83 protein-coding genes (1 of these 83 only partly in view) are annotated in these 115,343 nt (G+C 72.4%); 32 read left to right on the plus strand and 51 right to left on the minus strand.

Features of this window, described 5'->3' with window-relative positions; genetic code table 11:
* On the minus strand, nt 1–740 hold the beginning of the coding sequence (locus tag AB0B02_RS11055; RefSeq protein WP_357299322.1) for an EAL domain-containing protein. Its footprint begins 1,267 nt before the window's first position; 740 of the gene's 2,007 nt are visible here — the first part of the coding sequence; its start codon is at nt 738–740; its stop codon lies off the left edge, out of view.
* Nucleotides 741–958: 218 nt separating this feature from the next.
* On the opposite strand from AB0B02_RS11055, the gene AB0B02_RS11060 reads away from it, so the two are divergent.
* Both AB0B02_RS11060 and AB0B02_RS11065 read left to right on the plus strand, forming a co-directional pair.
* Nucleotides 959–1,507: a hypothetical protein gene (locus AB0B02_RS11060; protein ID WP_357299325.1), complete on the plus strand. Its 549-nt coding sequence runs from the start codon at nt 959–961 to the stop codon at nt 1,505–1,507.
* A gap of 338 nt (nt 1,508–1,845) precedes the next feature.
* Nucleotides 1,846–4,017: an AfsR/SARP family transcriptional regulator gene (locus AB0B02_RS11065; protein ID WP_357299328.1), complete on the plus strand. Its 2,172-nt coding sequence runs from the start codon at nt 1,846–1,848 to the stop codon at nt 4,015–4,017.
* A 28-nt stretch (nt 4,018–4,045) separates the two neighbouring features.
* On the opposite strand, the gene AB0B02_RS11070 is transcribed toward AB0B02_RS11065, so the two are convergent.
* From AB0B02_RS11070 to AB0B02_RS11090, 5 genes are all read right to left on the minus strand, one after another.
* On the minus strand, nt 4,046–4,600 hold the full coding sequence (locus AB0B02_RS11070; protein WP_281942378.1) for a M23 family metallopeptidase: 555 nt from the start codon (nt 4,598–4,600) through the stop codon (nt 4,046–4,048).
* Nucleotides 4,601–4,749: 149 nt separating this feature from the next.
* Nucleotides 4,750–5,685 carry a peptidoglycan-binding protein gene (locus tag AB0B02_RS11075; RefSeq protein WP_357299332.1) on the minus strand — a complete coding sequence of 312 codons (936 nt, stop codon included), beginning with the start codon at nt 5,683–5,685 and terminating at the stop codon, nt 4,750–4,752.
* Nucleotides 5,686–5,975: 290 nt separating this feature from the next.
* Complete coding sequence (locus AB0B02_RS11080; protein ID WP_357299335.1) at nt 5,976–6,353, minus strand: UBP-type zinc finger domain-containing protein; 378 nt, start codon at nt 6,351–6,353, stop codon at nt 5,976–5,978.
* A gap of 109 nt (nt 6,354–6,462) precedes the next feature.
* Nucleotides 6,463–6,693, minus strand: coding sequence for a ferredoxin (locus AB0B02_RS11085; RefSeq protein ID WP_357299338.1), 231 nt, complete (start codon nt 6,691–6,693; stop codon nt 6,463–6,465).
* Entirely contained in the window at nt 6,690–7,910 is a 1,221-nt protein-coding gene (locus AB0B02_RS11090) for a cytochrome P450 (RefSeq protein WP_357299341.1), read from the minus strand. Before AB0B02_RS11090 ends, AB0B02_RS11085 begins: the two co-directional genes overlap by 4 nt.
* 62 nt (nt 7,911–7,972) lie before the next feature.
* Here AB0B02_RS11090 and AB0B02_RS11095 point away from each other — a divergent pair, with 62 nt between their 5' ends.
* Nucleotides 7,973–8,233, plus strand: coding sequence for an SDR family oxidoreductase (locus AB0B02_RS11095; protein ID WP_357299344.1), 261 nt, complete (start codon nt 7,973–7,975; stop codon nt 8,231–8,233).
* 38 nt (nt 8,234–8,271) lie between these two features.
* Here the strand turns inward: AB0B02_RS11095 and AB0B02_RS11100 are convergent, their stop codons facing one another.
* From AB0B02_RS11100 to AB0B02_RS11130, 7 genes are all read right to left on the minus strand, one after another.
* Nucleotides 8,272–8,862 carry a hypothetical protein gene (locus AB0B02_RS11100; RefSeq protein WP_281942394.1) on the minus strand — a complete coding sequence of 197 codons (591 nt, stop codon included), beginning with the start codon at nt 8,860–8,862 and terminating at the stop codon, nt 8,272–8,274.
* A complete protein-coding gene (locus AB0B02_RS11105) occupies nt 8,859–10,193 on the minus strand; it encodes a hypothetical protein (protein ID WP_357299348.1) in 1,335 nt (444 codons plus the stop codon). Before AB0B02_RS11105 ends, AB0B02_RS11100 begins: the two co-directional genes overlap by 4 nt.
* On the minus strand, nt 10,190–10,990 hold the full coding sequence (locus AB0B02_RS11110; protein ID WP_357299351.1) for an ABC transporter ATP-binding protein: 801 nt from the start codon (nt 10,988–10,990) through the stop codon (nt 10,190–10,192). Before AB0B02_RS11110 ends, AB0B02_RS11105 begins: the two co-directional genes overlap by 4 nt.
* A gap of 27 nt (nt 10,991–11,017) precedes the next feature.
* On the minus strand, nt 11,018–11,821 hold the full coding sequence (locus AB0B02_RS11115; RefSeq protein WP_357299354.1) for a hypothetical protein: 804 nt from the start codon (nt 11,819–11,821) through the stop codon (nt 11,018–11,020).
* Nucleotides 11,818–12,375 carry a sigma-70 family RNA polymerase sigma factor gene (locus tag AB0B02_RS11120; protein ID WP_281942401.1) on the minus strand — a complete coding sequence of 186 codons (558 nt, stop codon included), beginning with the start codon at nt 12,373–12,375 and terminating at the stop codon, nt 11,818–11,820. Before AB0B02_RS11120 ends, AB0B02_RS11115 begins: the two co-directional genes overlap by 4 nt.
* A gap of 113 nt (nt 12,376–12,488) precedes the next feature.
* The gene (locus AB0B02_RS11125) at nt 12,489–13,628 is read right to left on the minus strand and encodes a glycosyl hydrolase 53 family protein (RefSeq protein ID WP_357299358.1); all 1,140 of its coding nucleotides are present in this window, start codon (nt 13,626–13,628) and stop codon (nt 12,489–12,491) included.
* An 11-nt stretch (nt 13,629–13,639) separates the two neighbouring features.
* On the minus strand, nt 13,640–14,743 hold the full coding sequence (locus AB0B02_RS11130; protein ID WP_357299361.1) for a cellulose binding domain-containing protein: 1,104 nt from the start codon (nt 14,741–14,743) through the stop codon (nt 13,640–13,642).
* A 123-nt stretch (nt 14,744–14,866) separates the two neighbouring features.
* On the opposite strand from AB0B02_RS11130, the gene AB0B02_RS11135 reads away from it, so the two are divergent.
* Together AB0B02_RS11135 and AB0B02_RS11140 are read left to right on the plus strand one after the other, a co-directional pair.
* Nucleotides 14,867–15,853 (plus strand): TIGR01777 family oxidoreductase, encoded by a 987-nt coding sequence (locus AB0B02_RS11135; protein WP_357299365.1) that lies wholly within the window; start codon nt 14,867–14,869, stop codon nt 15,851–15,853.
* 56 nt (nt 15,854–15,909) lie between these two features.
* A complete protein-coding gene (locus AB0B02_RS11140) occupies nt 15,910–17,424 on the plus strand; it encodes a cellulose binding domain-containing protein (protein ID WP_281942409.1) in 1,515 nt (504 codons plus the stop codon).
* 78 nt (nt 17,425–17,502) lie between these two features.
* Here the strand turns inward: AB0B02_RS11140 and AB0B02_RS11145 are convergent, their stop codons facing one another.
* On the minus strand, nt 17,503–19,932 hold the full coding sequence (locus tag AB0B02_RS11145; RefSeq protein ID WP_357299369.1) for a helix-turn-helix domain-containing protein: 2,430 nt from the start codon (nt 19,930–19,932) through the stop codon (nt 17,503–17,505).
* A gap of 263 nt (nt 19,933–20,195) precedes the next feature.
* Here AB0B02_RS11145 and AB0B02_RS11150 point away from each other — a divergent pair, with 263 nt between their 5' ends.
* Nucleotides 20,196–22,952 (plus strand): glycosyltransferase, encoded by a 2,757-nt coding sequence (locus AB0B02_RS11150; RefSeq protein ID WP_357299372.1) that lies wholly within the window; start codon nt 20,196–20,198, stop codon nt 22,950–22,952.
* Nucleotides 22,952–24,406, plus strand: a complete 1,455-nt coding sequence (locus AB0B02_RS11155) for a radical SAM protein (protein WP_357299376.1) — start codon at nt 22,952–22,954, stop codon at nt 24,404–24,406. Before AB0B02_RS11150 ends, AB0B02_RS11155 begins: the two co-directional genes overlap by 1 nt.
* A 4-nt stretch (nt 24,407–24,410) precedes the next feature.
* On the opposite strand, the gene AB0B02_RS11160 is transcribed toward AB0B02_RS11155, so the two are convergent.
* The 10 genes from AB0B02_RS11160 to AB0B02_RS11205 are packed head-to-tail and all read right to left on the minus strand — an operon-like array spanning nt 24,411 to nt 35,815.
* Nucleotides 24,411–25,652 carry an MFS transporter gene (locus AB0B02_RS11160; protein ID WP_281942417.1) on the minus strand — a complete coding sequence of 414 codons (1,242 nt, stop codon included), beginning with the start codon at nt 25,650–25,652 and terminating at the stop codon, nt 24,411–24,413.
* A complete protein-coding gene (locus tag AB0B02_RS11165; RefSeq protein ID WP_281942419.1) occupies nt 25,649–27,412 on the minus strand; it encodes a carbamoyltransferase C-terminal domain-containing protein in 1,764 nt (587 codons plus the stop codon). The genes AB0B02_RS11160 and AB0B02_RS11165 overlap by 4 nt, the downstream gene beginning before the upstream one ends.
* A gap of 37 nt (nt 27,413–27,449) precedes the next feature.
* A complete protein-coding gene (locus tag AB0B02_RS11170; RefSeq protein ID WP_281942422.1) occupies nt 27,450–28,808 on the minus strand; it encodes an ATP-grasp domain-containing protein in 1,359 nt (452 codons plus the stop codon).
* Entirely contained in the window at nt 28,796–29,041 is a 246-nt protein-coding gene (locus AB0B02_RS11175; protein ID WP_107155089.1) for a hypothetical protein, read from the minus strand. The genes AB0B02_RS11170 and AB0B02_RS11175 overlap by 13 nt, the downstream gene beginning before the upstream one ends.
* An 11-nt stretch (nt 29,042–29,052) precedes the next feature.
* The gene (locus tag AB0B02_RS11180; protein WP_281942423.1) at nt 29,053–29,979 is read right to left on the minus strand and encodes an ornithine carbamoyltransferase; all 927 of its coding nucleotides are present in this window, start codon (nt 29,977–29,979) and stop codon (nt 29,053–29,055) included.
* Nucleotides 29,976–31,034, minus strand: a complete 1,059-nt coding sequence (locus AB0B02_RS11185) for an ornithine cyclodeaminase (RefSeq protein WP_281942425.1) — start codon at nt 31,032–31,034, stop codon at nt 29,976–29,978. The genes AB0B02_RS11180 and AB0B02_RS11185 overlap by 4 nt, the downstream gene beginning before the upstream one ends.
* Nucleotides 31,031–31,951, minus strand: a complete 921-nt coding sequence (locus tag AB0B02_RS11190; RefSeq protein ID WP_281942427.1) for a diiron oxygenase — start codon at nt 31,949–31,951, stop codon at nt 31,031–31,033. The genes AB0B02_RS11185 and AB0B02_RS11190 overlap by 4 nt, the downstream gene beginning before the upstream one ends.
* A complete protein-coding gene (locus AB0B02_RS11195; RefSeq protein WP_281942429.1) occupies nt 31,948–32,958 on the minus strand; it encodes a pyridoxal-phosphate dependent enzyme in 1,011 nt (336 codons plus the stop codon). The genes AB0B02_RS11190 and AB0B02_RS11195 overlap by 4 nt, the downstream gene beginning before the upstream one ends.
* A gap of 4 nt (nt 32,959–32,962) precedes the next feature.
* Nucleotides 32,963–34,366 (minus strand): amino acid permease, encoded by a 1,404-nt coding sequence (locus tag AB0B02_RS11200; RefSeq protein ID WP_357299385.1) that lies wholly within the window; start codon nt 34,364–34,366, stop codon nt 32,963–32,965.
* A gap of 3 nt (nt 34,367–34,369) precedes the next feature.
* The gene (locus AB0B02_RS11205; protein WP_281942432.1) at nt 34,370–35,815 is read right to left on the minus strand and encodes a coproporphyrinogen-III oxidase family protein; all 1,446 of its coding nucleotides are present in this window, start codon (nt 35,813–35,815) and stop codon (nt 34,370–34,372) included.
* Nucleotides 35,816–36,288: 473 nt separating this feature from the next.
* Here AB0B02_RS11205 and AB0B02_RS11210 point away from each other — a divergent pair, with 473 nt between their 5' ends.
* Nucleotides 36,289–36,780: a YbaK/EbsC family protein gene (locus tag AB0B02_RS11210; protein WP_281942434.1), complete on the plus strand. Its 492-nt coding sequence runs from the start codon at nt 36,289–36,291 to the stop codon at nt 36,778–36,780.
* Between the two features lie 3 nt (nt 36,781–36,783).
* Here AB0B02_RS11210 and AB0B02_RS11215 read toward each other — a convergent pair whose 3' ends face one another.
* Both AB0B02_RS11215 and AB0B02_RS11220 read right to left on the minus strand, forming a co-directional pair.
* Nucleotides 36,784–37,998 carry an MFS transporter gene (locus AB0B02_RS11215; RefSeq protein ID WP_357299389.1) on the minus strand — a complete coding sequence of 405 codons (1,215 nt, stop codon included), beginning with the start codon at nt 37,996–37,998 and terminating at the stop codon, nt 36,784–36,786.
* Nucleotides 37,995–38,960 carry a hypothetical protein gene (locus tag AB0B02_RS11220; RefSeq protein WP_357299392.1) on the minus strand — a complete coding sequence of 322 codons (966 nt, stop codon included), beginning with the start codon at nt 38,958–38,960 and terminating at the stop codon, nt 37,995–37,997. The genes AB0B02_RS11215 and AB0B02_RS11220 overlap by 4 nt, the downstream gene beginning before the upstream one ends.
* Nucleotides 38,961–39,454: 494 nt before the next feature.
* Here AB0B02_RS11220 and AB0B02_RS11225 point away from each other — a divergent pair, with 494 nt between their 5' ends.
* The 7 genes from AB0B02_RS11225 to AB0B02_RS11255 are packed head-to-tail and all read left to right on the plus strand — an operon-like array spanning nt 39,455 to nt 48,688.
* Nucleotides 39,455–40,471 carry a hypothetical protein gene (locus AB0B02_RS11225; RefSeq protein WP_281942441.1) on the plus strand — a complete coding sequence of 339 codons (1,017 nt, stop codon included), beginning with the start codon at nt 39,455–39,457 and terminating at the stop codon, nt 40,469–40,471.
* Nucleotides 40,468–41,076, plus strand: a complete 609-nt coding sequence (locus AB0B02_RS11230; protein ID WP_281942443.1) for an aminodeoxychorismate/anthranilate synthase component II — start codon at nt 40,468–40,470, stop codon at nt 41,074–41,076. The genes AB0B02_RS11225 and AB0B02_RS11230 overlap by 4 nt, the downstream gene beginning before the upstream one ends.
* Nucleotides 41,069–42,475 carry a coproporphyrinogen-III oxidase family protein gene (locus tag AB0B02_RS11235; protein WP_281942444.1) on the plus strand — a complete coding sequence of 469 codons (1,407 nt, stop codon included), beginning with the start codon at nt 41,069–41,071 and terminating at the stop codon, nt 42,473–42,475. The genes AB0B02_RS11230 and AB0B02_RS11235 overlap by 8 nt, the downstream gene beginning before the upstream one ends.
* Before the next feature lie 7 nt (nt 42,476–42,482).
* Nucleotides 42,483–43,805, plus strand: a complete 1,323-nt coding sequence (locus tag AB0B02_RS11240; protein WP_281942445.1) for a chorismate-binding protein — start codon at nt 42,483–42,485, stop codon at nt 43,803–43,805.
* A gap of 14 nt (nt 43,806–43,819) precedes the next feature.
* Complete coding sequence (locus AB0B02_RS11245; protein WP_357299397.1) at nt 43,820–45,616, plus strand: carbamoyltransferase C-terminal domain-containing protein; 1,797 nt, start codon at nt 43,820–43,822, stop codon at nt 45,614–45,616.
* Nucleotides 45,606–47,405 carry an anthranilate synthase family protein gene (locus AB0B02_RS11250; RefSeq protein WP_281942449.1) on the plus strand — a complete coding sequence of 600 codons (1,800 nt, stop codon included), beginning with the start codon at nt 45,606–45,608 and terminating at the stop codon, nt 47,403–47,405. The genes AB0B02_RS11245 and AB0B02_RS11250 overlap by 11 nt, the downstream gene beginning before the upstream one ends.
* On the plus strand, nt 47,390–48,688 hold the full coding sequence (locus tag AB0B02_RS11255; protein WP_357299402.1) for a hypothetical protein: 1,299 nt from the start codon (nt 47,390–47,392) through the stop codon (nt 48,686–48,688). Before AB0B02_RS11250 ends, AB0B02_RS11255 begins: the two co-directional genes overlap by 16 nt.
* On the opposite strand, the gene AB0B02_RS11260 is transcribed toward AB0B02_RS11255, so the two are convergent.
* From AB0B02_RS11260 to AB0B02_RS11275, 4 genes are read right to left on the minus strand one after another with little or no spacing between them, the layout of a single operon-like run.
* Nucleotides 48,650–50,200 (minus strand): amino acid adenylation domain-containing protein, encoded by a 1,551-nt coding sequence (locus AB0B02_RS11260; RefSeq protein WP_357299405.1) that lies wholly within the window; start codon nt 50,198–50,200, stop codon nt 48,650–48,652. The genes AB0B02_RS11255 and AB0B02_RS11260 overlap by 39 nt on opposite strands.
* Nucleotides 50,197–50,958, minus strand: coding sequence for a hypothetical protein (locus AB0B02_RS11265; protein ID WP_281942454.1), 762 nt, complete (start codon nt 50,956–50,958; stop codon nt 50,197–50,199). The genes AB0B02_RS11260 and AB0B02_RS11265 overlap by 4 nt, the downstream gene beginning before the upstream one ends.
* 14 nt (nt 50,959–50,972) lie before the next feature.
* Nucleotides 50,973–53,906, minus strand: a complete 2,934-nt coding sequence (locus AB0B02_RS11270; RefSeq protein WP_357299410.1) for a beta-ketoacyl synthase N-terminal-like domain-containing protein — start codon at nt 53,904–53,906, stop codon at nt 50,973–50,975.
* Nucleotides 53,903–57,343 carry an amino acid adenylation domain-containing protein gene (locus tag AB0B02_RS11275; RefSeq protein WP_357299413.1) on the minus strand — a complete coding sequence of 1,147 codons (3,441 nt, stop codon included), beginning with the start codon at nt 57,341–57,343 and terminating at the stop codon, nt 53,903–53,905. The genes AB0B02_RS11270 and AB0B02_RS11275 overlap by 4 nt, the downstream gene beginning before the upstream one ends.
* 206 nt (nt 57,344–57,549) lie before the next feature.
* Here AB0B02_RS11275 and AB0B02_RS11280 point away from each other — a divergent pair, with 206 nt between their 5' ends.
* Nucleotides 57,550–58,836: an MFS transporter gene (locus AB0B02_RS11280; RefSeq protein WP_357299416.1), complete on the plus strand. Its 1,287-nt coding sequence runs from the start codon at nt 57,550–57,552 to the stop codon at nt 58,834–58,836.
* An 87-nt stretch (nt 58,837–58,923) separates the two neighbouring features.
* Nucleotides 58,924–59,979, plus strand: coding sequence for an alpha/beta fold hydrolase (locus tag AB0B02_RS11285; RefSeq protein WP_357299419.1), 1,056 nt, complete (start codon nt 58,924–58,926; stop codon nt 59,977–59,979).
* Nucleotides 59,980–60,039: 60 nt separating this feature from the next.
* Here the strand turns inward: AB0B02_RS11285 and AB0B02_RS11290 are convergent, their stop codons facing one another.
* A complete protein-coding gene (locus AB0B02_RS11290) occupies nt 60,040–60,579 on the minus strand; it encodes a copper resistance CopC family protein (RefSeq protein WP_281942465.1) in 540 nt (179 codons plus the stop codon).
* Complete coding sequence (locus tag AB0B02_RS11295; protein ID WP_281942467.1) at nt 60,576–61,049, minus strand: hypothetical protein; 474 nt, start codon at nt 61,047–61,049, stop codon at nt 60,576–60,578. Before AB0B02_RS11295 ends, AB0B02_RS11290 begins: the two co-directional genes overlap by 4 nt.
* A gap of 241 nt (nt 61,050–61,290) precedes the next feature.
* Between AB0B02_RS11295 and AB0B02_RS11300 the strand changes: the two genes are divergently transcribed.
* Nucleotides 61,291–62,643, plus strand: coding sequence for a squalene monooxygenase (locus tag AB0B02_RS11300; RefSeq protein ID WP_281942469.1), 1,353 nt, complete (start codon nt 61,291–61,293; stop codon nt 62,641–62,643).
* A 71-nt stretch (nt 62,644–62,714) separates the two neighbouring features.
* Here AB0B02_RS11300 and AB0B02_RS11305 read toward each other — a convergent pair whose 3' ends face one another.
* From AB0B02_RS11305 to AB0B02_RS11340, 8 genes are all read right to left on the minus strand, one after another.
* Complete coding sequence (locus tag AB0B02_RS11305) at nt 62,715–63,563, minus strand: maleylpyruvate isomerase N-terminal domain-containing protein (protein WP_281942471.1); 849 nt, start codon at nt 63,561–63,563, stop codon at nt 62,715–62,717.
* A 220-nt stretch (nt 63,564–63,783) separates the two neighbouring features.
* Entirely contained in the window at nt 63,784–64,839 is a 1,056-nt protein-coding gene (locus tag AB0B02_RS11310; RefSeq protein ID WP_281942472.1) for an enediyne biosynthesis protein, read from the minus strand.
* On the minus strand, nt 64,836–66,806 hold the full coding sequence (locus AB0B02_RS11315; protein WP_357299425.1) for a CRTAC1 family protein: 1,971 nt from the start codon (nt 66,804–66,806) through the stop codon (nt 64,836–64,838). Before AB0B02_RS11315 ends, AB0B02_RS11310 begins: the two co-directional genes overlap by 4 nt.
* 87 nt (nt 66,807–66,893) lie before the next feature.
* A complete protein-coding gene (locus AB0B02_RS11320) occupies nt 66,894–68,222 on the minus strand; it encodes a cytochrome P450 (protein ID WP_281942709.1) in 1,329 nt (442 codons plus the stop codon).
* A gap of 29 nt (nt 68,223–68,251) precedes the next feature.
* Nucleotides 68,252–68,785 (minus strand): flavin reductase family protein, encoded by a 534-nt coding sequence (locus AB0B02_RS11325; RefSeq protein WP_281942476.1) that lies wholly within the window; start codon nt 68,783–68,785, stop codon nt 68,252–68,254.
* Nucleotides 68,782–69,222, minus strand: coding sequence for an acyl-CoA thioesterase (locus AB0B02_RS11330; protein ID WP_281942478.1), 441 nt, complete (start codon nt 69,220–69,222; stop codon nt 68,782–68,784). The genes AB0B02_RS11325 and AB0B02_RS11330 overlap by 4 nt, the downstream gene beginning before the upstream one ends.
* A 2-nt stretch (nt 69,223–69,224) precedes the next feature.
* Complete coding sequence (locus AB0B02_RS11335) at nt 69,225–75,011, minus strand: type I polyketide synthase (RefSeq protein WP_281942480.1); 5,787 nt, start codon at nt 75,009–75,011, stop codon at nt 69,225–69,227.
* On the minus strand, nt 75,008–76,003 hold the full coding sequence (locus AB0B02_RS11340) for a DUF1702 family protein (RefSeq protein ID WP_281942711.1): 996 nt from the start codon (nt 76,001–76,003) through the stop codon (nt 75,008–75,010). The genes AB0B02_RS11335 and AB0B02_RS11340 overlap by 4 nt, the downstream gene beginning before the upstream one ends.
* 948 nt (nt 76,004–76,951) lie before the next feature.
* Between AB0B02_RS11340 and AB0B02_RS11345 the strand changes: the two genes are divergently transcribed.
* From AB0B02_RS11345 to AB0B02_RS11360, 4 genes are all read left to right on the plus strand, one after another.
* Entirely contained in the window at nt 76,952–77,779 is an 828-nt protein-coding gene (locus AB0B02_RS11345; protein ID WP_281942482.1) for an AraC family transcriptional regulator, read from the plus strand.
* Nucleotides 77,780–78,616: 837 nt separating this feature from the next.
* Complete coding sequence (locus AB0B02_RS11350; protein WP_281942484.1) at nt 78,617–80,161, plus strand: MFS transporter; 1,545 nt, start codon at nt 78,617–78,619, stop codon at nt 80,159–80,161.
* Entirely contained in the window at nt 80,139–80,789 is a 651-nt protein-coding gene (locus AB0B02_RS11355) for a MerR family transcriptional regulator (protein WP_281942485.1), read from the plus strand. Before AB0B02_RS11350 ends, AB0B02_RS11355 begins: the two co-directional genes overlap by 23 nt.
* A gap of 128 nt (nt 80,790–80,917) precedes the next feature.
* Nucleotides 80,918–81,793 carry a S41 family peptidase gene (locus tag AB0B02_RS11360; RefSeq protein ID WP_357299431.1) on the plus strand — a complete coding sequence of 292 codons (876 nt, stop codon included), beginning with the start codon at nt 80,918–80,920 and terminating at the stop codon, nt 81,791–81,793.
* A 234-nt stretch (nt 81,794–82,027) separates the two neighbouring features.
* On the opposite strand, the gene AB0B02_RS11365 is transcribed toward AB0B02_RS11360, so the two are convergent.
* The 6 genes from AB0B02_RS11365 to AB0B02_RS11390 all read right to left on the minus strand — a co-directional run bounded on the left by AB0B02_RS11365 (nt 82,028) and on the right by AB0B02_RS11390 (nt 90,194).
* Complete coding sequence (locus tag AB0B02_RS11365; protein ID WP_357299434.1) at nt 82,028–83,620, minus strand: alpha/beta hydrolase; 1,593 nt, start codon at nt 83,618–83,620, stop codon at nt 82,028–82,030.
* A 196-nt stretch (nt 83,621–83,816) separates the two neighbouring features.
* A complete protein-coding gene (gene dpgB, locus AB0B02_RS11370) occupies nt 83,817–84,536 on the minus strand; it encodes an enoyl-CoA-hydratase DpgB (protein ID WP_308447845.1) in 720 nt (239 codons plus the stop codon).
* The gene (gene dpgA, locus AB0B02_RS11375) at nt 84,530–85,717 is read right to left on the minus strand and encodes a 3,5-dihydroxyphenylacetyl-CoA synthase DpgA (protein WP_357299438.1); all 1,188 of its coding nucleotides are present in this window, start codon (nt 85,715–85,717) and stop codon (nt 84,530–84,532) included. Before dpgA ends, dpgB begins: the two co-directional genes overlap by 7 nt.
* A 490-nt stretch (nt 85,718–86,207) precedes the next feature.
* Nucleotides 86,208–87,368: an epoxide hydrolase family protein gene (locus AB0B02_RS11380; RefSeq protein ID WP_357299441.1), complete on the minus strand. Its 1,161-nt coding sequence runs from the start codon at nt 87,366–87,368 to the stop codon at nt 86,208–86,210.
* 124 nt (nt 87,369–87,492) lie between these two features.
* The gene (locus tag AB0B02_RS11385) at nt 87,493–88,674 is read right to left on the minus strand and encodes an acyl-CoA dehydrogenase family protein (RefSeq protein WP_281942499.1); all 1,182 of its coding nucleotides are present in this window, start codon (nt 88,672–88,674) and stop codon (nt 87,493–87,495) included.
* Nucleotides 88,675–88,811: 137 nt separating this feature from the next.
* Nucleotides 88,812–90,194, minus strand: a complete 1,383-nt coding sequence (locus AB0B02_RS11390) for an FAD-dependent monooxygenase (RefSeq protein ID WP_281942501.1) — start codon at nt 90,192–90,194, stop codon at nt 88,812–88,814.
* A gap of 479 nt (nt 90,195–90,673) precedes the next feature.
* Here AB0B02_RS11390 and AB0B02_RS11395 point away from each other — a divergent pair, with 479 nt between their 5' ends.
* Complete coding sequence (locus AB0B02_RS11395; RefSeq protein ID WP_357299445.1) at nt 90,674–92,236, plus strand: hypothetical protein; 1,563 nt, start codon at nt 90,674–90,676, stop codon at nt 92,234–92,236.
* A gap of 535 nt (nt 92,237–92,771) precedes the next feature.
* Nucleotides 92,772–93,893, plus strand: coding sequence for a pyridoxal phosphate-dependent aminotransferase (locus AB0B02_RS11400; RefSeq protein ID WP_281942506.1), 1,122 nt, complete (start codon nt 92,772–92,774; stop codon nt 93,891–93,893).
* A gap of 74 nt (nt 93,894–93,967) precedes the next feature.
* Here the strand turns inward: AB0B02_RS11400 and AB0B02_RS11405 are convergent, their stop codons facing one another.
* A complete protein-coding gene (locus tag AB0B02_RS11405; RefSeq protein WP_357299448.1) occupies nt 93,968–98,962 on the minus strand; it encodes an amino acid adenylation domain-containing protein in 4,995 nt (1,664 codons plus the stop codon).
* Between the two features lie 821 nt (nt 98,963–99,783).
* Here AB0B02_RS11405 and AB0B02_RS11410 point away from each other — a divergent pair.
* A complete protein-coding gene (locus tag AB0B02_RS11410; protein ID WP_357299452.1) occupies nt 99,784–101,511 on the plus strand; it encodes a hypothetical protein in 1,728 nt (575 codons plus the stop codon).
* Nucleotides 101,512–101,602: 91 nt separating this feature from the next.
* On the opposite strand, the gene AB0B02_RS11415 is transcribed toward AB0B02_RS11410, so the two are convergent.
* The gene (locus AB0B02_RS11415; protein ID WP_281942511.1) at nt 101,603–103,357 is read right to left on the minus strand and encodes a hypothetical protein; all 1,755 of its coding nucleotides are present in this window, start codon (nt 103,355–103,357) and stop codon (nt 101,603–101,605) included.
* A 774-nt stretch (nt 103,358–104,131) separates the two neighbouring features.
* On the opposite strand from AB0B02_RS11415, the gene AB0B02_RS11420 reads away from it, so the two are divergent.
* Nucleotides 104,132–105,316: an NAD(P)/FAD-dependent oxidoreductase gene (locus tag AB0B02_RS11420; protein ID WP_281942713.1), complete on the plus strand. Its 1,185-nt coding sequence runs from the start codon at nt 104,132–104,134 to the stop codon at nt 105,314–105,316.
* Between the two features lie 106 nt (nt 105,317–105,422).
* Entirely contained in the window at nt 105,423–106,220 is a 798-nt protein-coding gene (locus AB0B02_RS11425; protein ID WP_281942513.1) for a hypothetical protein, read from the plus strand.
* Nucleotides 106,221–106,684: 464 nt separating this feature from the next.
* Here AB0B02_RS11425 and AB0B02_RS11430 read toward each other — a convergent pair whose 3' ends face one another.
* Entirely contained in the window at nt 106,685–107,680 is a 996-nt protein-coding gene (locus AB0B02_RS11430) for a DUF1702 family protein (RefSeq protein WP_357299456.1), read from the minus strand.
* A 56-nt stretch (nt 107,681–107,736) separates the two neighbouring features.
* Nucleotides 107,737–108,816 carry a carboxymuconolactone decarboxylase family protein gene (locus tag AB0B02_RS11435; protein ID WP_357299459.1) on the minus strand — a complete coding sequence of 360 codons (1,080 nt, stop codon included), beginning with the start codon at nt 108,814–108,816 and terminating at the stop codon, nt 107,737–107,739.
* A gap of 310 nt (nt 108,817–109,126) precedes the next feature.
* Here AB0B02_RS11435 and AB0B02_RS11440 point away from each other — a divergent pair, with 310 nt between their 5' ends.
* Together AB0B02_RS11440 and AB0B02_RS11445 are read left to right on the plus strand one after the other, a co-directional pair.
* Nucleotides 109,127–109,939 carry a TIGR03084 family metal-binding protein gene (locus tag AB0B02_RS11440; protein WP_281942519.1) on the plus strand — a complete coding sequence of 271 codons (813 nt, stop codon included), beginning with the start codon at nt 109,127–109,129 and terminating at the stop codon, nt 109,937–109,939.
* 352 nt (nt 109,940–110,291) lie between these two features.
* Nucleotides 110,292–111,188 (plus strand): AraC family transcriptional regulator, encoded by an 897-nt coding sequence (locus AB0B02_RS11445; RefSeq protein WP_357299463.1) that lies wholly within the window; start codon nt 110,292–110,294, stop codon nt 111,186–111,188.
* 73 nt (nt 111,189–111,261) lie between these two features.
* Here AB0B02_RS11445 and AB0B02_RS11450 read toward each other — a convergent pair whose 3' ends face one another.
* Nucleotides 111,262–111,711: an SCP2 sterol-binding domain-containing protein gene (locus tag AB0B02_RS11450; protein WP_357299466.1), complete on the minus strand. Its 450-nt coding sequence runs from the start codon at nt 111,709–111,711 to the stop codon at nt 111,262–111,264.
* Between the two features lie 299 nt (nt 111,712–112,010).
* On the opposite strand from AB0B02_RS11450, the gene AB0B02_RS11455 reads away from it, so the two are divergent.
* From AB0B02_RS11455 to AB0B02_RS11465, 3 genes are all read left to right on the plus strand, one after another.
* A complete protein-coding gene (locus AB0B02_RS11455) occupies nt 112,011–112,541 on the plus strand; it encodes a DUF5987 family protein (RefSeq protein ID WP_281942715.1) in 531 nt (176 codons plus the stop codon).
* Nucleotides 112,538–114,175, plus strand: coding sequence for a GMC family oxidoreductase (locus AB0B02_RS11460; protein WP_281942523.1), 1,638 nt, complete (start codon nt 112,538–112,540; stop codon nt 114,173–114,175). Before AB0B02_RS11455 ends, AB0B02_RS11460 begins: the two co-directional genes overlap by 4 nt.
* A 70-nt stretch (nt 114,176–114,245) precedes the next feature.
* Nucleotides 114,246–115,334 carry a carboxymuconolactone decarboxylase family protein gene (locus AB0B02_RS11465; RefSeq protein WP_357299469.1) on the plus strand — a complete coding sequence of 363 codons (1,089 nt, stop codon included), beginning with the start codon at nt 114,246–114,248 and terminating at the stop codon, nt 115,332–115,334.
* Nucleotides 115,335–115,343 lie beyond the last annotated feature (9 nt).

Here is a 115,343-nt window from a genome sequence, read left to right on the forward strand (position 1 = left end):
AGCAGGGCGCGCCGGTTCGGCAGGTCGGTCAACGGGTCGCGCTCGGCGAGGCGAGTCAGCTCGTCCTGGACCCGGCGCATGTCGGTGATGTCGTGGGCGGTGCCGAGCACCCGCGTCGGCGCGCCGACGTCGTCGGTGAAGACCTCGCCGTAGCACTCGAACACACGCATCGTCACGCCGTCGGCGAGGAACATCCGGTGCGTGTACGAGAAGGGTTCGCCGGTGCGCAGCGCCGTGTCGAGCGTGCTCTCGATCATCGCCACGTCGTCGGGGTGCAGCATCCGGCGGTACGACCCGTAGTCGAGGGTCGTGCCGGGCGGCAGGCCGAACATCTGCAGCAGCACGTCGCTCCAGACGACCGCGTTGCCCCGCACGTCCCACTCCCAGGTGCCGACCTTGGCGAGCTGTTCGATGTGCGCCAGCCGCCACCGGTAGTTGCGTCCCCGCTCGCGCTCCTCGCGTTCGGCGCTGACGTCACGCACCTCGACCAGCCGCAGCCGCTGGCCCGCGTGCTCCATGCCGTGGCACCGCATCTGAAACCACCGCAGGGTGCCGTCCGCGGCGGGGACGGGGAGGTCGGTCATGCTCTCGCCGGGTGCCAGGCCGGCCAGCGGCAGCTCGTCCAGGCCCGGTCCCAGCCGGTGACCGGCCAGGTTGCGCCACAGTGGCCGCCCGTCGGAGGCGAGGACCACCAGGGCCGTGGTGATGGTGTCGGCTGCGATCACCGACAGAGCGCTCACTCGGGATCACCCACTTTCTGCACCGACCGGGAGCCCGGCACGCGACGAACGACGGAAGGTCATCTTGCCGCGACGCGGAGTCTATCGACGCACCCGACCGGTCCGCCGTCGAGCACCCCCCTGCGGTGGCCGCGCCGACGGTGTTCGCGGTGAGCGGAACGCGTTGTCGCGAAACTCTGTAATCATGTAATCATGTAATCACGAGCAAAGGAGTCGTCATGTCCCCTCGCCACACCCCGCCCCACGCCCGACCCGAATCCACCGCCGACGCCACCGGCTGGATCACCGGCGTGACCCCGGACGGATGGTTCTCCGAGCCACCGCAGGTCGTGATCGACCGCGACGAGATCACCATCTGGGGCCGCCTGCCCGAACCCCAACTCGCCGCCGACGTCACCGACGCCGACCGCACCGCCGCCCAGGCCGGGCGGATACTCCGGTTCCGGGAGGACACCCGCGACGACCGCATCCGCGTCGCCCGCCAGGTCGAGCACCGCTACCAGCGCAAGGTGAGCTGGGGGGTGCGCTGCGGGGCGACCGAGCAGTTGTTCTCCCACCTCGCCGCGCCGGTGATGACCCGGCTCCGCCAGCCGGAGCGGCAGATCCTCGACACCCTGGTGGACGCCGGCGTCGCCCGTTCCCGCTCGGAGGCGCTGGCCTGGTGCGTCCGGCTCGTCGGCCGGCACACCGACGACTGGCTGACCCAGCTACGACAGGCCATGACCACTGTCGACGACCTGCGCCGACAGGGCCCCGACGGCGTCTGACCGGCGCGGCCGGGCCGGCACGCGCCAGGCGCCACCTACCGCGACGGCAACTGACAGTGCGGCGGCGGGTACGGCGTGATCCTGGCCGACGACCAGATCACCGCCGACTGCGTCTGATCCACCGGGTGCCGCGGGGGGGCCGGTCCGCGGCTGCGGGCCGGCCCCGCGCCACCGTCCGGCCTCTACACTGTCCGACACGGAGGACGGTCTCCAGGAGTTCCGGGTTGCGGTCGGGGTTCATCTCGGCGTCGCGCCGGAACGCCATCTTCCTGCCGGTCCGCATGTCAAGGGACGGGACCGGCCCCGGCGACGCCTAGACTTGACGTCGAGGTGCATCGATGGACAGGGGCCCTGGGCGGCTGGCGTGGGACCGGCCCGACCCGAATCCGACGACCGGGCGCGACGAGCCCGGGAGCCGTCCCCCGCTGTGGTGCGGGGTCCTGGGCCCGCTGCACGTACGGGTCGACGGGACCGACGTGCTCGGGCCGGGCCCGCGACAGCGGGCGCTCGTGGCCGCGCTGGCGCTGCGGTACGCGGCCGGCGTGCCCCTGTCCGCGCTCTCGGCCCGGGTGTGGTCCGAGCGCCACGACGTGGACCGCGGCGCGATCCGCGTCCTCGTGCACCGGCTCCGGCAGCGGCTTCGGACCGCCGGTCCCGACGCCGACGCCGGCCTGCGCCGCACCGCCGACGGCTACCGGTGGGACCTCGGCCCGGGGAGCAGCGATCTCGCCGACCTGCGTCAGCTTCGGGACCAGGCCCGTCGCGCCGAGGCGAGCGGGGACCTGGCCCTGGCCGTGGACCTGCTCGACCGCGCGTCGGCGCTGGTGCGCGGTGCGCCGTGCCAGGGCGTCTGGTCGGATCCGGACCGGTGGCCCGAACTCGTGGCGGTCGGCGAGGAGGTGCGGGAACTGCGGCGGATGTCGTTCGACGCGCGCCTGCGGCTCGGCGACCACCGGACGGTCCTGCCCGACCTGGCCGCCCTCGCCGCGCAGGAACCCACCGCCGAGTGGGTGCACGACCTGCACCTGCGCGCGCTGTCGCTCGCCGGCCGGTACGACGAGGCCGTCACCGCCCATCGGGCCTTCCGCCGGCGGCTGCGCGACGACCTCGGGGTGGAGCCGAGCACCGCGCTGGTGCGGACGTACCGCCGGATCCTCGACCACGACGAGCCGCTGCCGGGAAGCTCGCCGTCGGCGCGCGAGGTGATCCGGGCCGGCGCGGACGACCGGTCGCCGACGCCGGGGAGCCGAGCCGCGCTGCGGGCGTTGACCGAGGCCGGCGCCTACATCGCCGACCGGGGCGACTACCGGCGGGCGGCGCACTGCCTCACCGCCACCCTGCGGCTCGGTGGCGACCCGGCCGCCCGCGCCGAGGCGTTGCTGCGGCTCGGCGAGGTCCGCTACCACCAGGCCGGCGCGGGGCTCGACGAGCTGGCCCGCGCGGCGACGCTGTTCCGCCGGGAGAACCGGCGGCACCAGGCCGCCGAGGCGCTGTCCTGGCAGGCCCGGGTGCTCTGGCTCCGCCCCGGGGACGACGACTCCGCCCTCCGGCGGGTGGCGGAGGCCGTCGACCTGATCGACGACCGCGCGCCCGACCCGGCCGGCGCGGCGGCCCTGGTCAACATCTGCGGGATCCTGGCGGTCAGCGACCGGGGCCGGGCGGCGCGGCGAGCGGGGCTGCTCGGGCTGGCCTGGGCCCGGCAGATGTCCCTGACGCCGCTGGACCTGCGGGCCCGTGCCAACCTGGCGCTCGTCGACCTGACCGCCGGGGACGCGGACGTGGTCGCCGAACTCGCACACCTCACACAGGCGTACCGGGACCGTCTCGGCTGGGTGCCTCCGACGCTCTGGGTCGCGCTGGCCGACGCCGAGGACCGGCGGGCGCGGCTCGGCCCGGCGGCCACCTACCGGGAACTGGCCGTGGGGAGCATCCGCGGGCAGGAGGCGACCGCCGACGTGCCGTGGTTGGTCGCCGAACGGGTGCGGGAGGCGTTCCAGCGCGGCCGGTGGACCGCGGCGCGCGGCGCGGGCGTCCGCTACCTGCGCGGCGAGCACCGCCACCACCGGATGGCCTCCGAGGTGCACGTCGTCCTGTCGCGCCTGGCCCTGCACCAGGGCGACCTGCCGGCCGCCGACCGGCACTCCGGCGCGGCGGAACGCCTGGCGCGGCGCGACGGCGGGGCGACGCTGCTCGGCCCCGCGCTGGTGCAGCGGCTACGGGTGCGGATCGCCCTGGGCCGGCCGCGCGCCCGCATCACCGCGACGGCGGAGGAGTTGCTGGACCGGGTGCACGGCGCGGCGCTCACCAGCAGCTTCGGCGTCGACCTGCCGTTGGCGTTGCGCGAGGCGGGCCTCGACGTGCGCGCCCTCGCCCGGCACGCGCCCGTCGAATCTCCGTGGCGGCAGGCGGCGGAGGCGGTGCTGGCGGGCGACATGGCACGCGCCCGGCGGACCTACCTCGCGGTGGGCAGCCGGGGCGACGCCCGACAGGTGACGGCGGCGGGCGGGTGACCGCCCGCCGCCGTCGGGCGGTCACCGGTCAGTTCAGGCCGGCGAAGTCGAACGGGATCGAGCTGCCCCGGCTCACGCTCTGGCCACAGGTGCCGGCCGAGTTCCAGACCTGCGGTGAGTCGTAGCGCAGCATCTCGAAGTGCAGGTGCGTGCCGCCGATGCCGGGCGGCGAGACCCCGCCGGTGTAACCCATGTAGCCGATGCCGTCACCACGGTTGAAGTACTCCCCCACCCGCATCCGGGAGACGAACCCGTCGAGGTGACCGTAGAGGGTGCTCCAGCCGTTGGTGTGCGTGATGATGACGAAGTTCCCGTAGCCGCCGGCGTCCCAGCCGATGTAGCTCACCGACCCGGCGTAGGCGGCCGAGATCACCGACCGGTAGTTGCCGGCGATGTCGTAGCCGTCGTGGTTGTCGTAGCCGGGGCACCGGTCGTCCACCTTGCTGGTGATCACCCCGGTCGCCGGCCACTTGACCGCACCGTAGGCCGCCAGGGCCGGTGCCGGCGCGGCGCCCGCACCGAGGCCGAGGCCGCCGGCCACCAGGGCGGCGATCATGAGTACGCGGAGAAATGTCCGTCGCATGGCGGAAGTCCTGTCGTAGACGGTGGGTTTCCGAAGCGCGCGCCGCTGGACCAGGACAGTAACGACAGGACCGTTTCATCACCGTTACACCGGCCGCGACCCGCGCCGACGCCGGACCCGGGCGTCGGGGGACCCGACAACGACGGCGGTCAGTAGAAACATCCGGTGGCGGGCAGCGCCGAGGGCGCCGGGACGGCGACACCGTCGTAGACGGCCAGCAGGAGCTGCTGCGGGCAGCGGTTGGCGCCGTTCACCCGGATCTCCAGGTGCAGGTGCGGCCCGGTCACGTTGCCGGTGGCCCCGGTGTAGCCGACGACCTGCCCGGGGCTGACCCGCGCCCCGGCCGCGACCACGCGGGACGACAGGTGGCAGTAGAGGTAGTACGCGCCGTCGTCGGCGGTGAGGCCGATGCCGTTGCCGCAGCTGCCGCCCGCGTAGCCGACCGTGCCGGCGGTGATCGCGTACGTGGTCACGCCGGTCACCGTGGGCAGGTCGATCGCCGGGTAGTCGTGGTGCGGGTCGTCGTACTCCGACCGGGGCAGGACCGAGCGGTCGATGATCGGCGCGTAGAGGCCACCGCCACCGCCCCCGCCGAGCAGCCACTGCCAGGTCGTCGCGCCGACGGTGGTGCCGCCGGTGAGCCCGCGCCCGGTCTTGAAGGCGGTCACCGCGTCGGTGGTGCCGGCGCCCCAGGCCCCGTCGACAGTCAACCCGTACCCGTACTTGTTCAACGCGGTCTGCAACGCGCGTACCGCGTTGTTGTTCGCGCCGGGGTCCAGCGTCACGACGAGCCGCGACCAGGTCAGTGCGCCGACGACGCCGTCGGCGGTGAGGCCGTTCGCGGACTGGAACGCCTGCGTGGCCGCGGTCGTGCCGGCGCTGAAGGCGCCGTCCACGGTCAGGGTTTGGCCGTGGTGCCGGAGCAGGAACTGGGCCGAGGCGACGTTGGCGCCGGACATGCCGGCGCCGATGGTCGGCCAGGCCGGTGTGGCGGCCTGCGCGGCGGCCGGGCCGACCAGGACGGCGGTCAGGGCGAGCACCACCACGGCCAGTCGGCCGGTGAGGCGTCGGAGGGAAGTCGGCATCGGGCGCTCCTCATCCAGGAGGTGACCGGCCGGTTCGCTGGCCCGGCCCGTCCGGTCCGGGACGGCTGCCGGACCCGGCACCAGTATCACGACGGCGATAAATATTTACAAGAGTTGAGAAAGTGTAAAAGGTTTTCGCCGGCGGATCTGCGGTGGACAGGACAGTTCCTGGCCGCCGCCGAGGCGGTGCTGCTGGGCAGTGGTTCCGCGCGGCCGGGCTGGTGCCGCAGCCGGAGTGAGCCGGCCACGCGGGCGTGGCGGCCGTCGCCGTCCCCGCGTCGCCGGTCGGCTCAGTGCAGCCGGCTCTGCCAGTCGCCCGGCACCCGACCCTCGGGCCCCGGGGCCGGCTGGTCGAGCGGATGCGCGTGCGGTTCGGCCAGCTCCGGCCCGCCCGCATGGAACCGGTCGCGGGAGTAGTCCCAGAACCACGACTCGCCGGGCTCGAAGCTCTGCACGACCGGGTGGCCGGTGGTGGCCGCGTGCGCGGTCGCGTGCTGGCCGGGCGACGAGTCGCAGCAGCCGACATGCCCGCAGGCCGCGCAGCGGCGCAGGTGGAACCACCACCCGTCGGTGGACCCGCACTCGACGCAGCCCGGTCCGCTGGGCGGCACGGCCGGGTCGATCGCCACGGTCTCGGCCGGCGACGCCGACTCGGGCAGGTCGTTCACGATTGTTCCCCTCCGGTTGGTGACCGCGTGCGCGCTCCGGCCTGCATCATGTCGTCTTCCGGCCGGCGGTGCATCCGCGTGTCGCCCGATCCCGCCGTGGACGTCCCCGTCAGGTGACCCGGATCGCCCCGGCCGGGCAGAGGTCGGCGGCGCGGCGCACCCGCTCGGCGCACTCCGCCGGCGGCGCGGCGGCCAGCAGCAGCACCAGCCCGTCCGCGTCGTCCTGAATGAACACCTCCGGCGCGGCGAGCACGCAGTTCCCCGAGCCGCAACAGGCGTCCCGGTCCACCTCCACCCGCACCGTCCGCTCCTCGCCGACGGGGCCGCCGGCGGCGGTCACCAGGTCACCGGCAGCGCGTCGAGACCGAAGACGATCGAGTTGTCCCGGGTGCTCAACTCCTCCGGGGCGGCCGTCACGCGCAGGTCGGGAAAGCGGCGGGCCAGCCCCGACAGCGCGATGCGCAACTCGGCGCGGGCCAGCGGCTGCCCGATGCACTGGTGCACCCCGAACCCGAAGGCCACCTGCTGGTGCGCCTGCCGGTACGGGTCGAACCGGTCCGGGTCGTCGAAGACCTCGTCGTCCCGGTTGGCCAGGGCGATCAGGGCGATCACGCCCTCGCCGGCCCGGATCGCCCGGCCGCCGATCTCGACGTCCTCGGTGGCCACCCGGAGCACCCCGGTCCGCACGACGCTCAGGTAACGCAGCAGCTCCTCCACCAGATCCGCCGTCCGGTCGGGCTCGTCGCGCAGGAGCGCGTACCGCCCGGGTTCCCGGGTCAGCAGCAGGACACTCAGCCCGATCATGTTGGCGGTGGTCTCGTGACCGGCGACGAGCAGCAGCATCGCCATCCCGGCCAGCTCGTCCACGTCGAGTTCCCCCGGCTCGACCCGCTCCCGGATCAGCCGGCCGAGCAGATCGTCCGTCCCCTGGGGCCGGGCCCGCTTGGCGTCGATCAGCGCCCGGAGGTAGTCACGCAGCTCCCCGAACGCGTGCCGGAGCCGTTCCGGCGGCATCCCGTGATCGAGCAGAGAGCGGCTGCGGGTCTGGAAGAAGTCGTGGTCGGCGTAGGGGACGCCGAGCAGGTGGCAGATCACCATGGACGGCAGGGACAGGGCGAAGGTCGACACCAGATCGGCCGGGGGCCCGGCGGCGGCCAGGGCGTCGAGCGACTCCTCGACGCTACGCCGGATCAGCGGCTCGATCCGACGGACATTCTTGATCATGAACTCGGCGGTCAGCATCCGGCGCAGCCGGGCGTGCTCGGTGCCGTCCATCTGGAAGAACATGCCCTTGCCCTCCTCGGGCGCCTGGGGCGGCAACGGGCGCAGCAACGGAAAGCCGGGGCGGTTGAAGTCGGCGCTGAAGGCGGGGTGCCGCAGCATTCGACGGACGTCGGCATGCCGGGTGACCAGCCAGGCCGCGGCCCCGGTGGGCAGGCGCACCCGTCTCACCGGGCCGGCGTAACGCTGGCGCTCCGCCTCGTCCAGCGGGGCGAACGGACCTCGGGTGGGATTGACCGGCGGCCAGAGCGGCAGTTCCGCCTCCACGGCACCCATCACATGGACCACCTCCGATTGAAGCGTTGAGTAGTCACATCGGTGCGCCACGTTACTCATCGATGAAGGTCGACACAATCCCCACGGTCGAGGCCCGGCGCGCGGTCAGCGTGCGCTCCGTACCGGGGCGCACCGAGACCGAGATGATCGACGCCTGGCAGGCGGCGTCCCCGGGCGTCCGGGAGAGGATCGACGCCAGCAGTCCACTCGGGCGGATGGCCGAGCCGCGGGAGGTCGCCGAAGCCGCCGCCTGGCTGCTCAGCGACCGCGCCTGCATGGTGACCGGCGCGATCCTGCCGGTGGACGGCGGCGCCGGCGCCTGACCCGGCCCGGGGCAGCCCGCGTGTCGCGGAAGCTCGGACTACTCGGACGGTCGGCCGCGGGCCGGGCCGGCGGCCGGGTAGGCGATCAGCCCGCCGAGGGCGAGCGCCACCGCCGTCAGCGCGGCGGCCCGGCTGTCGGCCGGCTGGGCCTGCCACGTCGCGACCGCTCCCCCGGCGCCCCCCTGCGGATACAGGGTCGCGACGGCGGTCCAGGCCAGCGGCACGAACCACGACCGGGCGGCACCGAGCACCGTCGCGCACAGCGCGGTCAGCCCGAGCAGCCCGGCGGCGTCGCGGACCACCATCCCGGCGGGCCCGAACCGGGCGCCGGTGTGCCGGGTGGCGAGCAGCACCAGCAGGACGACCACGAGGCCGGCCAGCAGGTGCACCGCGCGCCGCCGGGGCCACCGCATCGAGGCCGTCCGGTCCAGGCTCTCGTCGGGGCCGGCGAGCGTGGGCGCGAGCACCACGACCATCAGCGTCACCGTCATCACGACCACCATGGGGGTGGCGTCGCGTTCCGTGGCGAAGGCGAGGCACAGCGCCCAGACCGCCGCCGCGCCGCCGAGGGCCGCGGCCAGGGCCAGCGGTACGCGTCGCGAGCGCAGGTACAGCAGCGTCCAGGTCACCTGGCGCTCCCGGACAGCATCCCGGTGGTGTCCCGGCAGGCCCGGAGCGCGTCGCGGACGGCGGTGACCCGGGCCAGCGCCTCCCCGTCGGGCAGTGCCCGCAGCCCCTGCCACAGGGTGACCGCCTCGGCGTTGATCCCGGGATCCTCCTCGATCATTCCGGGGACCAGACCGACGTCGGACCGCGGCTCGCGGCCCAGGAGCCAGTAGGCCGCCGCGCGCTCGACCACCTCGTTGCGCTGCTCGCACCGCCCGTCGTACGCCACGCCCAGTCCCCTGACGACCTGGTTGACCACGGCGGCCGGGTGGGCGAGTCCGCCGTCTGCGTCGATCCGGACCTCGATCGTGACGACACCGTGCCGGGCGACCGGCCACCCGTCGTCCCCGATCGTGCGGGTGTCCTCGTGCACGGCGCTCGGCGCGTCCGGCAGCTTCGCCAGCGCGGCCAGCCCCTGCCGGGCCGGCGGGGTCAACGTGCCGAGCACGTTCGCGTGGACCCGGCTGACGCAGACCGTGGGCGTGTCACCGGTGCACACCAACTCCCGGGCGACCGGGTCCACCGGCCAGTTCAGCGCGTCCCGGTCGCGGGGGACGACAGCGGTCGCCGCGACGAGCCCGAGCACCACCGGCAGCACCGCCGCCGTCCGGGTCCGCCAGCCGCCGGCCACGAACAGCAGCAGACCGGTGACGGCGAGCGCGGCCAACCAGATCGCGAGCGCGCCGCTGACCCGGCTGTCGATCGTCTGGTAGTCGTGGAACCGACCCGAGCCGTGGACCGGCGAGAGGGCCGCCGCCTGCCGGTCCGCGGGTCCGACGGCGCTGAAGAAGACGACGAGCACGCCGCCCACCGCGAGCGCCGGGGCGGTCACCAGGGCGGGGAGCATCCGCCCGATCCCCAGGCCGAGCCACACCGCGGCGACCAGGGAGAGCGCGCCGACGCCGGTGACCACCGCGAAGGTCGGCACCGGCCGGTACGGGGCGGTGGGGGCGATCCGGGCGAGGCCGGCGGCGGTCACCACCAGGTAGCCGAGCGCGAAGGTGAGCGCCGTCGCGCCGAGCACCGGCAGCATCCGCGCGGCGCGGGGCCGGGCGGTGGTGGCGAACAACTCGGTCACCTTCGCCCGGTGCTCCCGGCGCCCCTGCCAGGCCCCGGCGGCGAGGGCCAGCGGCCACAGCAGGAGCAGGTACTCCCGGACGGTCATGGCCAACGCCATCCAGCCACTCGACCACCGACCGGTCGCGCCGTAGAGTGCGCCGACGCCGACCACCACCGCGACCAGCGCGCCGCCGACCGCGGCGGAACGACGCAGTTCGATCCCCAGGATGCTCATCGGGCGGCCTCCGCGCGGTGCCGGCGGAGAAGCGCGGAGTAGCCGCGCTCGGCCGCGCTGTCGCCGGCGTGGCCCTGGTCGCCCTGCGCGCTCAACGCCTCGGGCGTGCCCTGCCACACCAGCCGACCCTCGTTGACCAGGACGACGTCGGTGCAGGCCGCCGCCACGTCCTCGACCAGGTGGGTGGAGACCAGCACGCAACTGTCGGTGCCGAGGTCACGCAGCAGCTCACGGAAGTCGAGGCGCTGTTCCGGGTCGAGACCGACGGTCGGCTCGTCGAGCAGCAGGAGGCGGGGATCGTTGACGATGGCCTGGGCGATGCCGGCGCGACGCAGCATGCCACCGGAGAGCGTCTTCAACCGGGCGTCGGCCTTGGCGGTCAGCCCGACCCGGTCGACGGCCCGCTGCACCGCCGCCGGGATGCCGGCCTTCGGCATCTCCTTGAGCCAGGCCATGTACGCGACGAACTCACGGACCGTGAACCGTGGGTAGTAGCCGAACTGCTGCGGCAGGTAGCCCAGCGTGCGGCGGACCGGTCGCAGGTCGGCGCGCCCGTCGACCGGATGCCCGAGCAGCGTCAGCCGCCCCCCGGCCGGGGTCAGCACGGTCGCCAGGGCGCGCATCAGGGTGGTCTTCCCGGCGCCGTTGGGGCCGAGCAGTCCGTGCACGCCGGTGGTCAGCGTCAGGTCGAGGCCGTCGACGGCCAGGTGTCGCCCGGCCCGGACCCGCAGCCCCGTCGCGTGGATCGCCCAGGGGTGGGTGGTGGCGGTCGTCTCGACCGCGCGCACAGCACGCATCATCATCTCCATCGGTGGTCGCGGTGACTAGTCGCGGAGGGAAAGTCGCCGGAAGCCGTCGAGCCGGAGCAGGGCGAGGACGGTCAGCAGGGCCGTGGCCAACGCCCAACCGCTTGTGCTCCCCGCGGCCAGCAGCACCGGCATCCGGGCGGTGGCGAAGCTGGGTGCGATCACCACGAGCGTCCAGGCGGCGATCAGGCCGATCGCGGCCCGGCGCACCCCGACGAGCGTGCCCAGCAGCAGCGCGGCGGCGGCGAACGCCAGGCAGGGCAGCAGCATCAGGGCCATCGACACCCCGATGCCGGCGCCGACCAGGGCGAGCGCGGGAACGACGCACGCCAGCACCGCAGCCGTCCGCCGCAGCAGCATGGTCAGCCCGGCGGCGGGTGTGGCGGCGATCAGCTCCCAGGCCGGGTCGGCCCGTCGGTGCCAGGCGACCGCCACCCCCGGCAACGGCGCCAGCGGTGCGACCAGCAGCACCAGCGAGGGCTGGCCGGTCCACAGCACGCCGAGCAGCGCGGCGCAGGCCAACACCACGACGGTCATGGCCAGCCACGGCAGCAGCGTGCCGACGAACCAGCGGTGGCGCAGCACCGACCAGGACCGGCGGGCGGCGACCGGAGCCGGTGCCGCCGAGATCTCCCGGTCCAGGGCCGTCGCCACCCGTTCGAGCACGGCCCGGGTGGCCGCGGTGGTGCTGCCGGCCAGCCGGGCCCGGCAGTCGGCGCAGTCCTCGAGGTGCACCTCGATCGCCCAGACGCCGGGCTCGTCGAGGTCGGGTGCTCCGGCGGCGTAGCGCTGGAGCTGGGTCAGGCTGGGGTGGTTGCTCATGACAGCGCCTCCCGTAGGGCGATCCGGGCTCGGCGTACGCGGGACTTGACGGTGTTCTCCGGCACGCCCAGCAGCACCGACGCCTCGCGCGGGGAGAGCCCGTCGAGGACCGTGGCCCGCAGCGCGGCCCGGACCTCGGGCGGCAGGACGAGCAGCGCCTGCTCGAGTTCCTGGCCGACCCGGGCCGCCATCACCTCGTCCTCGGCGGCGGGCGCGGTGCTCGGGGTGAGCGGCACCGGCGGCACCTGCGCCGTGCGGGCCCGACGACGGAACGCGTCGACCAGGCGGTGGGCGGCGATGGTCCACAGCCAGCCCACCGCGCTCCCCCGCGCCCCGCCACCGCTGCCACCCCGGGCACCGGCGAAGCTGTCCGCCGCCCGCCAGACCGCCAGGTAGGTGTCCTGCAACACCTCGGCGACCACGTCCGGGTCCGCGCACCGGCGGCGCAGCCGCACCTCCAGCCAGGGCGCGGTACGTCGGTACAGCTCGTCGAACGCCCGCCGGTCGCCACGGGCCACACGTCGGACGAGTTCGCCCTCGTCTGCCGCGTCCATGCCTCTGCTCACGTCCGGTAAGACGACCACCCGGGCCGTCCCGGGTCCCGATCCGCTGTGACCTGTGCCACTCGCCGCGGGCGCCGGTCACCGGCGCGACCGGTCCGGGCAGGTCAGGGCGTCCAGCGTACGCCCGGGTTCACCCGCCCGGACCAGTCGAAGACGGCCATGTTGTCCCACTGGTTGCCGGTGCCGTTGATGTCGGCCGGGTCCCAGCCGTTGCCGCGCACGGCGTACCAGGTCGGTTCCCAGTAGAAGACCCCGATGGCGCCGGCGTTGCGCGCGGTGTTCTGCACCCAGTCGAACTCCTGGGCCTGCCCGGCCCAGGTCGCGGCGATGCCGTCACAGGTCGCGTCGCCGATGGCGTTCGGCTCACTGTCGGCGTTGTCGCGGGTGAAGGGGTACGCGGTCTCCACGATCACCACCGGCTTGCCGTAGCGACCGCGCAGGTCGACGATGTTCCGGTAGAGGTTCGCCAGCGTGCCGTGCCACATGCAGTAGTACGACAGGGCGGTGATGTCCCACTGCACGCCCTGGGCGCGGATGCCGTCGTAGAACCAGCGGGCGTTGGCGTTGCTGTCGGCGTCCGCGGTGTGGATCATCACCGGGATGTCGCCGCCGCACGCCTTGGTCGCCTGGTAGCCCTGCTTCAGCAGGCCGGCCAGCGGCGCGAAGTCGTTGTTGACGACCTTCCCCTCGTTCCACAGCATCCCGACGTTGATCTCGTTGCCGATCTGCACGCTGTCCGGCGGGGTGCCCTGCGCCCGGAGGCTGGCGCAGACGTCGTAGGTGAAGGCGTACACGTCGGTCCGTAGCTGGCTCAGGCTGTGGCCGGCCCAGGCGGCCGGCTTGTACTGCTTGCCGGGGTCGGCCCAGGTGTCGGAGTAGTGGAAGTCGATGAGCACCTTCAGGCCCTTCGCCCGGGCGGCGCTCGCCTGGGTCAGCACCCGGCTCTTGTTGTTGTAGCCGCTGGCCGGGTTGTTCCAGACGCGCAGCCGGACGTAGTTGACGCCGACGGACTTCAGGATGTCCAGGGGGTCGCGGGCGACACCGCCGGCGTCGTAGTACCTCGCGCCCAGGTCCAGGCTGCGCTGCAAGGAGGAGACGTCGGCGCCCCGCATGCTGAGCGTGTTCGCGGCGGTGGCCGGCGCGGGCGGGCCGCCGAGCGTGGCGGTGACGGCGAGGACGCCGGCCGCGACGGCCGCGGCCAGGGCCCGGGGGCGGCGGTGGGGTACGGCGGCACGGATGCTCACTGCCCTGCCCCTCACGCACCGACGGCGCACGGGGCGCCGTTCAGCGAGAAGCCGGTCGGCGCCGTGTCGCTGGCGTTCCACCGGCCCTGGAGGCCGAAGGTCGCGGAGCCGTTCGGCGCGAGCGTCCGGTTCCAGTCGACGTTGCGGGCGGTCACGGTGGCGCCGGTCTGCCCGACCGTGGCGTTCCATCCCGAGGTGACCTGCTGGTCTCCGGGGAAGGTGAAGGTGACGGTCCAGCCGTCGATCGACGCTGCCCCGGTGTTCCGGACCGTCACGGTGGCCACGAATCCGCCCGGCCACTCGGACTCGTTGCGATAGCTCACCCGACAGGTGGACGGCGGAGGGGTGGGCGGGGTGTCCGCCGTGGGCAGGGTGACCGTGTTGGACGCGATCGACACGTTGCCCACCGCGTCCCGGGCCCGCACGTAGTACAGGTTGCGCAGCGGCGTCGACGGGGGCAGCGCCGCCGTGTAGGTCGTGCCCGCCACGGTGGCGACGCGCGTCGAGGTGAACCAGCCGTCGAACCGGTAGACGTCGTATCCGAGCACGCCGACGTCGTCGGTCGACGGCGACCAGGACAGCGCGGCGGTCGTGCCGGTCACCTCGCCGACGGTCAGGTTCCGGGGGGCACTCGGCGGCGTGGTGTCCGGGCCGGTGTCCGTCACCGGGGTGACCACGGTCACCGTGTCCGACGAGCCGGAGCGGTGTCCGAGGCTGTCCCGGGCGGCCACCCGGAACGAGTACTGGCGACCGGGCTGGACGTAGCCGGTGATGGTGGTGGTGGTGACGTCCCCGACGCTGGCGCTGTAGAGGACGTCGTCGAACGGCTTGTAGTACGTGATGTCGTAGCCGGCGACGGGGCAGCAGCCGGGGGTGGCGGCGGTCCAGGTGAGGGTGACCGACACGCTGCGTACCTCGCTGGCGGCCAGGTTCGTGGGCGGGCTAGGCGGGAAGGGCGTGGTGCTCGGCGTGCTCGGCGCCGTGGTCGGCGCCGAGGACCCGACCGCCGGTGTGGTGCTCAGCGTGGTGCCGAGCACCGCGGTCACCAGCACGAGGGCGGCCAGCAGACCCGACCGTGGACGGCGGAACAGCGAGGACGAGCAGACGCCTGTCATACCTCGACGATGCCCGCAGATATCGATGATCGCCAACATGTCCCACACCTCGGTCGATCTTGACCACCCGACCGCTCGAGGATAAGTTGAACACGTTCAAACAAGGTCGGGCGAGGAGGGACCATGAAGGTCGTCATTCCTGGCGGCACCGGGCAGATCGGCACCGTCCTGGATCGGGCGTTGACCGCCGACGGCCACGACGTGGTGCTGCTGACCCGCTCGCCGGCGGGTCCGCGTCAGGTCCGGTGGGACGGCGCCACGCTCGGCGACTGGGCCGAGCGGATCGACGGCAGCGACGTGGTCGTCAACCTGGCGGGACGCAGTGTGAGCTGCCGGTACACCGCCGCGAACCTCGACGCCATGATGAGGTCCCGGGTGGAGTCCACCCGGGTGGTCGGCGAGGCCATCGGCCGGGCGGCCCGACCGCCCCGGGTGTGGTTGCAGATGAGCACCGCGACGATCTACGCGCACCGCTTCGACGCCGCCAACGACGAGCACGCCGGCGTGATCGGCGGCGACGAGCACGGCGTGCCCGGATACTGGGCGTACAGCGTCCAGATCGCCCGGAACTGGGAGGCCGCGCAGGAACAGGCGGCGACTCCCCACACGCGCAAGGTCGCACTGCGGTCGGCCATGGTGATGAGCCCCGACCGTGGTGGCGTGTTCGACGTGCTGAGCTGGCTGGCGCGGCTCGGCCTCGGCGGACCGGTCGCCGGCGGCCGGCAGTACGTCTCCTGGATCCACGACCGGGACTTCGTCCGCGCCGTCCGCTTCCTGATCGCCCGCGAGGACCTCGCCGGGACGGTGAACCTGGCCGCGCCGCACCCGTTGCCGCAGCGGGAGTTCATGCGCGCGCTCCGGTCGGCCTGGCGGATGCCCGTCGGCCTGCCCGCCACCGGATGGATGGCGGAGCTCGGCGCGTTCGCGCTCCGGTCGGACACCGAACTGCTGCTGAAGAGTCGGCGGGTCACCCCGGGACGACTCACCGACGCCGGGTTCACGTTCACCCACCCCCACTGGCCGGCCGCCGCCGGGGAGCTGGCACGACGGCGTCGCCGGGGACAGGGCCGGGCCACGGCCGACGGCACCGGCCGTTCCCCGGCAGGTTGACTCCTGCCGGACGTCCTGCCTGTCCCCCCACATCGGGCGTTGCTTGACTCGGCGTCATGACACACATTCGGAAAGCGATCGCCCGTACGGTGGTCGCCGGAGCGGTGATCGGCGCGACGACGCTCACCGGGCCCCTCGCCGGACACGCGGCGTCCGACCGGCCGGAGGCCACCCGCGCCCCCGGCACCATCCTCGACGTCATCCCGGCCCGGACCGTGGACCGGATGGTCGCCCAGGCCCCGCTCGTCGACGCCGCCAACGTCATCCGCACCGCGGTGGAACGCGCACCGGCCCGCGGCTACGCCGGCATCGGCCTGGTCGACGACCACGTCACCCTGTGGTGGAAGGGCGCGCCACCCGCCGACGTCACGGCAGCCGTCACCGCCGCCCGCCGCACCGCGCCGGTCCAGGTGGCCGACGCCACCTGGTCCCGCGCCGACCTGCGCAAGGCCGCCGCCCGACTCACCCCGGTGGTGGAGGCCGGCCCGGCGGGCGCCGGCCGCTCGGTGCGACTGCGCACCGACGGCAGCGGCATCGAGATCGCCGTCGACCGCACCCCGGGCGCCGCGCTGCCGAAGCTGCCGGCCACCGGCGTCCGGACCAGCGTGGTCACCCGCGACCGGATGGTGCCCCGGTCGCGGGCCAACGACGCCGCGCCGTTCGACGGCGGCGCGGGCATCGGGTTCACCACCCCCGGGTGCACCGCCGGCTTCGGCGTCCGCAACGCGGACACCAACGCCGGCTACGTCCTCACCGCCGAGCACTGCGGCGCCGTCGGCTCGCCCTGGCACGTCGGCTGGAACACGTCCACCGGCACCGGCACGCTCGTCGGCTACGCGGTCGACAGCAACGACGACCACGACACGATGATCATTTCGACGTCCGCCCCCGGGGACCACATCTACGTCGGCGGCCAGCACGACGAGGTCCGGGCCCGGGTGGCCGGCTGGACCGAGGTCTTCCCCGGCCAACTGCTGTGCCAGTCCGGGTACACCTCCGCCGGCGAACTCGGCGGCCCGGTCTGCAACCTGCGGGTCGAATTCCACTACGACGACATCGAGGACCTCGTCGAGGCCACCCAGCTCGACGGCGACGAGGCCGCCCGGGGCGGCGACAGCGGCGGTCCGGTCTACGCCGTCAACGCCGACGGCACCGTGCTCGCCGCCGGCACCACCACCCGGTCGGCGGGCCCGGGCTTCGGCTTCCAGGACTTCGCCACCGCCCGCGACGACTACGGCAACCTCGTGCCGGCGACGGCGAGCGCCAGCACCTGCCGGGTCTCCTTCGTCGTCACCAACTCGTGGAGCACCGGATACGCCGCCAGCGTCACCGTCTACAACGACGGCCCGGCCGTCAACGGCTGGTCGCTGGGCTGGACCTTCCCCGGCGGCCAGGTCGTACAGGGCCACTGGAACGGCGTCTTCCAGCAGACCGGCCCGGCGGTGACCGTCACCAACGAGGGGCACAACGCCGCCATCCCGACCGGGGGCGCCGTGAACGTCGGCTTCACCGCCGACGGCTCCCCCGCCGTGCCGGCGCCGTTCACGCTCAACGGCACCACCTGCAACTGACCTCGTCCACCGACCCGGGCCCCGCCGCACCGTCGGCGGGGCCCGGCCGTCGTGCCGGACCGGCCCGGGCCGGTCCGCTCAGGCCGGCCGGTTCCGCCGCACCAGACCCTGGACCAGTTCCCGGCGCAGCGTGGCGCGCAGCGTCCGCACCTCGGGGGCGTCCAGTTCGCCGCACCTGTCGAGCGCCCGCCGACTCAGCCGGCCGGCGTCGTCGCCCAGGTCCGGGTTCGCGTCGGCCAGGACCGCGAGCGCGTGCAGCGTCTGCGCCTCCCACCACGGGCAGGACAGCGCCGCGTACAGGGCCAACGCCGCCCGCAGCGCGTCGGCCGCCGCCTTCGCCCCGCCCAACGCCTGAAGCGCGAGCCCGTACCGGTGCACGGCGTTGGCCTCGCTGAACGTCGCGCCGCACCGCTGGAACACCCGGCGGGCACGGTCGTACTGGTCGGCGGCGTCCCACCACCGACCCATCCCGGCCAGGTCCGCCCCCAGGCTCATCATCGCGCCGGCCCGGGCCACCGCCGCGCCGGTACGGCTGAGGCCGTTGCCCCGGCCGTAGAACGCCAGCACCTCGCGGTGCACCCCGGCCGCCTCGGCGAACCGGCCGAGCGCGGCCAGCGCGGCGCCCTGCACGCTCGCCGCGCTGTACTCGCCGAGCGCGTACCCGATCTCGCGGAACAGGCCCACCGCCCGGTGGCTGTGGTCGATGGCCGACCCGCCGTCCCCGGTCCGGACCTGGATCGCGGCGAGGTAGGTGAGCGCCCACGCCTCCTCGCGGCGGTCCCCGATCCGCCGGGCCAGGTCCAGCGCCCGGCCGAAGGCGGCCAGCCCGTCGGTGTTGCGGTCCCGGCAGAAGTAGCGGGCCCACCCCAGGAAGTTCAGGAGCACGGCCTCGTCGTGCGGACTGCCGGCGGCCTGGGCCGCGGCCAGGCCCAGCGAGAAGATCTCGTCCCAGGAGTGCCGGTGGCTGTTGGCGTCGGAATACCAGTGCAGCGCCCGGGCGACCGCGACCACGTCGGCGTGCCGACCGCGCCGGGACGCGTCGCGCAGCGCCGCCAGCCAGTTGCCGGACTCCCGGTCCAGCCAGTACGCCGCCGCCCGGTCGTCGTCGAACTCGGAGTCGGCCCGGCAGGCGACCGGTTCGAACATCGCACCGGCCTGCCGGGTACGCCACAGCAGCCAGTCGACCATCCGGTCGTGCGCCCTGGTCCGGGAGCCCCGGTGCTCCTCGGCGTCGAGGCGCTCGGAGGCGTAGAGCCGAACCAGGTCGTGGAACTGGTAACGGTCCCCCACGGTCAGGAGCACCCCGGCCTCGACCAGCTCCTCCAACGCCGCCGACGCGGTTTCCTCGTCGGTGCCGGCCACGGCGGCGACCAGCGCGGCGGCGAAGTCGGCGCCGGGAATCAGCGAGGCACGTCGGAACACCCGTGCGGTCATCGGGTCCAGTTGCCGGTAGGAGACCTCGAACGCGGACCGGACGTCCAGGTCACCGGCGGTCAGCACGGTCAGCCGCCGGCGCTGGTCGTGGAGCAGGTCGACGAGCCGGCCGACCGTCCACTCCGGTCGGCTGGCGAGGCGGTTGCCGGCGATCCGGAGGGCCAGCGGCAGCCGGCCGCAGAGCTTGACGAGTTGATCGGCGGCGGCCGGCTCGGCGGCTATCCGGTCGGCGCCGACGATCGCCGTGAGCAGCAGTCGACCGGCCGCCGGCGAGAGCAGGTCGAGCGGCTGCCGGACCGCGCCGGCCAGACCGGTCAGCGGACGCCGGCAGGTGACCAGCACGAGACACCGGTGCCCGGCCGGCAGCAGCGGACGCACCTGGGCCTCGTCCGCGGCGTCGTCCAGGACCAGCAGCAGCGGCCGGTCCCGCGAGAGCGTGCGGAACAGCCCACCCCGTTCGGCCGGGGACACCGGTACCCGGCTGTCCGGCACCCCGAGCGACCGCAGCAACCCGGCCAGCGCCTCGGCCGGGTCGACCGGTCCGGCCGGTGGGCCACCCCGCAGGTCGACGAAGAGCTGCCCGCCGGCGAAGGCCGGACCGAGTCGTTGACCGGCCGCGACGGCGAGGCTGGTCTTGCCGATCCCCGGCGGGCCGTGCACCACCACCACCGAGGCGGTGTCCGGTCGCCCGGCGGCGACGTCGGCGGCCAGCGTCGCGAGCCGGTCCAGGATCTCCGCGCGGCCGGCCAGGTCCGGCAGGGGCGCCGGGAGTTCCCCGGGCACGGCCACCGCCGGGTGGTCGTCCGGCCCGACCGGACGGTCGGACGACTGCCGCTCGGCCCGGGCCAGGGCGACGAAGCGGTCGCGGTCCGCCCCGGCCAGCCGCAGCGCGTCGGCGAGCAGCACCACCGTGCGCCGTTGCGGGTTGCGGACCCGACCGCGTTCCATCTCGCGGATGCCGCGGACGCTGGAGCCGGCCGCCTCGGCCAGCTCCTCCTGGGTCAGCCCTCGCTCCAGACGGAACGCCCTGAGCACCGCCCCGAACCGGTCACGCTGCACCTGACTTGTCGGCATGTTCCCCCCACCACCCGACGCCCCACAGTGACGTAACGCGGATCGATGATCCCACGACGGTGACCCTCCGCAGGGCACTGTGGACGGACTGTGATCATTGCCATGTCGGACGGCGCACCATCCGTAGTGCGTCCTAGGAAACTGGTTCACCTGCCGGCCGATCGGCCGCAGCGCATCAGGCGGCGGGTCGTCGTAGGCTCGGCAGATCGCCACCGCTGCGGGGCGTGATCGCCGTCCGTGCCCTTCGGACCAGGGAGATCCGGATGCACCTGCCCCTCGACACCCCACCGTCGAGCGCGCCGAAGACCGCCGTCCTCTGGGGTGTCTCCTTCGACGGCACGCCGATGTCCGGAATCGTGGTCGAGTTCGTCAAGCTCGCCGACGTGTTCCGCCAACGCGGCCACCGCGTGCTGCTGGACATCGGGTACGACATCAAGGAGGACAAGAACCGCTTCTTCGATCCCTACACCGACGAGGCCCGATGCCTGCCGTCCTGGATCGAGCTGACCCGGGTGGACGGGCTCGCCGACGTCGCCGGCTACGACCCGGCGTTCGTCCGCGACACGCTGCACGCGGTACGCCACGGCCACCCCCTGCCGTCCCGTACCGACGCGGTCAGCGACGCGATCGCCGACCGGATCGTCGCCACCTGGCGTCGCCACTCGGTGACGGCCGTGCTGGTGGAGAACGGCACGCTGCCGGAGAACGTCGCGTACACCCGGGCGCTCTACCGCGCCATCGAACGGTACGGCCGGGAGACGGGCCTGGGCACCTACGTGCTGTGGCGTGACCACGACCTGATGTGGACCAGTGAGCCGGCCACCGGGAAGTACGGCGTTCCGCCCTACCCGCACGCGGTGCGCCCGGTCGACTCGCCGCACATCCGCTACCTCGCCCTGCACGAGCAGGCCCGCCGACGCACCCTGGACTGGTCACCCGGGCTGCGGGACATCCGCGTGCTGCACAACTCGTTCCGGTTCGAGCCGGCGGAGCCGGCCCTGGTCGACGGCCGGTTCCGGGCATACCACGGGATCCCCGACGACGCGGCCCTGATCGCGCGCTTCACCCGGCTGGTGCCGCAGAAGCGGATCGACCGTGACATCGACCTGCTCGCCCGGCTGATCCGGTGGTTCGCCGACCGAGGGGTCGACCGGCCGGTCCACCTGTTCGTCGCCGGCGATCCCACCGAACACCCGGCCACCGCCGCGGCGCTGCGGGCGTACGCCGAACACCGGCAGGTCGCCCACCGGGTGGTCTTCGGTGGCCGGCTGGCGCCCCGTGACGTGCCCCCCGGCCCGGAACGCGGCCACACGGTGGCGGACCTGCTCGCGCAGGCCGACCTGACGTCGTTCCTGACCTCGTACGACTACGAGAGCTACGGGAACCCGATCGGCGAGTCGATCGCCTCCGGGGTGCCCTACCTGACCACCCGCTACGAGATGTACGACGCCGTGTACGGCAGCAAGGGGCTGCACGCCCCGGTGCTCGACGTGACCCCCACCGATGAGGCGCCGATCACCGACGCCTTCGTCGCCGAGGTCGCCGAACTGCTCACCAATCCGGTCCTGCACCGCCGGGTGGCGGCCTTCAACCACACCCGCGGCAAGCGCTACTTCGCCGCCAACCGGGCCACGGAGCTGGTGGACGAGCTGCTCGGCGCCGCACCGCCGCCCGCCCGCCGGCCCGGGCCGGCGGCCCCCGAGGTGTACGGCCGGGCCGGGCGGGCCGCCGTGCCCGCCCTGACGGCGGAAACCCGGATGACAGTCGTCCTGCCGGTGCTCAACGAGGCGGCCAACCTCGCCGCGGTGCTCGGATCGCTGGCCGGCCAACGCGGGCCGGACGGCCCCCTCGACCGGGCGCTGTTCGACGTGCTGCTGGTCGACAACAACTCGACCGACGACACCGTGGCCCGGGCCCGCCGACTGGCCGCCGCCCATCCGGGGTTGCGCGTGCACGTCATCGGGGAGTCCGCGCAGGGCGTGTCGTGCGCCCGGAAGGCCGGCATGGACCTCGCCGCCGAGCGGGCCCGCCGGCGCGACGCCACCGACACCGACCTGCCCCCGTTCTACCTCGTCTCGGCGGACGCCGACTGCCGCGTCGACAGGTACTGGTTGTCGGCGCTGCTGACGGCGATGGACGGCGGCAAGGCCGCGATCGGGGTCTGCGACTACCACTACGACCCGGAGCACTTCACCGACCGGCCGTTGCTCTGGGACGCGATCGACCGGACGCTGCGGTGCCGGGCGGTGACGTTCGGCCTGTTCGGCGGCTTCCCCGACGGCAAGGGATTCGCGGTGGAACGGCAGGCCTACGAGCGGGTGGGTGGCATCGAGCTGTCCTACCAGGTCAAGGACGGCCGGTTCGTCAACCACCTCTCCGACGACTGGGACTTCGGCATCCTGGTCCGGGCCAGCGGCGACGACATCACGTACGTGCCCCGGTCCCGGGTGGAGATCAACCCTCGCCGGGTCGACCACGCGATCGACGAGGTGATCGCCGGACGGGCGTACGGCGCCGGCGGCATCATCACCATGCGCGACATCCGCCCGGACGCCGACCACTCCCCGGTCGTCGACCTCACCGAGGACGAGGCGGTCCAGGCCTGGGAGTTCTCGATCAAGGACTTCGTGCCGAAGAACATGATCCTTCCGGTGTTGCTGACCCCGGCCCTGCTCCACGAGCGCGCGGTGATCGAGTTCTTCACGCCCGCGCTGGCGGACCGGCTGGCGCGCCGCATCGCCGAGATCAGGGCCGAGAGCCGGTTGATCGACTTCGTCCCCATCCACTCCTACAAGTCGCCCAGCTTCCGGCTCTACTTCGAGTTCGCGGCGGAGCTGTTCGCCCGGCTCCGCGCCACGGTCGGGCCGGACATCGGATATCCGCCGCCGCTGCCGGACTGCCTTCAGGAGATCCGGGAGGAGGGCGATCCCGCGCGGTTCCGCGACTTCGTCCGCCACTACTGCGAGGACCGCGAATCCGGCGCGGCACACGACTACTTCGGCAACGGAGGGGTGTTCTGATGAGCGACGCCTACGAGGACGCGCTGGCCTCGCTGTCCCACCTCGACCCCGGCCATCCGCGGCCCGCCGTCGTGGACGTGCTCGCCGCACCGGAGAACCGCCGGCTGCTCGAGTACGTCGCCCTCGATCCGTTCGGGTCGCACGTCTTCCCCGGCGACATCCCGGACGCCCCCGTGGACTCCTTCCTCGAGGACCTGAACACGCAACTGGCGAACACCCGGCCCATCCACCTGTGGTCCTACATCCCGACGTGCAGTTACCGGTGCCGGTTCTGCCAGTACCCGGTGGTGCTGGTGAAGGGCGACCCGACGGTCACCCGGGCCAAGGTGGACCGGTGGGTCGACCTCAACATCCGGGAGGCCCAGCTCTGGCTCGACCGGGTGCCGAACCTCCGCGACGCCCCGATCGGCGAGTTCAACGTCTTCGGCGGCACCCCGTCCCTGATGTCGCTCGACGCGGTGGCCCGGCTGCTCGACTTCTACCGCGGCAACTTCGCCTTCGCCCCGGACACCGCCATCCGGTTCGAGGGCGACCCGACCACCTTCACCGAGCCGCTGTTGGAGTTCCTGCTGGAGCAGGGCTGCCGCAAGCTGTCCTGCGGGGTGCAGTCGTTCGACGACCCGGTGCTGCGGCTGTCCGGGCGGGAGCACGAGGCCGTCGAGTGCCGGGCGTTCCTGGCGAACACCCGCCGGCTCGGCTTCGACTGGGTGACCGTCGACCTGATGTACGGACTGCTCGACCAGACCGTCGACAGCGTGCGGCGTGACCTCGACACCGTTCGGGAGTACGAGGTGCCCGGCCTGGTCTGCACCAAGCTGCACCTGCGCTCGTACGCCGACACCCGCACCGGGGTCGCCGGTGACCGGCCCGCCGCCTGGCAGTTCGCCGGCTACCGGGACCGGCTCGCCGCCGCCGGCCACCACTGGCCCACGCTCGGCGAGCAGTACCAGATGCGCGACGTGCTGGCCGGCGGGTTGACCGCGGCGGGCTACCGGGAGCACCCGACCATGTACTTCCACCGGGCCGGGCACGCCCCGGAGATGTGGAAGGCCATCATGGTGGACCAGGACCGGCAGGACGCCGAGGTCGCCATCGGCCTGGGCGGCAGCTCCAGTTGCCGACGCTCCGAGGCGATGACCGAGGTCAACGAGCGGCGTTACATCGAGGCGGTGGAGGCCGGTGTGCTGCCGCTGGCCTCGGCCACCCGGTTCGGCCCCCTGGCCACCGAGTCCCGGTCGATCAAGATGGCCCTGTCGACGCTGCAACCGCTGCGGGACGACCTGCACCGGGAACGGTTCGAGGGCCGGTCGCTGTTCGACGAGCCGTGGGGCGGCGCCTTCGCCGCCCTTCAGCGCCGCGGCCTGCTCACCACGGACCGCGACGCCGGCTCCGTCACGCTGACGTCCACCGGCGAGGTCCTGGTGGAAGCCATCATGCACACCGAGTTCGGGTAGCGCCTCACTGGTCCGCGCCTCGACGGCGGAGCCCGACGTGCGACTGGACCAGGTACGTCACGCCGGCCAGGAGGGAGAGCACGCCGGAGAGGACGACGGCCCCCCGGTATCGGCCGGCGGACATCAGGGTCCCGTAGGCGAGGGAGGCCGCGGCGCTGCCGGTGAAGATGCCCATCCGCTGCACCCCGTTGACGAACGCGCGGGTGCCCTGCGCGGCCCGGCTGTTGGCGAGGTTGTCGAGGACCGGCATCTGGGCGTAGTGCGCCCCCTGGCGCAGCAGGTACCAGAGCACGAAGAGGCTGGCCGTGCCGGCGGTGGCGCTCAGGATCTGCAGGAACAGCGCCGCGATCATGGCGAAGCCGGCCACCCGGAGGGCGCCGCCGCGCTTCATCAGGGGAAACAGGACGAAGATGCCCAGGACGCTGGCCAGGCGGTCCGCGACCAGGAGCCAGCCCAGCGACTCGGTGGCCAGGTGCAGGTAGTTGACGGCCACCAGGTTGATGAAGCGGATGGCGAGAACACCGGCGCCGCCGACGAGGACGGCGAGGACGAACAGGCCGGCGAGGTGACCGGCGTTGGCGCGCAGGGCCGGCAGCACCGGGGGGCGGGGCTCGCCGGGCACGACGGCCGGCGCGGCGTCGCGGCGCCACATCGCGATGCGGGCCACGCCGATCAGCACCGCCAGGACGGCGGAACACAGCAGGTCGAAGCGGTACCAGCCAGCGGTCTCCGCGCCGACGCGGGCGAGCAGCACGCCGGCCACGTTGCCGACCGCGGAGGCGGTCAGGAAGGCGACGAAGCCGGTACGGAACAGCGCGAAGCGTTCCTGCTCGTCGTGGATGGCCGAGGCGAGCACGGCGTTGACGCTGACCAGCATCAGGGCGGAGCAGACGCTGTTGAGGCCGAACAGCAGCAGGTGGGCGGAGAGGCTGTCGACGAACGGGATCGCCAGCATCGTGCCGGCGAAACCGAAGCTGCTGAGCAGCATCATCGGTTCCAGGCCGAGCCGGTCGGTGAAGGCGCTGAGCGGCAGCACGATCACCGCCATCACGGTGAAGCCGACCGAGAAGACCTGCCCGGCGCCGGCCGGCGGGATGCCCACCTGCCCCAGGAACAGGGCGTAGTACATGTCGAACAGACTGGTCGCCAGGCCGAAGAAGACCTGGCTGAGCACGAAGCCGGTGCGGACCCGCCGCAGGTGGTGCTCGCGGCGGGTCACGGAACCGGTGTCCGGAAGCAGGGTCACCGAGCAAAGTCTCCCGTCAGCGGGGTGCGCGCCGGGTGCGACGCGCCGAGCTCTCGCCCGGCCTTGGACACCAGGATGCCGTCGAGGTAGAGGTGGTCGAGTTCGGTGCGGACGAAGGTGCAGAGCGCGTGCAGCGGTGTCTCGACGATCGGCTCCCCGGCGTCGTTGTACGACGTGTTCAGCACGATCGGCACCCCGGTCAGCTCGTGGAAGGCGGAGATCACCGCGTGGTAGGCCGGATTGTCGTGCGCCGAGACCGTCTGCAGGCGGGCGGTGCCGTCGACGTGTGTGATGCTGGGGACGCTCTCCCGGCGGGCCGCGACGACCTGCGGGACGAGCAGCATGAAGTTGCTGTCGCCGGTGAAGTCGAACCACTCCCCCGCGTGCTCGGCGAGCGCGGACGGGGCGTACGGGCGGAACGGCTCCCGGTGCTTGACCACGTTGTTCAGGTAGTCGCGCATCGCGGGGTGCCGGGGGTCCGCCAGCATGCTGCGGTTGCCCAACGCGCGCGGGCCGATCTCGGAACCGCCGTTGAACCACCCCACGACCCGGTGCGCGGCGAGCAGCTCGGCGACGTCACGGGGGCCGGCCTCCCGCGAGGTCAGCTCGACCCCGGTGTGGTCGGCGACCCTGCGCACCGCGTCCAGCACCTCGTCCCGGGAGTACGCCCGGCCGAACGACGCCGTCCGCATCACCGAGGGACGCCGGTTGCCGAGCAGCTCGACGCTGCCGTAGAGGGCCGCGCCGATCGCGACGCCCGAGTCGCCGGCCGCCGGCGGGATGAAGAGGTCACGGAACGGCGACTCGGTGCGTACCCGCTCGTTGGCGACCGAGTTGAGCATGACGCCACCGGCCATGCAGAGGTTGTCCGAGCCGGTCAGCTCGTGCGCCACGCCGGCGAGGTGCAGCATCGCCCGCTCCAGCTCGGCCTGCACGTGGTGGGCGACGTCCTCCGCGAACGGTGACTGCCAGCGCAGCGGGTCGGCCGGGTCGTAGTCGGCGCCCTCCTCGGCGAGCAGCCGTTGCCAGATGTCCTCGAGATCCTTCTGGGCGGAGCGGATGTCGAACCCGTCCAGCGTCAGCCAGTGCCCCCAGTCGGGACGCGGCCGACCGTAGGGCGCCAGCCCCATGGTCTTGCCCGCCTCGGGGTAGCCGCCGCAGCCGAACACCCCGAAGTCGGGGGTGCCGTACCGGGTGACGAAGCCCAGCCGGGCGGTGAAAAAGTCGTAGAACAGGCCGAGGCTCAGGTCGGAGTAGTCGGCCGGGTAGCGGCAGGCGGTCACCGGCGCCAACCGGTCGCCGTCGCCCCGGAAGAGGGTGTGCTTCTCGATGGTGCCGTCCGGGAACCGGGCGCCGGCCTGGTCCACGACGAGCACGGCCGCCTCGTCGTACCCCGACGGGTGGTAGGCGACGGCGGCGTGGGCGCGGTGGTGGCCGGGCAGCGGCAGCGCGCGGACCTTGCTCTTGTCCTTGATGGGCAGCTCGCGCAGGATGCGGTGGACGGCGCCGTCGCCGAGGGGTCGGTTACCGACCACGAGGTCCACGTCGTCGATCCCGGCGCCGACCGCGTCGAGACAGTAGGCGATCGCCTTCATCGGCAGGGTCTTGGTGATGCGTTCGAAGTGGCCCTGCACGAGGAAGCCCTCGGAGTGCTTGATGCGGTCCAGGCGCTCCTCCTCGACGGCGACGGCGATCTCGCCGTCGCGAACCAGGCAGGCGGAGCGGTCGTGACTGAGGTTCAGACCGAGCACGAGAGACATCGGACTCCATTTCCTGTGTCGGAGCGGTGCGGGCTGGTCAGGGCGTCGGGCGGCAGCGGTCCATCGCTTCGGCGAGGCCGTCGAGGATGCGGACCGCGTCGTCGCGCAGCGTCAGCGGGTCGGTGGTCCGCAGGAAGAGCAGGCCGGCATAGCCCAGCACGCCGGTGTTCGGGTGGTAGCGGGGCATCGGGCTGCCCGGCTCCTGGGACTGGCCGCGCACCAGCTCGACGCTGGTGGCGGGCGACACGAGCGACGACCAGTCGACCCGGTCGGGGTCGAACGGCGGCAGGACGGGCCAGGGCTTGCCCGCCGAGTCGGACGCGATGACCGAGAGGGAGGCGGCGGCGCAGGTGGCGTCCGAGGGCAGGAGCAGCCGCCCCGGCAGCTCGGGCCGGTCGCCGAGCGCGGCGGCGTGCTGGAGCGCGACGAGGTCGACGCCGTAGACCTCGAGCAGCTCCCGGGTGACCGCGGCACCGCCGGCGCGGGCCGCCGACTCCAGCAACCGCACCGTGCCGTCGGCCATCAGTTTGAACTCGGTGTGGGTGGCGCAGGTGTCCAGGTCCAGCGCGTCGACGGCGCGGCGGGCGACGTCCGCGATGCGCTGTTGCAGCTCCGGCGCCAGCACGCACGGCGCCTGGTTGCTCAGCTCCACGTACACCGGGATCGTGGGCAGCCGCGCGGTGATCGCCAGTGGGTGGTAGGTGCCGCCGGTCACCAGCCCTTCGACGCTGAGGTAGTCACCGAAGCCGGGCTCGGTGTACCAGCCGTCCGTGCTCGACTCGATGACCTCCTCGGCCAGGAATTGGGGTCCGCTGGAGCTGCCGTGCTCGTACATGCCCGATCTCCTCGCGGCGTCGACGGCCGCCGCGAGTTCCCGCCACACCGGTTCGACGTCGTCGCCCGGCTGGATCGTGGCCTGCCCGATCGAGCCGGCGCCCAGCACCGACTTGACGATCACCGGGCCGGCCAGCTCGGCGCAGGCCGCGGTCAGGTCGTCGAGCGAGTCGACCGGGCGGAACGCCGGGTTCGGCACCCCGGCCGCCGCCCAGGCGCGGCGCATGAGCAGCTTGTTGCGGGAGGTCGCCGCGCCCGGACCGGGCCCGGGCAGGCCGAGCCGCCGGCAGGCCGCCGCGGTGGGCACCACGCAGTACTCGGAGAAGGTGAGCACGGCGTCGGCGCGTACGGCCGTGGCGTGCGCGACGATCTCGTCGGCCAGCGGGGCGTCCGGCCGGGCGTGGTGGAGCCGGCGGCACAACCGGAACAGGAGTTCGCGTTGCCAGGGCTGGGGCTCGCCGACCAGCAGCACGTCGACGATGGCCCGGCTGGTCAGCCTCGGCAGCAGGTACTCCAGCGCCGGGCCGCCCTTGCCGTACACCAGCAGGGTCACTGGTTGCATGCGTCATCGCTCCTGTTCGCGGGGGCCGACCGGGAGAAGCCGGTCGGCGTCTGCCAGAGATGGGTACGCAGGGACGTCCGCATGGCCCGCAGTTGTCCGTCGATGGTGTGCAGGTCCTCCCGGCTGGGGCGCCGCGGCGCCGGCCCGAGCAGGGGCAGCAGCACCTCCACCGCTTCCAGCAGGCACAGCACCGCGTCCCGCTCGGCGGTGACCGGCCCGGCGTGCACCGCCACCGTCAGGCGGCTCAGGTGCCCCAGCAGGTCTGCAGGACCGCCGTCGCGCTGTCCAGTTTCATCCGGGCCTGCTGCCACACCAGGCTCCGCGGCGACTCGAGGACGGCCGCGGCCACCTCCTCCCCTCGGTGCGCCGGCAGGTCGTGCAGGAACACCGCCTGCGGCCAGCGGTTCAGGAAGGCCTCGTCGATGTGGAAGGGCCGGAAGGTCTGGCGCCACAGCGGGTCCTCCTTGACGGTTCCGGTGGTCTGCCACCGTGTGGTGTACACGCAGTCGGCGACGTCCGGCAGGTCGTCTCGTTCGTGGGTCTGGCGCACCCGGGCGCCGGCCACGGCGTCCTTTGCCGCCGCGGCCAGGGTCGCGGCGTCGAGGCCGTAGCCCGGCGGGGTGTAGAGGGTCAGCTCGGCGCCCGGGATCCGGGCCAGCGCGTGCGCCAGCGCGGAGGCGGTGTTGTTGCCCTCGCCGACGTACACCACCCGGATGCCGTCCAGCGGGCCGAGGTGCCGTCGCAGCGTGGCCAGGTCGCACACCGCCTGGGTGGGGTGCTCCTCCCGGGCCATCGCGTTGATCAGCGGCAGGTTCCCGGCGTCGCGCATCCGGGCCAGCTCGGCGACGCTGCGGGTGCTGCGGATCACCACCCCGTCGAGCATCAGCCCGAGGATCCGCGCGGTGTCCTCGGCGGACTCGCCGGTGTTGGTCTGGAGGCTCTCCGGCCCGTAGGGCAGCACCTGCGCGCCGAGTCGGAGCGCCGCCACGCTGAACGCGGTGCGGGTCCGGGTCGAGGTGCGTTCGAAGAGCGTCGCCACCACCGCGCCGGTCAGGCTCGGCGGCACCGCGGCCGGGTCGTCGGCGACCCGGACGGCGGCGTCGACCAGGTCGGTGAGCTGCGCGGCGGTGAGGTCACGCAGGGAGATCAGGCTGCCCCGACGGCCGGTCATCCGAGGTCCACCGTCGACCCGAGACCGGTGCGGACGGCGTGGCGACGCACCGCCTCGATCAGGGCGACGTCGAGCACGCCCATCCCGAAGGGGTTCACCACGGTGAAGGAATCCGTGCGGACGAGCCGGTGCCGGCCGGTGACCAGGCCGCCGATCGTGCCGTCGATCGCCCGGCCGGTGGCCGAACCGGGGCGGGTGACCCGACCCTGCGCCATCAGCGCGCCGAGCGGACGCCGGGGATTCTCCGCGACCAGGTCGACGTCGTCGACGTAGAGGGCGCCGGCGGCGAGCAGCGCCTCGACGGTCAGGTCGGCCAGCGACACGTTGACCACCAGGGCGCCGGCGGGTATCCACGCCGGCGGCAGGTAGCCCGCGTCGGCGGTGGTCGTGGCGATCGTCACCTGGCTGGCCGCGACGGCGGTGGCCGCCTCGGCGGTGACGCGTACGTCCAGCTCGGGGCGGAGCCGGCGCAGGCGTTGCGCGAGGCCGTGGGCCGAGGCGCCGACGTGGTCGTGGAGGGTGACCCGGGACAGTCGCGGGAGGGTCTCCAGGAGAAGGGCCGCGTGGGTGCCGCCCTGCGCGCCGCAGCCGAGCACGGTCAGGCTCTCCGCGTCCGCGTGTCCGGTGAGGTCCACGGCGAGGGCGGAGACGGCAGCGGTGCGTACGGCGCTGACGATCCCGACCTCCACGACGGCCATTATCCGGGCGGTCTCCGGGTCGAAGCAGAGTCCCACGCCGCCGGCGCGTTCCAGTCCGGCCTCCGGATTGGAGACGCTGGCGTTGATGATCTTCATGCCGTAGGCGCCCGGCACCGCGCCGGGCATCCCGATGGACCGGGTGTACGCGCCGCGGCTGTTGTCCCAGCGCAGGTACGCCTCGCCGGGCAGCACGCACCGTCCCGCGTCGTGGTCGGCGAGGGTACGCCGGACCAGCGCCACCACGTCCAGCGCGTCGAGGCAGCGCAGGACGTCGGCGCGGGACAGCACCGCGACACTGCCCGGCCCGCGGAGCCCGGGCAGCCCGGCCGTGAACCATCGGTCGACGGAGGTGGTCACAGGAGTCCCTCCTCGTGGAAGGCGTCGAGCCCCTCGGGCAGGTCGAGGACCCCGCAGGAGCGGAACAGTCGGACGGACTGGACGGCCTGGTCGCGCGTGGTCCGACGCACCGACTCCGGTGGGTAGACGTCGCGGACCACGTCCTCGACCTGCGTGGGGGTGAGCCCGGCGGCGGCGAGGTTGGCCCGGGCGGGCCGCAGGTCCGGCCGCAGGCTGTGGCCGATCAGCCGGGGCAGACAGCGTGCGGCCTCCCGGCGGGCGGCCGGGTCGAGCCCGGACCACACATCGCGGAACAGGTGCGAGAAGAAGACGTGGTGCCTCCCCTCGTCCCGGGCGTGGTCGCGAACCGTCTCGCGGACCAGCCCGACCACGTCCGGGTCGTTCGGCAGCTCCGCCAGCAGCGTCGTCACCAACGTCTCGAAGACGACGACCTGGAGCAGTTGCGGCAGCGTCCCACGGTGCGGCATCGCGCCGGAGGAGATGTCGTCGAGGCGGTTCAGGAACGGGGTGAAGTCGTACGGCAGCGCCTCGACCCGGCTCGCGGACTCCAACTGCCGCACCACGTCGAACGAGTAGAGCGCGTGGTACGCCTCGTCACAGTAGATCTTGAACGCGTCGAGGCGTACGTCCCGGCGCAACGGCGCGTCCACCCGGCCGTTCGCGAGCATCTCCGCGGCCCGGTTGACCACCCTCGTCTCGAAGTGGGCGGTGAACGCGAAGTAGTGGTAGGCGTGTCGGGCCACCAGCGCGGTCCGGGCCCCGTCGGCCAGGCCGTCAAGCAGTTCGTGGTCGAGGTAGGGGATCAACCTGGCCGGGAAGAGCACCCTGCCGCCGTCCATCTCGTCGGCCAGCACCCGGCGCGGATCCACCCGCACGCCCGCCCGGTCGAACCAGTCCCGCAGCGGATCGGCGTTCATGCGGTGCTCCATTCCACCGGACCGCGGACGACAGCCGGCGGATCCGTCCCGAACCCGTGCGCCGCCCGCCAGTGCGGGGAGTACACCGTGTCCAGGTAGTTGCCGGCGCCGTCGGCGCAGACGCAGACGACGTCGGTCAGCCGGTCCCGCTCGATCAGCCGCAGGGCCGCCGCGACCAGCGCGCCCGAGCTGGCGCCCACTCCGATGCCGGTCTGCTCCAACAGCCAGACAGCGGCGGCGACCGCCTCGGCGGGACGGACCCGTTCGACCGGCCCGTCGGCCGCCGAGACGAAGCCGGAGCACTTGCTGGAGCCGATCCCGGACAACAGTCGCGGACCGTCGGTGTGCCCCACCGCGTGCGAGCCCGGCACGTCGACCCCGACGACCGTCCACTTCGTGGCTCGGGCGGCGTAGCTGCGCAGGCCGGACAGCGTGCCGCCGGTGGAGACGGCGGCCAGGACGACGGTGTCGGCGGGAACCTGCCGGGCCAGCTCCGGCGCGGTGCCCCACTCGTGCGCGGCCGGGTTGGCGGGATTCTCGTACTGGTTGGTCCAGCTCAGGGTGGGTCGCTCGGCGAGCATCCGGTCGACCAACGCGAGGCGGCTGAGCAGGTAGCCGCCCCGACCGTCCTCGTCGGTGGCCACCACCACCGAGGCGCCGAAGCGCCGCATCTCGCGTACCGCGTAGGCCGGGGTGCGCGGGTCCACGACCGCCGTGAACGGCACGTGCGCCGCGGACGACAGCGCGGCCAGGGCCACCCCGAGGTTGCCCGACGTGGACTCGATGATGCCGCTGACCGGGTCGACCCGGCCGGCCACGGAACCGAACAGGGCGACGGCGGTGCGATCCTTGATCGATCCGCACGGGTTGAACGATTCGAGTTTGAGCCGCAGCGTCCCCTCCCGGCCGCCGGCCGTGACCGGCACGGAGACCACGGGGGTGTCGCCCACCAGGAGCGGGATCAGTCCGGCCCGTGGGGTCGGGACGGCGAGGTCGGGACCGGTCATCGGGTCACCGTGCCCCGACCGGCTCGGGGGCGTCCGGATCCGGCGTTCCGGCCGCCCGACGGCGCCGGGCGTGGACCGCGTACGCCACCGGAACCGCCACCAGCAACGGCACCCCGCTGAGCATCGGCAGGCCGAACGTGTCGCTGAACGCCATGGACCCGAGCACCGCGGCCAGCACGACCATGGCCAGCACCACGGCTACGGCCAGTCCGCGGTCCGCCGGACGTTCCGCGCGCCGGTAGGCGAGGTAGGTGGCGAGGATGAGGATCCAGGTCAGCAGCGCACCCGACAGCGAGAACCCGATCAGCGCCAGGAACGCCCGCTCGGGGGCGACCGCCGCGAGCAGGGCCGCCAGCAGCAGCCCGGCCCCGGAGGCCAGCAGCGCGGGCAGCGGCACGCCGCGCCTGTCGACCCGGCCGAACAGCCGTGGCGCCTGGCCGCTGCCGGCCAGTCCGTGCAGCGTGCGACTGGCGACGTAGACGTTGGTGTTCATGGCGGACAGCGCCGCGGTCAGCACCACCGCGTTCATCACGTGCACCGCGGCCGGGACCCCGGCGATGTCGAACAGTCGGACGAACGGGCTGGCGTCCACCGAACCACCGGCCGCCGCCTCGTTCCAGGGCACGAGCGAGACGACGACCGCGGTGCCGAGGACGTAGAACAGCAGCAGCCGCAGCACCACACCGCGGGTGGCGGAGACCAGGTCCCGGCCGCCGGCGCGCGCCTCGCCGGCGGCCACGGCGAGCGCCTCGGTGCCCATGTAGCTGAAGGTCACCAGCACCATGGCGAGCCAGATGCCGCCCACGCCGTGCGGCGCGAACCCGCCGTGGTCGGTCCAGGCCGACAGGCCGGTCGCCGACCGGCCGCCGAGACCGACGAAGATGGCGACGGCCCCCAGGCCGACGAAGACCACGATCGTGATCACCTTGATCATCGCGAGCCAGTACTCGAACTCGCCGAACACGCCGACGGTGAACGAGTTGACCACCAGCACCAGCGTCGCGAAGAGCACCGCGGGCACCCACAGCGGCAACCCCGGCCACCACAGCTTCAGGTAGATGCCGACCGCCAGCGCCTCGCTGCCGATGTTGACGACCCCGGCGATCCAGTACCACCAGCGCTGCGCGAACGCGGGGCCCGGGCCCAGGTAGCGCTCGGCCATGCCGCCGAACCCGCCCGCGTCGGGATGCGCGGCGATCATGCGGGTGAGCGCGTACGCGAGGGTCACCGCGACGGCGCCCCCGATGGCGTAGGCGACGGTGACCGCCGGACCGGCGGTCGAGATCGCCTGACCCGAGCCGAGGAAGAGGCCGGTGCCGATCGCGCCGCCGAGGCCGATCATCCTCAACTGACGCCCGGAGAGCTCCCGCCGCAGCGATGCGCCACCGGAGGTCGACTGTGCGGTCATGGCCTAGTGCTCGACAGTCGGCAGCAGGGGGCGACGGCCGGCGGTGGCCACGCCGGCGCCGACCGGGTCACGTTCCAGCGGCGAGAAGTCGTACCTGTCGAGCGGATCCCGCTTGAGGTCGACGATCCGCGAGTTGGCGTCCTGGATCCGGGCCAGGACCTGCGGGCTCACCAGACGCAACGCGATGCTGTCGGCGACCGGTACGCCCTTGTCGGTCAGCCGGATGGCGTCGTCGTCGATCCGGATCAGGTCGTGCTCCCGGTACGGCGCCAACTCGGCGGCGAAGTGCTCGGCGGGGTCGACGCCGTAGCGGCTGCGGAAGTCGTCGCGCCCGACGCCCCGCGAGCGCAGGTTGAACATGACCGCCCGGCGCATCCGCTCGTCGGTCGACAGGTGCACGCCGTGCCAGACCGAGGGGTGACCCGCCTCGACCCGCTGCATGTAGCCGTCCATGGTGCAGTCGTTGTAGTACTGCGTGTTCCCGACGTAGCCGAACCCGGAGACGCCGAACGGCAGCAGGTTGGTGTCCTCGATCGAGTCGTACTTGTTCTCCTGCTGGCGGGAGTGGGTGGCCGCCTTCGAGTAGTAGAACAGCGGACCGCGCCGGAAGCCGAGCCGCCGGGTCAACGCCTCGGTCATGAAGTGCATGCGCAGCCGCTGCCGCAGGTCGGGGAAGATCCCCGGCTCGTTGCGGTAGTGCGCCGAGATCGGGTCGGCCTGCTTGAACATCAGCGGGAAGATGTTGAACTTGTCGACGCCGTACCCGATCAGGCTGGTCAGCGTGGTGTACCAGTTCTCCTCGGTCTGGTACGGCAGCCCGAAGATCAGGTCGACCGAGTGGTTGTCCAGGCCCCGCTCGTGCAGCAGGTCGAGCAGCCGGTAGACGTGGGACGCCTCATGCCCACGGTTGAGCTTGCGCAGCACCCGGTCGTCCATGGACTGCACGCCGAAGACCCACCGGTTCACCCCGGCGTCGCGCAGCGCGTCGAGCCGGTCGGTGTAGTCGGGGGCGTCGATGACCGACGGGTGCAGCTCGAAGGTGATCTCGGCGGTGCCCGGGACGTCGATGTGCTGCCGCAACCGGGCGAAGAGCGCCGTGATCTGCGCGGCGGACAGGTAGGACGGGGTGCCGCCGCCGAAGTAGACCGTTTCCGCGGTGACCCGGTGCGGGAGCATGCCGGTCACGATCTCGAGCTCACGGTGCAGCGCGGCGAGGTACCGGGTCACCCGGGGCGAGTCCGGCCGGATCTCCTTGGCGAAGTGGCAGAACGTGCAGCGCTGTTCGCAGAACGGCAGGTGCAGGTAGATGTTCGCGTTCCGGGTCAGGCCGGTGAAGGTCTCGGCCGGGGTGATCTCCCCCATTGCCTTGAGCGGCGGGTAGGTGCCGACCAGATAATAGTTTTCGATCGGTTGCAGAATGCCGATGTCGGCCAACTGGTCGACCGGCATCGCGGCCAGGCTGCGCTGTGCTTCCGCGCGGATTTCCGAAAAGGGCGGAAAGGATGGGGACATGGGTAGGCCCTCCTGTTGTCCCGGGCGGGCGGAACGGCATGGTGGCGGCTTCGGTCATGCGGTGGCCGCCACCGCGATGTGGTGGCCGTGCCTGCGAAAGAGCAGGAAGAAGCTGTCGCCACGGCGACAGCACAGGGCGACGTCAACAGGTTGACAGATAACTCAGGTCTGCCGAATGGCGTGGCTCATGCGCGAGAACTCCCCGTGTCAGCGCTGCGTCGAGTTACCGCGAAGACCTCGCGGCTCACTCTGGTGGCCGGGAAATAGTTAACCCCCGCCCCTCGGGTGGTGTCAACGGAACTTCCATGATCCTTTGTCGGCATTGCCTCGCGCTACTGACACTTCCCCATCGAACATACAAGTCGGACATTGTCCGGATACTCTTGCACCGGACCGGTAGTGTCGGCGACATGACACATTCCCGCGATGCGGTACCGACGCCGATGCGCATTCTCGACCGGGCCGGGGCAACCTATGCGGTGGCCACGCATCGGGCCATCCGCACCAGCGACGACGTGGCGACGCTGCTCGACTTCCCGGTGACGCGATCGGTGAAGACCCTGGCCTTCCAGGGCCCACCGGACACCGTGGTGCTGGCGGTGCTGCCCGGGCCGGCCCGGCTCGACTACCGAGGGCTCGCGGAAGCCGTCGGCACCTCACGGTCGCGGCTGCGCCCCGCCGACCCGGCCGTGCTCGACGCGCTCGACATGGAGCCGGGCGGCGCCAGCCCGCTCACCGACGCCGACGGCGTGATCACCGTCTTCGACGTCGCGGTCGCGGGCATGGGCCCCGTCTACTGCGGCAGCGGCCGCAACGACCGTACCCTCCAGGTCGACGGTCGCGACCTGCTCCGGCTCGCCCGCAACCCCCGGGAGGCGCCCATCACCCGCGCCGCGGACTGACGCTCACCCGGGCCGGGCGAGGGCTGTCCGCCGGGCCATCGCGCCGCGCAGCGCGAAGGCCGCGGCAGCCGCCGCGAGGCCGGCCACGGCGCAGACCACCCAGAGCGTCGTCGGCCCGGCCGCCGCCAGCACCGTGGTGCCGGTGAGCGGCCCGACCAGGCTGGAAGCGCCGTACGCCATGCCGAACAGACCGCTGTAGCGCCCCTCCGACCCCGGCGGGGCGAGCTCGGTCACCACTGTCGGCCCGACCGTGGCCACGCCGATCTCCCCGAGAGTCCAGATCAGCACCGCCAACGCGTAGACGGGCACGTTCTGCGCGGCGGCCAGCAGCCCGAAGCCCAGTCCCGTGACGGCCAGGCTGCCGGCGTAGACGGTCGGCCTCGGCCAGTCGGCCAGCCGCCCCGCGAGCAGCGGCTGGAGCACCAGGATCACGATCGGGTTCACCGCGATGACCAGCCCGTACGCGGTGGGCGGCAGCCCCTGGTCGAGCATGGTCAGCGGCATCGTCACGTACGCCTGCACGAGCAGCACCGCGAACACCAGGAAGGTGCCGGTCACCGCCCACAACAGGGCGTCGGCGCCCGGGCTCGCCGCGCCGCCCCGGCCGCCGTCGTCGGCGCCCCGCCGCCGGTCGGGCGGCAGGAGTCGCGCCGCGACCAGCGCGAAGATCACGCAGCTCGCGGCGTCGACGGCGAACAGCAGCACGAAGCCGCGCGCCGCCATCAGGCCGCCGGCCAGTCCGGCCACCGCGCTGCCCAGGTTGACCGCCCAGAAGATCAGGCCGAAGGCGCGCGCCCGGTGCTCGCCGGGGACCGTGGCGACGACGAGCGCGGCGAGGGCCGGCCGGTAGAGGTCCACGGTGAGGCCGTAGAGCACCACGGCACCGACAAGCACCGGCAGGGTGCCGGCCCAGGGGATCAGCATCGCCGTCACCGCGGTGGCCAGCAGGCCGGCGACGAGCGTGCGCCGCCCGCCCCAGCGGTCCGCCAGCCAGCCACCGAGCGGCTGGGACACCACGGCCCCGGCGCCGAAGCTCGCCAGCACCAGGCCGACCGTGCCGGGCGACAGGCGCCACTGACCCGACAGGTACAGCGCGAGGAACGGTTGGATCAGGTAGCCGAGCCGGTTCACCAGGCTGCCCGCCCAGAGCACCCAGAAGGCACGCGGCAGCCGGCGCCGCCCGGTGGCGGAGCTGCTCTCCTCGACCAGGTCCGTCATCGTCGCACGGTCACCCGGTCACCGCCGGTGGACTCGAGTTCGCCGATCACCCGGTCGAAGAAGTCGCGCAGCTTGGCGCGCATCGGCGCGAACCCGGCCGGATCGGCGCCGGACACCCCGCGGATGTGGTTGGCCAGCAGGTGGTAGGTGTTCGCGCCGACGTCGAGCTTCTTGACCTCGTTGCCGCGGCCGAGGCTGAAGACGCCGACGCCCTGGCCCTCGCCCCACCGGAAGATCTCGTAGAACGCCGCGCGGTAGACGTTCTGACCGGGCGTCACCAGGGCCGGGTCGATGCCCTGGGCGAGGATGGTCAGCTCGGTGCCGGTCGGGTCGAGGAAGCAGAGCACGGCCTGGACGGTCGCGCCGTCGGTCCGCGACTGCCGCAGGAAGAGCCGCATGCGGTCGCGCAGCGGCGAGTCCAGGACCAGTTCGAGGGCGGTGGACGACAGGTGGTTGAAGCGGTGTCCGTACTTCGCCAGATTGAGCGCGTGCAACCGGTCGAAGTCCTTGAGCGCCGCGGGGTCGGCCGCCGCCCCGACGCCGTCGAGGACGCGGTGGTCGTACTCGGCGTGCGCGCGGCGCACCAACCGGCGCAGGTCCCGGTAGCGGGAGTTGCCCAGTTGGGCCCGCAGGTCGTCGTCGACGCCGGCGCGCACCTGGTACTGGGCCTCCATGAACCAGGGCAGATCGAGGAAGCCGTCGCGGGCGAGCGCCGTGGTGTCGTCGGTGGTGCGGATCTGCGGGTAGAGCAACCAGTCCGCGCCGGCCTGCCGGGCGCGGTCCCGATCGGTCCTCCGACGTTCGTCACCGGGCGCCGGGATGTGCATCTCGTAGAAGTGTCCGGCCGGCACGAAAGCCGTGCCGGAATTGCAGTCGTCGTCCTGCATTCCGACATCGGCGGTGACGGCCCACCAGTGAATTATCTTGTGCAGCGGCACCGCCGGCTCGGCAACGCCGTACATTCTGCAGAACATTTCCTGGAAAGCCGACCCGGCCGTTTCCCACATGGTCAGAGAACCCTTTCTCCGTACACTTTCCACGGAGCCCCCGCCGCGCGCTCCGTGCCCATGATGTCAAACCACCCTCCGGTCCGCGCACCCCGCGCGGTGGGTGTTTCATCCAGTTTTGCGGCTTTTGAACTTACCGGTTGGGGTTTGCCGATCACTCTGGCAGGCTTTCCCGAGCCTCGACTTCGAGCGTGCTGAACTGGCGAAACTGCCATTGCATAGATCAACGACTAACTGCTGTCCGGCTGTCGGGTGGACGCCGCTGCCGTCGCGTGTCAGGATGGGCGAGCCGTCGCGGCGTTGACCGGAGTGGGACACGACGACGTTCCCCACGGTTTCGCAGAGCCAGATTACTCGTTCTGGCGGCCAGCCCTGCCGCCGAACGCGACAGTCACCACGGGGAGGGCGTCATCGTCATTCGACGTGTCCGCGGAATCCGGTACGACGAGGTGCAGGCCTACCAGCCGGCGGCCCGGGATGTCATCACCCAGGCCGAGGTCGACGCCGCCGTCGAACACATCACGAGGGAGCCGGGCGCCGAGTGCCTGCGCGTCGTGGTCTTCGGCGCCGCCGAGCTGGCGCCCGAGGGCGAACGGTCGCTGCGGGCCCTGACCGCCGGTCCCCAGTACCCGGCCACCGGCCGGCCCGGCATCGAGGTCACCGCGATCGTTCCGCTGCCCGGCGCGGAGGTGGAGGTGGTCGCGCTCGACGCCGGCACCCGCCTGGTCCGCACCCACGAGGACGGGGCCGAGGTCCGACGGCTGGTGCACGTCGCCGCGCCCGGTCGCGACGGGTCCACCTTCGAGCAGGCGCTGGCGGCGCTGCGCGGGCTGGAGGAGATGCTGTCGCGGGCCGGCATGGCTCCCGACCACATCGACCGGACCTGGTATTTCCTCGCCGACATCGAGGAGACCTACGGCGACCTGAACAAGGCCCGGGACGCCACGTTCGACAGGTGGAAACTCACCACCTACCCGGCGAGCACCGGCATCGGCGCCGGGCTGCCCCCCGGCCAGGCGGTGGCCGTGATGGCCGAGGCGGTCGCACGGGACGGCGTGGCGGCGGCGACGCCGTTCGGTACCGACCTGCAGTGCGCGCCCTACGACTACGGTCCCCGCTTCGTGCGCGCCAACCGGTCGCGTCGCAACGGATGCCAGGTGGTGCACGTCTCCGGGATCTCCAGCATCGACAAGCAGGGCGTCTCCCTGCCGCAGCACGACGTGCGGGCCGCCGTGGACTACGCGATGGCCAGCTTCACCGACCTGCTGGCCGGCGCCGACCTGTCCCTGGCGGACCTGGTGAGCTGCTACGTCTACTGCAAGGACGCGGAGGCGCGGAGCGCCTTCGAGGCACACTGCTCGGACGCCGGCCTCACCCTGCCGCACCTGTCGAACACCGTGGACGTCTGCCGCCCGGAACTGCGCTTCGAGATCGAGGGCCGGGCCGTACGGCGGGAACCGGCATGAGCCCCCGCGTCGTCGTGCTGGACAACTTCGACTCGTTCACCTACAACCTGGTGCAGTACCTGGCGGTCGCCGGCGCGCGACCGACGGTCCTGCGCAACACCGCGGAGCTCGCCGAGATCGCCGCGCGGCGCCCCACCCATCTGGTGCTGTCGCCCGGTCCGGGCTCCGTCGAGAATCCCGGTTCCTACGGCGTCTGTCTCGCCGCCCTCGCCCACTACACCGGTCGGATCCCGGTGCTGGGCGTCTGTCTCGGGCACCAGGCCGTCGGCCGGTTCTACGGGGCGCGTACCACGCGACTCGCGACCGTGCGGCACGGCCACGTGTCAACGATCCGGCTGCGCCGAACCAGCCGGCTCTTCGCCGGGGTGCCCAGTGGCTTCCCCGCCATGCGCTACCACAGCCTGGCGATCGCCCCGGCCACCCTGCCGGACGACCTGAGGCTCGTCGCCAGCGCCGACGACGACGAGTGCGTGATGGCCGTCGAGCACGCCAGGCAGCCGGTGTACGGCGTCCAGTTCCATCCGGAGTCGATCGGCACGCCGGCCGGGCAACTGATCATCGAGAACTTCCTGTCCGTGACAGGTTCGAGGAGCGACCGTGGCTGAGGAATTCATCTTCGATCTGACAGACGCCGGCCGGTCGGAGGTCGTCGACCAGCTCATCGAGGCCGCCGAACACATCCCGGGGCTGGTGTTCACCTATCCGCCGATCTCCCTCTGGGAGCCGCGGGACGCCACCGCCTCGGACCCGGACACGCTCTGGGCCGGCAGCGACACGTTCTCGCACAACCTCTACATCCACATTCCGTTCTGCCGCCAGAAGTGCAGCTTCTGCTACTACAGCGTGGCGGTCGTGCAGAACGACACCCAGGTCATCTGGGACTACCTGCACTGCCTCGAGAAGGAGGCGCTGCAGTACCTGCCGATGATGCGGACCAAGAAGATCGAGACGGTGTTCATCGGGGGCGGCACGCCCAGCCGGCTCAACCCCGAGCAGATCGACTTCCTCTTCGAGCGGGTCATCCGACGCTTCGACCTGTCCGAGTGCCGCGAGATCACCTACGAGTGCTCGCCGGACTCGGCCACCGAAGACCGCATCGCGACCATGGCGGCCAACGGGACGAACCGTCTCTCCATGGGGGTGCAGTCGCTCGACCCGGAGATCCTGCGCAAGTCCCGCCGCGCCGACACCCCGTCCAGTGTGGTGCGCACCTACTACCACATGGCCGACAGCGGGGTGCCCAACGTCAACATCGACCTCATCGCCGGCATCGAGCGCGAGGCGTTCGACAACATGCAGCGGACCATGGACGCCGTCACCGCGCTGGAGCCGATGCCCACCCAGATCACCCTCTTCACGCTCTCGGTGCGCAAGGGCGCGATCAACGACACCACGCTGCGCGAGGAGGACCACGCCAAGCTCTTCCGGCGCAGTCTCGCCCTGTTCCGGTACGCCAAGCGCCGGATGACGGCGAACGGCTACTGGCAGTACTCCCGCAACCTCTTCCCGCGCGACAACTGGATCTTCCACTACCAGGACAACCACTGGGGCAACAACGGCTACGTCCTCGGGCTCGGCGCCAGCTCCTACAGCCACTCGCACGGCTACACGTACGGCAACGCGTTCACCTTCCGCGAGTACATGCGCCGGATCCAGGCGGGCGGGTCGGCGGTGGAGAAGGCCTTCCCGCTCTCGGAGGACGAGTCACTGCGCCGGCACCTGGTGCTGGCGATGAAGCACCGCGAGCTGGACGTCGCGCGGTTCAACTCGTTCTATCCGGTGGGCTCCGAGCCGCTTCGGCAGTTCCGGCCGGTCTTCGACGCGCTCGCCGCGCTGGGCATCGTCACGGTGGAGGACGGGCGGATCGCGTACACGGAGGACTATGCCGACCTCAGCGACCGCTACACCCGGTTGTTCTACTCCAGCGGCGTCAGCGACGCGGTCCGGCGCGGCGTCGGGCAGCTCACCGGCGCCGGCAGCAACGCCTTCAACTTCACGCTCTAGGACGCCGATGTCGGCGCCCACGTCCACCGCCACGACCGCCCGCGTCTCCTTCGCCGGCGACCCGCACGATCTCGTCGAGCCGCTGACGGAGCGGTTCGGATCGCTGTTCTGCTATCGCCTGCCCGGGCGGGGGCGGCGCACCCTGTTCGCGTCGCTGTCGGACGTGTGGCGGGTCACGGCCGACGGGATCGAGCGGGACGGCGAACGATTCGACGGCGACGTCGCCGCCCTGCTCGACCACCTGCTGGCCGAGGCGAGGCGCGGCCCGGGCCCCGACGTCGCGTTCGCGTTCTCCTACGACCTGTCGCTGCGGCTGCGGGCCGAGGCCGGCATCCCGGGCGGTCCGCCACCGGCCACGGCCCCCGGGCGGCTGCTCGGCTTCGCCGGGCCGCTGCGGCGCGCGGTGGTCCACGACCCGGCCACCGGCACCCTGAGCTGCGCCGCCGAGGACCGGGCGGACGTGGTGGCGGCCTGCGCCCGGACCATCGCCCGGACCGCGCCGCCGCTCACCGCGCCGCTGACCGAGGTCGTCGCCGACATCGACCCGGTCCGGTACGCGGGGCAGCTCGCCCGGACCCGTGACCACCTGCTGGCCGGCGACGTCTACCAGGTCGTGCTCTCGGTGCCGGTCCGGGTACGCCCCCGCACCTCGCTGCCGCGCTACTACGCCGACGTCGCCGCCCGGTACGCGACGGCCGACTACTCCTACTGGTTCGACCTGGCCGGGACCACGGTGTTCGGCAACTGCTCCCTGCCGCACGTGCTGGCGCGCGACGGCCGGGTGAGCAGCCGGGTCTTCGCCGGCACCCAGCCGGCGGCGCGGACCGACCGGGAGCGACAGGATCGGGGCGCGCTGCTGCGCGGCGACCCGAAGTACTTCGCCGAGCACATCATGCTCGTCGACCTCGAACGCAACGACCTCGGCTCGTACTGCGAGCCCGGCACCGTGGTGGTCGACCGGTTGTGCGAACCGTTGGTGATCGGACCCACCACGTATCTGGCCAGCGACGTCTCCGGCCGGTACGACCCGGCGCACGGGCTCGGCCGGGTCCTGCTGGCCAGTTTCCCGCGCGGGGTCGTGGTCGGCGCGCCCAAGCTGCGCGCCCAGGAGGTGCTGGCCGAGATCGAGGGCGAGCCGCGCGGGTTCTTCGCCGGCGCGGTGGGGCTCTACGACGCGGCCGGCGACGCGTTGACCTCCAACACGATCGTCACCTGCGCCGAGCAGGACGGGCCGGACGTCCTGCTGCGCTGCGGCGGCGGCGTGGTGGCCGGCTCGGAGGTCGCGCAGGAGCTGGCGGAGTTGGAACTCAAGCTGCGGTATCTGCGATAGCGGGGTGAGTTGGCATGATCGTCGTCGGGTTCAACGGTTTCACACGGTCCGCGGAGCTGTTCGGCCGCCTGTACCGGCGCTCGGGCCTGGACCGGTACCGGGTGCTGGGGCACGACGCGGCCGTCGCCGTGGTGGTCGACGGCGAGCTGGTCGCCGCCGTGGAGGAGGAGCGGCTCAGCCGGGTCAAGAAGACGTCGGACCTGCCGGTCAACGCGCTGCGCTGGGCCCTGCGGGAGGCCGGCGTCGAGCTGGCCGACGTGGACCGCTTCGCCTTCCCGTGGAGTTTCACCGCGGAGGTCTGGGCGACCGAGCGGGCCGGGATCCTCCGGTCGGCCGCCGCCGAGCAGGAGCGGGCCGACCGCCTGGCCCGGCTGGAGGAGTTGCGCACGACGCTGCTGACGCCGGAGGCGATCAGGGCGGACTTCGCCGCGCGGACCGGCTTCACCATCCCGCCCGACCGGCTCCGGCTCGTCCCGCACCACCTCGCCCACCTGTCGTGCGGCTACCACACGGCCGGCTGGCGGGACGCCGCGTTCCTGGTCAGCGACGGGCGTGCGGAGCGCTACTCGTCGATCATGGGAGAGATCCGGGACGGCGAGGTGACGATCCTGGCGGACGCCACCGTCGACATCGCCAACAGTCTGGCGCTGCTCTACAGCAAGGTCACCCGCTATCTCGGCTTCGTGCCGAACAACGACGAGTACAAGGTCATGGGGCTCAGCGGCTTCCATCCGCCGCTCGGCGCGGACAATCCGCTGCTGCGCGAGGTGGTCACGCTGGAGGACACCGGCGGCTACCGGCTGCGGGTCGGCAACCCGCTGCTGGACACCCAGGCGTACTACCCCTTCTTCGATCAGATCTTCGAGTGTGCGGGCGACCGCACCGACTGGGACTTCCGGTGCCGGGTGGCCCGCGCGGTCCAGGACACGGTCGAGGTGGTCACCCGACACCAGGTGGCGGCGCTCGAACGACGGACCTCCGCGCGGCATCTGATCATTGAGGGCGGCCTGGCGCTGAACTGCGTGAACAACACCAAGCTGCTGGAAGGGTCCCGGTTCGAGGACGCCTCGGTCAGCTTCGGCGCCAGCGACCCCGGCGTGACGATCGGCGCGGCGGTGTACGCGTCGCGGGAGCTGGGTCGTCCGGTGCGCCCGTCACCCGTCCCCTACCTGGGGCCGAGGTACACCGACGACGACGTCCGCGCGGCCCTCGCCGCGGTGGGCGACCGGGTCGAGTGGCGTGAGCTGGCCGAGGACGAGCTGTTCACCGAGGTGGCCAAGCTGCTCGTCGACCCGGTGGTGATCGGCTGGTTCCAGGGCGCCGTCGAGTACGGCCCGCGCGCCCTCGGCAATCGCAGCATCCTGGCCAACCCCGCGTTTCCCGATATTCAGGACGTCATCAACATCCGCGTGAAGCGGCGGGAGCCGTTCCGACCGTTCGCGCCGGTGCTGCCCGCGGCCTCGGCGCCGCGCGTCCTGGAATTGGGCAAGAAGAAGGCCTCCCCCTACATGACATTCGTCTTCCCGGTCCGGCCCGAATACCGGACGCTCGTTCCGGGCGCCGTGCACGTGGACGGCACAGCTCGCGCCCAGACCGTCGACGAGGCGGACAATCCGCTGCTGGCGGGCCTGCTGCACGCCTTCGAGCAGGTCACCGGCGTGCCGTGTCTGATCAACACTTCCTTCAACGTCGCGGGGCAGCCAATCGTCGGGTCACCGGCCGATGCGCTAAGCTGCTTCCTCGATACGGAAATCGATTACCTGGTGCTACACCACTTTCTGATCAGCAAGGTGGCTTCCGGTGAGTCCTGACTTTGTCGGCCCTTACTGCCTCATTCATTCCGAGGGCAAGGTCAACTACGCCCGCGGCGAGGCCGTGCGCTCCTGGTCACTCGCCGAGGTGCCCCGCCCGGCCACGCACCCGGTGTTGACCATGGTGCCCTACGCGCAGTTGCGCGAGCGCGGGTACGTCTGCCACGACGACAACGAGCCCCTGATCTCCCTGGTGCCCAGCGAGTTCCGTGAGGTCGAGCTGGAGTCGTTCGCCGACGCGCACGCCGACGTCCGGGTGGTCTCCGACCCCGTGCACACCCCCGGTGACGAGGAGTTCGCCGCCCGGATCGACCGGGTGATCAAGGAGGAGATCCAGCGCGGCGAGGGCTCCAACTTCCTCATCTCGCGGCGCTGCGACGTGACCGTCGGCGACTTCGGGCCCGACGTCGCGCACACGATCTTCGCCCGGCTCGCCCGCAACGAGATCGGGGCGTACCTGACGTTCTGCTTCTTCGACGGGGAGCGCTACTTCATCGGGTCCTCACCCGAGCGGCACCTGACCTACCGTCGTGGCACGGTCACGATGAACCCGATCTGCGGCACGCTGCCGCGGGCGGCGCTGCAGAAGCGGGCCGACCTCATCGAGTTCCTCTCCGACCGCAAGGAGGTGAACGAGCTCTTCCAGGTCGTCGACGAGGAGCTCAAGATGATGTCGCGGATCTGCGGCGAGGGCGGCGTCGTGCACGGGCCGTACCTGAAGGAGATGAGCGCGCTCGTCCACACCGAGTACGTGCTCGAGGGCAGCGCCACCATGAGTCCGCTCGACGCGTTCCGCGAGTCGATGTTCGCGGCGACCATGGTCGGCAGCCCGCTGGAGAACGCCGCCCGGGTCATCCACCGCCACGAATCCGAGTCCCGGGGCTACTACTCGTCGGCCCTGATGATCCGTGGTCTCGAGGACGACGGCCAGGAGTGGCTGGACAGCGCCATCACGATCCGGACGATGGTGGTGGACACCGACGGCCACGCCGTGATCCGCAGCGGCGCCAGCGTGGTGCGCGACTCCGTGCCCGCGAAGGAGTGCCGTGAGGTCCGCACCAAGGCCGAGGGGCTGCTGAAGGCGATCACCACCGCGGAGCCGCCCGGCCCCTTCCTCGACCGGTTCGTGGACGACAAGGTCATGGAGGTGCTCAACAGCCGCAACCGCTACCTGTCGCGCTTCTGGATCAACAGGCAGTTCGACGACCGGTACGCCGCGCCCGAACTCATCGGCCGCTCGGTGCTGATCGTCGACAACGAGGACCAGTTCACCGAGATGCTCAAGCACATCCTGGAGCACCTCGGGCTCAAGGTCACCATGCGCGACTACCGGGAGTCCGGCATCGGCCTGACCGGTTACGACCTGGTGCTGGTCGGGCCCGGGCCCGGCGACCCGAACCAGCTCGACGACCCGAAGATCGCCCAACTGCACCGCATCGTGGGCGAGCTGATGGCGGCCGGCACGCCGTTCCTCGCGGTCTGCCTCGGCCACCAGATCCTCTGCCGGCTGCTCGGCATGACCGTGCACCCGGTGGACCCGCCGTTGCAGGGCGTGCAGGAGACCGTCGACCTGTTCGGGCGGGCCGAGCCGGTCGGCTTCTACAACACGTTCTTCGCCGACGCCCCGGCCGAGGTCCCCGCGGGGGTGACCATCGCGGTGGAGCCCGACGGCCGGGTCGTGGCGCTGCGCTCCGAAGGCTTCACCAGCTTCCAGTTCCACGTCGAGTCCGTCCTCACCACCAACTGCATCACCATCCTCCGGGAGGCGCTGTTGTGGCTGTTGACCTGAGCCTGCCGTTGTCGGCGGGTTACGGCGATCTGACGCTGCTGGTCTGTGGGTTGTCCACGGACGGCACACGCGAGCGGTACCTCTTCGTCGACCTGGGCGCCCGCACGGTGCGGGAGACCACGATCGACATCGGTGACCTGCGCGCCCGCCAACTGGCGGTGCTGCGGGACCGGCTCGGCGACGGTCCGGTGCCGTACGGGCTGGGTCGGCTCGATGATCTGCTCTCGTACTTCCTGCACCCGCACAGCTTCGTGCAGACCGCGGACGGCGAGGTCGTCGTCTCCTTCAAACAGGCGCCCTACCTGCGCCGACTCGGCCGCGACGGCGGCTCGCACCTGTGGCCGCCGGCGACCGAGCTGGACTTCACCGCGATGCAGAGCTCCACCAAGTGCGAGGTGGAGCCGGGCGTGATCGGGTTCGCGATGACCGACACCGAGGACCGCCTGCGCCGCTACCACGACCCGGAGCAGCCGTTGCGCAGCAGCGCCTGGCGCTACGACCTGCGCACCGGCGCGGCGAGCCGGCTGGGCGACCTGCCCGAGTTCGCCTGCGACACCATCCACGAGCTGGAGGCTTCGCCGAACGGGTTCATGGTCGGCGTCGACATGGACCTGTCGGTGCGCCCCGGTCCCGACGGCCGGGTGCGGGGCACCGACGGCCGCAGCTTCGACGTCACGCGGTACGCGGCCAACGAGTTCCCCACCGGCCGATTCGTGGTGGCGGACGAGAAACTGACCCGCGCCTCGGTGCACACCACCGGTGCGAGCTGCTCCGCGCACGTCGACGTCGACCTGGACGACCCGGACGTCTTCTACGTCTCGTGCAACAACATCTCGAAGTGGCAGAACAACGTCGTCGTGCACGGGCCGGGCGTGCTGGAGCGGTGGCGGTACCAGGACGGCGCGGCGGTCCGGGAGGCGGCCCACACCGGGCCGACCTTCCTGCGCATCACCTCGCAGCAGCTGTTCCACCGCGACGGCCGACAGCTGATCGCGGTCACCGGCTTCCCGAACCGGCTGTTCGTCCTCGACCCCGCCGACATGTCCACGGTGTTCGACCTGGAACTGTTCACGCACGAGCCGGTCCAGCCGCCGTTCATCTGCGCGAAGAACAGCCAGTCGCCGCTCTACCTCGCGGTCGAGCCCGGCGGCCGGTACGTCTTCATGACCGGCGCCTCGACGCTCTTCGTCGTGGACCTGGACGAGGGCCGGGTCGTCGAGCAGGTGCCGTTCTGCGAGCCCGGCTCACTGATGGCCACCGCCCACATCGGGTTCGTGCGCTGACGGACGCCGACGCCGAGGTGGTTCCGGCAGGGCCCGTCGATCCAGCTTGCCGTTCGCGTTGAGGGGGAAGGCGTCCAGGCGCACCACCCGGGCCGGCACCATCGACGCGGGCAGCCGCTCGGCGAGATGGTGGCGCAGGTCCCGCTCGCCAGGGCCGTCCGGCGGCCCCACCACGTAGCCGACCAGACGTTCGGCGCGTCCCTCGTCCCGGCGCAGCACGACCACGGCGCCGGTCACCGCCGGATGCCGACGCAGTGTCTCCTCGATCTCGCCCGGCTCGATCCGCTGCCCGCGCAGTTTGATCTGGTGATCGAGCCGACCGAGGAACTCCAGCATCCCGCCGGGCAGCCAGCGCACGAGATCGCCGGTCCGGTACAACCGGGCGCCGTCGCCGAAGGGATCCGCCGGGAACCGTTCCGCCGTGAGACCCGGCCGGCCGAGATATCCCCGTGCCAGGGCGTGGTCCCCACCCAGGTGAAGCTCCCCCGGCACGCCCTCGGGCACCAGGTTCCCGTCCGCGTCGAGGACCCGCACCACGACGTTCGCGATCGGCCGGCCGATCGGCACCGAAGCACCGTCCTCCACCGGGCGGCACGGCCACCAGGTCACGTCGATCGACGCCTCGGTCGGCCCGTACAGGTTGTCGATCCGGGCCCGGCTCCGCGCCCGGAACCGGCGCACCGCGGCCGGCGGGAGGGCCTCACCGCTGCAGACGACCAGCCGCAACGCGTCGCACCCGTCCCAGCCGGGCTCGTCGAGCACCGACTCCAGCATGGACGGAACGAAGTGGACGACGGTGATCCGCTCCCGCCGTATGACGGCCATCAGGTATTCCGGGTCGCGCTGCCCGCCGGGCCGGGCCATGACCAGACGGGCGCCCTGCGCGAGCGGCCAGAACAGCTCCCACACCGACACGTCGAACGTGGCGGGGGTCTTCTGCAGGACGGCGTCGGCGCTGGTCAGGGCGTACTCGTCCTGCATCCACCGCAGCCGGTTGACGATGCCGCGGTGCGGCACGGCGACGGCCTTGGGGCGCCCGGTGGAGCCGGAGGTGAACAGGACGTAGGCCAGCCCCAGGTCCGAGCGGAGCGGCACCGGGGGCCCCGGGACGCCCGCGCGCAGCTCGGTCGCCGAGGCCGCGAGCACGGGACGGCTGCCGGCGACGGCCTCGGCCGCGGCCTTCAGCTCGGGTTCGGTAAGCACGAGGACCACGCCGGCGTCGTCCAGCATGCCGGCGAGGCGGGGCGCGGGGTCGCCCGGTTCCAGGGGAAGGTACGCGGCGCCACTGAGCAGCACCCCGAGCAGCAGCACCGGGAAGCGGGCCGAGCGTTCGGCGTGGACCGCCACCACGGCGTCCGGTTCCACCCCCGCCGCGGTGAGCAGCCCGGCCACCACGCCGGCCTGCCGGACGAGTTCCTCGTACGTCAGCGACTCACGCTCGTCCACGACGGCACACGCCCCGGGTGTCCGGGCGGCCTGCGCCAGCACCAGCTCGGGCAGGAACGCCGTCACCGGGCCACTGCCGTCGGTTCGGCCAGCGCGGTCAGGGCGGCCCGGGTGGCGGGCGCGGTCGGCATCTCGTCGGCGGACAGGTCGAGCCGGAGCGTCTCGACGCCGGGGTGCTCGCCCGGGTAGTCCCGGCTGGCCAGCACCACGTCGGCGGGCCGGGGCGGCACCGGGTCCGCGGACGCCGAGAGCAGCACGTGCAGCCAGGCCACGTACCTGTCGACGAGTTGTTCGCGGGTGTCCTGGCGTTCGTCGTCCGGCAGGTCGTTCGCCCGGGCGAACGCGTCGAGGTCGTCGTCCAGCGTGCTCGTGATCACTGCGAGGGCCCGGGCCGGGTCGGCGTCGAGCGGCACCGCGGCCGGCTCGCCCTCCCGCAGGGTGGCGCGGAAGGCGCGGAAGTCGTGCTCCACGGCGCCCCGGTCCTGCCAGGTGGGCTCCACCAGGACGAGCGGCACGCCGGTCCGCTCGGCGGTGCGGACGGCGGTCGGCGCGGCGCTGCAGTATCCCACGATCAGGGCCGGGCGTACGGGTAGCCGACGCACGGCCGCGGCGTACTCCTCGGCGAGGTCGGTGGTGGCCCGGAACCCGGGCCCGCCCAGGAGCGTCTCGACCGGGTCGGCCCGGTACACGGGCCGGTCGTGGGGCGCCGAGGCCAGCAGTTCACCGAGCCCGGCCCCGGCGGAGATGCGGATGAAGTCGATGACGACGAGCGGTGCGCCCGGACCGTCCGCGAGGACTTCCAGGGTGGGCGCCGGTGCGGTCACTGTCTCTCCCTGTGTCACTGGTTCGCGCCGGCCGGCAGGCGGTCGAGCGCCGCCCGGGTCAGCCCGCGCACGGTAGGGTCCTGCGCCAGGATGCGCAGCGGCACGCGCACGCCGCACCGCTGTCGCAGCCGGCTGAGCATCCGCACGGCGACCAGCGACTCCCCACCCAACGCGAAGAAGTCGGAGTCGGGTGCCACGTCGGTCGCCCCGAGCAGGTCCCGCCACGCCGCGATGATCTCCCGTTCCACGGTGACGGCGGGCGTCTCGGGTTCGTCCGGCTCGGCGGGCGGCTCCGGAGCCGCGGTGTCCGCCGCCTCCTCCCCCGCCGCCGGCTCGGTGAGGTCGACCCAGTGCCGGACGCGTTCGAAGGGGTACGTCGGCAGCGGCACCCGCCGGGCGTCCGGGTCGAGCCGGAACGCGGCCCAGTCCGGCTCGACGCCGGCGGTCCAGGCGGTCCCGAGCGCCCGCAGCAGCGCCGGCAGCGCGGCGGTGCCCGGCTCGGCCGGCATCGTGGGCGCCACCGGCACCCGCCCGCCGCCCGCCGCCCGGATCAGCGCGGTCAGCGCCCGGCCCGGCCCGACCTCGAGGACGACCGGGTGGCGCGTGGTCAGCAGCTCGGCGGCGGCCTCCCGGAACCGCACCGGCTCGCGCAGCTGCCGCACCCAGTGCTCCGCCGGACGGGTCGCGCCCTCGACCACCGACCGGCCGGTCAGCCCGCAGTGGACGGTGGTGGTGACCGGGTGGTGCGGCACCGCGCCGACGACCGCCCGGAAGTCGTCGAGGACGGGGTCGAGCAGGCCGGAGTGGAAGCCGTGCGCGGCGGGCACCGGACGCACCCGGAGGCCGGCGGTGGCGCACCTGTCGGTCAGCTCCCGCACCCCGGCCGGCGAGCCGGAGACGACGGTGACGCCGGGAGCGTTGTCGGCGGCCACCTGCACGTCCGGCGGCAGCAGCGCGGCCACCCGGTCCCGGTCGGCCAGCACGGCGGCCATCCGGCCGGGCGGGGTGCGCTCCACCAGCCGCCCGCGTTCCGCGAGCAGCGCCAGGGCGTCGGTCAGGCGCAGGCCGCCGGCCAGGCAGAACGCGGCGTACTCGCCGACGCTGTGCCCGATCATCCGCTGCGGTCGCAGGCCCCAGTCGAGGAGTTGGGCGCCGAGCGCGTACTCCACCAGGAACAGGGCGGGCTGGGCGATCGAGGGACGGGCCGCCCGGTCGGCGGCGTACGGGTCCAGGAGCGCGGCGCGGACCGGATCGGCGGTGCCCGCGGGCAGCGCGTCCAGCCCGGCGTCGAGCCGCTCGCGGACGCCGGGCAGCCGGGCGTGGAGGTCGGCGGCCATCCCGGGGAACTGGCTGCCCTGCCCCGGGAAGGCGAACGTGAGCGTCGCCCGGCGGGGCACGACGACGGGCTCCGGATCGGTGCCGAGCTGCCGCAGCAGGTCGGCGCGGTCGGTGGCGAAGATCGCCCGCCGGACCGGCCAGGCGGTACGGCCGACGCGGCTGGTGTGCGCGACGTCGGCGAGTTCCCACCCGGGTGCCGCCGTCAGGTGGTCGGCGAGCCGCCGCGCCGCCGCCCGTACCGCCTGCGGGGTGCGCCCGCTCAGCACGACGAGGTCGGCGTCCGCCGCGGACCTGGACGTGCCCGGGGTCGGGGGCGCCTCCTGGAGGACCACGTGGGCGTTGGTGCCGCCGATGCCGAACGAGCTGACGCAGCCCCGGCGCGGCCCGCCCCGCGCCGGCCAGGGCTCGGCCGTCGGGTTGACGCGCAGGCCGGCGTCGGCGAACGGGATGTCGGGGTGGGGCCGGTCGTGGTGCACGGTGGGCGGCACGACGCCGTGGCGCAGGGCCAACAGCATCTTGATCATCCCGGTGATCCCGGCGGCGGCGTCCAGGTGGCCGAGGTTCGGCTTCACCGACCCCAGCAGGCGTCCGCCCGCCGGCCCGCCCGGCCCCAACGCCGCGCCGAGGCCGGCGACCTCGATGGCGTCGCCCATCTCGGTGCCCGTGCCGTGCGCCTCCACCACGTCGATGTCCGCCGGGTCGAGGCCGGCCCGGGCCAGGGCCATGCCGATCACCTCGGCCTGACCGGCGACCGCGGGCGCGGTGTAGCCGACCTTCGCGGCCCCGTCGTTGTTGACCGCGGAGCCGAGCACCAGCCCCAGGATCGGATCGCCGTCGGCCAGCGCGTCGGCGAGGCGTCGCAGCACGACGATCCCGGCGCCGTTGCCGGCCACCGTGCCGGCGGCGTCGCGGGAGAAGGCCCGGCAGTGCCCGTCCGGCGCGCCGATGCCGTTCGGTTCGTAGCGGTAGCCGCGCTGCTGTGGGGTGCTGACCGTCGCGCCCCCGGCCAGGACCAGGTCGGTGTCCCCGCTGTGCAGGCTCTCGCAGGCCAGGTGCACCGCGACGAGCGAGGTCGAGCAGGCCGTCTGGACGCCGATCGCCGCGCCGCGCAGGCCGAGACGGTACGCGATCCGGGTCGCGGCGTGGTCCTTCTCGTTGCCGATGATCATCGGGAGCGCGCCCAGCTCGGCGAGCAGGTCCGGTCGCCCGAGCAGATGGTTCGTCAGGTAGGTGTTGACGCCGGTGCCGACGAAGACGCCGATGCGGCCCGGTTCCCGGCCGGGCGGGTGGCCCGCGTACTCCAGCGCCTCCCACGCGCACTCCAGCAGCAGCCGGTGCTGGGGATCGGTGATCATCGCCTCCCGGGGTGGGAGGCCGAAGAAGGCGGCGTCGAAGTCCTCGATGCCGTCGAGCACGCCACGCACCGGCACGTAGTCCTCGTCGTCGCGCTCCGGTTCGGGGACGCCGGCGGCGGCGAGCTGCTCCGGCGTGAACCGGGTGAGCAGCTCCCGGCCCTCGACCAACGCGTCCCACAGTTCGTCGAGCGACGCGACGCCGGGAAAGCGGCCGGCGACGCCCACCACGGCGACCGGTCCGCGTCCGGCGCTCACCGCGTCGCCGCCGTGGTCGCCGGGCCCGCGCCGCGCAGCCAGCCGGCGAGCGAGTCCACGGTGGGGTGGCGGTAGAGGTCCAGCAGGACGATCGACCGGTCGGGCAGTTTGTCCCGCAGCAGCCGGTGCACCCTGGCCAACTGCAACGAGTCGCCGCCCACCTCGAAGAACGGCTCGTCGAAGTCGAAGTCGTCGTCGCCGAGCACGGTGGCCCAGACCTCGGCGATCAGCGATTCGAGGTCCTCCGCCGGCGCGCCGGGCGGTGTCGGGGCGCGGTGCGGCGCCGGGGCCACCTGCTCCTCGACCCGGCGCAGGATCGCCCGGGCGTCGACCTTGCCGTTGCTGGTGAGGGGAAGCGCGTCGAGCAGCACCCAGCGTTTCGGCACCGCGTACGCCGGCAGGCTCCGCGACACCGACGCGCGCACCTCCTCGACGAGACCGGCCTCCGGCGGGGCGACCAGCGCCGCTACCAGGAAGCGGCCGTTCTCCGCGTCGCCGGCGACCACGACCGCCGCGTCGGACACCCGTGGGTGCGTCGACAGCCGGTGGGTCACCTCGTCCTGCTCGACCCGGTGGCCGTCCAGTTTGACCTGCTGGTCCCGGCGGCCCAGGAAGCGCAGCCGGCCCTGCTCGTCCCAGCGTACGAGGTCGCCGGTCCGGTAGCAGCGGGTGCCGTCGCCGAGCCGCCGGAACGCCTCCGTGGTCCGCCGCGGATCGTCCAGGTAGTCCAGGGCCAGCCCGGCGCCGACGGCGCACAGCTCGCCCACCGCGCCGGGTGGCAGCAGCTCGCCGTCGTCGTCGAGGACCAGGACACCGGTGCCGCACACGGGCCGCCCGATCGGGACGTCGTCCGGCAGCTCGCACGGGTCGTCGACGTGGTGCACGGTGGTGAAGACGGTGTTCTCGGTGGGGCCGTAGCCGTTGGTGACCCGTAGCCCCGGACAGGCCCGCAGCACGGCCGCGACCTGCCCGGCCGGCACCACGTCGCCGCCGGCGAGCAGTTGCCGGAGCCCGCCGAAGGCCGCCGGGTCGTAGTCGGCGAGCACCCGGAACAGGCCGGCGGTCAGCCAGGCGACGGTGACCTCACGCTCGGCGAGGAAACGGGCCAGCTCACCGGGGTGCGGCACCGGGCCCGGGAAGATCTCGACCCGGCCGCCGGTGAGCAGCGGGACGAACAACTCCATCGTGGACGCGTCGAAGGCCAGCGGCGCGAGCCGCAGGAAGCCGTCCCCGGGCTCGGACCGGAACAGGTCGGGGTCGTGCACGAGGCGCAGCACCGCGGCGTGGGTGATCCGGGCGGCCTTGGGCTCGCCCGTCGACCCGGAGGTGAACGCCAGGTAGGCGACCCGCTGCGGATCGGTCGGCGCGGCCACGGGAGGGACGGCGGCGCCGGCGGGCCGGGACGGCCCGCTGAGGGCCGGGCCGACCCCGGCGAGCCGGGCGATCCGCGGATCACCCACGACGGCGGCGGGGCGGCACCGGGCCAGCTGCGCCGCCACCCGCTCGTCCGGGGCGTCGGCGTCGAGACCGGTGTACGCCGCCCCCAGCCGCAGCGTCGCCAGCACGGCCACCACCTCGGCGGTGGCGGGCGGGGTCGCCACCACCACCGTCGACCCGGCCGTCACCCCGGCCTCCGCGAGGTCGGCGGAGAACCGCTCGGCCAGGTCGAACAGCTCGGCGTACGTGGTGCTGCCCTCGGGGCCGCGCACGGCGATCGCCCCGGGTCGCCGGCGGACCTGCTCCGCGAACGCCTGCCACAGCCCGGTCACCGGGCCGGCGTCCGGGCCGCGGCCCCACTCGTCGAGCCGGGCGCGCTGCCGCTCGGACATCCCCCGGACCGTCCGTAGTGGCAGGTCGCGGGCCTGCGCCAGCGCCACCAGTGTCGCCTCGAACGCCTCGGCCAGCTCCGCCGCGCCGGCCGGGGAGAGCGCCGCCAGCCGGTGCTCCAGCGCGAACCGGGGGCGCTCCCCCCAGGCCTGGAGGTAGAGCATCGCGTCGAAGACCGAACCCCCGTCGTGACCCTCGTGGACGGTCGCCGTCCCGGCGGGACCCGGCAGCGCGGCGGGGATCAGCTCGTCGTGGGCGGCGAACCCGATCTGGACCAGCGGGTTGCGGTCGATCGCGCCGGCCGCGCCCAGCTCGGACACGAGCGCTTCGAACGGCAGCTCGGCGGCGGCGACCGCGTCGGCGAGGGCGTCGGCCACGGCGGGGCCCAGCGCGCTCGCGGGCGCGTCGTCGTCCCACCGGCAGCGCACCGGCACGACGCGGGTCGCGAGGCCGACCACCTCACCCAGCTCGGCGGTCGGGCGGCCGGCGGCCGGCACCCCGACGAGCAGGTCGTCGACCCCGCACCGGCGGCCCGTGACCAGCGCCCACGCGGCCAGCAGCACCGCGGGCCGGGTCACGCCGGCGTCGCGCGCCAGGTCGTCGCACGCGGCGGTGGCCCCGGCCCCGAGCGTGAAGGTCAGCCGCGAGCCCGGGCGGCCCGGCCGACCGGTGGCGCCGGGCCGACCGGGCAGCTCCACCACCCGCGGCGCCCCGGCCAACTGACCGGCACGGTGCCGGCGCAGCTCGTCGGCGGGGCGGGCGTGTTCGAGCAGGACGTCAGGGGGGACGCCCGGCTCGGCCGATGGCACGGTGCCGCCGAGGTAGGCCCCGGCCAGTTCCCGCAGGAGCAGCCCGACCGCCCAACCGTCGAGCAGGGCGTGGTGGGCCAGCAGCGAGACGACGTGGCTCCCGCCCCCGGGCAACTCGGTCAGCAGCCACTCGGCGGGCGGCCGGCGGAACGGGTCCAGCCCGGACGCCAGCTCGGCGAGGTGGGCGTGGGCGGACGCGACCGGGTCGCCGTCCGGGGTGTAGTGCCCCTGTTCCCGCAGCACCGGGCGCCACCGGCGCAGGACGCGACGCCCGGGTTGGTCGGCGTCGGCGTCGGCGTCGGCGTCGAACACGGTGCGCAGCGTCTCGTGGCGGGCGGTCAACGCGTCCAGGCAGTCCCGCAGGTGGCGGGCGCGGGCGGGACCCGGGCAGCGGAGGCTGAACAGCAGACGGTAACCGACACCCGGCCACTGCTGCTCGTGCACCAGCATCGCGTGCTGCGCGGGCAGCAGGGGACGCCGGTCCGCCGCCGGGCGCTCCCGCCGCCCACCGCGCTCCAGCGGCCCGCTGCGGCCGAGCGCGGAGACGAGCGGCCCGGGACGCAACAGGTCGGCGAGGTCGATCCGCAGGCCGAGCTCGCGCTCGGCCCGGGCAACCAGCCGCATCGCCCGCAGCGACGTGCCGCCCAAGGCGGCGAAGGATTCCCTCGAATCAGCGGGAAACCGATTCTCGGAAATGCTGAGGACATCGCGTGACAACTCAAGGAGGGCAGGGGAAAATGCATTTTCCAAGACGTCAGAACCCCCGTTTTGACGACGCCTGCGCGAGTGCGGGCCTCCCATGGAGAGGCCCGCACCGGAACGTAGCACGCGACCGCAGCGCCGAGCAATCCACGCGGGTCAGTGTCCGCGGCGCGGGTGCGGAGTGCTGTTAGAATCGCTCGCGTCAATGCGCGTGTCCAGGTGTCCCGTCCCCGGGCACAGAAAGATCAACGAGCCGGGATTCGCCATCTCGCACGCGGAACACGCAGCTCAAACGGGGGAACGGCATGGCGTCACCGCAGTCCACTCTGTCCAGCGCCGACGGCGGCGGGGCGCCGCGGGGGCGTCTGGGAGCCGCGCTCGGCGCCCTCCTCCCGGTGAGCGGCCCCGCCCGCTGGCTCGCGGCCGCCCAGTTGGCCGGCAGTGTCGGCGCCGGGCTCTACCTGGCCGGAGCCCCGGTCTACTTCCTCCGCGCCGGTGACCTGACCGTCGGCCAGGTGGGAGCCGGGCTCTCCGCCGCCGCCCTCGCCGGCATCGCGGCGAGCGTCCCGGCCGGCCGGATGGCGGACCGTTACGGCGCCCGCCGGATGTCCGTCGTGTTCGTGCTGCTCCAGGCACTGTTCGTGCTCCTGCTGCTGGCGGCCGACCGGTTCTGGCTCTTCGTGCCGCTGGTCGCGCTGGTCGCCGTCGCCGAGCAGTCCTGGGACGTCAGCCGCGACGGCATGATCGCCGCTGCGGTCACCGGAAGCGACCGGGTGCGCGTCTCGGCGTACCTGCGGAGCGTGTTCAACGCCGGCTTCGCGCTCGGCACGCTGGCCGCCGGCCTGGTGCTCGCCGTCGACTCGCCGGCGGCGTACCTCGGCATGCTGGCGGCCGTGGCCGCGTGCTGGGTCGCGGTCGCCGGGCTCTACCTGCTGCTGCCGGCCTGGCCGCGGCCCGCTCCGACGGACAGCGCCCGGGAGCGCGTCCGACCCCTCGCCGACCTGCCCTACCTGCTGGTGGCGCAGGTGAGCTGCCTCACCCGGATCGGTGAGACGATCCTACTGGTCGGGCTGCCCCTCTGGATCGTCTCCGCCACCGACGCGCCCCGCCCGCTCGCGGCGTGGCTGACCGGCATCAACACCGTGCTGGTCGTGCTGCTCCAGGTCCGGGTGTCGCGGGCCGGCGACACCATTCCGTCCGCCGCCCGCCTCCAGCGGTTCGCGTTCCTGCTGCTCGCCGCCGCCTGCCCGGTGGCCGCGCTGACCGGCCGGCTGCCGGCGGCGCCCGCGATCGCGGTGCTGGTGCTGGTCGCGGTCCTGCTGACCTTCGCCGAACTCGGCGGCGAGACGGCGCGGTGGACCATGCAGTTCGGTCTCGCCCCCGAGCGCGCGCAGGCCCGCTACGCCGGGGTGTTCCGGCTCGGCCAGGCGGTCCCGGCGGTGGCGGGCCCGGCCCTGGTGACCGGCCTGACCGGCGGTCTGGGCGCCGCCGGCTGGCTGGTCCTCGCCCTGATCCCGCTGGCCGGCGCCGCGCTCAGCGGCCCGGTCGTGGCCTGGGCCCGCCGCACCCGCCCGGAGCCGGCCCCCTCCTGACCCGTCGGGCCACGTCGCGCGGCCCGACCCCAGCAACGCCGCGGACCGCCCGTCCGCGCCAGTCGACCGCCAACGGGGGACACCGGAATGACACAGACGACCACGGCCGTCCGCGACGGCCGACCACGAGACGCCATCGAACTGGTGCTGCTGCGCATCTGGCGCGACCACCTGCGCAACCCCGCCCTCGGCGTCGACGACGACTACTTCTCCCACGGCGGCACGTCCCTGCAGGCGGTGCGCACCCTGTCGGAGATCCGACGACGCACCGGAGTGTCCCTGCCGCTGCCCGTCATCGCGCGGGCCAGCAGCGTCACCGCGATGGCCCGGCTGCTGCGCGACGGGTTCACGGACACGCCCACCCCGGTCGTGCCGATCCGGCCCGGGGACCCCGGCGGTCCGGTGGTCGCCTGTGTGCACCCGCTCGGCGGCAGCGTGCTGTGGTACAGGCACCTCGCCGACGCGCTGCCACCGGGCCACACCTGCCTCGGATTGCAGGCGCGGGCCCTCGACCCGCGGATGCAGCCGGATCACACCATCGGCGAGATGGCCGCCGCCTACCGCGCGGAACTGGCCCGCACCTACCGCCCGGAGCAACTCGTCCTGGTCGGCTACTCGTTCGGCGGGCTGGTCGCGTACGAGATGGCGAGCCGGATGGCGGACGACGGCGAGCGACCCGCCGCGGTGGTGCTGCTGGACACCGCCGTGACCCGCCGCGCGCAACCACCGGCCTCCCGCGCCCGGCTGCTCTGGTCCCTGGTCAACCACAATCTCGGCCTCGACCTGCCGGCGGACGAGCTGGCCGGGCTCTCCCCCGAGGCGATGTGCACGCGCATCCTCGACGAGGGGACCGCCCGGGGTGTCCTGCCGCCCGGCTTCGGCGCCGAACGGCTGCGCCGCCTCGTGGAGATCTATCCCATCAACGCCGAGGCGGAACGCGTCTACCGGCTGCCGTCCTACCCCGGGTCACTGGAGCTGGTCCGCCCGCAGGAGCCACGCGTGGACGAGGAGAGCCTGGAGATCTGGTCGGAACGGTGCCGGGGCGGCGTCCGCGTGCACCGGGTGCCCGGTTCGCACCTGGATCTGCTCGCCCCGGCCCACGCCCCGGCGGTCGCCGAGGTGATCGCCGGGCTGGAAACCTGACCGGCCGCCGTCCCGGGGCCGCCCGACCCGGGGACCGGGTGGCGCCGCCGGGTGGCCGGGTCAGCGCACCCGTGGCCGAAGCAGCAGGACCGACACCAGGCCGGCCACCAGCACCAGATCGATGAGGACGAGCACCAGGGTGCTCGTGTCCCGCTCCAGGTGGTGTTCGTGGGCCGGGGCGGCGACCTCGACCGGCCCCGTGGGGGTCCCCGCCCCCTGGCCGACCGTGAAGGTGGCGATCCCGGCGACGGGCGTGCCGTCGTCGAGTTCGACGTGGTAGCCGACCTGGTAGGGGCCGGCGCGGCTGGCCGAGACCGGGACGCTGATCCGGTTGTCGTTCAGGACCGGATCGCCGGTGGAGACCTTGTCCCCGCTGGGGCCGATCACCGTGAGGTGCATGACGCGCGGGTTCGGGGCGACGTCGAACCGCAACGCCACCTGGGTGGGCGAGACGGCGACCGACGCGCCGTCGGCGGGCTCGACGGCCTCCAGCCGGGCCGGCGCCGCCCGGCCGAAGACGAGGTACACCACCAGCAGCGCCAGCCCGACGCCGGCAGCGCCGAGGAGCAGCCGGCGACGGGTCGGTGACACGGCGGTCATGCCGGCAGTGGACGGCAGCTACAGATCATGTCTCGCGACTCGGCCCGCGACGGCCGCAGGTGGTAGTACATGGCGACGACCATCGGCAGGAACACCACCGTGTTGTAGAACAGGTGCAGTTCGACGCGGGGCAGCACCAGTTGCAGGATGCTGGTCGGCACCGCACGACCGGCCAGGAAGTGCCCGCTCTGCGCCTGGACCAGCAGCAGGAAGTGCTCGATGTGGTGCCAGAACTGGATGGCGAGCGCGACCGTCCACCAGGTCCGGCTGCGGCCGACGAACCCGGGGCGCAGCAGGAACAGGAAGACAAGCATCACGATCGCGTACCCGTAGTGCAGCCATTCGGACTTGATGAGCCACGGGAACGGCATCCCGAGCACGCCGCGTGCCTGCGCGGGCGTCCAGCCCAGCACCCAGATCTGGTAGGCCTGGGTGAGGTGCTCGGCCCAGTGCGCGAGAACGATGACCATGAACACGGAGAGAGCGGCTCGGTGGTGGCGGCCGTTGAGCCCCCAGGGACGGCCGGTTCTGGTGTCCGGCGAAGACTCCACGAGGTTGGACACTACGACTCCCGATGTCAACGAACACGAATCGCTCCATTGTGTAACGCCGCAGCGACGGATAGCTATCTCCAAACGTGCTGCCTTGCGCCGTCGAGGTGCGCACGCCGAGAGGCGGAGGGGCCCGTCCGGTCCACCTAGCATTCCGGTCATGGTCTCCGCAGGCGACGCCGTGGTGCTCGGCGGCAGCATGGCCGGCCTGATCGCCGCCCGGGTGCTGAGCGAGGCGTACGACACCGTCACCGTCGTCGACCGCGACCCGCTGCCCGAGGAGGCGGCGGCCCGGCGCGGGGTGCCGCAGTCCCGCCAACTGCACGTGCTGCTGGCGCGCGGCCGGCGAGCCCTCGACGAGCTCTTCGAGGGGCTCAGCGACGAGCTGTCCGCCGCCGGCGCGCCCCTTGTCGACCTGCACGACCAGGTGCACTGGTGCAACGACGGCCACCCGATGCGGCGCGCCGCCTCGGACCTGGTCGGCGTGGGCGTCAGCCGCCCGTTGCTGGAGAGCACGGTGCGCGCCCGGGTACGGAACCTGGGCAACGTCCGGTTCTGCCCGCCCGCCGAGGCGACCGCGCTGCTGAGCACCGAGGACCGCAGCCGGATCATCGGGGTGCTCGTGACGCCGCGCGTCGGGGCCGCGTACCCGATCCACGCCGACCTGGTGGTCGACGCCTGCGGTCGGGCCTCCCGCAGCCCGGTGTGGCTGGCCGAACTCGGCTACCCGACCCCGCCGGAGCAGCGGGTCCCGGTGGACGTCACCTACGTCACCCGCGTCTACCAGCGCGAACCCCGGCACCTCGACGGACTGCTCGGCGCGCTGACCAACGCCGTGCCGGGTCGCCCCCGCACCGGCATCGTCGCCGCGCAGGAGGACGGCCGGTTCGCGGTGGCGCTCAGCGGGATGCTCGGTGAGCAGCCGCCGTCGGACCACGAGGGGTTCACCCGGTTCGCCGAGTCACTGGGCATGCCGGTGATCAGCCGCTTCGTGCGCGACGCCGTCCCGGTGGGCGGCCCCGCCCAGATGCGCTATCCGGCGAGCGTGCGCCGACGCTACGAGCGGCTGCGCCGCTTCCCGCTCGGCTACCTGGTGGTGGGCGACGCCGTGTGCAGCTTCAATCCGGTGTACGGCCAGGGCATGACCGTCGCCGCCACCGAGGGCCTGCTGCTCCGCTCGCTCCTGTCCGGCGGCCCGGACCGGCTGGCCCGGCGCTTCTTCCGCGGCGCGGGCAAGCTGATCGACGGCCCGTGGTCCATCGCGGTCGGCACGGACCTGCGGTTCCCGCAGGTGCCGGGCCCGCGCTCGGCGCGGGTCCGGCTGGTCAACTGGTACGTCCACCGGCTGCACGCGGCGGCCCGGACCGACGCGGTGCTGGGCGAGGCGTTCCTGCGCGTGCTCAACCTCGTGGACCCGCCGACCCGACTGCTCCGCCCCGCGATCGCGCGCCGGGTCCTGCGTGGTGGCGGCGCCGACCCGGTGCCGTCGGCGAGTGTCGCGGGCGGCCGGTGACCGTCGCGGGGTCGCCGGGCTCCGCACGGCGTCGACGCCCCACGCCGCCGGGTCACCGGCGGCCCGCACCGTCAGCTCGGGCAGCGGACCTTGCGCATGAACGCGAGCATCAGCCACGGCCTGGGGCCGCCGACGCGGACGCCGCGGGAGAGCATCGCCCGCACGGGTGAGACCCGGCCGAAGAGCATCAGGTTGAGGACCACCGGGTCGTAGCTGACCCGGACGTCCGGCCGGGTGCCCGGATCGGCGACGCTCACCACGTTCCGGTCGAGCAGCAGGGTCACCGGGCGCGCGTGCCGCGACTCGAAGGCGACCGCCACGCGCACGTCGGGCAGCGGCTTCGGGGTGTCGAGCAGGTGACCGTACCCGTCGCGGACCAGCCCGACGAAGAAGACCTCGAAGAACGCCGCCGCCTCGCCGGGCGGGATCTCGTGCGGGAGACCGGCGGCCCGGGCGATGTCCCAGCCGTGGATGTTGAACTCGTTGACGATGTGGGCGAACAGCCCCGCCATGGTGAGCGTCGAACTGCCCAGCCAGGGCAGCGGCGCCGACGGGTCGACGTCGCTCGTGGCGTCGAGCATCGCCGCGCAGTTCGCGCGGATGCGGGCCGCCAGCGCCCCCGGGTCACGCTCCTCGCACAGGCGCATCACCTCGACGTTGAGGAGGCTGAGATCGTCGACGTTGGTGCGCTGCCACTGCTCGTACAGGCCGGGGTGCGGAAACGCGGGTTCGGGGTAGGCCCGGGTGATGACGGCGTCGAGGTCGGTCACCGTGACCAGGTGAACCGCGGTGTCGACGACCGACCACTCCCGGGTCGCCCGCACGTCCGGCGGGGCCTTCTCGACCAGGGCGGCGAACCGCTCGCCGGCGGCGGTGACGTCGTCGCGGATCGACTCCCACTGCTGGGTGGACACTTCCATGCCGGTGCCTCCGTCCGGTTGCCGAGCAACGTGGGAAGCCCGCGGTGACCGAACATCACGGGTACCCAGTGTGCACAGTAGACGACGGAGGGAACATCCGGGGGAAGCTGTCCGCAATGCGCTGGCGAGCACGTGTCGGTGAAGCGACCGGACCGCCCTCCCCACTGCGGTGCCCCGCAGGGTGGAGGACGGTCCGGTCGGTGTCGTGCCGGGTGGCGGGTCAGCGCGCGATCGGTAGCTCGACCGCCGCGGGCGGCGGCACCGGCTGCACCGGGGTGCGCTCGCCACGCCGCTCCATCAGCCACTTGCCCCACCAGAACAGGCCCCGGGCCAGGCAGACGATGGTGACCGCGAAGAACAGCGTGTAGACCACGTTGAAGACCATCAGGACGCCGTACACCATGGCCACCGAGGAGCCGAACATGAACTGGTTCCGCGCCTTCGACGGCGTGGTGCCCGGGTCGGTGATCATGTAGTTGGTGAACAGCACGAACGCCACCCCGGTCATGATGCTCAGCGCCGACCAGAGCTGCACGTCCCAGACGTAGTGCCGGATCAGCGCCTGGATGACGAAGCCGCCGACCCAGCCCACGATCAGCGCGACCTTCTTGGTGAGCATCGCGTTGAGGATGGTGCCGGCGGTGAGGACCACCATCGGGATGAACATCCGGAAGACGTCGGGCACGTTCTCCGTGAAGTGGTACGGCGGTGCCACGTTGACCCACGAGAACGTGATCAGCGCGATCGTGATGCCGAAGTTCGACGGGTTCATGAAGTGCCGCATGCGCCCGTTGATCGGCGCCTGCAGCACCGCCTTCTGGCCGATGGCCACCACCGCCGCGAAGGCGATCGGCCAGAACATGTCGTTGGCGTAGAGCAGCATGTTCACCGCGAGCGCGGTGATGTGGGTGGGCAGCAGGAACGTGTAGACACCCCACGCGCCGTTGCCGCTGTAGGCCGGCCGGCGGCCCAGGGACCGGGCCGCGACCGCCTCGATCACCAGCTCCACGGTGTACCCGAGCGCCAGGATGAACAGCGGCCAGGTCCAGGGCTGCTCGAACCCGAGGATCGTGTAACCGAGGATGTTGAGGATGGACATGGAGATGGCGAAGTTCCGCAGGGCGAGGTAGCGCGGATCACGCTTGTCCACCCGGGGTACGGGCGGTCGGGTGTCGACGCCCCGGTGGGCCCCGCCCGGGCCGGCGCCGTTGCGGGCCGCGTCGGCGGCCTCGACCGTGGTGGTCGCGCCTTCCGGGGCGCGTTTGACGTCCGTCATGGCTTGGTCAGCTCCTGGGCTCGGTCGGTGAGCATGAGGTCGTGCCACCCGGCGGAGAGGGACAGCGTCTGCTGGTGCCGGGCGCCGGAGAGATCGCGCCAGCTCAGCTCGACGGTGACGGGTGCGGCGCCCTGGGCGCCCAGCCCGAAGAACACGTCGAAGCTGCGCTTGCCCGAGTGCCCGCCGCCGCCGTCGAGCTGGGCGAGCTGGGTGCGGCCGTCGGCCGTGGTCACCCGCGCCTGCGCGCCGTACGCCGGGGTGCCGGCGTCGCCGGACTGGCCGGCGCCGAGCGCGGGCCGGTGCAGCCGCAGCCCGAGGAAGTTGCCGATCTCCGTCTTGGTGTTCTTGTAGAAGGCCGGTGGCCCCCACTGCCGCGCCACCGCGAAGTCCTGGCGGCCGTCGCCGTCGGTGTCGCCCACGGCGACCCCGCGCGTCGGGGTCCGGTCGGCGAGCCCGAGCTGCGGGCTCAGGTCGACGTACCGGCCGTTGCCCTCCGGCGCCCAGAACGCCAGCGCGTTGGAGCCGGCGATGTCGTCGCCGGGCTGGGCGTTGGGCCACATGTCGGGCTCGCGCAGCATCAGGTCGTTGCTGGCGGCCAGCTCCTGGAGCCAGTTGAACCGGTTGATCGTGCCCTTGACGAAGCCGCAGGACTGCACCACGACGAGCCGGCCGCTGTTGTCGAAGTCGGCCATCTTCGCGTCCCAGCCCCAGCCGACCCAGGCGAGGTTCTTCGCCGCGGCCTCGTTCTCGAAGGGCGCGATGCCCTTGCTCATCCGCTCCCGCGCCTCCTGCGGGGTCTTCGCGGTGTTCAGCCAGACGAAGTTGCTCTCCTCCAGCCCCCACGACTCGGTGATGTTGCTGACGAAGGCGTCGAACCGGCCGGTGCCGGACAGGTCGGCGAAGTCGACCGACATCCCCTTGAACGAGTCGTGCCCCATCACCAGCGACTTCGGGTCCAGCGGGCCGCGGCGGCCCTCGGCCAGCTTGAACCTGATCCGGCCGGGCGTCGACACGTTGTGGAAGAACCGGTCGTTGCCGAAGTCGTTGGCGAGGTACAGCTCGGGCAGCAGGTCACCGTCGAGGTCGGCGGAGGCCGAGGCGAGCGTCCACCCGGTGGCGTACCGGGGGTCGATCGCGCTCTGCACCTCGTAGGTGGCGGTCGGCTCGGCGCCGCTGGTGGCCCCGGTCCAGCGCAGGATGTGCGCCCCGCCCGCGTTCTGCGCGCGGGACATGGAGTGGTTCATCTGCACGTTGGGCAGGCCCTGCGGGTCGAGCACCTGCGAGTCCGGGAAGTAGTTGAAGATGCCGATGTCGGGTCGGCCGTCGCCGTCGAAGTCGGCGACCGCGGTCGCGTTGGTGTTCCAGAGCGGCCCGCGGTAGAGGCCGTCGGTGGTCTTCTGCTGCGGGATCAGCTCGACCGGGTGGTACGACGCCAGGCTCAGGCCCCGCGCGTCGCTCTTCTGCAGGAACAGCACGGGCGTCCGACCCCAGTAGTTGACCAGCAGGTCGGTGCGGCCGTCGACGTTGAAGTCGCCCGGCACGCATCCCATCGGCGCGATCGCCGGACCCATCGGCAGCGGCGCCGGCTCGACCACGAACGGCGCGTACGTGGCGCCGCCGCCGGGCGCGGGAGTGACGACGACGCTGTCGCTGCGCGGGTCGACGAGGCACAGGTCGTTGGCGCCGCCCTTCCCGTCGAGGTCGTTGAGCGCCACACCGGCGCCGACCGACGAGATCCAGGAACGGATGTGCTTGTACTTCGGGTTCACGGTACGGACCGTGCGCTGCGGCAGGCCCGGCGGGAACGCGATGGGCAGTTCGGTGAACGCGAACCGCGATGCCATCGCCTCCCGGTCCGCCGCGGACGCGGACGGCAGTCGCGAGATCGTGAACAGCCCCGCGACGAGCACCAGAACGAAGATTGCGGGAATGAGCCGGCGCAGCGGACCCACTGGTTTCGGTGGCAACGCTCCCCCTCGGGGTGACGCCCGTCGAGGACGGGCTCCTTGTGTGGTGCGGTCACAGGTGACGGCGGTCCGTCACCCGGTTGTCCGTCAGTCGGCCGAGCTGATGGTCATCGGCATGCCACCGCGCATGCGCAGCGACAACATCGGCTCCGGGACGACCTGGTGGGTGGCGACCTTGGTGAGCCGCAGCTCCCGGACCAGCATCGAGAGCACGAAGGCGGCTTCCATCAGGCCGAGATGGTTGCCGACGCAGAACCGCGGTCCCGCGCCGAACGGGATGTAGGCGTACCGCGGGCGGTCGGTGGACCGGACCGGGTCGAAGCGTTCCGGGTCGAACTCCTCCGGGCGGTCCCAGAAGGCCCGGTGCCGGTGCAGCGTGTAGGGACAGATCAGCACGTCGACGCCGGCCGGCACGTGATACCCGCCGACCACGTCGTCGGCGAGCGTCTTGCGCGGCAGGATCCACACCGGCGGGTACAGCCGCACGACCTCGTCGATGACCATCGCGGTGTACCGCAGCCGGCCCAGGTCGTCGAAGGTCGGCAGCCGGTCCCCGAGTACGGTGGTGGCCTCCTCCCGCAGCCGCTCGCGTACCTCGGGATGCTTGTCGACCAGGTAGAGCGCCCAGCTCAGCGTGCTGGCGGTGGTCTCGTGCCCGGCCAGCAGCAGGGTCACGAGTTCGTCCCGCAGCCGCTGCCGGCCGACCCGCGGGTCGGACTCGGCCCGGGCGGACACGATGAGCCGCGACAGCACGTCGTCGCGGTCGCCGGAGTGCTCCCCGCGCTCGTCGACGAGCTGGTCGACGATCGTCTGCAGCCGACGACGGGCGCGCCGGAACCGCAGCTGACGCGGCAGCGGCACCCAGGGCGGCACGGCGCTCAACGTCGCCAGCTCGAACATGGCCTGGTCCTGCACCGCCGTGAAGTCACGGCCGATCGACGGGAACCGGCCGAGGTCGGTGTCGAGCAGGGTGCGCCCGAGCACCCCGAGCGTGAGGCCGGTCATCTCGTGGAACACGTCCACCGGGCCCTGGCGGCCGAGCGTCCGGAGCCGGTCGACGAGGGCGGCCGCCTCCTCGGCGACGATGCCGGCCTGCGCGGCGATGCGTCGGCTCTGGAACGCCGGCTGCACCACCTTGCGTTGTTTGCGCCACAGCTCACCCTCGCTGGTGAGCAGTCCGTCGCCGAGCGCCCGGCGGGCGTGCACCAGACCGATGCCCTTGTGGTAGTTGGCGGCGTTGTCCGCGAGCACGTGCTTGGCGTGACCGGGGTGGTTGAAGAAGTAGAGCGTCTTCGGCCCGACCGGCAGCCGGGCGGCGTCGCCCCAGCGGGCCGCCGCGGTGGTCATCATGCCGAGCCGGTCCCGGTTCATCATGATCAACATGTTGACCGCGGCGGCGCGCGACGGCCCGTTCATCGACGGCGACGCCGGGCGGACGACCGCGGTCACGACGTCACCACCGCGGAGGGCGCCATCTCGAGCCGGCGGAACCGGCCACCGAGGAAGATCAGGGCGTCGCCGTCGCCGTACCGGCGCATGCCCCGCGGACGACCCAGGAAGATCGTGTGGTCTCCCCCGTCGTACGACCGCCAGAGCTCGCACTCGAAGTGGGCGACGGCCCCGGCGAGCAACGGCGCGTCCGTCCGCCCGCCCGGCCGCCAGTCGGCGAACTCGAACTGTTCCAGGCCCAGTGGCCGGCGCCGGTCCGCGTAGTAGCGCGCCACCGCCTCCTGGTCGGGGGCCAGCACGGAGATGCCGAAGGTGCCGGCGCGGCTGAGCGCCTGGTGCATGAGGGCGTCCCGGTCGATGCAGACCAGCACCAGCGGTGGATCGAGCGACACGGCGCTGAACGAGTTCGCGGTCATGGCGTGCGGCTCGTCGCCACCGACACTGACCACCGTGACGCCGGTGGCGAAGGTTCCGTAGACGCGACGCATGTGCGTCGAGTCGGTCACCTCTTCGGTGTCGAAGGTCGTCATCGCCGGGCTCCGACGGCGAGGTACGGCTCAAGGGCGTCCTCGAGCGCCTCCGGAACCCGGGTGGGCACGGTCCGGTTGTTCGGGCCGCGCATGCAGGCGACGCGCTGGATCCCCCGGGCGGCGAGGACCTCGCCGGCCGGGCCGAGGCGCACGTAGTCGAAGCCGAACTCGAGTTGCGTCTGCGCCCGCTCGATCAGCCGCATCCGGACGGCGATCTCGTCGAACGCGGTGAGTTCGGAGAAGAACTCGCACTCGACCTTGAGCGTGAAGAGCTTGAGGTCGGCCTGCAGGTCGGCGAGGACGGCCGGCGCCCGGTCCTTGAGGAACATCTCCCGGCACCGGCCCTGCCACCGCAGGTAGTTGACGTAGTAGACGTTGCCGACGATGTTCGTCTCCTCGAACCCGACGGTGTGCCGCAGCTCGTAGTAGCTCTCCATGGTCATCCCTTCGCACCAGCCAGAACAGTGATCACCACTTGCCCCTCGCCGCCGCGCAGACTGGTGACGAAGGAGGCGGCCCGGGCGCCGCCGGCGCCGAAGAGCACCCAGCCGGGACGTTCCTCGTCGGCCACGACGAGCGGCCCGTGCATCGGCAGTCCGGCCTTCTGCATCGCCTCCACCACGGTCCAGACGCGGGTCGCGGCGGTGTCCGGGGTCTCACCGGGGTTTCCGGCCAGCAGTTCCGCCACCCCGGCGTGCGGGCCGAGCAACCCCTGCCACTCCTCGGGGCCGCGCGGCGCCACGCTCTCGACGTCGCAGCCGAGCACGCCCTCCGCGGCGACGGCCAGCGTGATCCCGGCGCCGTGTGCGATCGAGATGGTGCGCTCCCCCGGGACCTCGGGTCGCCCGTCGGGCCGGTACGTGATCTCGACCGGCCGTCCGAGCGCGTGCCCGGCGGCCACCGCGCTGGTCCGGCGACGCGCGGCGGTCCGCTCGGCCGGGTCCGCCGGCGCGGGCGGGTCGGGCTCGATCGCGACCGCCACGTCGGGCATCCCCAGGTCGCCGAGCCCACGCTCCAGGAAGGAGCCGAGCAGCGGGGGCACCCAGGGGCCGGATCCGTCCTGTTTCCGGACCGCGCGCAGCCGCAGCCCCTCCCACCGCTCGACGGTGGTCCCGGCCTCGTCGCGCAGGGCGATGTCGTAGATGTACGTGTCGCCGTCGCGCTCCCGCTCGGTGGCGCAGTAGCGCAGCTCGCGGGCGGCGAAGAGCTTCGCGCCGCCGGGGTGGATCCGTTCCACGCCGGCGGGCAGCAGCGTCGCGTCCGGCACACACACCTGGTTGCCGTGCATGAGCGCGTCGCGGACGCCCGGGTCACCCAGCAGCAACGTCGGGGAGACGTACGGGGCGAACCAGGTGGTCGACTCGTCGGCCGCCACGATCGCGTCCACGTGGCGGGCGGCGGCCCGGTGGTACTGCCGGAGTCGCTGGAACCTCGCGCCCTGGAAGAGGATCTCGCCGTACAGGTCGTCGGACGGCGTGATCGAGGCCGGCGCCAACCCGTCCGACACCTGCTCCGGCGGGCCGTCCGGGGCGGCCTCGCCGCTCAGGCGCAGCCGCGCGGTGAAGTGGTCGGCGGCGAAGCCGGTCTCCTCGCTGCGGATCGCGACCTCGACGGTGTCGTCGTCCGTCACCAGCGCGGCCACCTGGATCTTCGTGTGCCCGTGCGGCGAGACGATGATGGGTCGCAGGAACTCCGCCCGTTCGATGACCGGGACCGCGTCGACGCCCGAGACGGCCGTGGCCACCTGCGCCATGGCCTCCATCCCGAACACGGCCGGGAACAGCAGGTTGCCGTCGAGATCGTGGTCCGCGAGGTAGCGGTCGGCGCCCACGTTCAGCTCCGTCTCCACCACCAGTTCGACCTGGTGGTAGCGGATCAGCACGCGGTCGACGAACCGCAGCAGCGGCAGCGACGGCAGGTCGTAGCGAACCGTGTGGACGCTCTCGGTGCGCCCGCTGATCACCACCACGCCCGGCGTCGCCGGGTCGGTGACCAGCCGCCGCAGGATCGCGATGCCCTGGTCGGGAGTGATGGGCATGACGCCCTCGCGGCTGAGCGACTCGACGACCGACAGTCGCTCGCCCATGCCGACGCCCGACCAGACCGACCACTCCAGACACATCGTTCGGCAGTCGGGGTACGCCCGGGCGAACGCCGTGGTCTCCTCGGCCAGCCAGTCGTTGGCGGTGGCGTAGTGCGCCTCGCCGCGCAGCCCCGCCCGGCCGATGATGCTGCCGAGCGTCACGAGCAACCGGAGCCGGGCCGGGTCGACCGCGTCGAGCACCGCCCGCAGACCGTCGACCTTCGGCGCCAGGGCGGCGCGGAACGCGGCCGGGTCGAGGCTCGGCAGTGCGGCCGGCTCGTTGCGGCCCGCGCCGTGCAGGACCGCGGTGACCGGCCCGAGTTCGGCGGACAGGTCCCGCACCGCCTGGCCGACGGCGGCGGCGTCGGTGACGTCGGCGCGGGCGTACCGCACGGTGACGCCGGCCTCCGCGATCCGGGCCAGGTTGGCCGCCAGCTCGCTGTCCTCGGCGGGGTCGGAGCGGCCCAGCAGCGCCAGCCGGGCGCCGCTGTCGCTGGCCAGGGCCAGGGCGCACTCGGCGGTGATGCCCTTGCCCCCACCGGTGACCAGCAGCACGTCGTCCGCGCCGAGCGGGGCCACCGGGGTGCCCGGCCGCACCGGCATCGCGCGCAGGGTCGGGACCCGCCGGACGCCGTCGTCGTGGTGCACCTCGGTGAAGGAGGTGGTGGCGGCGACCTCCTTCACCACCAGCTCGACCGCGGCCTCGGTGGCGGTGGGCAGGTGCACGACGGTGACCAGCACGGTCGGCGCCTCGAGGTGCAACGTCCGGGCGATCGCCGCCGCGCCACGCCCGTGTCCGACCAGGACGAAGCGGGTGCTGCCGGCGGTGAGCGCCTGCTGGGCGCCCCGCAGCGCGGACTCCAGTTGCTCCTCCGTGCAGTCCGGCGGCAGACAGACGAGGACTCCGCTGCCGAGCCCGGACTGTTCGAGCGTGCTCGCGAGCTCCGCGGCGAACGGGTGGTCCGCGTCGGCGTGCAGGTGCCACGGGCCGTTCTTCGCGGTGGCGTCGGCGGGCACCGCCGGCAGCGGCACCTCGTCGAGGTCGACCCGCCAGGGCCGGGCCCAGGCGGCCACCCCGGACACCACCGGGGTGGCGGCGGCATCGCTGTCCCGGGCCGTCTTCGCGAGATTCTCCATCGTCTCGGCCAGCTCGCGGATGGTGGCGGTGGCGAAGTTGATCGGCATCTGGGCCGGCGGCACGTCCAGGCGCTGGGCGAGCTGGTTCACCACCTGGCCGACCGTGATGGAGCTGAGGTGCAGGTCGTCGAGGAGCCGGCTGTCCGGCCCGACGAGTTCGAGCGGCAGCTCGGCGCGGTCCGCGGTGAGCCGCCGCAGCAGGTCCTGGGTGGATTCCCCGTCCGGCCCGGCGGAGTCGGCGACGACGGACGGCGCCGCCACGGCGGGACCACGCTCGATCGCCGGGTCGAGTTCCGGCGCCCGCTCGCACGGGCTGGTCAGGAACGAGAACGTGGCGCCCACTTCCAGCGGTCGGACGAGCCGGCCGTCGAACAGCGCCGCCGGGGCGGGCGCGGCGCCGGTGACGTACGCGGCGCCGGCGACCCGGAGCAGACTCGCGAGCGATTCGCTGTCGGTGTCCAACGCGACCACCGGAACATCCGTGACCGTGCCGGCCAGCCCGGTGAGCACCTGCCCCGGCCCGACCTCGACGAACAGGTCGGTGTTCTTGGCGGCCAGCGCGACGGCCTGGTTGAACAGGACCGGGTCGGTGATCTGGCGGCGGAGCAGGGCCCGCACGTCGGTCCGGGCGGGGAGCACGTCACCGGTGACGGTGGAGACGACCCGGGCCCCCACCCGGTGGAACGTCTCGTCCGCGAGGGTGTCGGCGAAGGCGTCGGCGGCCGGAGCCACCAACGGGGAGTGGAACGCGTGCGAGACGCGCAGCCGCGTCGCGCTCAGACCGGCCGCCTGGGCGTTGCGGCAGACCGCCTCGACCGCGTCGACCGATCCGGAGACGACGGTGTGCTCAGGCCCGTTGTAGGCGGACACGACGACCGGCAGGTCCCCGATGATCGTGTCGAGCATCTCGGGAGGCGCCCCGATGTCCGCCATCGTGCCGGCCTGGCTGTGCCCGGCCATGGTCCGGCCCCGCAGGCCGGCCACCCGCAGCAGGGTCTCCTCGTTCATCGCGCCGGCCCACTGCAGGGCCACGATCTCACCGAGGCTGTGCCCGATCGCGGTCGACGCCTCGATGCCGAGCAGCGCCAGGGCGTGCTGCCCGGCGACGGACCCGGTGACGATGCGGGGCTGGGCAACCTCGGTCGCGACGACGTCGCTACCGGTCGGCAGCGCGGCGCGCAGGTAGACGTCCTCGACCTCGGCGAACCGCCGCCGCAGCGCGCCGCCGCTGACGCCGCGTCCGGAACCCTGCCCCGGGAAGAGGAAGCTGATCCGGGCCGGGCCGCTGACGTGTCCGAGCAGGAACCGGCCGTCCGGACGGATCAACTTCGCCTCGCCGGACTCGACGGCCTCGCGGGCCGCGGTCAGCAGCCGCTCGGCCTCCTCCGGCGACGAGGCGACGATCGCCGCGCGGAACGGCCGGCCGCGCAGGTCGCGGTGCAGCGTCGCGGCGAGGTCACCGAGCTGCGCGTACGAGATCGCCGGCACGAAGGCGCTCAGCTCGGCGAGCCGCTCGGCGAGTTCCTCCGCCGAGGCGGCGTCGACCAGCAGCAGCTCGGCGTCCTGGACCGAGGTGGCGAGGGCCCGTATCCGGCGGTCCGGCACCGACCGGCGCGGCCCGTGCCGTTCGAGCACGACGTGCGTGTTGATGCCCCCGAAACCCATCGCGGTGATCCCGGCCCGCACCTCCACCTCGGCCGGCCACGGCTCGGCCTTGCGCAGCGTGCGCAGCCGGGCCTCGTCGGCGGTGAGGATCTCGTGCGGGTCGACGGAGCCGACGCTCGGGGGAAGCACCTCGTGGTGCACGGCCATCGCGGCGCGGATGAACCCGGCCACCCCGGCGGCCGCCTTGGTGTGCCCGATCATGCCCTTGACCGAGCCGATCACGGCCGGCGGCGCCTCAGGGTTCGCCGCCTCCCGGGCGCTGGACAGCGCCGTCAGCTCGGTGGCGTCCCCGACCTTGGTGCCGGTGCCGTGTCCCTCGAAGAGCCCGACGGTGTCGACGCCGAAGCCGGCCCGGGCGTACGCGCGGCGCAGCGCGAGCCGGTAGCCGTCGACCTCGGGCCTGGTGATGCCGCCGTGGCCGTCGGAGGAGATGCCCCACCCGGCGACCGAGGCGTAGATCCGGTGACCGGCCTCGACGGCCCGGTCGGTACGCATCAGCACCACCATGCCGCAGCCCTCACCGGGCCAGAACCCGTTGGAGGTCCGGTCGTAGACCCGCATCTCACCGGTGGCCAGCGCGCCGGTCTTGGCGAAGCCGATGACCTCGAACGGGTCGATGGACAGGTCGACACCGCCGGCGATCGCGACGTCCAGGTCCCCGTCGAGCAACGCCCGGCACGCGGTCACCACGGACAGCAGCGACGAGGAGCAGGCGCCGTCGACGGTGTAGCCGCCGCCCTTGAGGTCGAAGTAGTTGCAGATGCGGCCGGCGATGGTGTTCGACAGCGCGCCCGCGAGGGTGTCCTCGTCCAGCGGCGGGAACGGGCTCTTGTACGCCGCCTCGTAGCTGGCGAGGAAGGTGGAGATCCGCTCGTCGTCCCAGCCCTCCGCCCGCAGCGCCGCCGCCACGGTCCGCCGCACGTACGGCCAGCGCAGGCGCATCTGGTTGGCGCGGGAGAACTCACCGGTCAGGGTGTTGCCGACGACCACGCCGGTCCGCTCCTGCGGCAGGCCCTCACCCATCGGGAACCCGGCGTCGGCGAGCGCCGTCGCGGCGGTGTCCAGGGCCAGCCAGTGCGCCAGATCCGTGGACCGGTAGGTGCTGCCGGCGACCTTGTAGGCGACCCGGTCGAACTCGTAGCCCTCCAGGACGGCGGCGTTGCGCGCGTAGAAGCGGTCCGGGGCGGCCGGATCGGCGTCCCAGTAGTCGTCATGGTTCATGCGGACGTCGGGGAGCCGCCGGAACGCCCGGCGACCCGCGACGGCGTTCTCCCACAGCTCCTGCGGCGAACGGGCGTCGGGGTAGTGGCACGCCATCCCGACCACGGCAATACTGGTCATTGCTCACTCGGCTTTCGTGTCGCTACCAACGGAATGAAGGCGCTCTTGATGCGCTGGCGCCAGACTTCGTAGGCGGGCAGGACGTCGTCGGTGGGTAGCCCGACCCGCGCCTCATCGGTCACTCGTGTGGCCTCGTCCACCGACATTCCGCAGAGGACGCTCGTGGCCAGTTCGTTGTGCGGCATCACCAGGCCGGCGCGGACGCGGGCCGCGGCGCCGAACGCGGCGCCCTGCGCGAGCTCCAGCCGGTACGCCCCCGCGGTCCGGGCGAGCCAGGTCAGTTCCTGCTCACTCCCGCCACCGGCGTAGCAGACGGCGAGCCCGGCGCCGGCGTACAGGTCGGAGCGGCGGTGCGCGGGGAACGCGTCGAGGAGGCGGACGAGTTGCTGGGCGTCCGTTCCGGCCACGAACCAGCAGGCCCGCCCGATGCCCTGGTCGATCGCCCGCAGCGAGTAGTCCCGGGAGTAGTCCCGTGGACCGTCGGTGGGCCACGGAAACGCCGACGGAGCGTCCCGCCGGCGAACGTAGCGGTCGGTCCTAAAGTAAGCCTGGTGGAACCCGTACCCGTCGAGGACGAGCCAGCGCAGCAGGGGATCCGGGGCGTGCAGGCGCGACCACAAGGGACGCGGCAGGCGGGCCATCGCCCAGCCCACCCCGACGTACGCCATGTAGACGTGCTCGTCGTGGTCGGCGAGGAAGCGGGCGACGTGCCGCGACCGCCCGGGCAGGGCGTCGCGGATCGCGAACGCCATCGCCGCGCCCTCGTAGGCGAAGCCCCGGAACGCGGCCGGCGACGACTCGACCACCGGCGCCGCCTCCGGCGGGCCGTCCGCCTCCGCGGCGGCGGCGAAGCCGTGCAGGAACGAGCTGCCGACCGTCTCGAGGCGGTCGCGGGCCTGCTCGTCCTTGAGGTGGAATCCTCGCGTACTGAGTTTTGTCTGCCCCACATCGGGGGTCAGAATGCGGCGTCGAAGCTTGTTCCAAGCAGTCATCATCTTCTCCGGTCTGCCCACTTGAGCCTCATTGTTACGCATCCGTGGGCAGAAAATTCTCCTGCCTTGCGGTCGTTCGCATTCGCCACGGTGATCGCGCCGGTAAACCGCAATAAAATCGACTCCACGTGCCACGGAAACGGGAACTGGAGAGTACGCATTACGGTTTCCCGCAGATCAGCGCAATGCAGGAGACGGATGCGGAGGCTCCGCCGATACCACGATGGCCGTCGTCGGCCCCCGCCCGGAAGCGGCATCCGGAACTTGACGAGGGAGCGTGCCGGGGATTCCGACGGAGCGGCAGCACACCGGGTACGCACGAATGGTTCTGCGGGCACCCACCATCGCGGCCAATCAAGGAATGGACTTTCCGCAAATCTACGCAGCGGCCAGTGGACCGTCATCTTCAAACTTGCCTATCCGGCAACCCCCCGCAATTACGGGATGACCAGCGGAGACACCCGTCGGCAGCCGGCGGCGGAAGGCTTACTAGACGCACCGGACAGATCCGACCATTCCCGAACATCCACCCCGCGACAAGGCGGCACCAAGTGCGGCGCTTCGGGGAAAATGGACCTGGCTAATTATGGCGACTGGAGATTCGTACTATCAGCAGCGGAGTGTGCTGCTATCCGCCCGCCGCCATCCACCAATGCGGCTCTGACGTGCGAGGACAGCACTTCTGTGCATGCCACTCCATGACTGCGCTCCGTGCTCGCGTCGTCATTGACGGTGTTGCCATCGCCCGATGGCTCGGCTAGCCTCGACGCCAGCAATACCGCCGGTCGCAGGAGGTGGGAATAGGCTAATTTCATGGATAGCCCGCATAAATGCCAGCGGCGGTGACCACCGCCAATATTCGCCACACCAAAGCAGACTGGACTCGCGGGGGTCGTCCGCTAGGCAGTGTCAACATGATGAGATTTGCAGGTCATTGGGGGAACCGCTGTGGAAGATCCAATCGAGAAGGCTGTGCGGCGAGCGATCGCCGCCATGCACGAAAAACTAGGCGAGCAGCTCACCGTCGACGACATGGCCCGCGCTGCCATGTTCAGCAAGTTTCACTTCACGAGGGTCTTCCAGCGAGCCACCGGCGTGACACCGGGCCGCTTCCTCTCCGCCCTGCGCCTGCAGCGCGCCAAGCACCTGCTCGTCTCCACCTCATTGAGTGTCGCCGATATCAGCATGCGCGTCGGGTACAACAGCGTCGGGACTTTCAGCTCCCGGTTCACCCGGAGCGTGGGAATGCCACCCACGACGTACCGCCGACTGGCCGGCTTCGCCCCGCAGATCGCGACCGACCCCGATTACCGGATGGGGCACTCGCACAACACCCGGGTGCAGGGCCGCGCCTGGGCCCCGGAATCGCATGTGGACAGTCCGGTGTTCCTGGGCCTGTTCCCGGACCGCATCCCGGAAGGGCAGCCGGTCCGCTGCACGGTCCTGTCCCGCCCGGGCGCATACCAACTCGACGGCGTACCACCGGGTAACTGGTTTCTCCTCGCCCAGTCGGTCAACGGGGAACTGGACGCCGACATGGTCGCCGACGACGGGGACCAGACCGTCTGCGTCGCCACCGTCGGCCCCCTGCACCTGCGGGGCGACGGCGTGGTGCACGCCGACCTCGACCTGCAGCCGGTCCGCGCGATGGACCCCCCGGTCCTGCTGGCGCTGCTCGACCAGCGCAAGTTCGCGCTGGCCCGGGTGGCCGAGGAGCGGATGGGCGCGGTGTCGTCGATCGGCGCCGCGGTCACGGCGGGCCGCTCCGCGGCGTGAGCGGTCCGATCTGATTCCGATCCGACGAGGTCGACGGCCCGGCTCGGCCAGGTGAGGCGGGCTGGCCACGGAACGACCCGGGTGACGGGCGACCGGATCGCCACGCCCCGACTCCCACCGCGGCCGCCCGCCATTCACCGTCGCCGCCGCGCCCGTCGGGCCGGCCAGGCCGGCCGGCGTGACCGAAATGCCGCCCCCGAGCGCTCGGGCAGTGGCCCGCGAGGCCGTCGCGCCTTCGCCGCGAAGGCCGCCCGCGTAACGCGTCCGGGATGTGGTGGCCACGCTCCCGCGCCTTCCGCCAGGATGGCGGACGCCCACCGGCGCGCCCTCGCGCGCCGAGCGTGGTCCCGGCCCGACGAGGTCGCGCCGGCGCTCGACCGCCCACCGGTCGCGGGCTTCGACAGGCGACCCGGACTCACCCTCCCCGGCGGCTCTCGTGCCACGAGCACGGCGTGGGAATCTCCCGCGCGTCAAGAACTCCCGCCTGACCAAAGAGCGCTGCCATCCACTGTCGTCAATGGGAAGCAACCACGGAGGTGCACCCGATCCGGGCCTCCCAGACGATTGATCCGCAATTCCTGATCCCACCGACAGGGGGCGACGCCGTGACACCCGGCAGACCGGCGACGTAACCATCGAGGCGCCACCGGTCGACGCGCGGACCCGGGTCGACGTGACGTACGCGGGCGACGGCACGCGGGCGCGCGGGCCGGGACCGCCCTCCCCGATGTCCACGGCCGTCGGCCGGGCGCCGCACTCGCGGACCCGTCGCCGAGCGGCGCGTCGAGGAGTGACAACCCCTCGGCACCGTGGCCGGGAATCGATGCGAGGAGTGAAATGCCCCACCGACCGGCGCACCGCAACCCATGGTCCGTCCTTGCCGTGCTGTGTCTGGCGAACTTCCTCATCCTGCTGGACACCACGATCGTCAACACCGCGACGCCGCACATCATGGCGGAACTGCGCACCCCGGTGGACGGGGCGCTGTGGGTGCTCAACGGATACCTGCTGGCCTTCGCCTCGCTGCTGATCACATTCGGCCGGCTGGGCGACCGGGTCGGCCCGCGCCGGGTCTTCGTCGTCGGCCTCGCCGTGTTCACCGTCGCGTCGGTCTGGTGCGCGTCGTCCCGGCACACCGGCGAGCTGGTCGCCGCCCGGGTGTTGCAGGGGGTCGGCGCCGCGGCGTTGCTGCCCCAGGCCCTGGTCCTGATCTCCGCCGTCTTTCCCCCCCAGCGCCGCGGCGCCGCCTTCGGCATCTTCACCGCGGTGGCCGGCGTCGCCGCGGTCAGCGGCCCCACCCTGGGCGGTCTGCTCGTCACGGAGGCCGGCTGGCAGTCGATCTTCTACCTCAACGTGCCGGTGGGTCTGGCCGGACTGCTGCTCGCGGCACGGTACCTGCCCCGCCTGCGGCCCGACCGGGCGCACCGGTTCGACGCGGTGGGCGTCGCGCTCGCCACCGGGGGCCTGCTGGCCATCGTGTTCGGCCTCGTCGAAGGGCAGCGGTACGCGTGGGGTCGGGTGCTGGGACCGGTCGGCATCCCGCACGTCCTCGTCGCCGGCGTGGTGCTGCTCGCGCTGTTCGTCCGGTGGGAGCGGCGGGCCGCCGAGCCGCTGCTGCCGCTGGACCTCTTCGGTGACCGGAACTTCACCATCGCCACGGTGCTGACGGCCATCAGCTCCCTCGCCCTGTACGGCTTTCTGTTCGTCTTCGTGCTGGAGACCCAGAACATGCTCGGCATGAGCCCGCTCGCCTCCGGCCTCGCCGCGCTACCCTGGACGGTCACGCTCAGCGCCGTCGCGCCGGTCGCCGGCCGGCTCGCCGACCGGGTGGGCGGCCGGATCCTCCTCGTCGTCGGCCTCGCCCTGCAGGCCGTCGGCGTGCTCGGAGTCGCGCTGCTGCCCGGCCCCTCGTCGTCGTGGCGCACCTTCGCCGGGCCGCTCGTCGCGATCGGCGTCGGCATGGGCCTGTCCATCGCGCCCACCACGACCGAGGCGATGCGTCGCATCACCCCGCGACGCGCGGGGGCGGCTTCCGGCCTGCTCAACACCGCCCGCCAGGCCGGTGCCGCGCTCGGCGCCGCGCTGATCGGCGCCGTGCTGCAGAACCGCCTGCCCGACTCCACGCACCGCGCCGCGTTCCACGACGGCTTCGCCACGGCCAGCCGGCCGGCGCTCTCGGTGGTCGCCGGCGTGCTGTTCGCCGGCGCCGGGCTGGCCGCGGCCATGCGGCGGCACCCGCGGGCACCGGCGCCTATCGATCCGTGGGAGCAAGTTGCACCAAACGCAACATCGAAGGTGACGAACATGCAGCCCGACCCTTACTCTGGTCTGGCCGGTGCTGTCGACAGCGGGGAACCTGATGCGTATCTCAGATCTCAGTAGGCAGACAGGCGTACCGATCGCAACGATAAAGTTCTACCTCCGGGAGCGCCTGCTCCCACCCGGCACCCCGACCGGCCGTAACCAGGCGGCGTACGGCGAAGCGCATCTGCGACGGCTGCGGCTCATCCGGGCCCTGACCAACATCGGTCAGCTGGAACTCACCTCGGTGCGGGAGCTGCTGACCGCGATCGAGAACGACAAGGTGCCGCTGCCCGCGCTGTACTCGCTCGTCGACCGCGCCCTGTTCCCGCAGGAGCCGGCGCTGCACAGCGTGGACGGCGCGAAACAGGTGCGCGCCGACGTCGACCGTTTCGTCAAGGAACTGGGCTGGTCGCTCGACATGGACGCGCCCAGCCGGGACCGTCTCGCGCTCGTGGTCCTCACCCTGCAGCGGCTGGGCTGCGAATGCGGGATGGAATACTTTCTCCCGTACGCCGAGGCGGCCGAGAAACTCGCGGTCCAGGATCTCGACCTGCTGCCCGCCGACGGGGTGGGCGCCGACCGGGCCGCCGTGGTGGTGCGGGGGGTCCTGCTCGACGTGGCGCTGTCGGCGTTGCGGCGGATGGCCCAGGAGCACCACGCGACACTGCGCTTCGGCCCGAAGACGGCCGACGCCCGGCCCGCGTAGCGCCCGGCCCCGACCCGCGGTCACGCGCAGGCGCGCACCGCCGCGCACCGCCCGGCCGACGGTCCGGGCCGGCCGGCTGCGGCGACGACGCCCGGCGACGGCCCCCACCTCGACGAATGTGAGTTCTCATGATCGTCACCCATCCCGACACGGTGCGCGTGCACCCGGTCGAGCGGGCGATCGAGCTGCTGCGGGAGCGTTACGTCTCCCCGGAGCGGGCCGAGGCGGCAGCCACGGCGCTGCGGCAGCGACTGACCGCCGGCGCCTATGACGGCCTGGACGACTCGACGCTCGCCGAACGCCTCACCGAGGACCTGCTCGACGTGTGCCCGGACACGCACCTGTGGGTCCGGGTGCGCGACGAGCGCCGCGCTCCCGCCGGCGCCAGCGTCCGTCGGGTCGAGATCCTCGACGGCAACATCGGCTACCTGGACGTACGCCGCATGAGCGGCTCCACGAACGGCGGCCGGGCGATCATCGGCGCGATGGAGCTGGTGTCCCGCACCGACGCGCTCATCCTCGACCTGCGGGAGAACGGCGGCGGCTCACCGGACGGCGTCGTGCTGTGGAGCAGCTACCTCCTGCCGGCCGGACCGACGCACCTGAACAGCATCTACGACCGGGTCACCGACCGGACGCGACAGCTGTGGAGCCTGGCGTGGCTGCCCGGCGAGCGGTACGTCGACCGTCCGCTGTACGTGTTGACCAGCGACCGGACGTTCTCCGGCGCCGAGGATCTCTGCCTGAACCTGAAGGTGCGTGGTCGGGCCCGGTTGGTCGGCGAGACGACGCGTGGCGGAGCGAACCTCGCCACCGTCCACGAGCTGACGCCGACGATGGAGATCGCGGTGCCGCACGCCTATTCGATCAACCCGATCACGGGCGGCAACTGGGAGGGCACCGGTGTCGAGCCCGATCTCGCGGTGCCGGCGGCGACCGCCTTCGACGTGGCGTACGCGGAGCTGCTCGACGCGCCGGGGGAACCGGGGCGGCGCGGGCACTGAGCGGCGGCCCCGGGGATCGGCCACCGGCCGCGCCCGGCCCGCGTCGCCACCGGTCCCGCGGTGCACGCCTCCAGATCAGCCAGCACGGTCGGCAGTGCGCCGTCCGCGGCACCGGGCAGCCCTCGACCGGCCCGTCAGCGGCGGCCCGGCGCGAGGGCCTGTCCATCCTCGTCCGCGTCGACGGCCGCGGCGCGGCACGTCACCCGGAGCCACGCGACGTCGACCGGCGTCACCTCAGCGTCGTGCGCCGTACCCCGGCGCCCACGCCGCGCCGGTGTCGACCAGTCGGGACAACGTCCGCGACGAGGTGGCCGTCGGGTCGGGCGGCGGCAGGGCGTCGCAGGTCGCGTCGGGTCGGTCGCCGGCCTTGCGCTGCGGCAGCCGGCCCGTCCTGAGGTAGTCGGCGATGACGCCGGTGACGCACGGATTGCCGCTGAACGAGAGGACGTGCGTGGTCTGGCCGACCTCCGCCAGCAGCGATCCGTTCGGGAAGCGGCGCCGGGCCTCGATGCTGCCCTCGAACGGCGTGGCCGCGTCCAGCGTGCCGCCGACGAACAGCACGCTCCGCACCTTCGAGCCGTCGACCTCGACCGGCGTGGAGACCTTGCCGGGCCAGAAGAGGCACGGCGCGTTGCCCCAGGCGTTGTACCAGGTGGCGAACGGTGCGTCACGGAACGTACGCCAGTTGTCGCGCCGCCAGGTGGCCCAGCTCCGCGGCCACCGGGTGTCGGTGCACTGCACCGCGTTGAAGACCGCGAAGACGTTGTCGTCGGCCGGGCGGAAGGAACTCTCGTACGCCCCGACCAGCACCTCGGCGTCGGGGTCCTCGACGGCGCTGACGAACAACTCGGCCAGGGTCGGCCAGATCGCCTGGAAGTAGCCGGCGTAGATGAAGATGTCGGTGAACTCGGCCGGGCCGACGACGCCGCCGGCCGGCGCCGTACGCAGCTTGTGCTGCGTCGCGTACCAGCGCTTCCTGACCTGGTCGGCCGTCCTGCCGAGGTGGTAGACGTGGTCGAACGTCGCCACCCACGCGAACCACATGCGCAGGCTGCGTTCGAAGTTCACGTCCTGGGCCAGGGCGGCCTGGTACCAGACCTTGCGCGGGTCGATGTTGCTGTCGAGCACCATGCGGCGCACCGTCCTCGGGTACACCGTGCCGTACACCTGGCCGAGGTAGGTGCCGTACGAGATGCCGTACAGGTTGACCTGGCCGACGCCGAGCGCCTTGCGGATCGACTCCACGTCCCGCACCGTGTCGAGCGTGGTCATGTGGTCCAGCAGCGCGCCGCCGGCCACCCGGCAGGCTTCGGCGTAGTTCCTCGACCGGCGGAGCCAGGTCTGCTCGATGCCCGGGCGCCGGGGGACGTACTCCGGGCGCGGCCCGTGGAGGTAGTCCTCGTCACAGGACAACGCCGGAACGCTGGCGCCGACGCCACGCGGGTCGAAGCCGATCCAGTCGTAGGCGCCGCCGACGCCGGCGGGGACGCACACCGCCGCCGACGTGCAGAGCCCGGAGTTGCCGGGCCCGCCCGGCAGGGCGATGATGACGCCCTGGTAGTCCTCGGCGGATACCGTCGCCCGGATCCGCGAGACCGCGATCTGGATCTTCCTGCCGGTCGGCTTGCGGTAGTCCAGCGGCACGTCGAGCAGGCCGCACTCGGCGCCGCCATCGTGCGGCTCGGGCGTCCCGCAGGGTTTCCAGGCGATCCTGGCGGTCGTCGCCGGCTCCACGGTGGGCGCCGCCGAACCGCCCGCCGCGGGCGTGACCGCCACGATCACCGCGGTGACGACGAGGGCGAGGCCCTTCGCGATCTTTCGATCCACAATTCCCCCTCATCGCGGGACTCGTCTCTCCGCCCGGGAGAGGTCCACTGTAGATGGAGTGACGGGCCGGCGATTCTCGCAGAGTGCGGCGTCCGCATCCGGAGACAGCTCACGCGGTGAGTGGGGCCGGCGCCGCCAACGGGCTCCGGCCCCACTCTCACCCCCGGCTCCCCTCCGTTGCGCGGGAGCGGATCCGCTACCGTGCCCCGGGGCCGGCCGACCGCCGCAGGGCTCTGTCGCAGGCCGCGAGGTGACGGCCGAGGGCATCCTCGAAGCTGGTGGTCGGCGCGTCGAACATCAGTTGTCGGCGGACGGCCACCTCTCTGCCGGAGAGGCCGCTCACCATCTCGGCCGCGGCGGTCAGGGCCATGGCCGGATCGCCTGTCACCTCGTCGACGATGCCCAGGTCGACGCTTTCGGTGGCGTCCAGATGGGCGCCGAAGAGGATCGCCCGGCGCAGCCGGGTCCCGCCGGCCTGCTGGGCGAGTCGGAAGATCGCCATGCCGGGCCAGGTGGCCTCGCCGTCGACGTAGAGGGACAGCCGGACGTCGGGCGTGGCGATGCGGTAGTCCGTCGCCAGCAGGGCGTCCAGGGCGAGACCCCCGCAGTCGCCGGAGGCGACCGCGACAGTCGTGACGGTGAGCCGCTCGAGCCGGCGCAACGCCCGCTCCCACTTGCTGACCAGCGCCACCTCCAGGCCGTGCGTCCAGTCCTTGCCGGGGGTGCCGGTCAGGTGCACCGCGAGCATGGTGGTGGCCTTGGTCGACTCGGCCACCGTGCAGGCGGCGTCCACCGCGGCGACGGATTCCATCGTCAGGGGTTTCGAGCCGTCGATGCGAAGCTCGACATCGCCTCGGGTGCCGTCGGCGGCGCCACGCTCACCCCGGCCGGTCCGGACGGTTGCCGCGCTCACCACTGGATCAACGCTGTCTCGATCGTGGAACCAGGACCCATGGTCATCAGCACTCCATAATCGCCCGGGGCCGTCACTCTCTCCTGCTGGAGCCGTTCGTACGAGAAGATGAACGAGCCGCTTGATACGTTGCCGTAGTCACGAAGCACGCTTGTGGTGTGCCGCACCTCGTGACGGTTCAGTCCGAGATTCACCGTCACCGCGTCGACGACCTTCTTGCCGCCCGCGTGCACGAGCCAGTGCCCGATGTCGCTACGACGCAGACCGGTGTTCGCCAGCAGCCGGTCCGTGACGATTTCCGCGTGTGCGCCGACGACGTAAGGAATCTGCGGGTCCAGGAAGAAGCTGAACCGGTTCTGGACGCTGTCCCAGTCGTAGCGCATGGCGTCGATCGCCTCGGGGATGATGCAACTCGCGAACTTGAGGATGCGAGGACCGCCGGCGGCGCCCGAGGAGTCGCCGCCGGTGGCGTCCAGGAAGTCGCCGGCGGGGCGGCCGACAAGGGCCAGCGCGGCGGCGCCGTCGCCGAACAGACTGTTCACCACCGCGGTCCGCATGGTCGAGTCCATCACGTACGCGGCGGAACACGCCTCGGTGCACAACACCACGGCAAGCTCGCCCGGATTGGCCACGGACCAGCTCGACACGACGTTCAGCGCGTTGAGCCCCGCGTTGCAGCCCATTCCCACGATGTCGCTCCGGCTGCAGTGCCGGTCGATGCCCAGCTCACGGATGAGCAGGGCACTGAGCCCCGGTGTGAGGAATCCGGTGGACGTCACGCAGCAGAGGTGGCGGATGTCGGAGAGCGACGCCCCGGCATCGTCCAGGCATGCCTGCAGGGCACGCCGCCCCATGTCCACGGCCAGCCTCTTGTGCCGGTCGAGCAGGTCCGCCTGGGTCTCCGGGGACGGGAGGCCGTCGTCTCCCGGCAACGGCAGGTCGAGGAAACGCCGGCGGATCGCGCTGTTGAGGAAGACCGACCGGATCTTCGGATCGGAGATCGCGAAGGTGTCCAGCAGGTCCTGCTGGGAGAAGGGTGTGGAGGACGAGGCCGTGCCCACCCCGACAATTGTGGACTCGCAGGGGCTGGACTGGAAAATGGGAGACTCTGCTGCCAGTGTCCGAGCGTACGGCCTCTGGGTGTTGGCGATGTCAACGGTCACGCGCAGATCTTCCTTCCGCATCTCAGCAAGCCTGGCTTTTTGGCCAGGCGCATTATGCTCGTACGCCCACGATGCGGTCTCAGGTGGGGACGCCGCATCTTGGGGCTTGCGCGGTGTCGGCTCGAATGAGTCACGCTCGCACCTAATCAACAGCTAAGACTCTATCGCCCGCCGGATACCCGATCACATCCCATAGTGCGCCGTCGAATGTGACCGCCGTCCATGCCGACGTAGTCAGGAAATGTGTTTCCGATGTCTGCCGGAGTCGCCCGAGGCTTCGGAGCGGGGATTGTCGGAACACCTTCCGCACGCCCTGTCGGTCGCGTGCGCGCCGCACCGGCGACCCCGGATCCGTCAGGTGGGCAGACCCGCCGGCGCACGATCCGAGGGGCCACTCGCCGAAGCGGCCACCGCGTCCCTCGTCCTTCGTCGACGAGGTCGTCGTGAAGGACCGACGCGATGGCCGCCTCTTGTCCCGCCGGTCCGCCCGGTCACGGGCGGAACCGGGCGGTCAGCGTGCGAGCGAGCGGACGAACGTGCGGACGTCGTCGACCAGCAGCTGGGGCTGCTCCAGAGCGGCGAAGTGCCCTCCCCGGTCGAACTCGGTCCACCGGGTGAGGGTGGGCAGGATCTGGTCGGCGAACCGGCGCACCGGCCGCACCGCGTCCTTGGGGAACGACGCGACGCCCACCGGCATCGTCAGCGGCCACGGCCCGGCCCAGGTCCGGACGAAGTCGGCGTCCATCCGGCTGGACTCGTAGTAGAGCTGGGCGCTGGACCCGGCCGTCGCCGTGAACCAGTAAATCGAGACCGCGGTGAGGATGTCGTCGCGGCTCACGGCGTCCTCCGGCACCTTCGCCGAGTCGGTCCATTCCTTGTACTTCTCGGCGATCCAGGCGAGCTGCCCCACCGGCGAGTCGGTCAGCGCGTAGGCGAGCGTCTGCGGCCGGGTCGACTGGATCCGCTGCCAACCGGTCCCGTCCTGCATGAACGTGCCGGTGAACTGGAGGCGGGCCAGGTCGGCCTCGCCCAGACCCTCCATGGCCGCGGGGTCGGGCGGCGGGAACGCCACGCACATGTTGAGGTGGATGCCGATGACGTGCTCGGGATCGGCCAGCCCCAGTCGCAGCGAGATCGGCATCCCCCAGTCACCGCCCTGCACGGCATACCGCTCGTAGCCCAGGCGGCTCATCAGCTCCTTCCACGCGCCGGCCACCCGGCCGGTGTCCCAGCCCACCTGACCCGTCGGGCCGGAGAACGCGTAGCCGGGGATCGACGGGATCACCAGGTGGAAGGCGTCGGCGGCGTCACCGCCGTGCGCGACCGGGTCACTGAGCGGCCCGATGACGTCCAGGAACTCGGCCACCGTGCCCGGCCAGCCGTGGGTCAGGATCATCGGCGTCGCGCCCTCCTCGGGCGAGCGGACGTGCAGGAAGTGCACGTTCACGCCGTCGATCTCGGTGACGAACTGCGGGTACGCGTTCAGGCGCGCCTCGGCCGCCCGCCAGTCGTAGCTGTTCCGCCAGTGGTCGGCCAGCTCCTTGACGTACTCCAGCGGCGCACCGCGATCCCAGCCCACACCCGGCATCTCGTCCGGCCAGCGCGTGTGGTCGAGCCGCCGGTGCAGATCGTCGAGATCGGACTGCGGCACTTCGATACGGAACGGACGCATCTAACAACCTCCCTGTGTCGGTCGAGAGCCGCCAGGAGCGGCGCTGGGCTCAGATCGAGGACGGCGGCGCGCCGGAGCCCGAGGCGCTGACGAGAGCGCCCCGGGCGGCCGGCGAACGCGCCGATCAGATGAACGGGGTGTTCGGGCCCAGACCGCAGACGATCCGGCCGTAGAGCTCCAGGTTGGTGCTCGGGTGCAGGATGGCGTGCAGGTTGAGCGTCTGCACGTCCCGCTGGATGCGCTGGATCGGCACGTCGCGGTAGATCGACGAACCGCCACTGGCGCCGACGAGGATGTCGACCGCCTCCTTGGCCCGCTGGCACGCCGCACCCAGGTCGAGCCGGACGCGCGCCCGCTCCTCAAGCGTCCACTGCTCCCCCGCGGCCCCCTTGGTGTCGAGCATGCGGGCCGCCCGGTGGGCGTGGAACCCGACCTCGTCGATCTTGGTGACCGCCTCGGCGATCTCCAGGTGGGTGACCGGCGCCTCGCTCTGGTTCTCGTATGCGGTGTAGGTGATCTTCCGGCCGGGCAGCCGCTCCAGGAACACGTCCTTGGCGCCCATCGCGAGGCCGAGCGCGGGCGCGCTGATCGTCGCGCACGCGGTCGGCATGAACGGCGCCTTGAAGATCGGCGAGTCCGCGTTCAGCTTGGACATGTGCTGGCCCTGGAGCACCGGCCCCATCTGGAGCACCCGCTCCTTCGGGATGAAGAGGTCCTTCGCGATCGTGGTGACGCTGCCGGAGCCACGCATGCCCGAGGTGTGCCAGTCGTCGACGACCTGGAGGTCGGAGTTCCGGATGAGCGTCATGACCGGCGCCATCCCGCCGTCCTCGGTCGGCGTGACCGCCGCGTTCGTGTTCCACGTGCTCTGCTGCACGCCGCTGTTGAACGACCACTTGCCGTTGACGATGTAGCCGCCGTCCGTCGGCACGGCCACCGCGCCGGGGCTGAGGATGCCGCTGATCCGGACGTCGGGCGTCGCGAACACCTCGTCCTGCACCTCGTCCGGGAACAGCCCCATCATCCAGGTGCTGATCGCCCACACCGAGGCCGTCCAGGCGGTCGAGCCGTCGCCCCGCCCGAGCTCGGCGATCACGTCGACGACGGTCTCCATGTCGGACTCGAAGCCGCCGTAGCGGGTCGGCACCCGCATCTTGAGCAGGTCGGCGCTGGTCAGCGCTTCGATGACATCGGGATGGATCCGCCGGTTCTCGTCCATCCAGGGCGCCTTCTCCCGCAGGAGCGGAACGAGCTCGGACGCGCGCTTGACGAGTTCGGTCTTGCCCGGTGCGTGAACAGTCACCATCGTGTTCCTCCTAAACGGACGTCCGCTGACGCGGGGTCGCCTCGCAACGGGCGACGCGGGGTGGAGCTGAGCAGGTGGCTCGCTCGGAAGGCAGAAGCAGAAAATCGTGGCGCACGCGCGGACGGCACGTCCCGGCGCTAGTCGCGGCCGGCGCCGAGCGGCGCCGCTGCCGGGACCCGGTTCGGCCGGCGACCGGCCTGCCGCAGCACGCGGAGCATCCGGCCCGGGCGGAGCAGGGACGTCGGCTCGTCGATGAGGCCGGCCACCCGCATGAGGGCATTGGTGAGGCTCGGGTCGTGCACGGCGGCCCGCTGGACCTTCGCCACGTAGGCGTTGATCATGCGGATCTTGGCGGTCCGCCGGCCTTCCACGCCCGCGTAGCCGAGGTCCGCGGTCGCCGCGAACTCCCAGGGCGAGTCGATCTGGCGGGAGATCTCCTGGAAGAACTCGAGCGGATCCGGCACGGTCGTGCTGCTGAGCTTGTCCGCCAGGACGCGGGACTCGACCGCGGCGATGGCCATGCCCTGGGCGTAGATGGGATTGAAACTGCAGACCGCGTCGCCGATGACCAGGAACCCGGCCGGGAAGCGCGTCAGCCGCTCGTAGCGGCGGCGGACGCTCGCCGGGAAGCGGAACATCACCGGGTCGTTGAGCGGCTCGGCCTCGCGGACGGACTCGTAGATCTCCGGCACCGGAACCGACCGGACGAACTCGAGGAACTTGTCCGGGTCGGTCGGCGGATGGTCGCCGAGAACGCCGGTGAGCGACAGCTCGACCCGTCCGTCGTCGCCGGGCAGCCGGTAGTAGAACGCGCCGCGCGGATGCGTGGGTGTCGCCGCCGCGATGACGGCGATGTCGCTGCCGAACGGGTCGTTACGCACCCGGTAGTGGCGGGTGGTGTAGGCCAGGTCGACCTTCACCCGGTCCTCCTCCGGCCGGGAGTAGCCGAACTCCTCCAGCCAGGTCGGCGTCCTCGACCCCCGCCCGGTGGCGTCGACCACCAGGTCGGCACGGAGCACCTCGGGGTCCGAACCGCCGTCGCGACGCTGCACCCGCGCGCCGACGACCCGGCTCTTGTCGGGCGTCGCCTCCAACCCGACGATGTCGTAGCCCTCCAGGAAGCGTATGTTGCTGACCTTCTCCACCCGGTTACGCACCTGGTGCTCGATGACCGGCCGGGTGCACGGCACCGAGAGCAGGCCGGTATTCGCCTGGCGGAGCTGCATTCCGTTGAAGTACCAGCGAATCGCGCCGCTGAAGTCACCCGGCTGGACGCCGGCGGCTTCCATGTCGGCCGTCAGCCCGGGAAACTGCTTCTCCAGGATCTGTTGCCCGCGGGCGACCAGACCATGGGCGTGCCGACCGTGCGGAACGCCCTTCCGGTAACCCGCCACTCCGGCCAGTTCGTCGCGGTCCACGACGAGCACCTCGGGATACACCTCGGCGAGCACATTGGCGGCGAGCAGGCCGGCCAGGCTGCCGCCGAGTACCACCGCGCGGCCGACAGGCTGTTCAGGCATCGCGATCTTCCTCCTCTGCGAACCAGAAACGTGCGCCTTCCCCATGCCGTCAGCCGCGGTGTCGGGCGAGCGAAGCCGCTGCCCGCTGCGTGAGCCCGGCAGGGCCGACTGGGTGTCAGAGCCATCTTCGGCGCTACCGGCACCGATGGCGTCTTTCTCATTGCGGAGCCCGCCGGGGCGGGAACGACGACCAGGTGAGCCGGGATGCGTGCACCCCAGCAAGCTGCGAGATGCCGCCCTCCCTGGTCGCTCTGAAGAATGGGGGCTTGAATACTTTCGGCCGGACAGTCCCGCGTCGGGAGAAGTGACGCTTTTCAATGAGTTATTCGGGACAGGGCCACAGGACCTGTGAATAGTCGGAGGTGGTGGCCATGAAGATGAGCCTCAAGCCCATTCAGGAAATCGTGGGGGCCGATCCTCGCTACCGCTGGGACTATCCCGGTCCCTCGGTGCCGACACCATCGAAGAAGCTTCGATCGGTGTGGTATTTCGGTCTGCCGCTCACCTCCGCGCATCGCGATGCCCACGACGCCGGCAACGCCATGCTCGACGGGAGATCCGAGGAGGAACGGCACCTCAACGAGGGGTCCGTGTACCCGCACGCCGCCCTGGTCGAGATGATCACGTATCAGGACAGGTGCTTCCCGGACCTCCCCTGGCGCTACATCGACATGAGCCACCTGGACTGGCAGCACGTCAGGACCGCCATCAACGAGGACCCGCCCGACGTCGCCGCCTTCACGGTCTACACGGCCACCACGCTGTGGGCCATGATCGTCGCGGCGGAGATCAAGCGGGTCAACCCCAAGGCCGTCGTGGTCTTCGGCAACGACCACGCCGGCATCCTCTACCAGGAGACCCTGACCGGGAAGTACGGCAGTCGCCTGGTGGACTTCATCAGCACCGGCAACAACGGTCCGTTCACCATGATGGGCCTGTTGACCCACCTGCAGGGCGGGCTGGAGCTGAGCAAGGTCCCCTCCGTGGCGTACCGGTCGGCCGGTGGTGAGGTCGTCAACCAGGACGCCGGCACGTTCCCGCTGGACCGTCGGATCCTGCCCGACTACCGACTCATCATCGACCAGCTCGAGAAGCACTACGACCGTGCGTTCAACGTCTGGTACTCCCAGCACTACGACCTCAAGCGAATGGTCACGGTGCCGCTGGACGGCGGGTGCACCTGGGGAAAGCGGCCGGGCCGCCGGTGCAAGCACTGCTCGATCCAGGGCCTGACCCCGAAGACGACGGATGTCGCGTCCGCGATCCCGGTGCTGGAGAACATCGTCGGGGACATCGGCGCGAACGTGTACGCCGCCGGCGACTCGACGCTCGGCTTCTCGCGTGAGCAGTGGGAGGGAAACATCTCCTACCTCAACGACATGGCGGAGGCCTGCGCCAAGTCGCCGATCCTGCAGAAGCACCGGTTCATGCTGGCCTACGGGCTGGTCTACGAGTTCCTCGAGTCGGCGGAGCTGTGCAAGGGGTTCGTACGCACGTGGAACGTCGGGCTGGAGGCGTTCGACCCCAAGTTGCTCAAGGCCGACTCCAAGGGGATCAACAAGGGGCCGGAGCGGATCGGGGAGGCGCTGGAGCTCGCGCGCGACCTCGACTACAAGCTGTACGCGTCGGGCATCATGGGCCTGCCGGGCACGACGATGAAGAACCTCAAGACCGAGGTGAACAGCTGGCTGTCGATGGCCGACGAGTACCGCGACCTGATCACCAGCATCTCCGTCGCGGCGCCCGGGATCATTCCCGGCTCGCGCATGTACTGGGACACCTACAACGAGTCCCCCCAGGTTCGGGCCTGGCACGGCGAGATCCTTCCCGCGCGACGGATGACCGCCCTCTACATCCGCGAGAACACCGAGGTGGAGCTCGAGGACGTGGAGGCGGCGATCACCGACCTCCGGAACGGGATCCTCCAGATCAACGGCCCGATGGAGCACATGAAGTTCGGCTACTACATGCTGGGCGGTCGAGACGAGGACGAGGCGGCCGAATACCGCCTCCTCGAGGAGATCTGCGCGCAGCTCGACTAGTCACCGGTGCCACCCCCTCCCGTCGAGATGGTCCACGAGCCGCGTCGTCGTCCCGGGCTGCTGCCTCCGACGGCCCGGCTCGTGGCCGGATCCGCCGCGCGGTCGGCCCCGCGACCGGCGACCGTGGCGTGGCCGTCCGCCCGCCCGGCGCCGCGATCCGCGCGCCCCGCCCGCGATCCGGCCGTCCCTACCGAACCGCGGCCACCGCGGCGGCGTGTGCGCCCCCTCGCCGGGCCCGCGCCGGACCGCCCCACGACTCCGCGCGTCCCGGCGCACGACGGCCGGCGACACGAGCCGGGGAACGCCGTGGCACGCTCGGGGACACACATCGATCGACATCTTCGTGATCCCCCCGTGGGACCGGCCCCTCGAACCGAGCACGCGCGGCGGCGGCTCGACCGCGCAGACCGTCGGGGTTCCACCCCGACGCCACGTCAATCCCGGAAGGAAGCAGCTCATGTCGGTGACGTCAGATCTGGAGAACATATTCAGGTCGCCAGCGAACATTCCCGCTGGCGAGTCGGTGATCCGCGGGATGACCCGCGCGTGCCAGGCGGCAGACGCGGTGAACCTGGCCCAGGGCATCCCGAGCTATCCGCTTCCGCTGAGCCTTCAGGAGGCCGCCGTGGCGGCCATCCGCTCGAACGACAACCAGTACACGTCCCCGCGCGGCAGCGAGCCGTTCCTCCAGGCCATCAGTGACTTCGAGCAGCGACGCTGGGAGATGCCGACGCCCTACGACCCGGAGACGCAGATCTGCGTCACGTGCGGGGCGACCGAGGGCATGCTGGCCACGCTGCTCGCCGTGGCGGAGAAGGGCTCCAACGTCATCATCGTCGAGCCGGCCTACGAGTCCTACGCGGTCAACCTGCGGCTCATCGACGTGGAAGCCCGGTACGTCCAGCTGAAGGGGCCGGACTGGGTGCTGGACCCGGCCGAGATCGCCGCCGTCGCCGACCGGAACACCCGCGCGATCATCATCAACTCACCGCACAACCCGACCGGGCGCGTCTTCACCCGGGAGGAGACCCAGGGCCTGGCCGACGTCTGCCTGCGGCTCGGCATCATCGTCATCCACGACGCGATCTACGACGAGCTCTACTTCACGAACGAGCGGCCGCCCAGGATCTCCGACATCCCCGGGATGGACCAGCAGTCGATCACGATCAACGCGCTCTCCAAGATGTTCTCCGTCACCGGCTGGCGGGTCGGCTGGGTGACCGGGCCGCAGCGCCTCATGGAGCGGGTGGCCCGCGTGCACGACTTCCTCACCATCGCGGCGCCGACCCCGTTCCAGGCGGCCGGCGCCGCGGCGCTCTCGCTGCCGGGCAGCTACTTCGAGGAGTTGCGGGAGGTCTACGGCAAGCGGCGCGACATCCTCGTCACCGGCCTCGAGAAGTGCAACATCGAGTTCCAGCGGCCGGCCGGCGCCTATTACGTCATGTGTGACGCCACCTCGTTCGCGCGCCCCGGCGAGGGGGAAGCGGAGCTGACCCAACGCCTGCTGCGCGAAGGCGGCGTCGGCGTCGTACCCGGCCTCTGTTTCTACGGCTCGGACCGGAGCGGCCCGCCGCAGATCCGGATCGCGTTCGCGAAGGGCGAGGACACCGTCGCCGAAGGCGTCCGCCGCCTCTACAACTACCTCAGCGCGAGCTGACGTAACCCCCCGGCGCACCGCCAAAACGCACCGGGCCTGGTGGAGACTCCACCAGGCCCGGTGCGTTTCCGCGTTCAGACCGCGTTGACGGGGGCGCTGGGCTCCGGCGCGTCGGCCGACGACACGTAGCTGGTGACGCCCTTGACGGAGGGGTTGGCGAGGAACGCCTTCAGCCCGATCTTGATGTCGAGCTGGTCCTCCAGCCGGGCCAGCAGGATGGCGGCGAGCAGGGAGTGGCCGCCCAGGTCGAAGAAGTTGTCGTCGACCCCGACCCGGTCGACGCCCAGGGACTGGGCGAACAGGTCGCACAGCACCGACTCGCGCGCCGTGCCCGGCGCCTGGCCGCTGGCCACCGCGCTGTAGTCCGGCACCGGCAACGCACGCCGGTCCAGCTTCCCGTTCACCGTCAGCGGCAACGCATCCATCACCACCACCGCCGACGGGACCATGAACTCCGGCAGCGTCCGCGCGATCTCCTGCCGGGCCGCCGCCGGGTCCACCCGACCACCGGGCGTCGGGACCACGTACGCCACGAGCCGCCGGTCACCGGGACGGTCCTCCCGGGCCACCACCGCGGCCTGGCCCACCTCCGGCTGCGCGACGAGCACCGCCTCGATCTCGCCCGGCTCGACCCGGAAGCCCCGGATCTTCACCTGCAGGTCGACGCGTCCCACGAACACCAGCAGGCCGTCGGCGTTCCACCGGACCAGGTCGCCGGTGCGGTACATCCGCTCGCCCGTCTCGAACGGGCAGGCCACGAACCGCTCGGCGGTCAACCCGCGTCGGTTCATGTACCCGCGCGCCATGCCCGCGCCGGCGATGTACAGCTCACCCGTCACGCCCACCGGCACCGGCCGCAGGCTGCCGTCGAGCACGTACAGCCGCATGTTGGCCATCGGGCCGCCGATCGGCACCGGCTGCGCCGCCTGCTCGTCCGAGAACTCGGTCATCGCGTGCAACGTCGTGAACGTGGTCGACTCGCTCGGCCCGTACCCGTTCACCATCAGCACGCCCGGACACCGCTCGACCACCCGCCGCACCGCGGTGCCGGACACCGCGTCGCCGCCGACCACCACCATCCGCAGCCCGGCGAGCGCCGACGGCTGCTCCGCCGCCACCGCGTCGAACAGCGCCGACGTGAGCCACATGGCCGTCGGGGCCGCCCAGGCGATCACCTCCGCCAGGCGGGAGATGCTCATCTCCTCCGGCGGCGCCGCCACGTGCGTGCCGCCGCGCAGCAGCGCGATCCACAGCTCGTACGTCGAGATGTCGTACGAGTGCGGCGAGTGCACCAGCATCCGTTCGTGCACGCCCTCCGGCCACCCCGGATCCCGCACCATGTCCACCACGTCCTGGTGGGTCACCGCGACGCCCTTGGGCACCCCGGTCGACCCGGACGTGAAGATCACGTACGCCAACTGGTCCGGGTGGATCTCCGCGTCCCGGAAGTCCTCCCGCGCCCCGGTGGCGGCGTCCCCGGCGGTCGCCAACAGGATCGGCGCCCCGTCCGGGCGCACCCGCTCGGCGAGTTCCGTCAGCTCCTCGTCGCACAGCACCGCCACGCTGCCCACGTCGCCGGCCACGAACGCGATCCGCGACTCCGGCCAGCTCACGTTGACGGGCACGTACACGCCGCCCGCCTTCAGGACCGCCAGCAGCGCCACCCACAGCTGCGACGACCGCCGCATCACGACGAGGACCCGCGACTCGGCGGTGACGCCCGCGTCCACGAGCAACGCCGCCAGCCGGCTGGACCGCTCGTCCAGCTCCCGGAAGGTCAGGCTCGTCCGGCTGTCGACCACCGCGACCGCCTCCGGGTCCCGGGCCACCTGGGTCGCGAACACCCCGGGCACCGTCGCCGCCTCCACCTCGAGGGCGGTGTCGTTCCACCGGTGCAGCACCAGCTCCCGCTCGGCCGGCGTCAGCAGGTCCAGCTCGCTGATCCGCCGGGTCGGCTCGGCGGCGGCCTGGTCCAGCAGTCGCGCCAACCGGCCGCCGAGGGCGTGCACCGTCGACTCGTCGAACAGGTCCCGGGCGTACTCGAACGAGTAGCGGATCCCGGCCGGTGAGCCGTCGGCTTCGTACTCCGGGCGGAAGAACATGCTGAGGTCGAACTTGGCCGTCTCACCGGCCAGCGACTCGGCCCGCGCCTGAAGGCCCGGCACCTGCCACTGCTGGCTGGTGTCGTCGTCGATGGTGAGCATCACCTGGAACAGCGGGTGCCGTGAGGCGGACCGGACCGGGTTGAGCTCCTCCACGAGGCGCTCGAACGGCACGTCCTGGTTGGCGAACGCGGTCAGGTCCAGCTCCCGCACCCGGCCCAGCAGCTCGCTGAAGTTCGGGTCCCCGGACAGGTCCACCCGCAGCACCAGCGTGTTGCCGAAGAACCCGACCAGATCGTGGAGCGCCTCGTCGGTGCGGCCGGCCACCATCGTGCCGATCGGGATGTCGGTGCCCGCCCCGGAGCGCGACAGCAGCATGGCCAGCCCGGCCTGCAACACCATGAACACCGTCACCCGGTTGGCGCGTGCCACCTCCTCGAGACCGCGGTGCAACCCGGCGTCCAGCTCCAGCTCGACCAGGCCGCCACGATGCGACGGCTGCGGCGGGCGCAGCCGGTCGGCCGGCAGGTCGAGCTGGTCGGGCAACCCCGCCAGCGCGGAGCGCCAGAAATCGAGCTGCCGCGCCAGCACGCCGTCGGAGTGGCGGTCCTCGCCGAGCAGCCGGCGCTGCCACAGCGTGTAGTCGGCGTACTGCACCGGCAGCGGCGCCCACTCCGGCGCCTGCCCCGCCAGCCGTGCCCGGTACGCCTCGCTCAGGTCCCGTACCAGCACCTCGGCCGACCAGGCGTCGCTGGCGGTGTGGTGCATCACCAGCACCAGCACGTGCTCGGTGGGCCCGGTCCGGAACAGCCACGCGCGCACCGGCAGCTCGCCGGCCAGGTCGAAGACGTACCGCACGGCCTGCTCCAGCAGGCCCGGCAGGCTGGCCTCGTCGGCCACCGCCATGGTCACCTGCGGCACCGCGACCGCGGCGTCCACCACCCGCTGGTACGGCTGGCCGTCGGCGACCGCGAAGACGGTACGCAGCGCCTCGTGCCGGCCCACCACGTCCCGCAGCGCGGCCATCAGCGTCTCCGCGTCCAGCCCGCCCCGCAGCCGCCACGCGAACGGCACGTTGAACAACGGGCTCGGGCCGTCGTACTCGTTCATGAACCACAACCGCTGCTGCGCGAACGACAACGGCAGCCGCTCCGGCCGGTCCACCACCCGGGTCAACGGCGTACGCGCGCCGGTCGCCTCCCCGAGCGACCGGGCCAGCGACTGGACCGTCGGATTCTCGAACACCGTCCGGATGTCCAGCTCCACGCCGAGCGCCGAGCGCACCCGGCTGATCAACCGCGTCACCATCAGCGAGTGACCGCCCAGGTCGAAGAAGTTGTCCTCGACGCCGACCCGGTCGACGCCCAGCACCTGCGCGAACAGCTCACCCAGCACCGCCTCCTGCGGGGTGGTGGGTTCCTGACCACCGGCGGCGGCGCCGAAGTCGGGCGCCGGCAGGGACAGCCGGTCCAGCTTCCCGCTCACCGTCAGCGGCAGCGTGTCCATCACCATCACCGCGGCCGGCACCATGTATCCCGGCAGCTTGCGGGCCGCCTCCTGCCGCAGCGCCGCCGGATCCACCTGACCGCCGGGCCGGGGCACCACGTAGCCGACCAGCCGCGGGTCGCCGGGGCGGTCCTCCCGCATCACCACCACCGCGCGGCCCACTCCGGGCTGCGCGGCGAGCACCGCCTCGATCTCACCCGGCTCGATCCGCAGTCCCCGGATCTTCACCTGGTCGTCGGCGCGTCCGAGGAACTCCAGTTGGCCGTCGTTGGCCCACCGGACCAGGTCCCCGGTGCGGTACATCCGCTCCCCCGTGCCGAACGGGCACGCCACGAACCGGTCCGCCGTCAACGCCGGCCGGTTCAGGTAGCCCCGCGCCAGCCCCGCGCCGGCGAGGTACAGCTCGCCGGTTCCCCCCATCGGGACCGGCCGCAGCCGGTCGTCCAGCACGTACACCTGCGCGCCCGGCAGCGGCCGGCCGATCGGCACCGGGCGGTCGTCCCGCTCGGGCCCGGCCGCCAGGTCCCCGGTGGTGGCGGTGGCGTACACCGTGGCCTCGGTCGGGCCGTACGCGTTGATCACCTGGGCGCCGGGCACCGCCGCCCGCACGGCCCGCAGCACCGGCCCGGTCAGCGCCTCGCCCGCCAGCACGACCGTCTGCGCGGTCGCGGACGTCTCCGCGGCGGCGAGCACCCCCGCCATCGCCGACGGGGCGGTGCTGATCAGGCTGCCCGACCAGCCGCCCCGCGCGAGCACCAGCACGTCCTGCACCACCTCGACACACCCGCCGCAGGCCAGCGGTCCGAACACTTCGAACACCGACACGTCGAAGCTCAACGACGTGGACGCCAGCACCCGGCGGAACCGGTCCGCGCCGAACGTCGACGCCGCCCACGACACGAACCACGCCGCGGAGTGGTGCTCCACCGTGACGCCCTTGGGCCGGCCAGTCGAGCCCGACGTGTAGATCACGTACGCCGGGTGCCCGGGCCGCAGCGGCGCGACGCGGTCCGCGTCGGACACCGCGGTGTCGGGCAGCGCGGCCACCTCGGCCTGCACCGCCGGGTCGTCCAGCATGATCGTCAGCCCGTCGCGCACGCCCGGCTGTCCGCCGTCCGACGCCGCGCCCGGCGCGGTGGTGGCCAGGGCGCGCGAGGTGAGGATGGCGGCGGGGGCGGCGTCGGCGAGCATGAACGCGATCCGGTCGGCGGGGTTGGCCGGGTCGATCGGCAGGTAGGCCGCGCCGGACTTGAGCACCCCCAGGACCGCGACGATCATCTCCGCGGACCGTTCGGTCGCCACCGCGACCAGCCGGCCCGGCCCGGCGCCGCGCGCGGCCAGGTACCGGGCCAGCCGGTTCGACCTCGCGTCCAGCTCCGCATAGGACAGCGACACGTTCCCGGACACCACCGCCACCGCGGTGGGGGTCCGGGCTGCCTGCGCCGCGAACAACTCACCCAAGAGCTCCTCCGCCGGAGCAGCAGAATCCGGCGTTTCCTGATCACTGACGCGCGTTGTCACGGCTGCTCCACTCACGCTCGACTTTGATTGGACTGTTGAGCCATATGGCGGTCCGATGCTCTGCTCCGCACCTGAGGCAAGCGGCGCTGGTTCTCGTTATCACGAGAACCAGGTAAAGGACATCGCTCGCTCACACCGGTCGATGACCCAGGATCACACTCTGTTTCCGGCGGCGCATCTCCGGGAGTGCTCGCCCGTCGTTTTGTCCGCAGCGACCCACATCCTGGCAGGTCCGACGGTCAGCGCCGCGGTATGCGTACCGGCCTGCGACATGTCATCACCGATGCGCCCCGGCCAGCCATCGGACGCCCATGTCCGCCATTGCCCTCGACAATAGAAGACGCGCGTGAGCGGTGTCGTGACACGGCGCCCAAATGGTGTTCCGAGAGACGCGGTGACTCGCGGTGCTCCATTTTCCGGCTCGAATCGTCAGGCCGGCGCGGCTGCCGCTGAATACGACGGTGAACGGGATCGGCGGCGCGTCCGCCGGCACACGGCCGTACGCCCCGACCGCCGGCGGCGCCACTCGGCGGGCCCGCGACCGCGCGCGGGCGGTGGTCGACGGGCCGGCCGGCGCCACCCGGACCGGTCCGGGCCCGCCCCGGACGCCCACCGCCCCACCGGCGCCGCCGACGGACGACATGGAATTCCGTGACCGCGTTGTCTATGGTGCGGTAGGTGATTGACCGTCGTAACTGCCTGGGACTGGAGTCGCCGGTGTCGATCAGCGTGCGCCGCGTCGTCAGCAGTCAGTCCGTCCGATGAGGACCCGCGTCCACCACGCCGGGACGGTGGCCGTCCTGGCCGCCGTGGCGGTGGCAACCAGCACCGCCCCGGCCTGGGCGCAGGCGCACGATCACGAGGCCCCGGCCGGCGTGGCCCCGAGCGGTGGCCTCGCGGTCGTCATCCGCTGCCTGAGCCTGCTGGCCACCGCGGCGGCCGTGGCGACGGCCTGGGGCGGCGGCCGGGCGGAGCGGTCGCGGACCTCAGTCGCCGCGGTCGTCGCCGCCGTCGCGGACATCGGCGCGATCCAGGCGTGCGGCACCGCGGTGGTGCCCTCGATCCTCCTCGCGCTCGGGACGTTGACCCTGCCCTGGCTGGTGACCCGCCCCCGGGCGGCGCTCGCGCTCGGCGCGGTCATCGGCGCGGGTCGCGTCCTGCAGGCCGTGCCGGAGGGATCCCCGGCCCGGGCACTCACCGCCGCCGGGCTCCTGGCCGCGATGTGCTGTGTGGGCGCGATCTCCGCGATGCTCGCCGGTCGCCGTGGCGCCGGCCCGGTCGCGTTGGGCCCGGTGGCCACCGGGGCGGCGTTGGTCACCGCCGGCGTCGCCACGGCGTACTGCGTGCGCGGCGAGGTGCGGCTGGACGCCACGCTGCTGTGGTTCACGTTCGGCTGGCTCAGCGTCGCCTACTTCGGGCTCGCCGCCGTGGCCGTGACGATCGGGCCCGCGTCGCGCCGGCTCCAGGCGGTGACGGCGGCAGCCGCGCTGGTGGCGGGCGTCGGGCTGGTCGGTGTCCCACTGCCGCCCGCGCCGGCCGACGTCGGGATCCCGATGGTGCGGCAGGTCGACGCCGCCGGCCACCGGTTGCCCGTGCTCGTCACCCCGCAGCGCCCGGGCTGGAACCTCGTCCACGTCGGCGCCGACGACGTGCGGGTCGGCCTCGACCCGGGCCGGCTGGCCGCGACGGGCGCCCGGCCCGGCACCACCGGATCGTGGGGGCTGGTCCGGCTGCCGGCCGGCCGCAGCCGGCTCTGGCTCGCCCACGGCGGCGCCACCGCATCCCTCGCCGTCGACACGGGCCGGGCCGGCCCCGGCCCGGACGTGACCACCCCTGACGGCCCCGAGTGCGCCAGCGCGAGCCTGGGTGCCGTGCTCGCCGGCGCCGGGCGACCCCTGGCGGCCTGTCCGGCCCAGGAGCTGACCACCGAGGACGCCGACGCGCTGCGGGCGATGGTGTCCTTCATCGCGGGGCGCGGCGTCACCGCGATCTCCGTCAGGTCCGACGACTCGCCCCGGGGCGTCGCGGCCCGGCAGCTCGTCGAGGCCGCCGCTGCCGCCGAGAAACTCCGCGTCACCGACCCCGGCGACCACCCGCTGCTGGTGGTGTCCGGATGGGCGACGGCCGAGACGACGCTCCGTGCGGTGGCGGCCGACCGGTTGCCCGCGCAGGGCACCTACCTGGCGCCGTGGCTGCTCACCGGGCCGCTGCTGGCCATCCCGAGCGGTCCGCTGCTGCCGCTGCGCTTCGATGTGCGCGACGACGCCCCGACGGCGTACCTGACCGAGCTCTCCGAACTCTTCCCGCTCGAACCGCCGAGCGGAGCCGGGTACCTGACGTGGATGCGCCAGCGCGCCGTGCCCGCCGGGCCGCTGCGCCTCTACGCGGCGAGCCAACTGTTCGTTCCGGGCGCCGGTGGCCACGACCACCAGAGCACCACCTGGGTGCCCCACGGCACCGTCACGGCGGTGAGCGGCCAGTTGCCCTGACCGACACCCCGCGCGACACCCGGACGGCGGACGAGGCGCAGCGGTCGCTGCGCCTCGTCCGGTTGACTGTCTGTCCGGCGTTGCTACCCGGTCAGCGGAGGACCTTGTCGCTGACCACGAAGAGCACGCCGTGCGGGCGGGCCACGCCGACGCTGCCGTGCGGCCAGTCCTGGCGGTTGAAGCTCACACACGACTGGTGCGTCTGCTCGTCCCGGAACGCGGTGTCCGGGGACAGGACGCCGGCGCGGTCGAAGTTGAACATGCAGATGCGGTGGTCACCGTCGAGGCCGGTCTTGGCGACGAAGTAGTTCGAGGTGGCGACCCGCTCGATGTGGTCGGCCTCCCGGTAGAAGCCGTTCCGGTCCCGGGTGAACATGTCCTGGCTGCCCCAGTGCGGCCCGACGCCGATGTTCGGCGTCACCTTGTCGGCGACCGGCACGACACTGGTCAGGGCGGGACAGTCGGACTCCGCCCCGCCGGCGGCGACCTCCTCGATCGTGTCGATGTTGCACGCGGGGTTGGCCCCGGACGCGAGGAGTTTCTGGATGTCGAGCACGAAGACCATGCCGCTGGTGACGTCGCGCGGCAACCGCGGGTCGGTGCCCATGACCGTGTGGATCAGGAACCGGTCGTCGGGGGTGACCTGCAACCAGCTACCGCCGGCGTTCGACCCGGTGAGCACGCCGGTCGGGTCGAACCTGCGGTACGCCGCCGTGTCGTCGAAGATCTCCCGCCACTTCGGCGAACGACTGGTGATGTCGGGGGTGTAGAAGATCGACCCGCCGGCCATCGTGGAGGCGAAGGCGCCCCGGTGCCGGCGCTGGTTGGTGAGCGCGTTCTCCATCACCATGCGGTTCTCGTTGACGGCGATCGAGTCGTCCACGCGCGGCCCGTCGGGCAGGTACGACACCGAGCGCAGCTTCGGATTGTTCCGGTTGGTGATGTCCAGGACCCGGATGCTGGTCCGCAGCAGAAGCGGGTCGGTCTCCACATCGGAGGGTTCGAGGAAGCTCCTGAGCTCGGCGAAGTCGCTCGCGACCAGCACGTTGAGGTCCTCGCGGACCTGGAGCCCGTGCGGGTTGGCGCACGTCGCCGGCGTGATGCTCGGCCGGTTGTGGCAGATCGCCGGGTCCTCGCCGTTCGGCAGCGCCATCGGGATCTCGGCCAGCGTGCGCCCGTCGGCCGACATCCGGACCACCTGGCCGGGCGAGCCGTTGGCGCCGTTGCCGACGCGGACCTGGCCGTTGGTGTAGCGGCAGGGCCCGGCGATGTCGGGGCCGCCGAGGTAGGTGGCGTAGGCGGTGCCGTCGCGCAGGGACCAGAACGCGTCCGGCGCGGAGCCGCACGGCGTGTCGACGGGGAGGTTCACACCGGTGAGGCGAAGCACCGGCAGGCTCCGCGAGTCGAACACGTAGGCGGTGTCGCTCAGGATGCTCGCGGCGAAGATCCGCTGGCCCTTGTGCCAGATGTACTGCATGTGGTGCGGCTCGTTCTGACGTTGCGGACTCAACGTCACGGTGTTGACCACCTGCCCGTACGTCCGCGAGCCCCGCGTCGCGTCGATGACGGCGATGAAGTCCTTGGCCGCCGGGTTCGACGCGTCCGCCGCACCGGCCCAGGCCAGCAGCCACTCACGGGGACCGCCGCGAAACGCCGCCGCCGTGAGGTGGTTGGTGGCGGTGTACGTCCGGTGGTCCGAGCCCTGCACGCTCGAGGACACCTGCGTGACGGCGAAGGCCGTGCTGCCGGGCGCCGCGACCAGGCCCGTGCTGGCCACCAGGACCAGCGCCGCCGCGAGGCCGGCGACACGAGGGATGTGCAGTCTCGGCACGTGCTGTCTCCACATGGCTTGCTCCTGTCAGGACAAGTCGGCGGTGAGTTGGATCGGAGGTCCACTTGACCGGCCGGAATGCCGGCGAGGTACAGCGGGTCGTACGAGCGACCACCCGTGTTGCGCGTACCGCACCCGGTGCCCGTCGGGCCGCACCGGGGCATGTCGAACTCCCGCCGCCGATGAGGCCGGTCCGGAGTTCGTGCGTGTCGAAGGCGAACTGCTCGGGCAGGTGGTGCCGTCGAGCACGATGATCAGGTCGTGGCGTCGAAGCTGGCCTGTCCGACGCCGACATCCGGCGGCGGCGAATGTGGGTGCACGTTCCCGTCCAGGGTGATCGCAGTCCGATGAGACGACATTCGACGGGACGTCTTGCGTAGTCCCGTCCGGCGCATAGAGCGTAGACGATATTATCATCGCCGAAAGTTGAGTCAAGGTAATGACGATTGCCGACAGAACGCGGAGATCAATTGTCCCGGTCGAAAGTCGTCGACCATTCCTAACTGGCCATTGACCACCAAGCAGTGGCAAAACGTTCGAGACAGCCACGGTCGGCGGCCGTCAACCGCCGCCATGCGCCTCGTCGAGTCGGTCGCCACCGCCGGTGAGCCGGGCCGGCAGTGCGCGTCACCCACCCGGCACCGGATACGCCGGCACCGCCCGCTGCGCGCCGCTTCGGCCCGGTTCGACCTCCGGATCGGGGCGACAGCCGGCGGCAGGTCGGGCACGAGCAGAGTTGGTCGGGCCGGTGACCGGCCCGACGATGGAGTGGTGACCTATGACGCCATTGTGGTGGGGGCGCGTTGTGCGGGTGCCACAACGGCGCTCCTGCTCGCCCGAGCGGGACACCGGGTGCTCCTGCTGGAACGTGCCAAATACCCGAGCGACACGCTGTCCACCTTGTACATCCACCAGTCCGGGGTCGAACGGCTCGCCCGCTGGGGCCTGCTCGACCGGATACGGCAGACCGGCTGCCCACCGCTGACCACGGTCAGCTACCGCGTGGCCGACGTCTACCTGCGCGGGCCGGCGCCGACGCTACCGGGTGTGGTCGGCGCCTTCGCTCCCCGTCGATACGTCCTCGACCCCATCCTCGCCGAAGCCGCCGCGGAAGCCGGCGTCGAGGTCCGGGAACAGACGCTGGTCACCGGCCTCACCACCGAGGACGGCCGGGTGACCGGCGTCCGGCTGCGCACCGCGAACGGCGCCGAGACGACCGAACGGGCCAACCTGGTCATCGGCGCCGACGGGATGCGGTCCACCGTCGCCAAGTTCGTCGACGCGCCCCACTACGCCGAACATCCCAACCTCACCTGTGTCTACTTCACCTACTGGTCCGGGATTCCGGCCCACTTCGAGATCTACGAACGCACCGGCGGCTGGGTCGCCGCGGTCGGCACCCACGACGACCTCACCCTGATCGCCTCCTACCTGCCCCAGGAGCAGTTCGCGCAGGTACGGCGCGATCCCAAGGCCGCCTACCTGGCGAACATCCAGGCCACCGCGCCGCCCCTCTGGGAGCGCCTCGCCGAGGCGACCATGGCCGAGCGCCTCTACGGGACCGGCGACCAACGCAACTTCTTCCGCCAGGCGCACGGCCCCGGCTGGGCCCTCGTCGGCGACGCCGGCCACCACAAGGACTCCATCAACGCGCACGGCATCACCGACGCGTTCCACCAGTCGGAGCTGCTCGCCGCCGAACTCACCAGCGGCGACGACCCGTCGGCCACGATCAACGACCCGGTCCGCCAGCAGGCCGCCCTGGCCCGCTTCGCCAGCGCCCGGGACACCCAGATGAAACCGACCTACCACACCAACCTCGTCACCGCCCGCCTCGACCCCGACCCCCACCTGCTCAGCCTCCTGCGCGCCGTCCAGGACTCCCCGGAACTCACCGAGCGCTACTTCAGCGTGGTCGCGGGCATCCTCTCGCCGGAGGACCTGTTCACCAGGGATCTGCTCGCCCGGCTGTGAGCGGCGGGCGCGGACCCGAGACCGCAGTTGTCCGACAAGAATCAGCGCGTCGGCACCCGACGACGGCCGTGAGCGGCGCGCGATGACCCGAGCGGATAAGGATGACATGACCCGTTCAGACCTCGACGAACCGGTGCTGCGACGGCTCAGTCCCGGCGACGCCGATCCCATCCTGGTGGCCGACTTCCAGGCGCTGTCCATGGCGCCGCGTCTGAGCGAGATGCTCAGCGAGCGCCTGCCGGGCCGGCCGGTGTTCCAGATCGACCCCATCGGCGCGCTCAGCGGCAAGCGCCTCTACATTCCGCTGCCGGAGCTGGCCGAGGCCTGCGCGGACGAGTTCCTGAAGTCCGGCGCCGACCAGGGCCGGGTGTACGTGATCGGGCACTGCAGCTCCTCGGCGGTGGCCCTGCGCGTCGCGGGCCTGTTGGCGGCCACCCGGCCGGTGACCGCCCTCCTGGTGCAGCCGGGATGGCCCGACGACGAGCTCGTGCGGGAGAAGTTCGACGAGTACCTCGGGAAGTTCGGTCCGGCCACCCGCTCGTGCCCGGATCTGGACGGGGACCCGTCCGCGGTCGTCGCCGCGATGGAGCAGGTCTTCCAGGACGAGGTGACCGCGTTGGCGGCCGGCCGAGGGCTCGGCGGCACCATGGGGGCCTTCTCCGACCTGATCGTGTGGTACCGCGGCTGGCTCGCCTTCCTGCTGGCCGGCCGCAACGACACGTCCAGCACGGAGGCCGTCGGTCGGGCGACGGTGACGGCGCTGACCGACTCCCCCTCGACGGTCGAGGTGAAGGGCCTCAGCCGGGACGCCTACCAGGTGGTGGAGCTGCCGACGACCCAGCCGGCCGGTCCGATCAAGCCCGAGCTGACCGAGTTCATCGCGACGCGGGTCGAGCCGCGCTGACCAGCGCCGCCCGGGGCGATCCCGGGCGAGGACCCGCTCGACACCACGACCAGCGCCGCCCGGGGCGATCCCGGGCGAGGACCCGCTCGACACCACGACCTGTGCCGGCCGGTGGCCGGCACAGGTCGTCGTGTGTCCCGCCATCCGACGGATTCCGACGGGTCGCCATTCCTCGACTGCGATGTCGCCGCGTGGACCAGCTTCTCCACGGTTTCCCGGAAATCCGTCGGGAGAATGCCACAGCCGCGCTGAGTTGGAAGGGCCGAACGCGGTCGTCGTCAATTCGATCGACCGCGCCCAGCCCTGCTTCTCAATGGTGCGGTGTCCGATGTCGCGGACACATCTTCAACGGTGCGGAACGCGTTTCCGGCGGCCCGTGCGCGATGACGCGTCCGGTCGGACCCGCACCGCGCCACCGGCGGGCCGGCGCGGGGGCGCGCCGGGCGGTCCCGCCGACGGGCGGCTCAGCGCGCGCCGTGCGCGGTCGACGCCGCGACGGCGGCACGGATCCGCTGACGCCACTGCTCGTACGCGGGGCTGCCGTCGGCGTCCCGTTCGGCCACGGCGACGTCGTCGGCGAGCGCCGCGGCCTTCTCGACGGTCAGCCCGGCCAGCGCGGCGATCGCGGCCTCGGTGTGCGGCGGCACGGTGCCCGAGTAGTGGCGCGCCTTGGCGGCGAACACCGAACCCTGTGCCACCTCGGTCCACCGCGGCCCGGCCAGTCGTCGTAGCGTCGCCAGGTCGGCTGCCGTGCAACCGCCGGCGAACGTCGACGCCAGGCCGACTCCACTCCACAGGTCGGCCTGGCGTTCGGTGGCGAAGCGCCCGACCGCCGTGGCCACGTCGGTGACCCGTCCGTCGTGGATGAACCACAGCGCCCGGCCGATGCCCTGGTCCACGGCACGGTGGAAGTAGTCCGGACAGCCCTGGAACGGATACGACGGCGGCACCCGCTGCTCGTCGACCCACCGCCCGGTCTTGAAGTAGGCCAGGTCGAAGCCGTATCCGTCGACCGCGAGCCAGCTCATCGTCGGGTGGTACGGCGTGCCGTCGAGGTCGGGGACGATCCGCTTCCACAGCGCCCGCGGCAGCTTCGCCATCGCGAAGCCGATGCCGATGTAGGCCAGGAAGATGTGCGGCTGGCCCGGCCCGAGCAGCAGGTCACGGGTGCGGTGCCCGCGTCCCCCCCGCATCGCGTCGAGGACGGTGAACGCCATCGTGGCGCCCTCGTAGGCGAACCCCCGCTGCTCCGCCTCGACGAGGCTGAGCCGCCGCTCCACCTCCCACTGGTCGCGGGCGTCGATCCCCCACTCGAAGCCGCAGATCACCGCTTGCGGGATCGCTTCGAGGCGGCTCGCCGCCGACGAGGACGCGTCCGGGAACCCGCGGCGTTCGAACGTCACCTCGCGGAGCGGGGGTGTCAACACCAACCGGCGTAGCGATCCAAGCGTGGTCGGCATGCGCCCTCCCATACATCAACATCTCGGTACAGACTTGTGTGTTCGGCACGAAAGAGCTACTCCGGAAGTGCGTTGCTCCCGGCGGTCACCTGCCACGCGCCCACCTGCCTGGCGGCCGCGTAACTCGCCCACGCGACGACCTCCACCAGCGCGGCGTCGCCCGGCTCCCGGGCCCGGAACTCGGTGATCACGTCCTCGTCCACCTGGTACGACGCGAAGACGGTCAGCAGCGCGAGTCGACCGGCGGCGCGGTCCGCCTCGGGCAGCTCGGCGACCAGCCGTTCGCACCACTCCCGGCTGAGCCCGGGATCCTCGCCCCGCCAGGTCGACAGGCGCTCGCCGACCAGGTGCCGCACGTCCGGGGACAGCGCCCGCGCGCCGACGGCGTCCAGCGCCGCGAAGGAACGCGCCACCGCCGCGGCCACCGCCGGGTGCCCCTCGGCCCAGGCCGCGTCCGCCGGCAGCGGGGCGTCGTGCAGCAGCGCCAGCGCCCGGCCCGACAGGCGGGTCTCGCGCAACAGCGGACTCAGGACCTGACTCAGCCCGTGCTTGAACCGGCGGCGGGCGTTCGGCCCGAACCGGCGAGGGACGAGGAAGCCCGGCAGGAACACGTTCACCACCCGGGTCAGGTAGTGGAACGTGACCGCGACACCGACGAGTTCCGGTCGGTCGGACGGGGCGAACGGCGGCTGCCGCACGGCCGGCTCGTCCGGTCGGTGCGCGACCCGCGCCCAGCCGGCCACGGCACGCAGTCCCGGGTCCGGGACCTCACCCGCGCGGTCGGCGACGATCGCCTCCGCGGTCTGTTCGCAGGACAGGTCGTACAGGCCGATGCTGTGCATGTCGACGCAGTACGGGCAGGTGTTGGCCACCGACACCGCCGCCGCGACGACCTCCTTGCGGGCGCGGTCGACCCGACCGGTGGCGGTGAGCGCCTCGCGGGTGAGCATCCAGTAGGCGGCCAGCGCCGCCGGCGACGGGGACTGCGCGAGGATCGGCGGAATGACCACCCGCATCTCGTCGGCGGCCTGCGAGTAGACCTCGGCGACAAGGCCGGTGGCGGCCGTGGGCGGCACCGGGCTGATGTACTTGACCTGCCGCTGGAGTACGGAGGAGATGACCCGCCTGGCAACCATGACCGGGTCTCACGAACTCGGTGCGGTGAGGCGCCGCGGCGGGGTCGGGGCAGGCGGTTCCGATCGGAAAAGCGGATAGGTGACCATGCCCTCAGCATGGGCGCGCCGTACACGCCACCACGTCTCCGGAAATGCGCAGCGGTCGAGGAATTGCGCAACCGGGAAGACTCCGCGTTCCGGTGACGGAGACGTCCGCAACGACGGAGATGAATGCCGACCGGGCTCGGTCATGCTGAAATGGACCGCGCCAAGTCCAGGCCGAATTCATTCGTGACGCCGAGGGCGCGGGCTATCCAGAAAGGACTGTCTGTTGCCCGACCATGAGCAGATCATCTCCGCACTGGTCGCCGACGGCGACGATGTCGACCGCCTGGTGGCGAACCTGACGCCGGATCAGTGGGCCTTGCCCACCCCCGCCGACGGGTGGACGATCAGACACCAGATCGCCCACCTCACGGCCACGTTCCATCTGGCGGGCACCGCCGCGTCCGACCCGGAGGGCTTCGCCAGGATCGCCGCGAAGCTGACGCCGGATTTCGACGCCAACGTGCGGGGCGCCATGCAGCGCTTCCTCGACGACCCGCCCGAGGTGCTGCTGGGCCAGTGGCGTGCCGTGCGGGCCGCCGCCGAGAAGGCGCTCGCCGCCGCGCCGCCGGAACAGCCGGTGCCCTGGCTGGTCCGGCCGCTGCCGCCGGGCGTGCTCGCCGCCGCCGGCATGATGGAGTTGTTCGGGCACGGCCAGGACATCGCCGACGCGCTGGGGGTGCGGCGCACGTACACCGACCGGCTGCGGGTGCTGGTGGCGTTCGCGGTGCGGGTCTGGGACTTCGGGTACCTCGCGCGTGACCTGACCCCGCCCGACGTGGAGTTCGGCTTCGACCTCACCGCGCCCTCGGGCGCGCACTGGCGGTTCGGTCCGGACGACGCCGCCCAGCGGATCACCGGCCCCGCGGTCGATTTCTGCCTGCTGGTGACCCGTCGCCGGCACCGCGCCGACCTCGCCGTGACCGCGACCGGTCCGGACGCCGAGTCCTGGTTGGACATCGCGCAGGCGTACCGCGGGCCGGCCGGGTCGGGACGCCGGCCGGGCCAGTTCGACCACATCCCGGCCACCGCCGGCTGATCATCGAGGTCGTTTCCATCCGGCCCCGGGGCCCGGGGCCGGTCGACCCGTACGGCATTGCCGTGCGCCTATACCGAAAGCCCCAGCGAGCGCATCTGCGTGTCGATTGTGGGCCATACCGCCGGAAAGCGGTCACGCGGTTACAGGGCACGTGAAAGCAATCCTAAAGATGCGCCCCGGCCGATTGGCTCAGAGACTCAGTGGTGGGGCGGCAGGCAGCCGTGGGAGATCGCCACCGAACGGTGGCGGTCTCTTTTCTGAAGCCCCGCGAACCATTTTTGCGCTCATCATGTCGATGCGGTCGTGCGGCACGCTACCCCGGGCGGGATCCCTGGGGAACCGGGGAGGCGACATGGACAAGGCAATCGAGCAAGCGGTCCACCGGGTCATCAGGTTGATGCGGGAGCGCCTCGGCGAGCCGCTCACGATCGACGACCTGGCCCGCACCGCGATGTTCAGCAAGTTCCACTTCTCGCGGATCTTCCAGCGGGCCACCGGCCTGTCCCCGAGGAAGTTCCTCTCGGCGATGCGGCTACAGGAGGCCAAGCAGCTCCTCGTGTCGACCTCCCTGAACGTCGTCGACATCAGCCACCGGGTCGGCTACAACAGCGTCGGCACGTTCAGCACCCGGTTCACCAGCAGCGTCGGGGTGTCGCCGACGACCTACCGGCGGTACGGCGGTCTCGTGCCGCGGATCGCCGTCGACGACCGGTCCGACGGGGCGCGTGGCCCGTCGGCGACCGTCGGCGGCACCATCTCCTCCGCTCCGGACATCCCGCTCGGCCACACGTTCATCGGTCTGTTCCCGCAGCAGATCCCGCAGGGGCGGCCGGTGAGCTGCACCGTGCTCGAACGACCGGGGCCCTACCTGCTGGACAAGGTGCCGCCGGGATCCTGGTTCCTCCTGGTGCACGCCCTGCCGCCCGGCGTGGTCAACGAGCCCGCCGCCCGTGGCGTGCGGCCGTACGTGTTACGGCACGGGCCGATCCGGGTCCACGACGACGGCGAGGTCGCCCTGCCCGACCTGGCGCTGCGTCCGCTCCGGCTGCTCGACCCGCCGGTTCTGCTGGCGTTGCAGGACGTCCGGTCGACGGCCCGGCGCATCGTCGAGGCGCGCTCCCGGCAGGGGCACGGGTTCGGCCTGTCGACACCTGGCGAACCCGCCACCGACAGGCCGGAACACGGGGGCGTCGGCGGACACCTCGGCACGGCCACCCGCGCGCCGAGCGACGCCGCCCGCGCCGCCTGACGCCCGGCACCGCGACGCCGTCGGCGCCCCCGGATCCCACCGGGGGCGCCGACGGCGACGGAGCGACCGGGCGTCAGGGCTTCGGAGGGTCGAACAGGGTCGGGAACTTGGCGGTCAGCGCGAGGTCGCCGCTGGTCTTCAGCTTGCCGCGCATGACCAGCGCCACCGCGTGCGCGTTTCCGGTGACCAGGTTCAGGAAGTCCACCGCACCGAGCGCCAGGGTCAGCCTGGGTTCCGCGCGGGGCGCCGGCGACAATGTACACGCACCATTCGCGATCACCATTTCATAGGTGTCCGTACCGCCGTCGGGCCGGTCGCCGATGACCCAGTGAATCACCGCGTCGAGAGTGCGCGCCCGGTCGGCCCGGAACACCCCGGGCATGCTGCTGAACAGCTCGTCGAGGACGGCCGTACGCCGCTCGCTGTGCATCATCTGGCGCAACTCGGCGGTCGGGGTCTTCTTGACCAGCCGGGCGAACTCACGCGGATCCATCGTGGCCGGATCGGCGTCATTTACAGCCATAGGAACCCCTCAATGGGAGACGATGTGCGCACTGGTGCTGCTGCCGATTGTTGTGCATCGGTCACGAATGATCCGACTCCGAGGTTGCGTGACCACGGATAACACCGGCGACGCAACGCGGGAGATGCATCAGCCTGTTTATCCCCGCCACGATGGGTCCATCGCGAACGGAACCGCCCACTCTGGTCCACGCCCACCGGCCGCCAGAGACTGCGTGCAATCCCGTCCAAACGGCAGCACGACCTACTGGGAGAGACGCCGTGCAACCCGAAACCCTAGACGCCGATCCGGCGCGCACAATGACAATCGAGGCGTTCGCCGACACGATCGTCCCCGGCGAGAAACGTTCGCCCGACGACCGCGCCATCGCCGGCGCCGCTACCGGCGGCGGCGCTGTGGCATCGGGCGCTATCGACCTACTGGAACAGCCCGGCGGTGGCCTGGCGCCCGCCCTGGACTCGCTCGCCATTTCCCTCAACGACCACGCCATCGAGTACGCGCAGAAGCGCGACCTCGTGCTCGACGACGACGTGCCGCCGTTCGTGGCGTTGTCGTTCGCCGACCGCACGGAACTCGTCCAGCTCCTCACCGCCCCGGAGCACCCGGAGCGACAGATGTGGGTGTCCCTCGCGCTGTTCAGCAACATGGCCTTCGACAGCGCCGCGCACCTGGGCACGCTGGACGCGATGGCCGCCGGCCATCCGGGTCTGCTGAGCATCGGCTACTTCCGGCCGGACACCGACGGCGTCTGGCGCTTTCCCCAGTTCTCCTACGGCCGGCAACTGGCCGACATCCATCCGAACACCACCACGACGGGCAGCCCAGCGTGACCGCTATCGAGTCAACCGACGTCCTCGTGATCGGCAGCGGCTTCGGCGGCGCGATCGCGGCCTACCATCTCGCGGCCGGCGGCGCGCGCGTCACCGTTCTGGAGCGCGGCCCCTGGCTCACCGCCGAGGAGTTCGACCACGACTTCCTGCTCGGCTCGTCCTACACGCGCATCTTCGACTTCGTGGTCGGCGACGGCATGAGCGTGCTCAGCGGCAACTGCGTCGGCGGCGGCAGCGTCGTCTACTTCGCCACCATGCCGCGGGCGCCACGGTTCGTCTTCGAACGCCGGGGCAGCATCGGCCGGCGGATGTGGCCGGCCGCCATCAGCCGGGACACCCTCGAGCCGTGGTACGACCGGGTCGCCGAGGCCCTGCCGGTGCGGCTCACCCCCTGGGACCAGGTGCCGTTCGCCGGAGGGCTCTTCGCGGCGGCCTGCGCCCACGCCGGCCGCACCGCGAATCCGGCGCCGTCCGCGATCGACCTCGACCTGTGCACCAACTGCAACTGGATGATGGCCGGGTGCCGGTTCGACGCGAAGCGCTCGCTGCTGCTGAACTACCTCCCGGCCGCGCTCGCGCACGGCGCCGAGATCCGGCCCATGCACGAGGTCCAGTACCTGTCCCGCAACGACGACGGCGGCTACCGGGTGCACTACCGGATCGTCGACGACCTCGACTACCGGGTCCTGCACGACGAGGGCGCCATCGACGCGAAGATCGTCGTGCTGGCCGCCGGCGCGGGCGCCACGCCGGTCATCCTGCAGCGCTCCGAGCCGCGACTGGGCCCGATGCCGCACGCGGTGGGCCGCTACTTCTCCGGCAACGGCGAGCGACTCAACACCGCCGTCTTCGACGAGGACCGGGTTCGCGAGGTGCTCGGCCTCACCCGGGACGGCGGCCAGGCCTACGCCGCCTACCAGATCGGCCGGGGACCCACCGTCGCGAGCTGGGACCAGCTCGACGGCAGCCTCCCGGAGTACGAACGCTTCTCCCTCGAACAGCTCTACTTCCCGCCGGGGCTCGGCACGATCCTGGCCCAGGCGCCCGACGCCACCGGCCCGACCTGGTTCGGCGTGGAGAAGAAGGAGATGATGCAGCGCTGGCAGTCGTGGCTCACCATCTTCACGATGTCCGAGGACGACAACGAGGGTGTCTTCGGGCCGCCGCCCGAGACCGGCAACTCGCACCGGCTCTCGCAGCAGATGCTCGGCAACGGGCCGCTCCGCTACCACCCGACCGCCAACACGTGGCGGGGCTGGTCGCTGTCCGACGCCGCGGTCAAGGACACCCTGGAACGCGACGGGCTCGCCCGCGTCATGCCCTGGACCAACGATCTGGTGGGTGCGTACACCGTGCACCCGCTGGCGTCCTGCCGGATCGGCGACGACCCGGCGACCTCCGCCCTGGACGACGGTCACCAGCTGCGCAACCATCCGGGGATCTTCGTCACCGACGGCTCCGCGGTGCCCGGCGCGCTGACGGTGAATCCGGCGATGACGATCGCGGCCCTGGCCGAGCGGGCCATGCCCGGCATCGTCCGGGCCGCGCAGGAGCGCGGTGTTTCGGTACGCTACGGTGCGCCGTCACCCGAGGGTGAGACCGCCAGCCGGCGGGCGGTCCCCCGCGCCGCGTAGCTGAGAGGGTGCCGGCGCACCGTGCGCCGGCACCTTGCCGCGATCCATACCACGTGGAAAGAAGTCCGTTGTGGTAACGCTCTTCGCCCGGGCCACCCGGCGGGTGTCGGTGACGCACATCCGCCACGTCGCCCCGGTTTCGCTCCGCGCCGCGACCGGCCTGACCGCCCGGGTGTACCGGCAGATGGAAGCCGACTTCGGCATGGTCGCGCCACCGGTGATGCTGCACGCCGCCGCACCCGACACGCTCGCCGCCTGCTGGTCGATCCTGCGGGAGACGATGCTCGCCCCGGGCCTGGTCGACCGGTCCGTCAAGGAGGCGGTGGCCGCCGCGGTGTCGCTGGCCAACCAGTGCCCGTACTGCGTCGAGGTCCACGGTGCCGCCCTGGCCGGGCTGCTCCGTGGACCCGACGCGTGGGCCGTCGCCGGGGACCGGTTCGACGACCTCAGCGACCCGGACGTACGGGAGTTGGCGCGGTGGGCCCGGGCCAGCGGGAACCCGTCGGCGCAGGCACGGCATCCGGCGCCGTTCCCACCCGGGCAGGCGCCGGAGCTGATCGGCGTCGCGGTCACGTTCCACTACATCAACCGGATGGTGAACGTCTTCCTGCAGGACTCCCCGATGCCGCCGGCTCCCGCCCCGGTGCTGCGGGTGGTCCGGCGGGTCACCGCCCGGCTCATGCGGGGCATGGCGAGCCGGCACTCCGACCCCGGTCGGTCCGCCGACCTCCTGCCCGACGCTCCGCTCCCGGCCGACCTCTCCTGGGCCGCCGGGCCACCACACATCGCCGGCGCGGTGGCCCGGGTCGCCGCCGCGATCGACGCCGGTGGGGCGCGGAGCGTGCCGGAGCGGGTCCGCCGGTTGGTGTCGGCTCAGCTGGCCAGCCGGACGCCCGAGCCGGCCGGGCTCGGCGGTGACGCGCCGTGGAAGTCGGCGGTCGCCGAACTCCCGGAGAGCGACCGACCCGCCGCGCGGTTGGCGTTGCTGGCCGCGCTCGCGTCCTACCGGGTCACCGACCCGGTCATCGAGGACTTCCGCGCTCAGGGCCACGACGACCGGGCGATCATCGAGCTGACCTCCTGGGCGAGCTTCGCGGCAGCCCGGCAGATCGGCGCCGAGCTGCACCGCGACCTCGCCTCGGGCCCGAGCCCGCGGTGACCCGCCGGG

It is taken from the genome of Micromonospora sp. NPDC049240, from assembly GCF_040647835.1.
GTDB lineage: Bacteria > Actinomycetota > Actinomycetes > Mycobacteriales > Micromonosporaceae > Micromonospora.

Bases quoted from the DNA above. Each gene is read 5' to 3' on its own strand.
- AB0B02_RS11380 (WP_357299441.1), bottom strand. From the start codon at position 87,368: ATGCGTCCGTTCCGTATCGAAGTGCCGCAGTCCGATCTCGACGATCTG.
- AB0B02_RS11230 (WP_281942443.1), top strand. From the start codon at position 40,468: ATGAGCCCCCGCGTCGTCGTGCTGGACAACTTCGACTCGTTCACCTAC.
- AB0B02_RS11275 (WP_357299413.1), bottom strand. From the start codon at position 57,343: ATGGGAGGCCCGCACTCGCGCAGGCGTCGTCAAAACGGGGGTTCTGAC.
- AB0B02_RS11435 (WP_357299459.1), bottom strand. From the start codon at position 108,816: ATGGTTGCCAGGCGGGTCATCTCCTCCGTACTCCAGCGGCAGGTCAAG.
- AB0B02_RS11220 (WP_357299392.1), bottom strand. From the start codon at position 38,960: ATGTACGGCGTTGCCGAGCCGGCGGTGCCGCTGCACAAGATAATTCAC.
- AB0B02_RS11245 (WP_357299397.1), top strand. From the start codon at position 43,820: ATGATCGTCGTCGGGTTCAACGGTTTCACACGGTCCGCGGAGCTGTTC.
- AB0B02_RS11120 (WP_281942401.1), bottom strand. From the start codon at position 12,375: ATGGACGCGGCAGACGAGGGCGAACTCGTCCGACGTGTGGCCCGTGGC.
- AB0B02_RS11180 (WP_281942423.1), bottom strand. From the start codon at position 29,979: ATGACCGGCCGTCGGGGCAGCCTGATCTCCCTGCGTGACCTCACCGCC.
- dpgA (WP_357299438.1), bottom strand. From the start codon at position 85,717: ATGCGGAAGGAAGATCTGCGCGTGACCGTTGACATCGCCAACACCCAG.
- AB0B02_RS11200 (WP_357299385.1), bottom strand. From the start codon at position 34,366: ATGACCGCACAGTCGACCTCCGGTGGCGCATCGCTGCGGCGGGAGCTC.
- AB0B02_RS11385 (WP_281942499.1), bottom strand. From the start codon at position 88,674: ATGGTGACTGTTCACGCACCGGGCAAGACCGAACTCGTCAAGCGCGCG.
- AB0B02_RS11310 (WP_281942472.1), bottom strand. From the start codon at position 64,839: ATGACGGACGTCAAACGCGCCCCGGAAGGCGCGACCACCACGGTCGAG.
- AB0B02_RS11320 (WP_281942709.1), bottom strand. From the start codon at position 68,222: ATGAACGGGCCGTCGCGCGCCGCCGCGGTCAACATGTTGATCATGATG.
- AB0B02_RS11445 (WP_357299463.1), top strand. From the start codon at position 110,292: ATGGACAAGGCAATCGAGCAAGCGGTCCACCGGGTCATCAGGTTGATG.
- AB0B02_RS11210 (WP_281942434.1), top strand. From the start codon at position 36,289: ATGACACATTCCCGCGATGCGGTACCGACGCCGATGCGCATTCTCGAC.
- AB0B02_RS11075 (WP_357299332.1), bottom strand. From the start codon at position 5,685: ATGCCGACTTCCCTCCGACGCCTCACCGGCCGACTGGCCGTGGTGGTG.
- AB0B02_RS11065 (WP_357299328.1), top strand. From the start codon at position 1,846: ATGGACAGGGGCCCTGGGCGGCTGGCGTGGGACCGGCCCGACCCGAAT.
- AB0B02_RS11140 (WP_281942409.1), top strand. From the start codon at position 15,910: ATGACACACATTCGGAAAGCGATCGCCCGTACGGTGGTCGCCGGAGCG.
- AB0B02_RS11145 (WP_357299369.1), bottom strand. From the start codon at position 19,932: ATGCCGACAAGTCAGGTGCAGCGTGACCGGTTCGGGGCGGTGCTCAGG.
- AB0B02_RS11415 (WP_281942511.1), bottom strand. From the start codon at position 103,357: ATGTGGAGACAGCACGTGCCGAGACTGCACATCCCTCGTGTCGCCGGC.
- AB0B02_RS11190 (WP_281942427.1), bottom strand. From the start codon at position 31,951: ATGAACGCCGATCCGCTGCGGGACTGGTTCGACCGGGCGGGCGTGCGG.
- AB0B02_RS11135 (WP_357299365.1), top strand. From the start codon at position 14,867: ATGAAGGTCGTCATTCCTGGCGGCACCGGGCAGATCGGCACCGTCCTG.
- AB0B02_RS11335 (WP_281942480.1), bottom strand. From the start codon at position 75,011: ATGACCAGTATTGCCGTGGTCGGGATGGCGTGCCACTACCCCGACGCC.
- AB0B02_RS11295 (WP_281942467.1), bottom strand. From the start codon at position 61,049: ATGGTCATCGTTCTCGCGCACTGGGCCGAGCACCTCACCCAGGCCTAC.
- AB0B02_RS11430 (WP_357299456.1), bottom strand. From the start codon at position 107,680: ATGCCGACCACGCTTGGATCGCTACGCCGGTTGGTGTTGACACCCCCG.
- AB0B02_RS11150 (WP_357299372.1), top strand. From the start codon at position 20,196: ATGCACCTGCCCCTCGACACCCCACCGTCGAGCGCGCCGAAGACCGCC.
- AB0B02_RS11455 (WP_281942715.1), top strand. From the start codon at position 112,011: ATGACAATCGAGGCGTTCGCCGACACGATCGTCCCCGGCGAGAAACGT.
- AB0B02_RS11325 (WP_281942476.1), bottom strand. From the start codon at position 68,785: ATGACGACCTTCGACACCGAAGAGGTGACCGACTCGACGCACATGCGT.
- AB0B02_RS11300 (WP_281942469.1), top strand. From the start codon at position 61,291: ATGGTCTCCGCAGGCGACGCCGTGGTGCTCGGCGGCAGCATGGCCGGC.
- AB0B02_RS11090 (WP_357299341.1), bottom strand. From the start codon at position 7,910: ATGGGTGCCGTGGAGGCGGAACTGCCGCTCTGGCCGCCGGTCAATCCC.
- AB0B02_RS11165 (WP_281942419.1), bottom strand. From the start codon at position 27,412: ATGTCTCTCGTGCTCGGTCTGAACCTCAGTCACGACCGCTCCGCCTGC.
- AB0B02_RS11070 (WP_281942378.1), bottom strand. From the start codon at position 4,600: ATGCGACGGACATTTCTCCGCGTACTCATGATCGCCGCCCTGGTGGCC.
- AB0B02_RS11400 (WP_281942506.1), top strand. From the start codon at position 92,772: ATGACCCGCGCGTGCCAGGCGGCAGACGCGGTGAACCTGGCCCAGGGC.
- AB0B02_RS11195 (WP_281942429.1), bottom strand. From the start codon at position 32,958: ATGACCGGTCCCGACCTCGCCGTCCCGACCCCACGGGCCGGACTGATC.
- AB0B02_RS11060 (WP_357299325.1), top strand. From the start codon at position 959: ATGTCCCCTCGCCACACCCCGCCCCACGCCCGACCCGAATCCACCGCC.
- AB0B02_RS11215 (WP_357299389.1), bottom strand. From the start codon at position 37,998: ATGACGGACCTGGTCGAGGAGAGCAGCTCCGCCACCGGGCGGCGCCGG.
- AB0B02_RS11105 (WP_357299348.1), bottom strand. From the start codon at position 10,193: ATGAGCATCCTGGGGATCGAACTGCGTCGTTCCGCCGCGGTCGGCGGC.
- AB0B02_RS11110 (WP_357299351.1), bottom strand. From the start codon at position 10,990: ATGCGTGCTGTGCGCGCGGTCGAGACGACCGCCACCACCCACCCCTGG.
- AB0B02_RS11330 (WP_281942478.1), bottom strand. From the start codon at position 69,222: ATGGAGAGCTACTACGAGCTGCGGCACACCGTCGGGTTCGAGGAGACG.
- AB0B02_RS11290 (WP_281942465.1), bottom strand. From the start codon at position 60,579: ATGACCGCCGTGTCACCGACCCGTCGCCGGCTGCTCCTCGGCGCTGCC.
- AB0B02_RS11450 (WP_357299466.1), bottom strand. From the start codon at position 111,711: ATGGCTGTAAATGACGCCGATCCGGCCACGATGGATCCGCGTGAGTTC.
- AB0B02_RS11095 (WP_357299344.1), top strand. From the start codon at position 7,973: ATGAAGGTCGACACAATCCCCACGGTCGAGGCCCGGCGCGCGGTCAGC.
- AB0B02_RS11360 (WP_357299431.1), top strand. From the start codon at position 80,918: ATGATCGTCACCCATCCCGACACGGTGCGCGTGCACCCGGTCGAGCGG.
- AB0B02_RS11170 (WP_281942422.1), bottom strand. From the start codon at position 28,808: ATGCAACCAGTGACCCTGCTGGTGTACGGCAAGGGCGGCCCGGCGCTG.
- AB0B02_RS11355 (WP_281942485.1), top strand. From the start codon at position 80,139: ATGCGTATCTCAGATCTCAGTAGGCAGACAGGCGTACCGATCGCAACG.
- AB0B02_RS11285 (WP_357299419.1), top strand. From the start codon at position 58,924: ATGACACAGACGACCACGGCCGTCCGCGACGGCCGACCACGAGACGCC.
- AB0B02_RS11130 (WP_357299361.1), bottom strand. From the start codon at position 14,743: ATGACAGGCGTCTGCTCGTCCTCGCTGTTCCGCCGTCCACGGTCGGGT.
- AB0B02_RS11425 (WP_281942513.1), top strand. From the start codon at position 105,423: ATGACCCGTTCAGACCTCGACGAACCGGTGCTGCGACGGCTCAGTCCC.
- AB0B02_RS11115 (WP_357299354.1), bottom strand. From the start codon at position 11,821: ATGAGCAACCACCCCAGCCTGACCCAGCTCCAGCGCTACGCCGCCGGA.
- AB0B02_RS11205 (WP_281942432.1), bottom strand. From the start codon at position 35,815: ATGCCGGTCGACCAGTTGGCCGACATCGGCATTCTGCAACCGATCGAA.
- AB0B02_RS11155 (WP_357299376.1), top strand. From the start codon at position 22,952: ATGAGCGACGCCTACGAGGACGCGCTGGCCTCGCTGTCCCACCTCGAC.
- AB0B02_RS11410 (WP_357299452.1), top strand. From the start codon at position 99,784: ATGAGGACCCGCGTCCACCACGCCGGGACGGTGGCCGTCCTGGCCGCC.
- AB0B02_RS11280 (WP_357299416.1), top strand. From the start codon at position 57,550: ATGGCGTCACCGCAGTCCACTCTGTCCAGCGCCGACGGCGGCGGGGCG.
- AB0B02_RS11240 (WP_281942445.1), top strand. From the start codon at position 42,483: ATGTCGGCGCCCACGTCCACCGCCACGACCGCCCGCGTCTCCTTCGCC.
- AB0B02_RS11350 (WP_281942484.1), top strand. From the start codon at position 78,617: ATGCCCCACCGACCGGCGCACCGCAACCCATGGTCCGTCCTTGCCGTG.
- AB0B02_RS11305 (WP_281942471.1), bottom strand. From the start codon at position 63,563: ATGGAAGTGTCCACCCAGCAGTGGGAGTCGATCCGCGACGACGTCACC.
- AB0B02_RS11340 (WP_281942711.1), bottom strand. From the start codon at position 76,003: ATGACTGCTTGGAACAAGCTTCGACGCCGCATTCTGACCCCCGATGTG.
- AB0B02_RS11390 (WP_281942501.1), bottom strand. From the start codon at position 90,194: ATGCCTGAACAGCCTGTCGGCCGCGCGGTGGTACTCGGCGGCAGCCTG.